At 63.6% G+C, this 111,255-nt stretch carries 107 protein-coding genes and 1 pseudogene (1 of these 108 only partly in view); 54 read left to right on the top strand and 54 right to left on the bottom strand.

Annotated elements, in window-relative coordinates; all coding sequences use genetic code 11:
- The 3 genes from NKI29_RS23180 to NKI29_RS23170 all read left to right on the top strand — a co-directional run.
- A protein-coding gene (locus NKI29_RS23180; protein ID WP_352571872.1) for an HAD family hydrolase crosses the window boundary here: on the top strand, positions 1-516 show its end. It extends 1,200 nt beyond the left edge of the window; the window shows 516 of its 1,716 coding nt (coding positions 1,201-1,716); the start codon falls outside the window, past its left edge; the stop codon is at positions 514-516.
- A gap of 201 nt (positions 517-717) precedes the next feature.
- Positions 718-870, top strand: a complete 153-nt coding sequence (locus NKI29_RS23175; protein ID WP_352457805.1) for a peptide ABC transporter permease — start codon at positions 718-720, stop codon at positions 868-870.
- 24 nt (positions 871-894) lie between these two features.
- Entirely contained in the window at positions 895-1,338 is a 444-nt protein-coding gene (locus NKI29_RS23170; RefSeq protein ID WP_352571873.1) for a PPC domain-containing DNA-binding protein, read from the top strand.
- Between the two features lie 10 nt (positions 1,339-1,348).
- On the opposite strand, the gene NKI29_RS23165 is transcribed toward NKI29_RS23170, so the two are convergent.
- Both NKI29_RS23165 and NKI29_RS23160 read right to left on the bottom strand, forming a co-directional pair.
- Positions 1,349-2,611 (bottom strand): DUF763 domain-containing protein, encoded by a 1,263-nt coding sequence (locus NKI29_RS23165; RefSeq protein ID WP_352449581.1) that lies wholly within the window; start codon positions 2,609-2,611, stop codon positions 1,349-1,351.
- Between the two features lie 201 nt (positions 2,612-2,812).
- Positions 2,813-3,517, bottom strand: a complete 705-nt coding sequence (locus tag NKI29_RS23160; protein WP_031194456.1) for an MgtC/SapB family protein — start codon at positions 3,515-3,517, stop codon at positions 2,813-2,815.
- Positions 3,518-3,743: 226 nt separating this feature from the next.
- Between NKI29_RS23160 and NKI29_RS23155 the strand changes: the two genes are divergently transcribed.
- Both NKI29_RS23155 and NKI29_RS23150 read left to right on the top strand, forming a co-directional pair.
- Positions 3,744-3,911: a hypothetical protein gene (locus NKI29_RS23155; protein WP_023677102.1), complete on the top strand. Its 168-nt coding sequence runs from the start codon at positions 3,744-3,746 to the stop codon at positions 3,909-3,911.
- 30 nt (positions 3,912-3,941) lie between these two features.
- The gene (locus NKI29_RS23150) at positions 3,942-4,940 is read left to right on the top strand and encodes an ATP-dependent DNA ligase (RefSeq protein ID WP_352797300.1); all 999 of its coding nucleotides are present in this window, start codon (positions 3,942-3,944) and stop codon (positions 4,938-4,940) included.
- A gap of 136 nt (positions 4,941-5,076) precedes the next feature.
- Here NKI29_RS23150 and NKI29_RS23145 read toward each other — a convergent pair whose 3' ends face one another.
- Together NKI29_RS23145 and NKI29_RS23140 are read right to left on the bottom strand one after the other, a co-directional pair.
- The gene (locus NKI29_RS23145; RefSeq protein WP_023677104.1) at positions 5,077-5,604 is read right to left on the bottom strand and encodes a YciE/YciF ferroxidase family protein; all 528 of its coding nucleotides are present in this window, start codon (positions 5,602-5,604) and stop codon (positions 5,077-5,079) included.
- A 169-nt stretch (positions 5,605-5,773) separates the two neighbouring features.
- The gene (locus tag NKI29_RS23140) at positions 5,774-6,505 is read right to left on the bottom strand and encodes a Crp/Fnr family transcriptional regulator (RefSeq protein WP_023677105.1); all 732 of its coding nucleotides are present in this window, start codon (positions 6,503-6,505) and stop codon (positions 5,774-5,776) included.
- Positions 6,506-7,006: 501 nt separating this feature from the next.
- Here NKI29_RS23140 and NKI29_RS23135 point away from each other — a divergent pair.
- Positions 7,007-7,204, top strand: coding sequence for a hypothetical protein (locus NKI29_RS23135; protein WP_292655400.1), 198 nt, complete (start codon positions 7,007-7,009; stop codon positions 7,202-7,204).
- Between the two features lie 260 nt (positions 7,205-7,464).
- On the opposite strand, the gene NKI29_RS23130 is transcribed toward NKI29_RS23135, so the two are convergent.
- The gene (locus NKI29_RS23130; protein ID WP_023677107.1) at positions 7,465-7,629 is read right to left on the bottom strand and encodes a DUF3309 family protein; all 165 of its coding nucleotides are present in this window, start codon (positions 7,627-7,629) and stop codon (positions 7,465-7,467) included.
- Between the two features lie 308 nt (positions 7,630-7,937).
- Here NKI29_RS23130 and NKI29_RS23125 point away from each other — a divergent pair, with 308 nt between their 5' ends.
- Positions 7,938-8,249, top strand: a complete 312-nt coding sequence (locus NKI29_RS23125; protein WP_023677109.1) for a hypothetical protein — start codon at positions 7,938-7,940, stop codon at positions 8,247-8,249.
- Positions 8,250-8,324: 75 nt separating this feature from the next.
- On the opposite strand, the gene NKI29_RS23120 is transcribed toward NKI29_RS23125, so the two are convergent.
- Complete coding sequence (locus NKI29_RS23120) at positions 8,325-8,567, bottom strand: hypothetical protein (RefSeq protein ID WP_023677110.1); 243 nt, start codon at positions 8,565-8,567, stop codon at positions 8,325-8,327.
- Positions 8,568-8,800: 233 nt separating this feature from the next.
- Between NKI29_RS23120 and NKI29_RS23115 the strand changes: the two genes are divergently transcribed.
- On the top strand, positions 8,801-9,355 hold the full coding sequence (locus tag NKI29_RS23115) for a DUF4142 domain-containing protein (protein WP_352797298.1): 555 nt from the start codon (positions 8,801-8,803) through the stop codon (positions 9,353-9,355).
- 247 nt (positions 9,356-9,602) lie between these two features.
- Positions 9,603-9,845, top strand: coding sequence for a polymerase (locus NKI29_RS23110; RefSeq protein ID WP_352797296.1), 243 nt, complete (start codon positions 9,603-9,605; stop codon positions 9,843-9,845).
- 105 nt (positions 9,846-9,950) lie between these two features.
- Here NKI29_RS23110 and NKI29_RS23105 read toward each other — a convergent pair whose 3' ends face one another.
- The gene (locus tag NKI29_RS23105; RefSeq protein ID WP_352683906.1) at positions 9,951-10,739 is read right to left on the bottom strand and encodes a DUF1236 domain-containing protein; all 789 of its coding nucleotides are present in this window, start codon (positions 10,737-10,739) and stop codon (positions 9,951-9,953) included.
- A gap of 204 nt (positions 10,740-10,943) precedes the next feature.
- Between NKI29_RS23105 and NKI29_RS23100 the strand changes: the two genes are divergently transcribed.
- The 4 genes from NKI29_RS23100 (at position 10,944) to NKI29_RS23085 (ending at position 14,271) form a co-directional block, all read left to right on the top strand.
- Positions 10,944-11,243, top strand: coding sequence for a DUF1236 domain-containing protein (locus tag NKI29_RS23100; RefSeq protein ID WP_023677114.1), 300 nt, complete (start codon positions 10,944-10,946; stop codon positions 11,241-11,243).
- Positions 11,244-11,586: 343 nt separating this feature from the next.
- Entirely contained in the window at positions 11,587-12,435 is an 849-nt protein-coding gene (locus tag NKI29_RS23095) for a MetQ/NlpA family lipoprotein (protein ID WP_352797294.1), read from the top strand.
- Positions 12,436-12,536: 101 nt separating this feature from the next.
- Positions 12,537-13,634, top strand: coding sequence for a methionine ABC transporter ATP-binding protein (locus tag NKI29_RS23090; RefSeq protein WP_502896719.1), 1,098 nt, complete (start codon positions 12,537-12,539; stop codon positions 13,632-13,634).
- Positions 13,615-14,271 carry a methionine ABC transporter permease gene (locus NKI29_RS23085; RefSeq protein ID WP_352449593.1) on the top strand — a complete coding sequence of 219 codons (657 nt, stop codon included), beginning with the start codon at positions 13,615-13,617 and terminating at the stop codon, positions 14,269-14,271. Before NKI29_RS23090 ends, NKI29_RS23085 begins: the two co-directional genes overlap by 20 nt.
- 45 nt (positions 14,272-14,316) lie before the next feature.
- Here the strand turns inward: NKI29_RS23085 and NKI29_RS23080 are convergent, their stop codons facing one another.
- Genes NKI29_RS23080 through NKI29_RS23070 form a run of 3 tightly spaced genes read right to left on the bottom strand, consistent with a single transcriptional unit; the run spans position 14,317 to position 18,459 of the window.
- A complete protein-coding gene (locus NKI29_RS23080) occupies positions 14,317-14,691 on the bottom strand; it encodes a hypothetical protein (protein WP_352797292.1) in 375 nt (124 codons plus the stop codon).
- Positions 14,688-16,373 carry a hydantoinase B/oxoprolinase family protein gene (locus tag NKI29_RS23075; protein ID WP_352797289.1) on the bottom strand — a complete coding sequence of 562 codons (1,686 nt, stop codon included), beginning with the start codon at positions 16,371-16,373 and terminating at the stop codon, positions 14,688-14,690. Before NKI29_RS23075 ends, NKI29_RS23080 begins: the two co-directional genes overlap by 4 nt.
- A 1-nt stretch (position 16,374) precedes the next feature.
- A complete protein-coding gene (locus tag NKI29_RS23070; RefSeq protein WP_352797287.1) occupies positions 16,375-18,459 on the bottom strand; it encodes a hydantoinase/oxoprolinase family protein in 2,085 nt (694 codons plus the stop codon).
- 218 nt (positions 18,460-18,677) lie between these two features.
- Here NKI29_RS23070 and NKI29_RS23065 point away from each other — a divergent pair, with 218 nt between their 5' ends.
- From NKI29_RS23065 to NKI29_RS23045, 5 genes are all read left to right on the top strand, one after another.
- Positions 18,678-19,505 carry a ferredoxin--NADP reductase gene (locus NKI29_RS23065; protein ID WP_352797286.1) on the top strand — a complete coding sequence of 276 codons (828 nt, stop codon included), beginning with the start codon at positions 18,678-18,680 and terminating at the stop codon, positions 19,503-19,505.
- Positions 19,506-19,667: 162 nt separating this feature from the next.
- Positions 19,668-20,717, top strand: coding sequence for a deoxyribose-phosphate aldolase (gene deoC, locus NKI29_RS23060; protein WP_352797284.1), 1,050 nt, complete (start codon positions 19,668-19,670; stop codon positions 20,715-20,717).
- Between the two features lie 13 nt (positions 20,718-20,730).
- Complete coding sequence (locus NKI29_RS23055; protein ID WP_352691316.1) at positions 20,731-23,103, top strand: aldehyde dehydrogenase family protein; 2,373 nt, start codon at positions 20,731-20,733, stop codon at positions 23,101-23,103.
- 176 nt (positions 23,104-23,279) lie between these two features.
- A complete protein-coding gene (locus NKI29_RS23050; RefSeq protein WP_254815741.1) occupies positions 23,280-24,011 on the top strand; it encodes an SDR family oxidoreductase in 732 nt (243 codons plus the stop codon).
- Between the two features lie 166 nt (positions 24,012-24,177).
- On the top strand, positions 24,178-25,023 hold the full coding sequence (locus NKI29_RS23045) for a fumarylacetoacetate hydrolase family protein (protein ID WP_352620795.1): 846 nt from the start codon (positions 24,178-24,180) through the stop codon (positions 25,021-25,023).
- Between the two features lie 208 nt (positions 25,024-25,231).
- Here the strand turns inward: NKI29_RS23045 and NKI29_RS23040 are convergent, their stop codons facing one another.
- The 7 genes from NKI29_RS23040 to NKI29_RS23010 form a co-directional block, all read right to left on the bottom strand.
- On the bottom strand, positions 25,232-26,230 hold the full coding sequence (locus tag NKI29_RS23040; protein WP_023679835.1) for an ABC transporter ATP-binding protein: 999 nt from the start codon (positions 26,228-26,230) through the stop codon (positions 25,232-25,234).
- Between the two features lie 15 nt (positions 26,231-26,245).
- On the bottom strand, positions 26,246-27,301 hold the full coding sequence (locus NKI29_RS23035) for a Gfo/Idh/MocA family protein (protein ID WP_023679836.1): 1,056 nt from the start codon (positions 27,299-27,301) through the stop codon (positions 26,246-26,248).
- Between the two features lie 92 nt (positions 27,302-27,393).
- The gene (locus NKI29_RS23030) at positions 27,394-27,771 is read right to left on the bottom strand and encodes a DUF4304 domain-containing protein (protein WP_352620797.1); all 378 of its coding nucleotides are present in this window, start codon (positions 27,769-27,771) and stop codon (positions 27,394-27,396) included.
- Positions 27,768-28,607 (bottom strand): carbohydrate ABC transporter permease, encoded by an 840-nt coding sequence (locus tag NKI29_RS23025; protein ID WP_023679838.1) that lies wholly within the window; start codon positions 28,605-28,607, stop codon positions 27,768-27,770. The genes NKI29_RS23030 and NKI29_RS23025 overlap by 4 nt, the downstream gene beginning before the upstream one ends.
- An 8-nt stretch (positions 28,608-28,615) precedes the next feature.
- The gene (locus NKI29_RS23020; protein ID WP_352575248.1) at positions 28,616-29,539 is read right to left on the bottom strand and encodes a carbohydrate ABC transporter permease; all 924 of its coding nucleotides are present in this window, start codon (positions 29,537-29,539) and stop codon (positions 28,616-28,618) included.
- Between the two features lie 240 nt (positions 29,540-29,779).
- Complete coding sequence (locus tag NKI29_RS23015) at positions 29,780-31,039, bottom strand: ABC transporter substrate-binding protein (protein WP_023679841.1); 1,260 nt, start codon at positions 31,037-31,039, stop codon at positions 29,780-29,782.
- Between the two features lie 2 nt (positions 31,040-31,041).
- Positions 31,042-32,001 carry an N-acetylmuramic acid 6-phosphate etherase gene (locus tag NKI29_RS23010; RefSeq protein WP_031212743.1) on the bottom strand — a complete coding sequence of 320 codons (960 nt, stop codon included), beginning with the start codon at positions 31,999-32,001 and terminating at the stop codon, positions 31,042-31,044.
- 199 nt (positions 32,002-32,200) lie between these two features.
- Here NKI29_RS23010 and NKI29_RS23005 point away from each other — a divergent pair, with 199 nt between their 5' ends.
- From NKI29_RS23005 to nagA, 4 genes are read left to right on the top strand one after another with little or no spacing between them, the layout of a single operon-like run.
- Entirely contained in the window at positions 32,201-33,082 is an 882-nt protein-coding gene (locus tag NKI29_RS23005; protein WP_023679843.1) for a glucosamine kinase nucleotide-binding domain-containing protein, read from the top strand.
- The gene (locus NKI29_RS23000; RefSeq protein WP_023679844.1) at positions 33,079-33,861 is read left to right on the top strand and encodes a GntR family transcriptional regulator; all 783 of its coding nucleotides are present in this window, start codon (positions 33,079-33,081) and stop codon (positions 33,859-33,861) included. The genes NKI29_RS23005 and NKI29_RS23000 overlap by 4 nt, the downstream gene beginning before the upstream one ends.
- Entirely contained in the window at positions 33,858-34,889 is a 1,032-nt protein-coding gene (locus NKI29_RS22995; protein ID WP_036239401.1) for an SIS domain-containing protein, read from the top strand. Before NKI29_RS23000 ends, NKI29_RS22995 begins: the two co-directional genes overlap by 4 nt.
- A complete protein-coding gene (nagA, locus tag NKI29_RS22990) occupies positions 34,886-36,058 on the top strand; it encodes an N-acetylglucosamine-6-phosphate deacetylase (protein ID WP_352797281.1) in 1,173 nt (390 codons plus the stop codon). Before NKI29_RS22995 ends, nagA begins: the two co-directional genes overlap by 4 nt.
- Positions 36,059-36,060: 2 nt before the next feature.
- Here nagA and NKI29_RS22985 read toward each other — a convergent pair whose 3' ends face one another.
- The 4 genes from NKI29_RS22985 to NKI29_RS22970 form a co-directional block, all read right to left on the bottom strand.
- The gene (locus NKI29_RS22985) at positions 36,061-37,584 is read right to left on the bottom strand and encodes a malonate--CoA ligase (RefSeq protein WP_023679847.1); all 1,524 of its coding nucleotides are present in this window, start codon (positions 37,582-37,584) and stop codon (positions 36,061-36,063) included.
- A gap of 40 nt (positions 37,585-37,624) precedes the next feature.
- Positions 37,625-38,302: a ribulose-phosphate 3-epimerase gene (gene rpe / locus NKI29_RS22980; RefSeq protein ID WP_352571537.1), complete on the bottom strand. Its 678-nt coding sequence runs from the start codon at positions 38,300-38,302 to the stop codon at positions 37,625-37,627.
- Positions 38,303-38,475: 173 nt separating this feature from the next.
- A complete protein-coding gene (locus tag NKI29_RS22975) occupies positions 38,476-38,757 on the bottom strand; it encodes a hypothetical protein (RefSeq protein ID WP_352571538.1) in 282 nt (93 codons plus the stop codon).
- A 249-nt stretch (positions 38,758-39,006) separates the two neighbouring features.
- On the bottom strand, positions 39,007-40,176 hold the full coding sequence (locus NKI29_RS22970; RefSeq protein ID WP_352571539.1) for a hypothetical protein: 1,170 nt from the start codon (positions 40,174-40,176) through the stop codon (positions 39,007-39,009).
- A gap of 43 nt (positions 40,177-40,219) precedes the next feature.
- Between NKI29_RS22970 and NKI29_RS22965 the strand changes: the two genes are divergently transcribed.
- A complete protein-coding gene (locus tag NKI29_RS22965) occupies positions 40,220-40,444 on the top strand; it encodes a hypothetical protein (protein ID WP_352571540.1) in 225 nt (74 codons plus the stop codon).
- Between the two features lie 167 nt (positions 40,445-40,611).
- On the opposite strand, the gene NKI29_RS22960 is transcribed toward NKI29_RS22965, so the two are convergent.
- Positions 40,612-44,295 carry a DUF7929 domain-containing protein gene (locus tag NKI29_RS22960; RefSeq protein ID WP_352571541.1) on the bottom strand — a complete coding sequence of 1,228 codons (3,684 nt, stop codon included), beginning with the start codon at positions 44,293-44,295 and terminating at the stop codon, positions 40,612-40,614.
- Between the two features lie 10 nt (positions 44,296-44,305).
- A complete protein-coding gene (locus NKI29_RS22955) occupies positions 44,306-46,267 on the bottom strand; it encodes a hypothetical protein (protein ID WP_023679850.1) in 1,962 nt (653 codons plus the stop codon).
- Between the two features lie 571 nt (positions 46,268-46,838).
- On the opposite strand from NKI29_RS22955, the gene dnaK reads away from it, so the two are divergent.
- From dnaK to NKI29_RS22925, 6 genes are all read left to right on the top strand, one after another.
- Positions 46,839-48,755, top strand: coding sequence for a molecular chaperone DnaK (dnaK, locus tag NKI29_RS22950; RefSeq protein WP_023679851.1), 1,917 nt, complete (start codon positions 46,839-46,841; stop codon positions 48,753-48,755).
- 213 nt (positions 48,756-48,968) lie between these two features.
- Positions 48,969-50,099: a molecular chaperone DnaJ gene (gene dnaJ, locus NKI29_RS22945; RefSeq protein ID WP_023679852.1), complete on the top strand. Its 1,131-nt coding sequence runs from the start codon at positions 48,969-48,971 to the stop codon at positions 50,097-50,099.
- A gap of 117 nt (positions 50,100-50,216) precedes the next feature.
- The gene (gene pmtA / locus NKI29_RS22940; protein WP_023679853.1) at positions 50,217-50,822 is read left to right on the top strand and encodes a phospholipid N-methyltransferase PmtA; all 606 of its coding nucleotides are present in this window, start codon (positions 50,217-50,219) and stop codon (positions 50,820-50,822) included.
- Positions 50,823-50,882: 60 nt separating this feature from the next.
- Positions 50,883-51,479, top strand: a complete 597-nt coding sequence (locus tag NKI29_RS22935; protein ID WP_352571544.1) for an NADPH-dependent FMN reductase — start codon at positions 50,883-50,885, stop codon at positions 51,477-51,479.
- Positions 51,476-52,189, top strand: coding sequence for an orotidine-5'-phosphate decarboxylase (pyrF, locus tag NKI29_RS22930; protein WP_023679855.1), 714 nt, complete (start codon positions 51,476-51,478; stop codon positions 52,187-52,189). The genes NKI29_RS22935 and pyrF overlap by 4 nt, the downstream gene beginning before the upstream one ends.
- Positions 52,190-52,218: 29 nt before the next feature.
- On the top strand, positions 52,219-52,506 hold the full coding sequence (locus NKI29_RS22925; protein ID WP_023679856.1) for a DUF1330 domain-containing protein: 288 nt from the start codon (positions 52,219-52,221) through the stop codon (positions 52,504-52,506).
- Here the strand turns inward: NKI29_RS22925 and NKI29_RS22920 are convergent.
- The 6 genes from NKI29_RS22920 to NKI29_RS22895 all read right to left on the bottom strand — a co-directional run bounded on the left by NKI29_RS22920 (position 52,503) and on the right by NKI29_RS22895 (position 58,997).
- Positions 52,503-53,561, bottom strand: a complete 1,059-nt coding sequence (locus tag NKI29_RS22920) for a D-alanine--D-alanine ligase family protein (protein WP_352620806.1) — start codon at positions 53,559-53,561, stop codon at positions 52,503-52,505. The genes NKI29_RS22925 and NKI29_RS22920 overlap by 4 nt on opposite strands.
- A 267-nt stretch (positions 53,562-53,828) precedes the next feature.
- Positions 53,829-54,710 carry an SMP-30/gluconolactonase/LRE family protein gene (locus NKI29_RS22915; RefSeq protein ID WP_352620807.1) on the bottom strand — a complete coding sequence of 294 codons (882 nt, stop codon included), beginning with the start codon at positions 54,708-54,710 and terminating at the stop codon, positions 53,829-53,831.
- Positions 54,710-55,348 carry a 2-dehydro-3-deoxy-6-phosphogalactonate aldolase gene (locus tag NKI29_RS22910; RefSeq protein WP_023679860.1) on the bottom strand — a complete coding sequence of 213 codons (639 nt, stop codon included), beginning with the start codon at positions 55,346-55,348 and terminating at the stop codon, positions 54,710-54,712. Before NKI29_RS22910 ends, NKI29_RS22915 begins: the two co-directional genes overlap by 1 nt.
- On the bottom strand, positions 55,345-56,295 hold the full coding sequence (locus NKI29_RS22905; RefSeq protein WP_031212749.1) for a 2-dehydro-3-deoxygalactonokinase: 951 nt from the start codon (positions 56,293-56,295) through the stop codon (positions 55,345-55,347). The genes NKI29_RS22910 and NKI29_RS22905 overlap by 4 nt, the downstream gene beginning before the upstream one ends.
- Entirely contained in the window at positions 56,295-57,062 is a 768-nt protein-coding gene (locus NKI29_RS22900; protein WP_023679862.1) for an SDR family NAD(P)-dependent oxidoreductase, read from the bottom strand. The genes NKI29_RS22905 and NKI29_RS22900 overlap by 1 nt, the downstream gene beginning before the upstream one ends.
- Before the next feature lie 132 nt (positions 57,063-57,194).
- On the bottom strand, positions 57,195-58,997 hold the full coding sequence (locus NKI29_RS22895) for a hypothetical protein (RefSeq protein ID WP_023679863.1): 1,803 nt from the start codon (positions 58,995-58,997) through the stop codon (positions 57,195-57,197).
- 130 nt (positions 58,998-59,127) lie between these two features.
- On the opposite strand from NKI29_RS22895, the gene NKI29_RS22890 reads away from it, so the two are divergent.
- From NKI29_RS22890 to NKI29_RS22875, 4 genes are all read left to right on the top strand, one after another.
- Positions 59,128-60,135, top strand: coding sequence for a glycosyltransferase (locus tag NKI29_RS22890; protein WP_031212751.1), 1,008 nt, complete (start codon positions 59,128-59,130; stop codon positions 60,133-60,135).
- Positions 60,136-60,142: 7 nt separating this feature from the next.
- The gene (locus tag NKI29_RS22885; RefSeq protein ID WP_023679865.1) at positions 60,143-60,517 is read left to right on the top strand and encodes a GtrA family protein; all 375 of its coding nucleotides are present in this window, start codon (positions 60,143-60,145) and stop codon (positions 60,515-60,517) included.
- Positions 60,518-60,735: 218 nt separating this feature from the next.
- Positions 60,736-61,677: a glutathione synthase gene (gene gshB / locus NKI29_RS22880; RefSeq protein ID WP_352797278.1), complete on the top strand. Its 942-nt coding sequence runs from the start codon at positions 60,736-60,738 to the stop codon at positions 61,675-61,677.
- Between the two features lie 163 nt (positions 61,678-61,840).
- Positions 61,841-63,370: a YifB family Mg chelatase-like AAA ATPase gene (locus tag NKI29_RS22875; protein WP_023679867.1), complete on the top strand. Its 1,530-nt coding sequence runs from the start codon at positions 61,841-61,843 to the stop codon at positions 63,368-63,370.
- A 243-nt stretch (positions 63,371-63,613) separates the two neighbouring features.
- Here the strand turns inward: NKI29_RS22875 and NKI29_RS22870 are convergent, their stop codons facing one another.
- The 6 genes from NKI29_RS22870 to lepA form a co-directional block, all read right to left on the bottom strand.
- Positions 63,614-65,785: a malate synthase G gene (locus tag NKI29_RS22870; RefSeq protein ID WP_352797276.1), complete on the bottom strand. Its 2,172-nt coding sequence runs from the start codon at positions 65,783-65,785 to the stop codon at positions 63,614-63,616.
- A gap of 263 nt (positions 65,786-66,048) precedes the next feature.
- The gene (locus NKI29_RS22865; protein WP_352797274.1) at positions 66,049-68,076 is read right to left on the bottom strand and encodes a hydantoinase/oxoprolinase N-terminal domain-containing protein; all 2,028 of its coding nucleotides are present in this window, start codon (positions 68,074-68,076) and stop codon (positions 66,049-66,051) included.
- 241 nt (positions 68,077-68,317) lie between these two features.
- Positions 68,318-68,941, bottom strand: a complete 624-nt coding sequence (locus tag NKI29_RS22860; RefSeq protein WP_352797271.1) for a CDGSH iron-sulfur domain-containing protein — start codon at positions 68,939-68,941, stop codon at positions 68,318-68,320.
- A 542-nt stretch (positions 68,942-69,483) separates the two neighbouring features.
- Positions 69,484-69,858 carry a hypothetical protein gene (locus tag NKI29_RS22855; protein WP_352571556.1) on the bottom strand — a complete coding sequence of 125 codons (375 nt, stop codon included), beginning with the start codon at positions 69,856-69,858 and terminating at the stop codon, positions 69,484-69,486.
- 281 nt (positions 69,859-70,139) lie between these two features.
- Positions 70,140-70,652, bottom strand: a complete 513-nt coding sequence (locus NKI29_RS22850; protein ID WP_352797269.1) for a hypothetical protein — start codon at positions 70,650-70,652, stop codon at positions 70,140-70,142.
- Positions 70,653-70,910: 258 nt separating this feature from the next.
- Positions 70,911-72,716 (bottom strand): translation elongation factor 4, encoded by a 1,806-nt coding sequence (gene lepA / locus NKI29_RS22845; RefSeq protein WP_352640357.1) that lies wholly within the window; start codon positions 72,714-72,716, stop codon positions 70,911-70,913.
- Between the two features lie 158 nt (positions 72,717-72,874).
- Here lepA and NKI29_RS22840 point away from each other — a divergent pair, with 158 nt between their 5' ends.
- From NKI29_RS22840 to msrA, 4 genes are all read left to right on the top strand, one after another.
- The gene (locus tag NKI29_RS22840) at positions 72,875-73,939 is read left to right on the top strand and encodes a TadE/TadG family type IV pilus assembly protein (RefSeq protein ID WP_023679028.1); all 1,065 of its coding nucleotides are present in this window, start codon (positions 72,875-72,877) and stop codon (positions 73,937-73,939) included.
- A 228-nt stretch (positions 73,940-74,167) separates the two neighbouring features.
- Positions 74,168-74,884: a DUF1223 domain-containing protein gene (locus tag NKI29_RS22835; protein WP_502896718.1), complete on the top strand. Its 717-nt coding sequence runs from the start codon at positions 74,168-74,170 to the stop codon at positions 74,882-74,884.
- Between the two features lie 79 nt (positions 74,885-74,963).
- Positions 74,964-75,299 carry a hypothetical protein gene (locus tag NKI29_RS22830; protein ID WP_352797267.1) on the top strand — a complete coding sequence of 112 codons (336 nt, stop codon included), beginning with the start codon at positions 74,964-74,966 and terminating at the stop codon, positions 75,297-75,299.
- 77 nt (positions 75,300-75,376) lie between these two features.
- Positions 75,377-76,105 carry a peptide-methionine (S)-S-oxide reductase MsrA gene (msrA, locus tag NKI29_RS22825; protein ID WP_352797264.1) on the top strand — a complete coding sequence of 243 codons (729 nt, stop codon included), beginning with the start codon at positions 75,377-75,379 and terminating at the stop codon, positions 76,103-76,105.
- Between the two features lie 199 nt (positions 76,106-76,304).
- On the opposite strand, the gene NKI29_RS22820 is transcribed toward msrA, so the two are convergent.
- The 3 genes from NKI29_RS22820 to NKI29_RS22810 all read right to left on the bottom strand — a co-directional run bounded on the left by NKI29_RS22820 (position 76,305) and on the right by NKI29_RS22810 (position 81,316).
- Positions 76,305-78,839 (bottom strand): mechanosensitive ion channel family protein, encoded by a 2,535-nt coding sequence (locus NKI29_RS22820; RefSeq protein WP_352797262.1) that lies wholly within the window; start codon positions 78,837-78,839, stop codon positions 76,305-76,307.
- Positions 78,840-78,941: 102 nt separating this feature from the next.
- Entirely contained in the window at positions 78,942-79,946 is a 1,005-nt protein-coding gene (locus NKI29_RS22815) for a cytochrome d ubiquinol oxidase subunit II (protein WP_352797260.1), read from the bottom strand.
- Positions 79,943-81,316 (bottom strand): cytochrome ubiquinol oxidase subunit I, encoded by a 1,374-nt coding sequence (locus NKI29_RS22810; RefSeq protein WP_352619970.1) that lies wholly within the window; start codon positions 81,314-81,316, stop codon positions 79,943-79,945. The genes NKI29_RS22815 and NKI29_RS22810 overlap by 4 nt, the downstream gene beginning before the upstream one ends.
- A gap of 263 nt (positions 81,317-81,579) precedes the next feature.
- Between NKI29_RS22810 and NKI29_RS22805 the strand changes: the two genes are divergently transcribed.
- From NKI29_RS22805 to NKI29_RS22790, 4 genes are all read left to right on the top strand, one after another.
- Positions 81,580-82,506, top strand: coding sequence for an ABC transporter ATP-binding protein (locus tag NKI29_RS22805; protein WP_352457877.1), 927 nt, complete (start codon positions 81,580-81,582; stop codon positions 82,504-82,506).
- Positions 82,507-82,520: 14 nt separating this feature from the next.
- On the top strand, positions 82,521-83,282 hold the full coding sequence (locus NKI29_RS22800; protein WP_352451914.1) for an ABC transporter permease: 762 nt from the start codon (positions 82,521-82,523) through the stop codon (positions 83,280-83,282).
- 164 nt (positions 83,283-83,446) lie between these two features.
- A complete protein-coding gene (locus NKI29_RS22795; protein ID WP_023679020.1) occupies positions 83,447-83,938 on the top strand; it encodes a MarR family winged helix-turn-helix transcriptional regulator in 492 nt (163 codons plus the stop codon).
- Entirely contained in the window at positions 83,935-84,615 is a 681-nt protein-coding gene (locus NKI29_RS22790) for a GNAT family N-acetyltransferase (RefSeq protein WP_352620825.1), read from the top strand. Before NKI29_RS22795 ends, NKI29_RS22790 begins: the two co-directional genes overlap by 4 nt.
- Positions 84,616-84,715: 100 nt before the next feature.
- Here the strand turns inward: NKI29_RS22790 and NKI29_RS22785 are convergent, their stop codons facing one another.
- Positions 84,716-86,707, bottom strand: a complete 1,992-nt coding sequence (locus NKI29_RS22785; protein ID WP_352571568.1) for a PhoX family protein — start codon at positions 86,705-86,707, stop codon at positions 84,716-84,718.
- Between the two features lie 201 nt (positions 86,708-86,908).
- Between NKI29_RS22785 and NKI29_RS22780 the strand changes: the two genes are divergently transcribed.
- From NKI29_RS22780 to NKI29_RS22770, 3 genes and pseudogenes are all read left to right on the top strand, one after another.
- A complete protein-coding gene (locus NKI29_RS22780) occupies positions 86,909-87,247 on the top strand; it encodes a hypothetical protein (RefSeq protein WP_023679017.1) in 339 nt (112 codons plus the stop codon).
- Positions 87,248-87,261: 14 nt separating this feature from the next.
- Complete coding sequence (locus NKI29_RS22775; protein WP_352571569.1) at positions 87,262-87,963, top strand: phosphatase PAP2 family protein; 702 nt, start codon at positions 87,262-87,264, stop codon at positions 87,961-87,963.
- A 259-nt stretch (positions 87,964-88,222) separates the two neighbouring features.
- Positions 88,223-88,472, top strand: a pseudogene (locus NKI29_RS22770) (sodium-independent anion transporter); the annotation flags it as partial.
- A 16-nt stretch (positions 88,473-88,488) separates the two neighbouring features.
- Here the strand turns inward: NKI29_RS22770 and NKI29_RS22765 are convergent.
- Complete coding sequence (locus NKI29_RS22765; protein ID WP_352571571.1) at positions 88,489-89,349, bottom strand: SMP-30/gluconolactonase/LRE family protein; 861 nt, start codon at positions 89,347-89,349, stop codon at positions 88,489-88,491.
- A gap of 115 nt (positions 89,350-89,464) precedes the next feature.
- Between NKI29_RS22765 and NKI29_RS22760 the strand changes: the two genes are divergently transcribed.
- Positions 89,465-90,268, top strand: coding sequence for a helix-turn-helix domain-containing protein (locus tag NKI29_RS22760; protein ID WP_352797257.1), 804 nt, complete (start codon positions 89,465-89,467; stop codon positions 90,266-90,268).
- Between the two features lie 126 nt (positions 90,269-90,394).
- Here NKI29_RS22760 and NKI29_RS22755 read toward each other — a convergent pair whose 3' ends face one another.
- From NKI29_RS22755 to NKI29_RS22745, 3 genes are read right to left on the bottom strand one after another with little or no spacing between them, the layout of a single operon-like run.
- Positions 90,395-91,150, bottom strand: a complete 756-nt coding sequence (locus NKI29_RS22755; protein ID WP_352797255.1) for a C40 family peptidase — start codon at positions 91,148-91,150, stop codon at positions 90,395-90,397.
- 41 nt (positions 91,151-91,191) lie between these two features.
- A complete protein-coding gene (locus tag NKI29_RS22750) occupies positions 91,192-92,139 on the bottom strand; it encodes a CHAD domain-containing protein (RefSeq protein WP_352571574.1) in 948 nt (315 codons plus the stop codon).
- Entirely contained in the window at positions 92,136-92,609 is a 474-nt protein-coding gene (locus NKI29_RS22745) for a CYTH domain-containing protein (protein WP_352571575.1), read from the bottom strand. The genes NKI29_RS22750 and NKI29_RS22745 overlap by 4 nt, the downstream gene beginning before the upstream one ends.
- An 88-nt stretch (positions 92,610-92,697) precedes the next feature.
- Here NKI29_RS22745 and NKI29_RS22740 point away from each other — a divergent pair, with 88 nt between their 5' ends.
- The 4 genes from NKI29_RS22740 to NKI29_RS22725 are packed head-to-tail and all read left to right on the top strand — an operon-like array spanning position 92,698 to position 96,426.
- Entirely contained in the window at positions 92,698-93,414 is a 717-nt protein-coding gene (locus NKI29_RS22740; protein ID WP_352571576.1) for a CerR family C-terminal domain-containing protein, read from the top strand.
- Positions 93,411-94,364: an HlyD family secretion protein gene (locus NKI29_RS22735; RefSeq protein WP_352571577.1), complete on the top strand. Its 954-nt coding sequence runs from the start codon at positions 93,411-93,413 to the stop codon at positions 94,362-94,364. The genes NKI29_RS22740 and NKI29_RS22735 overlap by 4 nt, the downstream gene beginning before the upstream one ends.
- A complete protein-coding gene (locus NKI29_RS22730; RefSeq protein ID WP_023679007.1) occupies positions 94,361-95,281 on the top strand; it encodes an ABC transporter ATP-binding protein in 921 nt (306 codons plus the stop codon). The genes NKI29_RS22735 and NKI29_RS22730 overlap by 4 nt, the downstream gene beginning before the upstream one ends.
- Positions 95,282-95,289: 8 nt before the next feature.
- Complete coding sequence (locus NKI29_RS22725; protein ID WP_023679006.1) at positions 95,290-96,426, top strand: ABC transporter permease; 1,137 nt, start codon at positions 95,290-95,292, stop codon at positions 96,424-96,426.
- Between the two features lie 36 nt (positions 96,427-96,462).
- Here NKI29_RS22725 and NKI29_RS22720 read toward each other — a convergent pair whose 3' ends face one another.
- From NKI29_RS22720 to NKI29_RS22710, 3 genes are all read right to left on the bottom strand, one after another.
- A complete protein-coding gene (locus tag NKI29_RS22720; RefSeq protein ID WP_352571578.1) occupies positions 96,463-97,116 on the bottom strand; it encodes a glutathione S-transferase family protein in 654 nt (217 codons plus the stop codon).
- A 92-nt stretch (positions 97,117-97,208) separates the two neighbouring features.
- Positions 97,209-98,186, bottom strand: coding sequence for a threonine ammonia-lyase (locus NKI29_RS22715; protein ID WP_352571579.1), 978 nt, complete (start codon positions 98,184-98,186; stop codon positions 97,209-97,211).
- Between the two features lie 206 nt (positions 98,187-98,392).
- The gene (locus tag NKI29_RS22710; RefSeq protein ID WP_023679003.1) at positions 98,393-98,710 is read right to left on the bottom strand and encodes a hypothetical protein; all 318 of its coding nucleotides are present in this window, start codon (positions 98,708-98,710) and stop codon (positions 98,393-98,395) included.
- A gap of 181 nt (positions 98,711-98,891) precedes the next feature.
- Here NKI29_RS22710 and mbfA point away from each other — a divergent pair, with 181 nt between their 5' ends.
- The gene (mbfA, locus tag NKI29_RS22705) at positions 98,892-99,875 is read left to right on the top strand and encodes an iron exporter MbfA (protein ID WP_352451856.1); all 984 of its coding nucleotides are present in this window, start codon (positions 98,892-98,894) and stop codon (positions 99,873-99,875) included.
- Positions 99,876-99,881: 6 nt separating this feature from the next.
- Here the strand turns inward: mbfA and NKI29_RS22700 are convergent, their stop codons facing one another.
- The 3 genes from NKI29_RS22700 to NKI29_RS22690 all read right to left on the bottom strand — a co-directional run bounded on the left by NKI29_RS22700 (position 99,882) and on the right by NKI29_RS22690 (position 100,868).
- Positions 99,882-100,226 (bottom strand): antibiotic biosynthesis monooxygenase family protein, encoded by a 345-nt coding sequence (locus NKI29_RS22700; protein ID WP_352571580.1) that lies wholly within the window; start codon positions 100,224-100,226, stop codon positions 99,882-99,884.
- Entirely contained in the window at positions 100,223-100,555 is a 333-nt protein-coding gene (locus NKI29_RS22695) for an NIPSNAP family protein (RefSeq protein ID WP_352571581.1), read from the bottom strand. Before NKI29_RS22695 ends, NKI29_RS22700 begins: the two co-directional genes overlap by 4 nt.
- 97 nt (positions 100,556-100,652) lie before the next feature.
- Positions 100,653-100,868, bottom strand: coding sequence for a DUF1127 domain-containing protein (locus NKI29_RS22690; protein WP_352571582.1), 216 nt, complete (start codon positions 100,866-100,868; stop codon positions 100,653-100,655).
- Between the two features lie 69 nt (positions 100,869-100,937).
- Between NKI29_RS22690 and NKI29_RS22685 the strand changes: the two genes are divergently transcribed.
- Entirely contained in the window at positions 100,938-101,612 is a 675-nt protein-coding gene (locus tag NKI29_RS22685) for an ArsR/SmtB family transcription factor (protein ID WP_352571583.1), read from the top strand.
- A gap of 111 nt (positions 101,613-101,723) precedes the next feature.
- On the opposite strand, the gene ligD is transcribed toward NKI29_RS22685, so the two are convergent.
- The 3 genes from ligD to NKI29_RS22670 form a co-directional block, all read right to left on the bottom strand.
- Positions 101,724-104,222 carry a DNA ligase D gene (gene ligD, locus NKI29_RS22680; RefSeq protein ID WP_352571584.1) on the bottom strand — a complete coding sequence of 833 codons (2,499 nt, stop codon included), beginning with the start codon at positions 104,220-104,222 and terminating at the stop codon, positions 101,724-101,726.
- 9 nt (positions 104,223-104,231) lie between these two features.
- Positions 104,232-105,083, bottom strand: a complete 852-nt coding sequence (ku, locus tag NKI29_RS22675; protein ID WP_352571585.1) for a non-homologous end joining protein Ku — start codon at positions 105,081-105,083, stop codon at positions 104,232-104,234.
- A 119-nt stretch (positions 105,084-105,202) separates the two neighbouring features.
- Positions 105,203-105,709 (bottom strand): YciE/YciF ferroxidase family protein, encoded by a 507-nt coding sequence (locus NKI29_RS22670; protein ID WP_352473615.1) that lies wholly within the window; start codon positions 105,707-105,709, stop codon positions 105,203-105,205.
- Positions 105,710-106,116: 407 nt separating this feature from the next.
- On the opposite strand from NKI29_RS22670, the gene NKI29_RS22665 reads away from it, so the two are divergent.
- From NKI29_RS22665 to NKI29_RS22655, 3 genes are all read left to right on the top strand, one after another.
- The gene (locus NKI29_RS22665) at positions 106,117-106,263 is read left to right on the top strand and encodes a hypothetical protein (RefSeq protein ID WP_023678994.1); all 147 of its coding nucleotides are present in this window, start codon (positions 106,117-106,119) and stop codon (positions 106,261-106,263) included.
- A gap of 257 nt (positions 106,264-106,520) precedes the next feature.
- Positions 106,521-106,901, top strand: a complete 381-nt coding sequence (locus NKI29_RS22660; RefSeq protein ID WP_352797337.1) for a thiol-disulfide oxidoreductase DCC family protein — start codon at positions 106,521-106,523, stop codon at positions 106,899-106,901.
- A 49-nt stretch (positions 106,902-106,950) separates the two neighbouring features.
- Positions 106,951-108,702 carry a saccharopine dehydrogenase family protein gene (locus tag NKI29_RS22655; RefSeq protein ID WP_352571586.1) on the top strand — a complete coding sequence of 584 codons (1,752 nt, stop codon included), beginning with the start codon at positions 106,951-106,953 and terminating at the stop codon, positions 108,700-108,702.
- Here NKI29_RS22655 and NKI29_RS22650 read toward each other — a convergent pair.
- Both NKI29_RS22650 and NKI29_RS22645 read right to left on the bottom strand, forming a co-directional pair.
- The gene (locus tag NKI29_RS22650) at positions 108,591-108,974 is read right to left on the bottom strand and encodes a DUF1850 domain-containing protein (RefSeq protein ID WP_352571587.1); all 384 of its coding nucleotides are present in this window, start codon (positions 108,972-108,974) and stop codon (positions 108,591-108,593) included. The genes NKI29_RS22655 and NKI29_RS22650 overlap by 112 nt on opposite strands.
- Complete coding sequence (locus NKI29_RS22645; protein ID WP_352571588.1) at positions 108,971-111,067, bottom strand: TRAP transporter permease; 2,097 nt, start codon at positions 111,065-111,067, stop codon at positions 108,971-108,973. Before NKI29_RS22645 ends, NKI29_RS22650 begins: the two co-directional genes overlap by 4 nt.
- Positions 111,068-111,255: the final 188 nt, after the last annotated feature.

Raw genomic sequence — 111,255 nt, 5'->3', positions numbered from 1 at the left:
GCCGTCATCGCACTCGGCCCCAAGGCGAAAAAGGTCATCAAGACGTTCTGTCACGAGACCGGCACCGAACCGCCAAAGGACAAGGACCTGAACTCTCCAAAAGACGAGCGCGTGCTGTTCTGGCGGCCGCAGGCGCGCAAGAAACCTGCCATGGTCGAGCCGATCGAACCGCGACAGTCGCTCAAGCGCCACAGCCGCAAATATGCCGAGGGCCAGCTGGACGAGAAGGGCAGCTTCTATTTCCGCGGCCCCGACAATGCGATGAACCTCCGCGCCCATAATCTGATGATTTTCGCCCAGATCGCCGAGGGCATCGACGACAGGACCTGGGAACATCATTTGCGCGCCGGCGACTATTCCGAATGGTTTCGCCACCAGATCAGGGACAAGGAACTGGCGCGCGAAACCGCCGAAGCGGAGAAAGACGGCACACTTTCGGCGCAGGAGAGCCGCAACCACGTCCTGGACGCGGTGCGCCGCCGCTATACCGCGCCCGCGACCGCGCCGAAGGAATAGATGCAAACGGCGCCCAGCCGGTCCCAAGCCGGCTGGGTTCACCTCGTGGTCGATCTCCGTCCCGCCTCGGCAGACGGCCGAGTCCCAGTCGGTTCCAACCGTCGATGGTCCATCGTGGAACCTCATCCGCCAAACGAGATTGTGTTCTATCGGGCGCCAGATCTATTCAATGCTGAATAATTGCCCGAAAGGAGATGATGGATGAGCAACGACCGGGACAAGGATGGTCCTGTCTTTTCAGCGGAACAGGCGCGGCAGGGCGAGATCATCCTGCGGACGCGGGCGCGCCGGATCATTTTCATCGCCGGCCTAGTGGGTCTCGTCTTGCTGGCATTGCTGGTGTGGTGGATTTGAATTCCTGACGGCTGGAGCGAAATCATGAAATCACAGCTTGTTGCCGAAAGCGCCGGACAGAGAACGTTCGTCGTTGTGCTTGATCCCGGCGAAGAGGCGTTTGCGCAGCTGACCTCGTTTGCGGTCGACCGTGGCGTCGGCGGCGCGTCGCTGACCGCGCTCGGTGCTTTCGAAACGGCGACTGTCGGCTGGTTCGACCCCGGGGAAAAGACCTATCGGAAAATCCCCGTCCGGGAACAGTGCGAAGTGCTGAGCGCGATCGGCGATGTTGCTATCGGCGACGACGGCAAGCCCAGCCTGCACGTCCACGCAGTCCTTGGATTGAGTGACGGCACCACGAGGGGCGGTCATCTGCTGGACGGCATCGTGCGGCCGACGCTCGAGGTCACATTGGTGGAGACGCCTGGCCATCTGCGCCGCAGGCACCGTCCCGAACTCGGCGTCGCCCTGATCGACTTGGAGGCTTGATCCGAGCCGATCATTTCGTTGATTTGACTGCGGCCGTTTCGGGTACGACCTCCCAACCGAAGACGCTGCGGCCGCCGAGCAGATGCGATTGCTCGAACTCCCCGGCGACGATTTCCTTCAGGCTTGGGCCGGTGACATAGCGCTCGACCTGCCTCGACTGGTCGTCCAGCCGCCGCAAGGCGCCGATCTCTTCGTCACGGCCGAGCCTGGCCTTCTGGACAGCCGACTTCAGCACGCCGATCGTCTCGTCATAGACCTTCAGCGGCACGGGGAACGGGTGCCTGTCCTTGCCGCCATGCGCCAGCGAGAAACGGCCTGGATCGGAAAAACGGCACGGCGCGCCATGCACGACTTCGGCGACCAGCGCCAGCGCCCGCACCGTGCGCGCGCCGACATTGGGCACCAGGAGAAGCCCGGCGAAATCTGTCGGGCCGCGCTCGGCCGCCGCCGCGATGTTGCCGTGCAGGCGGCGCATGACGACGTCGCTTTCGCGCACATCGTGGTGCGCCGGCATCACCAGATGCGGCAGCAGCTTTTGTGCCGGCTCCGGCGCTGGCGCCGAACCCCGCTCCAAAGCGGCAAGCTCCCTCACGATGCGATCCGGTCCAAGGTCGTGCAGAAGGTCCAGTTGTCCCTGGCGCGACGCTTCAGCGCGCCGGTCGGTCAGGTTGACGATCTCGCCTTGGTTGGCGCCCTCGATGGCAGCATGCGGCTGGTCGACAAAGCTCTTCAGGCCTTCGGACAGCCAGTGATAGCGGCGCGCCACCTTGCTGTCGCCGTTCATGCCCTGCTGCACCACCACCCACTTGCCGTCGTCGGTGACGATAAAGCCGTGCAGATAGAGATCGAAACCGTCCTGGACCGCGGCGCTGTCCACCTTGGCGACAAGCCGGCTGGCAGTCGCGAGGCCTTGCCCGTCGAGGCCGACACGCTCGCCGATCAGGGCAAGCTCGTGCGGGGTCTTGCGCGAATGCGCGCCGCGGCCGCCGCAAACGTGGATGCCGAGTTCGCCGGAAAGCGGCGACAGACCGCGCTTCAAGGCACCGACGACGCTGGTGGTGATGCCGGAAGAGTGCCAGTCCATCCCCATTACGGCGCCAAAGGACTGGAACCAGAACGGATGCGCCAGCCGGCGCAGCAATTCATCGCGGCCGTAATGGTGGATGATCGCCTCGCACATGACCGCGCCAAGCCGCGTCATGCGGTCGCCGAGCCATTTCGGCACGCGTCCGCCGTGAAGTGGGAGATCAGCACTTCCCGATCGCTGTGCCACGCTCTTTTGCTTGCTCCTTGAGTCCTGCCTCGACAGATAGGTATCGAAAGGGGTGTGGAGAAGCTATGGCCTGATTCAGGCCGCGATCGTTGCAAGCCGCTAGAGCAATTCCAGGAAAAGTGTGAAACGGTTTTCCGTCCGGGATTGCGCAGAAACAAAGAGATAGAGCGTTTCGGCGTTTCCGTGAAACGATGAACCGCTCTAGCGGGCAGGTTCGCTGAGGAGATCAAACTTCTGGATCTCGCAATGCTCGCCCACCGATGCCAGCAGATCCATTGGCGGTGCGCCAGTGTCGGGCCGCCTCCAACTGATCTCGAACGAGAACACAGGGTCCTTGAGATCTGGGCGCCTCTCTATTGCGACGAGGCGTGCCTGGTAGCCAAGCGGCCCGATGAGCGCATCGAGCTCCTGTCGAGCCGCGGCCTTCCAGGTCAGTGCCAACTGGGCATGGTGTTCGCGCGACATTCGAAGGTCCACCCATTTCAGGACCAGCAAGGTGGCCAGCGTCAGCGCCGTGCCGGCCGCGCCCAAGCCGTATTGGCCCCCACCGAAAGCCAATCCGATCGCCGTCATCACCCACAACGTGGCCGCCGTGGTGACGCCGCTGACAAGATTGCCGCGGCGAAGAATGGCGCCACCGCCGATAAAGCCGACGCCGGTCAACACGCCCAGCGGAAAGCGCAAGACGTCCATCGATGCAAACGAATCCGGGTGCTTGCCAACGGTCTCGAGCAGAATACTGGCCTGGATCATTGTGATGGCGGCGGCCAATCCGACCAGCACGGTGGTGCGTAGCCCCGCCGCGTGCCCGCGCGCCTCGCGGTTGAGGCCTATCAACAGGCCGGCGAGCGCGGTCAGAAGCAGTCGTGCCGCGATGTCCTGCCAGACCGGAACAACGAGGAGCATCGCGGTCACCCGTCAGGCCAAGCGCTGCTGGCCAGGAATAGCGCCAGGGTCAAAGCGAACAAGGGCAAGAGCGTCTTCATCGCAAATTCTTTTCGTCGATAAGCAACAAACGATGCGCTTGGATTTTGGTTGCGCCGCCGACGATTCACCCCGGCGATGGGCAGCGGCGGAACAAAACCTTCGGCCTGCGGGTTGGTGGGTTCACGCCAACGAAGGATTTGCAGTCATGGTCCGCTTGCTGCTTGCCGGAGCCGTCGCTTATCTGGCCTATCGCATCACCAAGGAGATCGGTGGGTCCGACGAGGTCGATCCGCGGTCGCCTTCACCCGACCAAACCGGCCGCAAGGTGCCGAGGCGGGAAAGCGGGGCGCAGGGGAATGGCCGACGGCGGTAGCGAATGCCTCAGCGGCGGCGCGGACCAGCCATGACCGCATTTCCGTTGCCGCTCGACCTTCGTCCGATGGAAGCCAAAGCCGCCGACGCAATTCCTGGCGGCGACGGGCTTTGGCAGTACGAACCGAAATGGGACGGGTTTCGCTGCCTCGTGTTCAAGGGCGACGATGCCGTCGATCTGCGTGCAAAATCGGGCAAGCCGCTTGGCCGCTATTTTCCCGAACTGGTCGCGGTGCTGCGCGATGTGAGGTCGCGGCGGTTTGTTGCCGACAGCGAAATCGTCATCGAGGTCGACGGATCGTCCTCGTTCGAGGCCCTGCAAATGCGCCTTCATCCCGCCGAAAGCAGGATCCGCAAGTTGAGCCTCGAGACGCCTGCCATGCTGGTCCTGTTCGACATGCTGGCCGAACCCGGCGGCGGGATCATCATCGAAGAGCCTCTCACCACCAGGAGGCAGGCGATTGAGGCCTTTGTCGCGTCGGCGGCACGGCCCGAACTGCACCTGTCCAAATATACGCACGACGCCGCTGCCGCCGAGCGCTGGCTGCAAGGCGCCGGCCATGGCTCGACCGACGGTGTCGTTGCAAAACTGATCGCCGGGCCATACCGGCCCGGCGAGCGCGCCATGGTCAAGGTCAAGCGGCTGCGCACTGCGGATTGTGTGGTCGGCGGCTTTCGCTATCTCGCCGGCAGCAACGAAGTCGGATCCCTGCTGCTCGGCCTCTACAACAACGAAGGCAGGCTGGACCATGTCGGGTTCACCTCGACCATCGGCAGGGACGACAGGGCGGCGCTGACCAGACGGCTGGAAAAACTGCGGGCCAAACCGGGTTTCACCGGCAAGGCGCCGGGCGGACCAAGCCGCTGGAGCACGGAGCGCAGCGGACAATGGGAACCGATAAAGCCTGAACTGGTGGTCGAGGTTCGGTTCGACCATGTGACAGGCGACCGGTTCCGGCACGGAACCAAGCTGTTGCGCTGGCGGCCGGACAAAGAGCCCCGGCAATGCACGTTCGAGCAGATCGAGTGAATCCGCTCCGAGGCACCGCTTCAAGGCTCTAGCTGCCCGCCCTACCGTTCATGAGGGACCAATGCAGAATTCACCGGTTTCCCGCGGCCAACCGAGCCTTGGCAACCATTTCCGAGGCTCGGTTGCGGTTTTGAAATCAAGCGGCTTCTTGCATTGCGCGTTCGTTGACACCGCTTTCGCCGAGCTTGGAAAGCGCTTCGTCGGTCGCGACCTCTTCCTTGAGAGTTGCCCTGAGCAGCTCGACAACGTCGCTCTTGCCGAGTTCTTCCGCCCACGCGATCAAAGTGCCGTAGCGAGCGATCTCGTAATGTTCGACGGCCTGCGCCGCGCCGACAAGCCCGGCGTCGAGCGCGGGAGCACCGTTATACTCCTCGAGCACTTCCGAGCCCTCTTCGATAATGCCGTCAATCGCCGGGCAGGTCTTGCCACGGGCCGGCTTGCCGAACTTCTCGAACACCTCCTCCAGGCGGTCGACATGTCCTTCGGTTTCCATGCGGTGTTTCTCGAAGGCGGCGGTCACTTCTTCCGACTCCGCGCCCTTGGCCATTTTAGGCAGCGCTTTCAGTATCTTCTTCTCGGCGTAGTAGAGGTCTTTGAGCCCGTCGAGGAACAGATCCTCAAGGCCCTTGCTTGCCGCCTTCGCGGCCTTTTTCGTGGTCGCCATGATCCTCTCCCGAATGGTTGGTGCCGCCTCGCAAAGTAGAGGCGTCCCATAACCCTCCGACGGGAAACAAGTTCCCTGACGGTCCGGGAGCTTTGAAAATTTTTCCGACCCGCCGTGTAGTGTCGCAAGGGGCTTCGACCTGCGGCAGCAATCGGCCAGGAAAGCGCCGTCAGCGCTCGCCGATATGCTCGACCAGGCGGGTATATTCGGCCTCGGCCAGGCCGTAGCCGCCATCCGCCAGTGCGACGAGACCATCGCGATCGCGAATGATAATTTCGCCGCGGCGGGACCGGATGAGCCCTCGCCCCTCGAGCAGCTGCAGCGCGACCGTGACACCCGGACGCCTTACGCCAAGCATGATCGACAGGAATTCGTGAGTGATCGTCAGCCGGCCGCCGTCCACCCGATCGTCACACATGAGCAGCCAGCGCGCCAGCCGGTCTTCAAGTTTCGATCGCGCGTTGACCAGCGCCGTATAGCCGGTCTGGACATGCAGATATTGCACGTAGCGCAGCAAGAACAGCCGCAGCGTCGGGCTTTGCGTCAGCGCCGCCTTGAACGGCTCGGCGTCGATCCTGGCGGCTTCTCCCGCCAGCTGCACATAGCAATCATGGACCGTACGGTCGTCGCCCATTATCAGGGCCGAGCCGGTCATACCTTCCAAGCCGACAAGGCCAACTTCCGCATCGCTGCCGTTCGGCATTTTCGCAACCACCGAACCGATGCCGTCCTCGAGGAAATAAATGGCCTCGATCGGGGATCCGGACACTTCGAGCGATTGCCGTAACTCCAGTGAACAGCGCTCGATGTGCGGCTCGAGAGATGCGAAATCGCCGGCGCTCATCCGGCGCAACAGCTTGTTTCTGTATAGATTTCTATTGGAAATTGCTGGATCAGACATAGCTAGCCCCAAAACAGGGCAAGAGCTTTTTTATCTCCCAGCCGTCCGCGCCCGGTATAACCTGCGGACGATAACGCTCATATAGGCACTGAAAGGTATGGAGCCTACTAAATAAAAAAATGAATCGATGCACGACAGTTTCTCCTGCCGCTTGCCTACGAAAACATCCGACTGAAAGTTAGAGTTGGAAACGTACCAAAGACGGTTTGGTACGAAAACGACAATTGAGGTCACCGGACGCGAAAGAGCCCGTCGCGAGGGATGCAACGGGCTCCATTCGGGCGTCGTGGGCTACGCCCAATGATCCAAATGAGGGGTGGGTTGGATCGCAGCAACAATGCAGGTGCAAGGCAGTCGTTCCCAAACTGTCTGTTTGGTAATTTCCGTACATTGAGTTTGGACGAGATCGGCGCTAATTGAATTGGAGTCGTCCACACAGACATGGCGAGTGGACGCTTGAAAGACGCTTCGCGCTTTCGCCCTTTTTCAAGGGAGGATGGCATGTCGATGCAAGGTGCAGCAACTCCAGCCGAACTGAGCGTGCTGAAAAAAGCGCTCGACGACTGCTGCCGCGAGTTGGGTGTTGCGGACGACAGTCCTGTCCGCGAGCGGTTGGCCGCCCGTATCATGTCGCTGTTCAACGAAGGCGTGCTCAGCGCCGATCTGAAAGAAGCGCTGGCCGCCGATCGCCAACACTAAGCTGCTGCTATGGTGGTGTCCTCGGTGCCGAAAGGTTCGGCACCGGGTCGGCCTTTTTAGCCAGGGATCCTGGTTGGCCAAGGATCATGGAAATCTTGTCTCCAAAACGCCCGGCGTTTGTTACCAAGCGGCAGGCGTTTTTGTCGCGAGCGTGACACTAAGGCGCGTCGCGTTCGACTGGCCTCATGCGATGCGCTTTAGGTTCCTGTTTTATGCATGTCGCTATCACAAAACCGCTGCACACTTTTGCGCGACGTGCATCAAATGCGCCCAAGCAGGACCAGGATAATGACGATAAGCAGCACCAGGCCGAGGCCGCCACCACCGTAATAGCCGGTGCCATAGAACGGTCCGCCGCCCAAGCCGCTGAAGCCGCCAAGCAAGGCAAGGACCAAGATTATGATGAGAATGGTTCCAAGGCCCATGATGTCTGCTCTCCTTGTTTGCGCTGCCGCCATTCGCATCAGCGCGTCGCATTGTACAAAGGTATGAACTCGCAAGAAGCATTCCTGTTCCGGCGGAACGGTAAGGCGTACGCTCATGCGGCGAGCAAAATGCCGGGCTGTGCCGTTAGAAAAGTCCACAGATGCGTGCCCGCGGAGAATGGCATGGCGGCCACCTTGAACACCTGAGAACATGCTGAATTCATAGGAAATTTGTCGGAACCTTCGCTCGCCCGAACGGTTGTTTTCGTAGTCGCAACGCGACGACCCTCGTAAAAAGGAGAAGCATCATGCTCACGAAAATTCTCGCAGCTTCGGCGCTTACGATCGGTCTGGCTACGTCAGCGATGGCGCAGAACGTCGGCGACCCTTCCGGAGCCGCTGCCGACGGTAGCGGGCGGACGATCGTAGTCCCGGATAATGGCGGCCCTGACACCGGCACGGATTCGACCATCACCAACAGCATTCGCGATTTCTCAACGACGAATTCGAATGCCGACCGGAATTGCCCGCCGGGCCCGCAGGGGGCTCTGCCCGATGCGACCGGCAAGGCTCCGGGCACGATGGCGCCGACGGTGAACGACAACCACTGCGGCAAGTAAGCGCCCGGTCATCACAGCCTGACGAGGCCGCGGAGCTTAAGCTCCGCGGCCGGCTGGTTTTGCCGTAAAATCAGCCTAGCGGCCGCGGTGGTCGAAGCTGACCGCGATATCCCGACCGTCCAGCGCCCGAACGATGAAGCCAACCAGCTCCTCGTCGGTTTGCCGGAACCAGGGAAAGCGTTTGCGCAAATCGGCTATGACGACGGTGGTCGAGAGAATGTCGCCGGAATGATAGTCGGCCATGATGGTATGAACGGCAGCGTCGGTGTCAATACCGATTCCTAGCGGCGACTTGATCTGCCCCACGGAAGCCTCCACCCATCTCTCCCAGCCAACGATAGCAAGACTGCCGCAAAGCGAAAGAGCTTGTACGATTCCGTACGATCTCGTGGCTTGCGTTGCACTTTGCAGGACGCAGCCGGCGTCTTTTGTTTTGCGTTTCCAAACCATTGTCTGGCGTGGCGGCGGCTGTGGCCGCCACGACCAGGCAACCTCGCCGCAGCTTGCGCGTTGAGCCATCGGAGGGATGACATCAGTCTCGGAGAACCCCCATGAAAACCCTTCTATCCATCACTGCGGCAGCGATGATGGCTGGCGCACCTGTGGCTGCTTTTGCCCAATCGGCGACGCTGACGCCTCTAACGACCGACACCATGAGCAAGGTTGACACCGCGACGTTCGTCAAGACCGTGCCCATCGCCAATACATTCGAAATCGAATCGAGCCGACTTGCGCAGACGCAGGCGACTGCCGACGACGTGAAGGCATTCGCGGCGCAAATGGTCAGGGACCACACCAAGGCCGGCGAGGACTTCAAGGCGGCGCTCAGCAAGGGTCAGACGACTTCGGCCACCGCGCCAGCCGGCCCGTCGCTGGACACCAAGCACCAGGCGCTGCTCGACCAACTCAAGGAGGCCAGCGGGGACAGCTTCCAATCGAAATATATCGACATGCAGACCCAGGCGCATAAGGAAGCGGTGGCGCTGTTTTCCGCTTACGCGAATTCCGGCGACGATCCGGCGATGAAGGAGTTTGCCAAGAAGACGCTGCCGGTGCTGCAAATGCACGAACGTCATCTCAAGGACCTCGCTGCCGCGCATCAATGAGAGCGAAGAGTGCCTTTTGCAAACGAAAGGCCGCCCCACACACGGCCTGTGTGACGCAGCTGTCGTCCGGCCACACGGCCGGGAACAAAGCACCGAGAGTGCCGTTATTTATCCGGCTTGTTCGGGGAGGATCCAATGGAAGGCGGCATTCGCGGGGCCTCAAGGATAGTAGCGCCGGCTTTCGGCGCCGTCCTGGTCGCCGCTGTCACAGGCTGAAATCGCTTTCCGAACGGGACAGGCTGCCTTCATGCGCTACGGCGAGATATTTGCAAATGTTACGGCACTCATGTTGCTGGCCTTGATGATTGGCGGCGTCTTCGTCCTGTTTGGAGAGCCGCTGTGGCCGCGGCACTACGCGAGAATGGTGCTGGTTACGGATATCGATGCCATGACCACCGCGTCGGTCCGAACAAGCTGCGTGCCCAGTCCCTGCCTGCCCGACACCATCGATCACACCGTGCTCGCTCCTCGCCCCGAGGACGGACCTTGATTTGCGATTTGCAGACGCTGGAGCCGGGTACGGAAAAGCCCGCCGCCCGAGCTGCGCGGCGGGCTTTTTTGGTGCATCAACTCACGGTAGACCGTCTGGCCACGACTAGGTCAGGATAATCACGATCTTGTAGGTATTCGGGTCGACGATGACGATCCGGCCGTCGGCGAGCACGAAATACTCATAGCCTTCGTAAGCCGGAACGATCTTGACGATGCGCGCCGGCAGGCGATGCAGCCGGACCTTCTTTCGCGGAACCTCGACACCGACAGAGATGTCGAAATCGACGCTGGAAACCGGTTGGACGTTCGTCTCCTTGATGACCTGCGTGATCTCCGTCTTCTGTTCAACGGTTACATTGTTGATGGACGCGGTCGAACTCTGGTCTTGCGTCTGCGTCGAGGCATTGCCCTGAGTCTGCTCGGTGGTCGTGGTCCCAGTCTTGCCCTGAGCCTGCTCCTCGGTCTTCATTTTCGTGTTGCCTTGGGTCTGCTCGGTGGTGGTGGGTCCGGCCTTGCCTTGGGCTTGCTGATCGGTCTTCATCTTTGTGTTGCCCTGGGCCTGCTGGTCAGTCGTGGCGCCAGCCTTGCCCTGAGCCTGCTCGTTGGTCTTCAGTTTCGGTTTGCCCTGGGCTTGCTGGTCAGTCGTTGCGCCGGCCTTGCCCTGGGCTTGCTCATCGGTCTTCAGCTTCTTGTTGCCTTGCGCCTGTTGATCAGTCGTAGCGCCGGCCTTGCCCTGAGCCTGCTCGCCCATTTTGGCGCCGTTCTGGCAATTGGCAGTGCCGGCTGCACAATTGGCGCCGGACTGGTCGTCGGTCGACTGCTGCGTCTGGGCAAGTGCAGCCCCGCAGCTGACGCTGATTGCTAGCATGCTGGTGATCAGAACGCCTTTCATGAGAGATCTCCTTGGAAAACGCGTCCCTTCACCGCGTAAAACCGCGGCTAAAAAACTTTGTTCCAAACTAATGGAGCGAGACGGCAAGCGATCCGAGTGGCGGAACAAGCTCCACCTGATGACGTTACCGGCCTATAGCGACCCCGCTGCGAACAGCATGACGCGGCGCAGCGCAGAGGTGGCTCACGACGAAAGGAGACGATCATGAGAATGCATCTTTCGGCAGCCGCGGCTGGGTTCTTGCTGCTTGCGGGTATTGGCGCCGCTGCCGCTCAGGACGTGGTCATCGAACCGCAGCAGGAGACGATCGTACGCGAGTATGTGAAAAAGCAGCCTCTGGCGTCCGTGCAGCTTCCCGGCGTGGAGCTCAATGTCGGCTCGACCCTGCCCGATACCGTCGAGCTTCATGAGGTTCCCGACGTCAAATACCGCTATGTCGTCGTCGACAATCGGACCGTCCTGGTCGATCCTGGCACGCGCAGGATTGTAAAGGTCATCGAGTGAGCAAGCGCGTCGCTTTGAAGGGACATGCGGCGCGTCCAGCATTGTCGACATCCCACACCGCTGCCCGTGTTGGGCATTCGGACGCAGAAAGGCCCGCCGCTTCGAAGCACGGCGGGCCTCAGCGGAGACGACGTCCGGACAATTTCTGAACCAGCATTGGCTTAGAACGCATGATCCCAGCACGCCCTGTGCTCGCCAGGCCCGAAACTTTGAGAGAATATTCCTGGCTTCGCATTTCGCGGGAAATACGGTGCTTTGATCCGACGGTCAGCATTCCCGATGATGCCAGCAAGGCTTGGCACTCCGCCTGGCCGCAACGACTTCAGAACCGACGGGATAGATCATGTCTGGGAAAACCAACACTTTGCTCTCATTTCTCTCCGCAAGTATAAACCGGCGCGCCGGTCTGGCTGTACTTTTCGCGTCGGCGGTTGGGATTGTCGGCCTTGCTGCGCCGTCGTTCGCCGAAGACAAGACGGCGGTCAAGGTCGGCATCATGAGCGGCGAGGACGAGGACGTCTGGCGCGTCGTCACCGCCCAGGCGGCGGAGAGGGGCCTGACGATCGAGACCGTGGTGTTCAACGATTATACCCAGCCGAACGAAGCGCTGGAGCGCGGCGAAATCGACGCCAACGCCTTCCAGCACAAGCCCTATCTCGACAACCAGATCAAGACGCAGGGCTATCACATAGTCCCGGTCGGCTATACCGGGGTGTGGCCGATCGGCCTCTATTCCAAGAAGTACACGAAGATTGCCGACCTGCCCGAAGGCGCCGTCATTGGCGTGCCGAACGATCCGTCCAACGAAGGCCGCGCGCTGCGCGTCCTGCAGAGCGAACATCTGATCAAGCTCAGGGAAGGCACCGGCATTCTGGCGACGACCACCGACATCGCCGAAAACCCGAAGCACTTGGTCATCAAGGAGCTGGACGCAGGCATCGTCGGGCGCTCGGTGGAAGACCTCGGCGGGGCCGTGGTCAACACGGATTGGGCGCTTAAAAGCGGCCTCACACCGGAGAACCGCATCGCCCAGGAGGCGGTGGCCGACAATCCCTACCGCAACTTCATCGCGGTCAAGGCCGGCAATGAAAACCAGCCCTGGGTAAAGACATTGGTCGCCTCCTACCAGAACGAAAAGGTGAAGGCCGAATTCGACCGAGTCTACAAGGGAACCGGCATCAGCGCCTATTGATACCGAGCTCGACTTGGCGCTGAAGCCCGGCATGATAAAGCGGTCCGCGCTCCAACGCGGACCGCGATCGCGTTTTGCGGGACACCAATACAGGAACTTTCATGAACCAGCATTTCGCCTCGGTCACCGAAGTCATGCATCCCGCCGGCAGCCGTTCCGCCGGACCGAACGACGTCGTGCGCCTCATCGAGCTGAAGCGCCGCTTCGGCGCGACAGCGGCACTGGACGGCGTATCGCTCAGCGTGCGCCAGGGCGAGATCCTCGGCATCATCGGCCGGAGCGGCGCCGGCAAGTCGACGCTGATACGCTGCCTGAACGGCCTGGAGCGGCCGGATACAGGACAGGTCTTCATCGAAGGCCGCGACATCAGCCGGCTCGGCGAGCGCGAATTGCAACCGCTGCGCCGGCGTATCGGCATGATCTTCCAGCATTTCAACCTGCTGTCCGCCAAGACGGTCGAAGACAATGTAGCGATGCCGCTCAAGATCGAAGGCCGGCCCAGGGCCGAACGCCTGGCGCGCGCTGCCGAGCTGCTCGAGCTCGTCGGCCTGTCGGAGAAGGCGAAAGCCTATCCGGCGTCGCTGTCGGGCGGGCAGAAGCAGCGCGTCGGCATTGCCCGGGCGCTTGCGGCGCGCCCGGCGCTGCTGCTGTCCGACGAAGCGACCTCGGCATTGGACCCGGAGACGACGCGCTCCATCCTCGCCTTGCTCAGAGATATCAACCGGCAGCTCGGCCTGACCATCCTGCTCATCACCCATGAGATGGAGGTGATCCGTTCGATCGCCGATCGTGTCGCGGTGATCGACGCTGGGCGGATCGTCGAGCAAGGGCCGGTGTGGTCGGTGTTTGCCGATCCGAAGTCGGCGATCACACAAAGCCTGCTCGGCGGCATCCGGCCGCAATTGCCGGCGGAGATCGCAAGCCGGCTAACGCAGAACGCCGGCGTGGAGGCGATCCTCAGGATCGACGTGGCGGGTGAGGCCGCCCGAAGCCCGCTTTTGTCCGATCTTGCCTCGGCAGTTCCCGGCTCGTTCCGCCTCGTGCATGGCGGCATCGATCACGTTCAGCAGCAGCCTGTCGGGACACTGTTCGTGGCGGTCGCCGGCAGCAATGAAGCTCACCTGGCAGAGGTGATCGCGTTCTTGAAAGCCCGCCAAGCGCGGGTGGAGGTGCTTGGCCATGTCGCCGGTTCTGTTTGAGCTTCTCGTCCGTTCGATCTGGGAAACGATCCTGATGACGGCCGCCTCCGGCCTCATCTCGCTGGTTTTCGGGCTGCCGCTCGGCCTGGCGCTGGTCGCCACCGACCGCGGCGGTATCGCCGAAAACCTGTGGGTGAACCGCGCGCTCGGAGCGGTCATCAACGGCTTCCGCTCGGTGCCTTTCATCATCCTGCTGGTTGCGCTGATCCCGGTGACGCGGCTGATCGTCGGCACCTCGATCGGCACCTGGGCAGCGATTGTGCCGCTGTCGATCGCGGCGACGCCCTACTATGCGCGGATCGCCGAAGTGTCGCTGCGCGAGGTCGACCACGGGCTGATCGAGGCAGCACGCGCCATGGGCGGCAACCGCTGGACGATCATTCGCGAGGTGCTGGTGCCGGAAGCGTTGCCCGGCATCGTCGCCGGCTTCACGGTGACGCTGGTGACGCTTATCGGCGCCTCGGCCATGGCTGGCGCCATCGGCGCCGGCGGGCTCGGCGACCTCGCCATCCGCTACGGCTACCAGCGCTTCGAGACGTCCGTCATGATCGCCGTTGTCATTGTGCTGATCATCCTGGTCTGCGGCATCCAGTGGGCCGGCGACCGGCTGGTCGCGAGGCTGGACCACAGGGCATAGCGGTGCGCAGCGGTCTGGGCGATATGCCAGCACCCGGTAAAACCCTCACTGCCGGTCCGGCTTCTCCACCGCGCTCAGCGCCGCCAAGCCTTGTAGCGGCGGCTCTCCGGCCTGCAGATATCGTTGGATCAGTTGCTCATCCTCTGCGCCTTTATAGGCTAACGGAATACCTCTGATTTGAGCGGGCATGTCCCAATCGAGCGGCCGATCCTCCGGCGCGAACCACTTGCATCGCCGAACCTCCACCCAATGCCGGCGAATTGACAAACAATTGCCGAGGCCGTCGTCTTCGTAGCCGAACTCCACTCCACAGCACGAACATATGATGTAGCTGGGTTCTTTGCCGTTCTCGCCCCATGGCAGATCGGGAGATTGATCGAGGCCGCAGACACGGCATTTGAATTTGTCTTGTGGATTCATTTGATCCCGAACAGGTCCCTGGCTTGCTCGGCGGTATAGTACCCTAGCCTGACGTCCCGAGCGACCAATTCCGGATCCCGCTGCAACGGATCGCCGTAGCCGCCGCCGCCCGGCGTGCTAACGCGCACGCGATCGCCTGCCTTCAGCGCGATGTCCTGTTCCTTGGAGAGGTGCGGCGGCACATGTTCCTTGCCGTCACGGAACACGGTGACCGTGTTGACCGCGCCGTCCTTGCCGCCGAGCGCGCCTTGCGGGCCGAAGCGGCCGTGATCCATGACGAAAGAGGCGCGGGCGTCGCCGCGCAGGATCTCGACCTCATAGGCGAGCCCAAACCCGCCGCGGTGCTTGCCGGCGCCGCCCGAGCCTTCGCGTAAGGCATAATGCCGGTAGAGCACCGGGAAGGCCTGCTCCATGATCTCGACCGGCGGCGACTTGGAGATGCCGATGGTCGAGCAGCCATTGGTCAGGCCGTCGTGACCGGCATTGCCGCCATAGCCGCCGCCGGAGATCTGGTACATGACATAATCGCGGCCGCGGGCCGGATCGTTGCCGCCGAGCGCGAAATTGCCGCTGGAGCCGGCCGGAGCCGCCGTCACCTTGTCCGGCAGCGCCTGCACCATCGCAGCGAACACCGCCTCGGCAATGCGCTGCGAAACCTCAGCCGCGCAGCCCGATACCGGCCGCGGATATTTGGCGTCGAGGAAGGTGCCTTCCGGCCGCTTGACGATCAGCGGCTCGAAGGCGCCGGCGCTGATCGGCACATCGGGGAAAATGTGCCGCATGGCGAGATAGACCGAGGACAAGGTCGTCGCCAGCACGCTGTTCATCGGCCCAGCGCAGGGCTTTGACGAACCGGAGAAGTCGAAGCTGAGCGTGTCGCCCTGTTTTTCGGCCGCCAGCGCGATAGTCAGCGGCTCGTTGACCACGCCGTCGGAATCAACAAAAGCCTGCGACCGGTAAATGCCGTCGGGAATGGCTGATATGTTCGCGCGCATCTGTTCGGCGGCGCGGCGGCGCAGTTCGGCGATCGCATCGACGACCGTTTCATCTCCGTAACGATCCAGGATTCCGTTCAGTCGGTCTTGACCAATCAGCAGTGCCGCCGCCTGCGCCCGGATGTCGCCAATGCGCTGGTCGGCGACACGGATGTTGGAGCAGATGATGGCGTAGATCTCAGGGTCGAGCGCGCCCTTCTTGAACAATTTCACCGGCGGCAGCCGCAAGCCTTCCTGCTCCACCGCCGTTGCCGAGGCGGAGAAGCCGCCCGGCACCGAACCGCCAATGTCGGGCCAGTGGCCGGTGTTCGAAAGCCAGCAGAATATCCTGCCGTCGCGGTAGACCGGCATGGCGAAGCGCACATCCATGAGATGGGTGCCGCCGAGATAGGGATCATTGACGATGTAGATATCGCCCGGCTCGGGCGGCAGGCAGCGTCCGTCGGCGATCATCTCGATCACGGTTTTGGTCGAATACTGCATGACGCCGACGAACACCGGCAGGCCCTGGCTGCCTTGCGCGATCAGCGAACCATCGAGCGCCGAATAGATGCCATCCGAACGGTCATTGGCCTCGGCGATGACAGGCGAGAACGCGGCGCGCGAAAATGTCAGGTCCATTTCGTCGCAGACTTGCTGTAGCGCCGCCTGGATGACCGAAAGGGTGATGGCGTCGAGTTTTTCCATCTCAGGCCTCACCGATATCGATGATGATGTTGCCGTCGGCATCCGATCGCGCCCGATCGCCGGGCTCCAGCACAGTCGTCGCGTCCATCTGTTCGAGGATCGCCGGACCTTGGATTGTTGCGTCGAGCGGCAACTTCTCTCTGCTGTAGACCGGCGTGTCGTACCAGCGCCCGCCATACCAGACAGGCCGGATCTCGCGCCGCGCCTCTTCGAGCGTTTTGGCGCGCCCAGCCGGGTCGATCAGCCGGGACAGATCGATTGCCGGCCGCACGCCGGTGACCGAGGTGTTGAGGTTGACCAGATTGGCGCGGATTTCCGGCAACTGGACCTTGAAGCGGGCGAAATAGGCCTTCTCGAACAGTTGCTGCAGTCCCTCGCGTGTCACCGCAGACGACGGCAGCGGCACGTTGATGATATGCGTCTGGCCGACGAACTGCATGTCGGCGGAATGCGTGACGCGGATCATTTCCGGCTTCACCGCCTCCTTGCCGATCAGCTCCTTGCCTTCGTTTCGGTGCCGTTCCAATGTCTCGTGGAGTTGGATTTCATCGAGACTGGCTACCGGCTGGTTGACCGTATTAACGAAATCATGGCGCAGATCGGCGACGACGCAGCCGAGCGCGTTGGTGATGCCCGGCCGCGCCGGCACCAGCACCTTGGGCAGGCCTAGTTCGCGCGCCAATGCCGTCGCATGCAGCGGCCCGGCGCCGCCGAAGGCGAACAGCGCGAAATCGCGCGGGTCGTGGCCGCGCGACACCGAGACCATGCGGATGGCGCCGGCCATCTTCACGTTGCCGAGCCGCAGCACTGCACCCGCCGCCTCGACGCCGGACAAGCCTGTGGCGCGGCCGATCCTGTCCTCGAATATGCCGGTGACCCGTTCGACGGTGACCGGGTTTTCCACCGCGAGCAGCTTCTTCGGCGCCAGCCTGCCGAGCACCAGATTGGCGTCGGTGATGGTCGGCTCCAAGCCGCCGCGTCCGTAGCATATCGGGCCGGGATTGGCGCCGGCGCTTTCCGGGCCGATCTGGATCAGGCCTGCCGCATCGACGCGGGCGATTGAGCCGCCGCCGGCGCCGACCGTATGCACCGCCACCATCGGCACGTGGATCGGCATCGCATACTCGATCTCGATCTCATTCGACACCGCCGGCTCGGCGTTGCGGATCAGCGCCACGTCGGTCGAGGTGCCGCCCATGTCATAGGTGACCAGGTTTTCGAAGCCGGCGCGTTTTCCCGTATAGGCGGCAGCAATGACGCCGGAAGCGGGGCCGGACATGACAGTTTTGGCCGACTCACGTGTGACAAAGCGGGCCGAGATCATGCCGCCATTGCCGTTCATGATCAGGAAGTCGCGGGCGTAGCCCTTTGACGCCAGCTCCTTGCGCAGCCGCTCGACATAGCGTTCGAGGATCGGTTGCACCGAAGCGTTGACCGAAGCGGTCACCCCGCGCTCGAATTCGCGCGCTTCCGAAAGCAGCGCATGGCCTGTCGTGATGTAGCCGTTCGGCCAAAGCTCCCCTGCGATCTCGGCGGCACGCCGCTCATGCGCCGGGTTGGCGTAGGAATGCAGGAAATGGATGACGAGGGATTCGCAGCCGGCTGCGATCAGTTGTGAAATCGCTGCCCGCATCTCGGCCTCGTCGAGCGGTATGCGCACCGCGCCCGAGGCCTCGACCCGCTCCGACACTTCGAGCCGCAGATTGCGCGGAATGATCGGCACGAACGTGCCTGTCATGCCATAGGCTTGCGGCCGTGTCCGCCGGCCAAGCTCGATGACGTCGCGAAAGCCGCGCGTGGTAATCATGCCGGTCTTGGCCAGCCGGCGCTCCAGTACCGCGTTGGTGGTCGTCGTCGTGCCGTGCACGATGAGGTCGATGCCGTCGACCGGAAATCCGGTGGCGCCAAGCGCCGAAACGACGCCGAAAGCCTGGTTGTCGACTGTCGTCGGGGTCTTGGCGATGTGCACCCGGCCACCGTCACGGCCGTCGATCAGAAGCAGGTCGGTAAAAGTTCCGCCGACATCGATGCCGGCGACGACGCTGCCCGTCGAATCCAGCGCTTGCGCCGAAAAATTCTGTCCCATTGTCGAAACCCGAAATGCCCGAACTGCCTACATGCCTTAGTTTGGAAAGCTGTTTTACGGCGGCGTCTTGACGCAAATATCGTTTGTATACTAATAAATTCCGGACACAAGAGCTTACCGCTTCGGAGTGTGCAAACGGCACGCTGGAACCTGACCGGTTCGGGCGCGCAGGTGAAGATTTGGCGCGGGCGCTGAACTGGCCCGGAAGGTTAGGTTTGATGAACACCACATCCGCGTTCAACACTGCCGGCGCCCGGCCGTTGCAGTTCCCGATACCGGCCAACGTCTATGCCGAAACCGTCGTCTCGGTGAAGCACTATACCGACCGGCTGTTTTCGTTCCGCATCACCCGGCCGCAGTCGCTGCGCTTCCGCTCCGGCGAGTTCGTCATGATCGGCCTGCCCAATGCCGAGAAGCCGGTGTTCCGCGCCTATTCGATCGCCAGCCCAGCCTGGGACGACGAACTCGAATTCTTCTCGATCAAAGTGCCGGACGGCCCGCTTACCTCGGAGCTGCAGAAGATCGAGATCGGCGACACCGTCATCATGCGGCAGAAGTCGACCGGCACGCTGGTGGTCGACGCGCTGACGCCGGCCAAGCGCCTGTTCATGATCTCGACAGGTACCGGCATCGCGCCCTTCGCCAGCCTGCTGCGCGATCCCGACACTTATGAGAAGTTCGAGCAGGTGGTCCTGACCCATACCTGCCGCGACAATGCCGAGCTCACCTACGGCCAGGAGCTGGTGGCAGCACTTGAGAACGACCCGCTGATCGGCGAACTGACCGGCGGCCGCGTCACGCTCTACAATTCAACGACGCGTGAGACCTCCGAGCGCATGGGCCGCATCACCGCGCTGATCGGCTCGGGCAAATTCTACAGCGATCTCGGCATCGACAAGCTCAATCCCGAGACCGACCGCATCATGATCTGCGGCTCGATGCATATGCTCAAGGACGTCAAGGAACTGGCCGAAAGCCTCGGCTTCCAGGAAGGCTCGCTGCACCATCCGGCAAGCTTCGTCGTCGAGCGCGCCTTCGTCGGCTGAGACGCGCAGTTCAGCGTCCACTGGTTCGAGACCCTGATTTTGATCATGCGGTCAAAAATCGGCTGCCTTGACTGTCTTTTTCCGCTATGACCGCTTGAAGGACTCGTGAAGCGCTGCTTCACGGTCTATCTTCGGCATAAGTCGCTGAACAAGGGGCAGGAGATGAGCAGCACAATCCGCGAAACCGACGTCGGCACATCGAAGGTCACGCCGCTGCCGGCGCGCGCCGCCGCCAATGCGCCGATGCCGCAAGCCCATGGTATTGCTCGCAATCCCGGCATGAGGCTCGATCTCGGCTTCATGGAATCGATGCGCGGCGTCAACCGCTCGGCGCTGGAACGCCGCGTCGCCAGCCTGACCAAAAGACGCTCGATCAAGGCGGATAACCAGGCCGCCTGGCTGCTGCGCGCCGTCGCCTGCATGGACCTGACGACGCTGAACTCGAACGACACGGAAGAGCGCGTGCGCCGGCTTTGTGCCAAGGCGGTCAACCCGTTCCGTCGCGACATTGCCGAGGGGCTCGGCATTACTGGTGAAAAGATCCGCCCGGCGGCGGTCTGCGTCTATCAGCCCTTCGTCGCCACTGCCGTCGAAGCGCTGCGCGGCAGCGGCGTCCATGTCGCCGCCGTTTCCACGGCTTTCCCGCATGGCCTTGCACCGCTTTCGACACGTCTGCAGGAGATCGAAGCATCGGTAAGGGACGGCGCCGACGAGATCGACGTCGTCATCCCGCGCGGCCTGGTATTCGGGGCGAAATGGCAGGAGCTCTATAACGAGATTGTCTCGATGCGCGCCGCTTGCGGCGAGGCCCATCTGAAGGTGATCCTCGGCACCGGCGACCTCACGACGCTGCGCAACGTCATGCTCGCCTCGATGGTGGCGATGATGGCGGGTGCAGATTTCATCAAGACCTCGACCGGCAAGGAAAGCGTCAACGCGACGCTGCCGGTCGGCCTTGCCATGGTGCGCGCCATCCGCGCCTATTTCGAGGAAACCGGCTATCTCATCGGCTTCAAGCCGGCCGGTGGCATTTCCACGGCAAAAGCCTCGCTCGACTGGCTGGTGCTGATGAAAGAAGAACTGGGCCGGCCGTGGCTGGAGCCGGAGCTGTTCCGCTTCGGAGCATCGAGCCTTTTGACCGACATCGAGCGCCAGCTCGAGCATCATCTGACCGGCCACTACTCGGCCAATCATCGCCACGCGATGGCGTGATTCGGAGCGCGCCATGAACATTCTCGAACGCTATCATGCCATGGAATACGGCCCGGCGCCGGAGGCGCGCAACGAGGCCGATGCGTGGCTTGCCGCGCGGGATTTCGGCAAAGCGCTGTTTATCGGCGGCGACTGGAAGGCAGCCAGCGGAGGCAAAACCTTCGACACCAGCGATCCGTCCTCGGGAAAGCTGCTGGCCAAGGTGTCGGATGCCGGTGCCGCCGATATCGACGCGGCGGTTTCGGCCGCCACAAAAGCGCTGCCGAAATGGAGCGCCAGCACCGGTTATCAACGCGCCAAAGTGCTCTACGCCATCGGCCGCGCCATGCAGCGTCACCAACGCCTGTTCGCGGTGCTGGAATCGATCGACAATGGCAAGCCGATCCGCGAAAGCCGCGACATCGACGTGCCGCTGGCCATCCGCCATTTCATCCATCATGCCGGCTGGGCGCAGGCGCTGGACAGGGATTTTCCAGGCCATAAGGGGGTCGGCGTCGTCGGCCAGATCATCCCGTGGAACTTCCCGCTCTTGATGCTGGCCTGGAAGATCGCGCCGGCGCTCGCCGCCGGCTGCACCGTGGTGCTGAAGCCAGCCGAATTCACGCCGCTCACCGCGATCCTGTTCGCCGAGATCTGTGAACGATCAGGCGTGCCGAAGGGCGTCGTCAACATCGTCCAGGGCGGGCCGGAAGCGGGTGGGGCAATCGTCAATCATCCCGGCATCCAGAAGATCGCCTTCACCGGTTCGTCCGAGGTCGGCAAGATCATCCGCAAAGCCACCGCCGGTTCGGGCAAGAAACTGTCGCTGGAGCTTGGCGGCAAGTCGGCCTTTGTCGTCTTTGAGGATGCCGATCTCGACAGCGCCGTCGAGGGGCTGGTCGACGGCATCTGGTTCAACCAGGGCCAAGTCTGCTGTGCCGGCTCGCGCCTTCTGGTGCAGGAGGGCATCGCCGATGCCTTCATCGCCAAGGTCAAGACGCGTATGAGCCGGCTGCGCGTCGGCAGCCCGCTCGACAAGAACACCGATATCGGCCCGCTGGTCGATTTGACCCAGCTCGATCGCGTCAAGGGCCTGATCGCCGAGGGCGCCAAGCAGGGCGCAATCTGCTGGCAGCCGGACTCGGCGCTGCCCTCCTCGGGCTATTACCATCTGCCAACGCTGGCGACAGGTGTTTCGCCGGCTAACATTCTGGCACAGGAAGAGGTGTTCGGGCCGGTGCTTGCCACCATGACCTTTCGCAACACCGAGGAAGCGGTCGAGCTCGCCAACAACACGCGCTATGGCCTGGCCGCTTCGGTGTGGAGCGAGAACATCAATCTTGCCCTGCACGTCGCGCCGCAATTGAAGGCCGGCGTCGTCTGGGTCAACGGCACCAATATGTTCGACGCCTCCTGCGGCTTTGGCGGTTACCGCGAGAGCGGCTTTGGCCGCGAAGGCGGGCGCGAGGGCATGTTCGAATATCTCTCGGCAAAACTGCCGCTCGGCCCGGTTATCAAACCGGCGACGTCTTCGGCGCAACCTGTCGAGCAGGCCGAAGGCGACGCCATCGACCGCACGGCAAAGCTGTTCATCGGCGGCAAGCAGGTCCGGCCGGACGGCAATTATTCCTTCGCCGTCGCCACCGCCAAGGGCAAGCTTGCCGGCGAGGTTGGTCTCGGCAACCGCAAGGATATCCGCGACGCCGTCGCGGCCGCGCGCGCCTGCAAGGCCTGGCCGGAGGCGACCGCCTACAACCGCAGCCAGGTGCTCTATTACCTGGCCGAAAACCTTTCGGGCCGCGCCGACGAGTTTGCTGTGCGCCTCACCCAACTTACCGGCGCGACCGCCAAGGCGGCGCGTGAAGAGGTCGAACTGTCGATCGAGCGGCTGTTCCTCTATGCCGGCTTGGCCGACAAATTCGAGGGTCGCGTCCACCAGCCGCCGGCCCGCGCCGTCACGCTGGCACTGCACGAACCGGTCGGGGTCGTCGGTATTGTCGCGTCGGACAACGCACCTTTGCTTGGCTTGATCTCGCTGGTGGCGCCGGCGCTCGCCATGGGCAACACCGTGGTCGCCGTGCCGTCCGAAAAATACCCGCTGCTTGCCACCGACCTCTACCAGGTCGTCGAATATTCCGACGTTCCGGCAGGCGCCATCAATATCGTCACCGGCAGTAGCGCCGAGCTTGCCGGCGTATTGGCCAAGCATGACGATGTCGACGGGCTCTGGGTGTTCGCCGATGCCGAGACTTGCGCCAAGGCCGAGGCCGAGTCCATCGGCAATCTCAAACGCGTCTGGACCGGCAACGGCCACAGCCTCGACTGGGCGTCGAACGAAGCAGCCGGCGATGCCTTGCTGCGCCGAGCGATCGAGGTCAAGAACGTCTGGGTGCCCTACGGCGACTGAGTGTCCCGGAGGGACGTCCGGGCTTGACGGGCCAACAAATGTTCTTTACCGAGAAAAAACATTTGGCTGGCAGGCGAATATCGAAACAGGCGGGATGGTAGTGCCCGGCTGGCACATTGCGCCCCGGCCTTGCGCCGGTAAAAGCCGAACGACCACAGACGGGCGAGGAGAAAAGCATGGCGGATCTGACAGGCAAAATCGTTGTCGTCACGGCGGCGGCGCAAGGCATCGGCCGGGCGAGCGCGCTGGCGTTCGCCAAGGCCGGCGCCGTCGTCCATGCCACCGATATCAACGAGGTGGTGCTCGCCGACCTCGGCAAGACGCCCGGTATCAAGACCCGCAAGCTCGACGTGCTGAACGACGAGGCGGTGAACGCCGCTTTTGCCGAGATCGGCGCCGTCGACGTGCTGTTCAATTGCGCCGGCTTCGTCCATTCCGGCTCGATCCTCGAGATGAAGGACGGCGATCTCGACTTTGCCTATGATCTCAATGTCCGCTCGATGATCCGCACCATCCGCGCCGTGCTGCCCGGCATGCTGGAGCGCGGCGACGGCTCGATCATCAACATGGCATCGCTGGCCAGTTCGACCAAGGGCGTGCCGAACCGCTTCGTCTATGGCCTGACCAAGGCAGCCGTCATCGGCCTGACCAAGTCGGTCGCCGCCGACTATGTCGGCAAGGGCATACGCTGCAATGCGATCTGTCCGGGCACGGTCGAAAGCCCGTCGCTGCAGGACCGCATGCATGCGCAGGGCGACTACGAAGCAGCTCGCGCCGCCTTCATCGCCCGCCAGCCGATGGGCCGGCTCGGCACGCCCGAGGAAATCGCCGATCTCGCCGTCTATCTGGCCGGCGCCACCTATACGTCGGGGCAGGCTTATAATATCGACGGTGGCTGGTCGATCTAAGAGGCCATTTGAAAACCCTACTCCGCCGGGCGCCTGACGCGGCTTTCTGCGCTTCCGGTGCTCACGTACTTTAAGTACGCTCCGCTCCGGTTCTCGAAACCCACGCCATTCGCCGCAGCGGAGCGAGTTTGCAAACGGCCTCTGGTCGCAACTGGGAGAAAACTGCATGAAACTGCTGCGCTATGGCGAGGCGGGGAGCGAACGCCCCGGCCTGCTCGATGCCGATGGAACGATCCGCGACCTCTCCGCCCATGTCACCGACATTGCCGGCAAGGCGCTTGACCCGGCATCGCTCGAGACATTGTCGAAGCTCGACCCGAAGACGCTGCCGGCGGTTTCCGGCAAGCCGCGGATCGGCGCCTGCGTCGCCGGCACCGGCAAATTCATCTGCATCGGTCTCAACTATTCCGACCACGCCGCCGAAACCGGTGCCGCCGTGCCGCCGGAGCCGATCATCTTCATGAAGGCAAGCTCGGCTATTGTCGGGCCGAATGACGACGTGCTGATCCCGCGCGGCTCGGTGAAGACCGACTGGGAGGTCGAGCTCGGCGTGGTGATCGGCAAGACTGCAAAGTATGTCACCGAGGCCGAGGCGCTGGATTATGTCGCCGGCTATTGCGTCGCGCACGACGTCTCCGAGCGCGCCTTCCAGGCCGAGCGCCAGGGCCAGTGGACCAAGGGCAAGTCCTGCGACACGTTCGGGCCGATCGGCCCGTGGCTGGTGACCAAGGACGAGGTCAAGGACCCGCAGAACATCCCGATGTGGCTGACGGTCAACGGCAAGACGATGCAGAACGGCTCGACCAAGACCATGGTCTTCGGCGTCGCTTATCTCGTCTCCTATCTCAGCCAGTTCATGTCGCTGCACCCGGGCGACATCATCTCGACCGGCACGCCGCCCGGCGTCGGCCTCGGCATGAAGCCGCCGGTCTTCCTGAAGCCCGGCGATGTGGTCGAGCTCGGTATCGAGGGGCTGGGCATCCAGAAGCAGACGTTCAAGGCGGATGCGTAGGGCGCTCTTCCTTCTCCCCTTGTGGGAGAAGGTGGATCGGCGCGCAGCGCCGAGACGGATGAGGGGTGCTGGAAGAAACGAGGCGTGAAAACATCAGGGGATTTTAGGCACTTACGCTTTCAGGGCAGCGATCCTTCCAACACCCCTCATCCGACCGAGCTTCGCTCGGCCAGCTTCTCCCACAGGGGAGAAGGGGAGTCGGCACCAGCTATTTCAGCACCTTCCCGTCGGCTCCAAACCGGTATGTCTTCGCCGGATCCGGCGTCGCGTAGAGCGTGGCACCAGGTTCGGCGTTATAGACGCCAAAAATGCGCACTGTGATCAAGCCGGCCTTCTCGCAGTCGAGATAGAGGTTGGTGTCGGCGCCAAGGTGCTCGGCATGGACGACCGTGCCTTTCCAGGCGCCGGACTTGGGATCGACGGTCAGATGTTCGGGACGGACGCCGATGGTCTTTGCCGTTTCGCCAAGCCTGGCGCCGTCGACGAAGTTCATCTTCGGTGAGCCGATGAAGCCGGCGACGAATTCATTTGCCGGCGAATTGTAAAGCTCCATCGGTCCGCCGATCTGCTCGATCCTGCCCGCATTAAGGACCACGATCTTGTCGGCCAGCGTCATCGCCTCGACCTGGTCGTGGGTGACATAGATCATCGTGGCCTTCAGCCGGCGATGCAATTGCGCGATCTCCAGCCTGGTGTTGACGCGCAGTGCGGCGTCGAGGTTCGACAGCGGCTCGTCGAACAGAAACAGCTTGGGCTCACGCACCACGGCGCGGCCGATGGCGACGCGCTGGCGCTGGCCGCCGGAGAGCTCGGCCGGCCGCCTCGAGAGGTAGGGCTCCAGCGACAGCATCGAGGAGGCGATGCCGATGCGGCGGTCGATCTCGGCCGCCGGTGTGCCCGCCTGCTTGAGGCCGAGGCCCATATTGTTCTTCACCGTCAGATGCGGATAGAGCGCATACGTCTGGAACACCATGGCGATGCCGCGTTTGGCCGGCGGGGTGGCGGAGACGTCCGCCCCGTCGATGACCACGCGGCCCGAGGTCGAGTCCTCCAGCCCGGCGATGACCCTCAGCAGTGTCGACTTTCCGCAGCCGGATGGACCGACGAAGACGACGAACTCGCCATCGGTCACCTCGAGGTTGATGCCCTTCAGCACCTCGACCGGCCCAAAGGCCTTTTTTACGTTCTCGATGTTCAGCGAGCCCACGGCGTCGTCCCTGTTCTAGAGTTTCACGGCGAGGCCGCTGCGCACGCTCTCGTCTGCGGCAAGGCAGACGGCGAGCGACTTCACCGCGTCGTCCATGTGACGGGTCAAGTCCAGATCCTCGCGGATCGCCTTCAGCACAAACGCCTGTTCCAGGTCGCAGAGGTCCTGATGGCCGGGCTCGCCTTGCATCGACAGCATCTCGTCCGGTTTGGCGAATTTGCCGTCGGCTCCGGTCGCCGCACTGTGCAGGCGGATGGTCGAGGTCTTGGTGTGGGTGTCGATGTCGTCGGACCTGACACCCTCCTTCATGACGATCGACACGCAGCCATTGGGCGAAATCACGTCTTTCACGAAGAAAGCCGTCTCCGAAATCATCGGCCCCCAGCCGGCCTCGTACCAGCCGACCGAACCGTCGTCGAACAGCACCTGCAGATGACCGTAATTGTACATCGACGGCGCGATCTCGTCGCTCAGCCGTAGCCCCATGCCGCGCACCTCGACTGGTCTGGCGTCGGTGATCTGCAGCATCACGTCGAGATAATGCACGCCGCAATCGACGATCGGCGATGTCGTCTGCATCAACTGCTTGTGCGTCTCCCAGCTATGGCCGGAGGATTGCTGGTTGAGGTTCATGCGGAACACGTAAGGGCCGCCGAGCTTGCGTGCCTCGGCGATCAGCCGGATCCAGGACGGGTGATGGCGCAGGATGTAGCCGATCACCAGTTTCTTGCCGTTGGCCTTGGCTGCCGCGACCACGCGCTCTGCATCCGCGACGGTGGTTGCCAGCGGCTTTTCGAGGAAGACGTGGCAGCCGGCCTCGAACGCCTTGACAGCATAGTCAGCATGGCTGTCGGAATAGGTGGCGATGCAGGCGACGTCGGGCCGTTCGTCACGCAGCGCCTCGTCGAAGGAGCGCCTGATGCCGTAGCTCGAAAGCCCTTCCGGCAGCGGCACATCGGAGCGGTTGACCAGCGCGGCGATCTGGAATCCCGGATTGGTGTGATACGCCAGCGCATGGCTGCGCCCCATGTTGCCGAGGCCGGCGATGACAACGCGAAGAGGTTGGTCCATTTCAGTTTGCCTTTTGTAGAGCGCGGGCTTTCAGGTCCATCCTAATACTCGATCCATACTCACTGGCGATCTGCAGAGCAGCCTTTTCGCTTTCACAACGTGCCAGAAGTCCGAACCCGTATGTATCGACCCCCCTCTTTGATCAGAGAAGACCTCCGGTCGTCCGGCAACGGACGATCCAGATCCAGCGCCTCGGTGAATGCCTTGGATTGCTCGCTAACCATCAGGGAGTTGACACGCCAGATGATATGACAGTTGTATTCCTTTGGTCGACGCTCGATCCCGAACCGAGTCAGCCAGACTGCTGCATTGAGATAGAACTGCGGTCCCCAGGCAGACTTCTGAAGGTTAAGCAGACAGACCGTTTCCGGCCATTCGCGATAATAGTTTGTTTGGCGAACGCCGCGGAATCTGTGGCGGATTGCCGACTCGGTGAGGCCTCGAATGATCGCGTCCCGACCCTCACTCACTTGACCGCCCCCGAAGTGATGCCGCGGATCAGCTGCCGCGAGAAGATGACGTAGAGGATCAGTACCGGCATGATTGCCAGCGACAGCGCCGCCAGGATGGCGTTCCAGTTGGTGACGAACTGGCCGAGAAACAGCTGGGCGCCGAGCGTCACCGTCTTGGTCTCCTCCGACGGCGCCAGGATCAGCGGGAACCACAGATCGTTCCAGATCGGGATCATGGTGAAGACGGCGACGGTCGCCATCGATGGGCGCACCAGCGGCAGCACCAGCCGGAAAAAGATGGTGTATTCGGACAGGCCGTCGATCCTGCCCGCATTCTTCAGATCGTCCGAGACCTGCTTCATGAATTCCGACAGGATGAAGACGGCAAGCGGCAGGCCTTGCGCGGTATAGACCAGGATCAGCGCCGTCAGCGTGTTGACTAGCCCGCTCGCCACCATCAATTGCAGGATGGCGACGGTGGCAAGGCGGATCGGGATCATGATGCCGAGCGCCAGATAGAGCCCCATCAGCGAATTGCCGCGGAAGCGGTATTCCGACAGCGAGAAAGCCGCCATGGCGCCGAACAAAAGCACGAAGAACAGCGAGGCGACGGTGACGACAAGGCTGTTCTGGAAATAGTGGATGAAATCGCCCTGGCCGATCACCGTCGTGTAGCCGATTAGATCGAAGGTTTTCGGCGTCGGCGGCGCCAGCGGCGCACCGAAGATGGCGGCGCGCGACTTGAATGAGTTGACGATGACGATGATTACCGGAAACAGCGCGATCGCCGTGTAGGTCAGAAGGATCGCATGCGCGCCAATGGTGCGGGGCAGCGAGCGGGTTGCCGTGCTCATGTGGCGCCTCAGAACTGGTAGCGACGCAGGCGCGTCTGCACGAGGAACAGGTAGACGCAGACGCCGCCCAGGATGATCAGGAACATCATCGTGGCGATTGCCGCGCCCATGTTGGGATCACCGATCTGCAACTGGAAGCCGAAGAAGGCGCGGTAGAGGAAGGTGCCGAGGATATCGGTTGAATAGTTCGGCCCGGCCAGCGCCCCTTGCGCTGTGTAGATCAGGTCGAACGCGTTGAAATTACCGACGAAGGTCAGGATCGAGATGATGCCTATCGACGGCAGGATCAGCGGCAGCTTGATCTTCCAGAACTGCGACATGCCGGTGATGCCGTCGCATTCAGCCGCCTCGATCACCTCTTCGGGGATGGATAAGAGCGCCGCATAGATCAGCATCATCGGGATGCCGACGAACTGCCAGACCGAGATCAGGCTGAGTGTGGTCAGCGCGTACTGCTCCTTGCCCAACCAGGGCGTGAACAGGCTCTTGAGGCCGACCAGATCGAGCAGATGCGGCGCCACGCCCCACAGCGGCGACAGGATCAGCTTCCAGGCGAAGCCGACAATGACGAAGGACAGGATTGTCGGCACGAAGATCGCCGTTCGGTAGAAGGCGGAGAATCTCAGCCGCGGGCTCGACAGCAGCGCCGCCAAAAGGACGCCGATCGGATTCTGCACCAGCATGTGGATGATGAAGAACCAGACATTGTTCCGGAGAGCATTCCAGAAGCCCACCGACCAGTTAGGATCGCCGAACAGCGTGCGGAAGTTTGCCAGTCCCACGAAGACTTGGGATTGGTCTATGTTGCGGAACAAGGAGAGCTGCAGCGTGCCGGCCAGCGGCAAGATCATGATCGCCGTATAGACCAGCACTGCCGGCGCCAGAAAGACGCCGATGTGCCAGCGGAACGGTCTTTTCGGTGTTGCGGCCATGAGTTCGGTCCCGCCGATCAGGTTCTTGCAATTGCCGTCAAAGGGCGCGGCGCCTCCCTCCCCTCGAGGGGAGGGTGCCTCGCAAAGCGAGGCGGGTGGAGTCGGCAGAGGCAGCGCGCTATCGTCGTTCGACCGTGCTTTCCAGCAGCGATCAAGCCGCAGCCTGCCTCGACCGACCCCCTCTGTCGCCTTCGGCGACATCTCCCCCCTCGAGGGGGGAGACAACGCTTCGCCGCACTCTTACTTCGCCGGCTTGTACCAGCTGTCGAGGCCGTCCTGCAGCTTCTTGGCGGCAGCTTCCGGCGTGTCGGTGCCGTTGATGACGTTGGCCGATTCAACCCATGTCTCGTTTTCGAGGTTCGGCGTACCGCGGCCCAGGATCTGGTAAGTCGAGCGGATCGTCGACTTGCACTTGTCGCGCCAGGAGACGAATTCCTGCGCCAGCGGGTCTTCCATCTTCACCGGCGTGTTGTTCAGGCTGAAGAAGCCCGGCAGCGCGTTGGCATAGATGGTGGCAAAATCAGGCGAGGCGACCCAGGACAGGAAGGTCTTGGCCGCGTCGGCGTTCTTGGACGCCGCATTGAGGCCCATGCCGATGTCGGTGTGGTCGGAGATGTAACAGGTGTCGCCGGCCTTCTGCACCGGCGGCGGGAAGGCGCCCATCTTGAACTGCGCCTGCGTGTTGAACAGGCCGATCTCCCACGAGCCGGCCGGGTAGATGGCGGCGCGGCCGAGCGTGAACAGGTTCTGGCTGTCCGGATAGGTCTGCGCCTCGAAACCGTCGCCAAGATAGGGCTTCCACTTGGCAAGCTCGGCATAAGGTGCGACCCACTGAGGGTCGGTCAGCTTCTGCTCGCCCTTGATCAGTGCGGCGCGGCCTTCCTCGCCCTTCCAGTAGTTCGGGCCGATGTTCTGGTAGCCCATGGTCGCGGCTTCCCAGAGGTCCTTGGTGCCCATCGCCATCGGGATGTAGGTGCCGTCGGCCTTGATCTTGTCGAGCGCGGCGAAGAATTCGTCGCGCGTCTCCGGCACCTTGATGCCGAGCTTGTCGAAGGCGTCCTTGTTGTAGATGAAGCCATGGATGACCGAGGCCATCGGCACGCAGAATGTCGCCTTGCCGTCGTCGGTCTGCCAGGCCGACTTGGCCACCGGGGAGAAGTTCTCCATGCCCGGCAGCGCCGACAGATCGGCGAGGTTGCCCTTCTTGAAGAGTTCCAGCGACTTGTCGAACGGGCGGCAGGTGATCAGGTCGCCCGCCGAGCCGGCGGCGAGCTTGGCGCCGAGGGCGGCGTCATATTCGGTTGGCGCCGACGGCGCGAACACCACCTTGATGCCCGGGTTCTTGGCTTCGAAGGCCGGGATCAGCTTGTCCTTCCAGATGGCAAGGTCGTCGCCGCGCCAGCTTTCGATGTTGAGCGTTACGTCGTCGGCATAAGCCACCCCGGCGGAGCCGAGAATGCTGGTGCCGAGAAGAAGTGCCGTCAGTAGCTTCGTTGTCATGCTCAGTCTCCCTGTTGACCTTTTTCAGGTTCGGTTTTGATGAGAACAGAGGCATTGCGCCCCTTGCTCCCCTCGATCGCGGAAAGGGCCGGCCGCAGCTTGTGGCCGGTCCCTTCCAATATCTTCTCGGCTGCATCGGCGCTGGCGGCGCCGGCGGCGAGCAGAATAGCGGTCTTGACGACGCCGCCGCTCCTTTCGAGCAGGCGCGCCGCCTCGTCCTTGTCGCGCCCGCTGACGGCGGCAACGATGCGTGCGGCGCGGTCGCGCAGCTTGATGTTGTCGGCCATGAGGTTGACCATGTAGCCGTCATGGACATGGCCGAGATGGATGGCGGCGAGCGTCGACAGCATGTTGAGCGCGATCTTCTGGGCGGTGCCTGCGCCCATGCGCGTTGAGCCGGCAATCAGCTCCGGCGGCGTTTCGAGCAGGATGGCGATGTCGGCCAGCCGCAACAGCGGCGCATCCCTGTTGTTGGCGATGGCAATGGTCGCCGCACCGCGGCGCCTGGCGTCCTCGATCGCCCTGACTGCATAAGGTGTCGAGCCGCTGGCCGAGACGGCGATCAGGCAGTCGCCCTTGCCGATGCGGGCGGCGGCAACTGCTGCCGAAGCTTCCTCGGTGTCGTCCTCCGGCCCGCCGGCCAGTGTCTTGAAGGCCTCGTCGCCGCCGGCGATCAGGATGGCGATGCGGTCGCGTTGGATGCCGAAAGTGCCCGGCAGCTCAAGCGCATCGGCCAGTGCCATCAGGCCCGAACTGCCGGCAGCCGCATAGGCGAGCTTGCCGCCGCTTTTCAGTCTGCTTGCGATGATTTCGGCTGCCGCGGCAATGGCAGGAATGGCGCCGTGCACAGCCTTGGCGGCCTCGATCTGTGCGTTGGCCAACGAGGAAAGGACGGCTTCCGGGGCCTGGATATCCAGTCCCTCGGCATTCTGGTGAAGCGCTTCGGTGCGCGTTTCGGCCATCCGCTTTCCTCCAATCGAGAAAACCATACCAAAAAAATACCACTTGTCCACACGCATTAATGAAATCCTTGCGGCGGTGCAGGCCTGCGAACGCAATTGGCTGATTTTCCAACAAACTACGCCTTAACTTTTTTGAAACGGAAATTAATCCTTGGCTATTGGTATTTTATTGGTATTATCCGCCCGGAGGAGAAATCGCGTGAAATTCGTGCTCGGCATCGATGGCGGCGGCACCAGCTGCAGGGCGGCCCTTGCAACGGCCGACGGCAGCGTCCTCGGCCGCGCCAAAAGCGGTGCCGCCAACATCCGAACCGATCTCACCGGCGCCAGGACGAACATCGTCGACGCAGCGCAGCAGGCCTTTGTCGCCGCGGGCAGGGATCCCGCACTGATCCCGCAAACTCCGGCCGTTCTCGGTCTTGCCGGCGCCAATGTCGGCACCTACCGGCAGCAGCTCGAAGCGATCCTGCCGTTCCGCATCAGCCGCGTCGAGACCGATGCCGAGATCGCGCTGGAAGGCGCGGTTGGCTCAGGCGACGGCGCCATGGCCATACTCGGCACCGGCACCGCTTATATGGCGCGCAGACGAGGCAAGTCGCGCGCCATCGGTGGCTGGGGTTTTCAGGTCGGCGACCAGGGCAGCGGCGCCCGCATCGGCCGCGACCTGCTCGAGCAGACGCTGCTCGCCTATGACGGCATCCGCCAGGGATCGCCGCTGACGGAGACCATGCTCGCCATTTTCCGCAACAATCCCGAGGATGTGGTCGAATTCACCACCAACGCCAAGCCCGGCGATTTCGGCGGCTTCGCGCCCAAGGTGTTCGAACATGCCGAAAAAGGCGACGCCGTCGCTATCTGGATCCTCGACAAGGCGATCGCCGATGTCGAGGCAGCGCTTGGCGTGCTCGACCTCGGCGGCGACGATCCGCTCTGCCTGCTCGGCGGGCTGGCGCCGCTTTATGCGCCGCGCCTGTCGGCCCGCTACCGGGCGCTGCTGAAACCGCCGCTCGACGACGCGCTGGGCGGCGCGGTTCAGATGGCGGTTCGGATTTTCGCAAACACGGCGGAGGCAGCTCGATGAGTGAGGCCGCCGACCAGATATTTGCGGCGCTGAAACAATCGTCGCAGAGTGGCGCGCCGCTCTATCTGCAGCTCAGGAAGAGCATCGAGGATGCGGTCAAACGCGGGCTGATCGGACCTGGCGATGCGCTGCCTTCCGAGCGCGACATCGCTAGCAAGGCCGACATTTCGCGCGTCACCGTGCGCAAGGCGGTGCAGGACCTGGTCAAGGGCGGCATCCTCGTCCAGCGCCATGGTTCCGGTACCTTCGTTGCGCCACGTATGGAGCGCGTCGAGCAGTCGCTGTCGATGCTGACCTCGTTTACCGAAGACATGGCGCGGCGGGGCATGGCGGTGCGTTCGGCTTGGCTCGACCGCGGCCTCTATCCGCCGTCGCCCGACGAGATGATGGTGCTCGGCCTGGCGTCGAACGAATTGGTTGCGCGCGTGGCGCGCCTTCGTATCGCCAACGACACGCCGCTGGCGATCGAGCGCGCCTCGCTATCGACAAGCGTGCTGCCCGATCCGGCGGCGATTGGTTCGTCGCTCTACGCCGCGTTGGAAAAGACCGGCAACAGGCCGGTGCGGGCGGTGCAGCGCATTTCCGCCACCAATCTCGGCGATGGCGACGCACATCTGCTGGAAGTACCGCCGGGTATTGCCGGCCTGCACATCGAGCGTATCTCCTATCTGGCGAGCGGCAAGGTGATCGAGTTTACCCGCTCCATCTACAGGGGCGACGCCTATGATTTTGTCGCCGAACTCCGGCTGAGCGGGCCGGGCGAAGAGGGCCGGCCGTGACCGCAACAACGACCCATATGCGGCGCGAGATCGAGGAGATCCCGGAGGCCACCGCCCGCCTGCTCGATGGCTCGGCCGCGGTGCTGACGGAAGCTGGACGCGGCATTCGCGAGCGCGATCCGAATTTCGTCGTCACCGTGGCGCGCGGCTCGTCCGACCATGCCGCAACCTTCATGAAATATGCCGTGGAGTTGACCGCCGGGCTGGCGGTTGCATCGGTCGGCCCGTCGATCGCCTCGATCTATGGCGCCAAGCTGAAGCTGGGCGGCTCGGCCTGCCTGGCGATCTCGCAGTCCGGCAAGAGCCCGGACATCGTTGCAATGGCGCAAGCGGCGAGGACCGGCGGTTCGCTGACCGTCGCCATCACCAACACCGCCGATTCGCCGCTGGCGCGGGCTTCGGACTACGCGATCGACATCCTGGCCGGACCGGAGCGCAGCGTCGCGGCGACGAAGACCTTCGTCAATTCAGCCGTCGCAGGACTCGCCTTGATGGCGCATTGCACCGGCGACGAGAAACTCCTGGTGGCGCTCGCGCGCTTGCCGGAGCATTTTCGCAAGGCGATCGCCTGCGACTGGATGGCGCTGGCTGGGGCACTCGAGACGCCGAAATCGCTGTTCATTCTCGGCCGTGGCCCGTCGGCGGCGATCGCCAACGAGGCGGCGCTGAAATTCAAGGAAACCTGCGCCATGCATGCGGAAGCCTATAGTGCCGCCGAGGTCATGCACGGCCCGCTGGCGCTGGTCGGTCCCGGTTTCCCGGTGCTGGCTCTGGCTGCTCGCGATGCGTCCGAGCCATCGGTGGCCGATGCCGCCGACAGCCTGGCCGGCAAGGGCGCTGCCGTCTTTGTGACGTCGAACAAGGCAAAGAGCGCTCAGCGCCTGCCGCATGTCGCAACCGGTCATCCGCTGACCGACCCGCTGACGCTGATCGTGTCGTTCTATGGTTTCGTCGAGGCTTTTGCCCGCCATCGCGGCCTCGACCCCGACACGCCGCCCAATCTGCGCAAGGTAACGGAAACCCTATGAGCGACCGTTTTGCCCTGACTGGCGCCCGGATTTTCGATGGCGACGACTGGCACGACAATGCGGCGCTTGTCGTGCGCGACGGCCTCGTCGAGGCCATTGTTGCCGCCGGCGCCATTCCATCCAATGTTGCGCGTATCGAGACCGGCGGCGGCATGCTGGCGCCTGGCTTCGTCGATCTGCAGGTCAATGGCGGCGGCGGCGTCATGCTCAACGACCATCCCGACGTCGCCTCGATCGAGACCATCTGCCGGGCGCACGCACCCTTCGGCACGGCGGCGCTGTTGCCGACGCTGATCACCGGCACGTCCGAGATCACCGCCGCGGCGGTTGCGGCCGGAGCCGAGGCGGCACGGAGGAAGGTGCCGGGGTTCCTGGGCCTGCACCTCGAAGGGCCGCATCTGTCGATCGCCCGCAAGGGCGCACATGACCCGGCTTTGGTCCGGCCGATGCTAGACTCCGACCAGACGATGCTGATCGCCGCACGGAAAAACCTGCCCGTGCTGCTGACGACGGTGGCGCCCGAATCCGTCGAGCCCAGCCAGGTGTCGGCGCTTAGCAAGGCCGGCATCGTCGTCAGCATCGGCCATTCCGATACCGGCTATGCCACGGCTCGCGCCTTTGCCGAGGCCGGCGCAACGGTGGTCACCCATCTGTTCAATGCGATGAGCCAGATCGGCAATCGCGAGCCAGGGCTAGCGGGCGCCGCAATCGATACCGGCACATTCTATGCCGGGATCATCGCCGACGGTATCCATGTCGATCCGGCCACCATGGCCATCGCCTTGCGCGCCAAGCAGGGGCCGGGCAAGATCCTGCTCGTTACCGATGCCATGGCGACGATCGGCACCGACATGACCTCGTTCACGCTGAACGGCCGCACCATCCACCGCAAGGATGGCAGGCTGACACTTGCCGACGGCACGCTGGCGGGCGCGGATCTCGACATGATTTCCGCGGTGCGCTTCATGCACCGCGTCGTCGGTCTCGACCTCGATGAAACCTTGCGCATGGCCTCGCTCTATCCGGCGCAGGCGATCGGCCAGTCGCACCGGCTCGGGCGCTTCGCCAACGGTACCGCGGCCAACATCGTTTCGCTGTCGGACGATCTGGACATTAAAAGCGTCTGGATCGATGGCGCCAGGGTTTTTGCAGGCAGCTCTGCTCGTTAGGGTTAGCCGGCTTTGGACGTATAGAGGTCCTTGTAGGCTTCGCGCAGCAGGTTCTTCTGCACCTTGCCCATCGTGTTGCGCGGCAGTTCGTCGACGAAGATCACCCGTTTCGGATGCTTGTACCTGGCGAGGCGCCCGGCGATGGCCTCGACGATCCCTGCGGCGCTGATGGTCGAGCCTGGCGCCCTCACCACGACAGCGGTGACGCCTTCGCCGAAATCCGGATGGGCAACGCCGATGACAGCGCTTTCGGCGACGCCAGGCAGCGCGTCGATCTCGCTCTCGACTTCCTTTGGATAGATATTGTAGCCGCCGGAAATGATCAGGTCCTTGCCGCGGCCGACGATGTGGACATAGCCGTCGGCATCGATCAGCCCGAGATCGCCGGTGATGAAGAAACCGTCGTCACGGAACTCCGCTTTGGTCTTTTCCGGCATGCGCCAGTAGCCGCAAAAGACATTGGGACCCCTCACCTCGATCATGCCGACATCGCCCTTGGCAAGTGTTTCGCCGCTCTCGGGGTCGGTGATGCGCAGGGAAACGCCGGTCAGGGGAAACCCGACCGTGCCGGCACGCCGCTCGCCATCATAAGGGTTCGACGTGTTCATGTTGGTCTCGGTCATGCCGTAGCGCTCGAGGATGGCGTGGCCGGTGCGCTCTCGCCAGGCTCTGTGCGTCTCGGCCAACAGCGGCGCCGAGCCGGAAATGAACAGGCGGATGTTTTTCGCCGCTTGCCGGTTCAAACCGTCCTGCTGCAGCAGGCGGACGTAGAATGTCGGCACGCCCATCAGCACGGTGGCGCGCGGCAGCAGCGAGACGATGCGGGCCGGGTCGAATTTGGTTTCGAACAGCATCGAGGCGCCGGCCATCAGGACGACATTGGTGGCGACGAAAAGGCCATGCGTGTGGAAAACCGGCAGCGCGTGAATCAGCACGTCTGCGGCAGTGAAGCGCCAGAGGTCGACCAGCACCCGCGCATTCGAGGCGAGGTTTTCGTGGCTGAGCATGGCGCCTTTCGAACGGCCGGTGGTGCCGGAGGTGTAGAGGATCGCAGCAAGGTCGTCCGGTCCGCGCGCCACGTCGTGGAAGTCCACGGCCGCCTCAGAGGCGCGATCGGTCAACGAACCCTCGCCCTTGCTGCCGAGTGTCGCGACCGCAGCGCCCGAGGCCTGCGCCAAAGCGCCGATCTCGGTCACTCGCGCCGGGTCGCAGACGATCAGTCGCGGCTCGGCATCCCTGAAGAAATAGTCGAGCTCGGTCAGCGTATAGGCGGTGTTGAGCGGCAGGAAGATCGCGCCGGCACGCAGACAGGCGAGATAGAGGAAAATGGCCTCCGGGCTTTTCTCGACCTGAACGGCGACGCAGTCGCCGGCTTCGACGCCCAGCTGCGACACCACATGTGCCAGTTGAGCGGAGCGCGCCAGCATTTCGCCATAGCTGATCGAGCGCCCGTCCTCTGCCTCCATCAAAAGGCGTCCGGGCGTGGGCATCCGGGCACGGAAAGCATCGAACAGATGGTTGCTCATAAGTCCCCCCGAGCGGCTGTCTCCGGCCGAACGGCGGCGGTCAGCCGGCCGCCTTGTCCGCCGCCGCCCTGATTGCCTCGATATTTGCCCGGTAGGCCTCGACGCTGCCGCCCTTGAAGATGGCCGCACCAGCGACCAGCACGCTGGCGCCGGCGGCGGTGACCAGGGGCGCAGTTTCAGGCGAAATGCCGCCGTCGATCTCGATCCGGATCGGCCTGTCACCGATCAGCGCCTTCACCCGCTTCACCTTGTCTACGATCGCCGGAATGAAGGCCTGGCCGCCGAAGCCCGGATTGACCGTCATGATCAGGATAAGATCGAGCCGGTCGAGCACGTATTCGATCATCGTCTCCGGTGTCGCCGGGTTGAGCGACACACCGGCCTTCTTGCCAAGGTTTTTGATCGTCTGCAGCGAGCGGTCGAGATGCGGCCCGGCTTCGGCGTGCACCGTGATGCCGTCGCACCCGGCCTCGGCGAAGGCGGCCAGATAGGGGTCGGCGGGGGCGATCATCAGATGGCAGTCGAAGAAGGCCTTGGTGCGGTTGCGAATCGCCTTGATCACCGGCGGCCCGAAGGTGATGTTGGGGACGAAATGCCCGTCCATGACGTCGAGATGGATCCAGTCGGCGCCGGCGGCCGCCACCGCCTCGACCTCGTCGCCGAGCTTCGAGAAATCGGACGCCAGCACCGATGGCGCGATCAGGGTTTTTTGAGCCATGTCCGCTTCCCGTTGTTGAGCCCCATCGGCGTAATCATCTCGGCGCCGCTTGTCGACAGGAATCCGGCGTCAATACCGCATCCGCGCAGAAGGGGAGAAGCGGTGCGAGCCACTTCTCTCCTGTGCAGACCTTTCCTCCAGTGCAAGGACTTTCCAGGGCAAGGCCTTGGATTTCAGTTCGGATGAAGCCGCGGCCTGGCCGTCCGTGGCAGGAAGAGCTTGCCGTTGCCTTGTTTCACCTTCTGCAGATCGGGCTTCTTCAGCGGCGGCTTGGGCACACAATGTCCACGCACCAGTTTTTCGGTTGCACGGCAGGCGGTGACGATCACCGGGTTCTTGACGCATGCCTTGCCGACCAAATGGTAGCCGCGCTTGCAGTCGATAACGACCGGCGGCTTGCGCACGCATCTTCCGTCGATGCGCAGCTCATTGCGGTTGCACCTGTCGGCGATCACCGGATTCCTTACGCATTCTAGTCCGATCTGATGGTAGCCGAGCAGCAGTGGATGCTGATGCCAATGCACTTGCCATTGACGAGCTTTTCGGTGCTGCGGCACGCGTCTACGAGCGGCCTGTCGATGCATTTGCCGTGGATCAGCTTCTGGCTGGGCAGACATTTACGGCCGGGATCGACGACGACCGGAGGCAGCTTGGGCTGATCGGAATCCGGACGGGTGGTCGAGACGAGATCGTCGGCCTTCGGATCAAAGGTGCGCTTTATGCAGGTGAAATCCTCCGTATCCGTATCGACGGTCGCGATTGAACCGTTCTGCTTGATTTCCTGCAGGGTGCACTGGATCGAGCGCGTCCTGACGATGCTGAGATCGTGCGCGGCGCTCGCCTTGAACACACCGCCATTGTTGAAGGCCGCAGTCGTGCCGGTAAAGAAGGCACCATTCGAGCAACTGATGCGGTAGTGAAACGCGCCCGGCGCATCGCGCTCGACTTCGAACGTCACCTGACCCTTGCACGGGCAGAGTTTCTTGAGGCCGGCGCTGTCGGACACGGTGACCTCGCCCCTGCCAGTCCGAATGAACCGGCGGGTTGACGGGGTTGTCCTGCGGTGAATCGGTGAAGCCGCCGCCGCCGGCACTCGTGCAATGGACGGTGATGTCCTTCCAGCCGTCGAAGGGCTCGAACGGGTCGTTGCCGACAATCTCGGTCTTGTATTGGAAATAGGCGGTGGCGCCGACATCCTCCCATTTTTCATAAAGCGCGAAATAGCCGTTCTTCGCTGCATCGTACGAAGCCCATGCCTGCTGCACCTCGGAGGTGATCGGCCCACCGTCCTTCTGGCGCCAGATGCGCATCGTAACCGGCCCGGCCTGGTTGGCTTGCGCCCGGCTGGTGACCCTGAGCGAAGGGCAAACAGTGCCAGGCGCGGAGCCTGGCTGGTTGGACTGGTATGTCGTCAAGAACAGCCTGACGTCATTCACGTCGAACTCGCCAAAATCGGTGGCGATGTCCTGGACCTTTGGTTTGACGACCGCATCGCAGACGATTTGAACGTCGAACGAGCCATGCTCGGCATAGTGCGATCCGTACAGCGGATGCGGCCAGCTGCCGCCCTGTACTTCGCTGACCGCATTGTCCATGTCGAGAGCAGTGTCGGTGGCTGCCGAGAAACTGGCGTGGAATGTGTGCGTGAATGAATAGGATTTGGTCGGGCCGTCGGCCTGGAGGTGCTGGTTGCACTTGGCGATGATCTCATCGCCATCGGGTACGACGGCGATGCCGGTATTCGATGACAGCGGGATGATGGAGGGATCAAAGGAGAAATTTTCCTGGTGGTCGTAGTCGCGGCTAAGCGGCGAAGCACTCCAGATCGGCGGGAACGCCTGGCACTGGCCTGGTCCGCAGACGCCGAGCGACACGGCGACATCCTGCACATAGCCAGGCCACCAGAGGTCGAGATTCATGTGGCCCCAGAACTGGACGTTGCCGCTTTTCAGCGTGTCCCATTTCTGCTTGTCGCTCGAGCCGACATGGATTGTCGTGTTGGCGCTTTCCGTATGGAATGACATCGATTTTATGTTCGCCTGCTTGGCGAAGGCGGGCGTGCCTGCAAGCGAGGCTGCGATCAATGCACTGGTCGCCACAGTTCGGAAAAGACGTTTGGCTGAAGGCATTTCTCTCTCCTGATGGGTTGATGGGGTCCTTCAGGAGTTTGTCGCTGCTGACTGCCGTAAGGTTCATGCAAGCCGCCGAAATACAGCGCTGCCAAAGAAAGAACCCGCCGGATCGCTCCGGCGGGTTTTGGGTGACGCGAACCATCACCGTTTGAAGTTCCGCGCGCGATCCTCGCGATCCTATTGCTCGAGCTGCGGCTTGCGCCTCCTTGGCACGACCTGCTGAAGAACCTTTGGATTCAGCAGCAGGTTCGGTTTGCGGATCGGCTGGCACCGGCCATTGATCGGCCGCGCGCCCGGTGCGCATTCCAACCGTGGTTTGCGGCAGGCGCCGTCGCGCAGCTCTGTCCCACGCGGGCAGACGCATACGCCACGCTTGTTGTGGATCTGACCAGGTATCGGGCACTCCACCACAACAGGCTTCTTGCGCCTGCAGGCATTGCCTTGCACTTCCGTGCCCCTCGGGCAGACGCAATCGCCAGCGGCATTGTGGATCTGACCACGAATGGTGCACTGCTCCGGCTTCGGCTGGATTGGCCGGCAGGCATTGCCCCTGACTTCCGTACCCCGCGGGCAGACGCAATCGCCAGCGGCGTCGTGGATCTGGCCACGGATGGTGCACTGCTCGGGCCTTGGCTGGATTGGCCGGCAGGCATTGCCTCTGACTTCGGTGCCCCGCGGGCAGACGCAATCGCCGGCAGCGTCGTGGATCTGGCCACGGATGGTGCACTGCTCGGGCTTCGGCTCTTTCCCCACGCAAGCGCCGTTCTCCAGCTCGGTTCCGCGCGGACAGACGCAGCGTCCGTCTTCGGTGCGGATCTGGCCTTTGAGCAGAACGCAAGGTTTTGGCTTCGGCACGATGACCGTGCCGCCCCCGGACGAGCATTGGCCATTGCGGAAGGTCGTGCCGGGCGGGCAGACGCAGTTGCCGGCGTCGTTCATGACGAAGCCTTGCGAGCATTCCTTCTTCACCTCATTCCTGATGGTGAAGGGATGGCAGGCATAGGCCTTGCCACGATCACCCTGCACGTCGGCCGCACCGCGGGACAACACGTCGCCACCGCCTTGCACCGGCGTGTTCGGAGACAGCACGCCGACGCAGTTCTGACCATTGACCGTGCCCTGCAGATTTGCCAGGCGACCGTCGTCGGGAAGCACCACGGTCACGTTGTGAACGTGGCTTTCCCCCGAGCCGATCGTCAAATTGGCAATGCAGGAGGCAGGCAAGGTTGCCGGCTCCGGCGAGCAGCCGAAGGGCGGATCGATCGAGGTGATCGCAACGCCCTCCAGCCGGCCGAGGCCTTCGACGCCGATGGCATCGCCGATGCGAACCGGGCCAGAGAAGGCGCTCGCCCCATCGTTCGTGATGGTGATCTCGAACGAGCAGGGCTGGCCGGGCTTGCACTCGGCATCACCGGTCTTCTCGACGCGGATGGTCGAGGCGCCGCCGCCCTTGGCGCAGGCCTGGCCGATCGGATAGACGATGTCGTCTCCCGGAGCCGGGCCGTAGGAGCCGCGTGCGCAGTTCTCGAATTCGCCGTTCGCGGCAACCGTCAGGTCGAAATGGCGGCTGGTTCCAGGCGTCATAACAGCGCCAGGAATCTGGCAGGACAGTGTGTTGGCCGGAAGCGGTCCGCAAGCCCATTCCGCGCCGTCTGGGGTGACGGTCTGGATCTGGACCGGCGCTCCGCCGGCTATCAGCGTCGCGGCATCGTTGACCCGTACCGGACCGGTCGGGGCAATGGTGCCGAGGCTGATGACGGTAATGCGGCAGGAAACGACCGCAGCACCGGCCAGCGAGGCATTGCATACCTTGGTGATGCGCAGGGCCGGCTGGCCGCCATTCGGATGACGGATGCGTTCCTTGGCGCAGGCCCTGTTGTTGGTGATGTCGTTCTCACCGGGAATAGCCTTCACCTCGGCGCAGTTCTCGACACTGTCGGGCCGGTAGTTGGCCGGCATCACCGCCCTGACGAAGATCGGCGTCGAGGCGCCAGGCAACAGCACGATGCCGGCGGTGTCGCAGCGGAACTGGCCGGGGCCGTTCGGTCCGCATGTCCATGGCGGCGTCGGGCCGAAGGTCGAGGATGCCGGCGCGCCGCCCGGATAGGTATCGACGACCGTCAGCGGCCCATTATAGGGGACGCTGCCATTGTTGATTATGTCGACCACGAAGGTGCAGACGCCATCGGCCGAACAGAATTCGGTGCGGGCGCGCTTCTTCAGGATCAGGTCGACCTTCTTCTCCACCGGCGGCCGGCAGTCGCGGTCACGATCGCCACGCCGGCAGACCGGGATCGATGCACAGCCGCGATCGTTTTGCTGGCTGCCGAAAAGCGGCTTGCCGCTGGCGCCGTAATTGTAAGTGGCGCAGTTGCGCAAGACGCTGCCTCGCCAGCCTGCGGCCGGCTTGAAGCCGAGCTTGAGGTCGACAGAGGCACCCGGATTGAGCGTGGTCACCAGATGAGTGCAAATCATCGGGGTGGTTCCAGGCGCGCAGACCCAAGGCGGGTTCGGCCCTGAATCGAGGGTGGAGCCGGCCGGCAGGGTGACTTCGTCGAGCACGATCTTGCCGTGGTAGGGTGCATCGCCGACATTGGTGACCCTGATGGTGAAGTCGCAGCCGCCGCCCATCGTGCAACGTTGCACGTCGGCGCGCTTTTCGACTTTCAGATCCGGTTCCTTGTCCTTCGGCGGGCAGCGCTGATCACGTGGGATGACGATATCGATGGTCTGCGTACAGCACCGGCCCCAGCCCTCCCTCGGGCCGGCATAGGTTTCGATACCGGTGACGATGATGTGGATGACGTCGCCGGGTGAAGCGCCGACGATCTTCCAATTGAGCACACCGCCGCCGGCCGGCACCAATTGCGTGTCGGGAATGATGGTGATGCCGGGTGTCGTCGTCGAAAGCTGCACCCATTTGCCGGCCATCTCTGGGCCGACCGGCATGTGGTAGATGAAGGCGCCGCCGCCGGGCAAGCAATCGACCGTGCCGCGCTCCACCTTGAAGCATTCCTTGCCGGGAGGTGGAGGCGGCGGGTTGCACCTGGTGACGTCGATCTTGATCGACGTCTTTGCACCCGTGAGATAATTGCCGTCGTCCGGCTTGCCCGGATCCTGCGACGGGATTTCGATGCCGGCGCCGCGTTCGCGGCTCACCTTAACCGCGCCCTGGTTGTGAACGATCGTCGGCGACGGAAACGCCGCATGGTCGATCTTGGCGGTGATCTGGAACGTGATGACGCGCTGGTTCGCAGCGCCGATGCCGTCGAGATCGCTGGCGGAAATCCGGAAATCGGACACCGTCGCGGTATCGTCCGGGCCAGCCGAACTGCTGATCGCAGCGCCGGGCAGCGGTCCGCCGGACGCATCGGTGCCGTCGCCGGTCACATGCACGCCGACGATGCGCAGGCCGTGCGGGAGCTGGTCCCTGAAATCGAGCCTGACCTTTTTCAGCATGGCGGCGAGGTCCGGGCTGGCAAAACCCTGCGGATTGCCGCGCAAGCCAAAGCTCAGCGAGTATACGACATAGTCGCAGCCTCTCTGGGTGCCTTTCTTGGTGAAGAAGGGCACGATCCGGCCCGGCTCCGGATTGACGGTGCGAGGATTGTCGAAATCGAGCCTGGGATCTGGAACGGCAGTGTAGATGCCCGCATCGGCAGGCTTGGTCTTGGCCGGAGCAAGGTCTTCAGCGAAGCCTTGCAGCGGACTCAGCATGGCGACCGCGATACCGGCCGCCATCAGCCAGCGCACGCCGCGCCTGGCGAGTGACAGGGGTTTCATGATGGTCTCCATGACGGATGATTGTTTGCCGGTTGATGGGCTGCTTGTCGCAGGCGGGAAAAATGCGAGATTGCTCATCTTCCCCTCCTCACGGTTCGCAGCTGACGGCTGGGGTTCTGAGCCGCAAGGTCATCTTGCAGCAAGGGTAGTAGCCACCCTTGTCGCTATCGGACTGCCTGTAGAAGCAGAGCCCGACATCGACCGTATCGCCAGGGTAATGGCCGGTGATGCCGATCGTGTATGGCGCGCCGGGCGCATGCGACAGAGGTGAAGTCACCCCAACGCCAGGCGTCCTGGACAGAGCCTTGATCGAATCGCCGCCAAAGCCGGCATGGTCATGGAGATAGAGATCGGCCTCGAGGCCGGGGGGCGTGCAGAAATACCTGACATCCTCGACATCAAGGCAAGGAGGCAGATTGCCGGGGGGCGGAAAGTCCGGCGGATAGAACGGTGGCAGATAGCCGCCCGGCACCTGCTCGTAATAGCCGGCACGGCCTTCGCAGGGGCGCCAGACCTCGACGTCGCCGACATGGCCTTCGACTTCCGGGTCTTCGAAATAATTGTCGAAGTCGACGAACCACGCGCCGAAAGGCGGCATGTTGGCCGGCTTGACCAGTGCCGTCGGCGTGATTTGCACGCCGTGCACGGCGAGCGGCCCGCCGGCTGCGAGTTGTTCGGCAAGCTCCGGGTTGTCGCGCAACTTGTCGCCGGTATCGACCAGCGTGTCGGTGCAGACGCCGGTATCGAGATTGCCTTCGGCATCGTAGCCATATTGCAGGTCGAGGCCGCCGGCCGACTGTCGGTTGTCTTGCGGGAAGCCGACCGCATATTCCTGCGGCACTTCCACCCAGGCCGATTCCGTCGCCGGATCGTCCGGATTTTCGCGCCAGTAGCGGATGACCTCACCCTTGCCGGAATCGGCGAACTGGCTGTAGTCGTAGCGGTTCTCCACCGGGCCGCGCTGGGCCAGGTACATGAAGCCCTCGTTGTCGAAGGCGATGTCGGTGACCGCGTAATCCTTGTCGGCCTTGACCGTCAGTTCCCAGCGCGGGTCGCCGGCGAAACTGCCGTCGCCGGCAACGCCCACCGACCAGATCTCCGCCTTATCACCGACCGAATAATAGAGCCGGCCGCCACGATAGGCGACCGACCAGACGCGGCGCTCGTCCTGCGTGTAGCCCCAGCTGTCGGGGTCCTCGCTGTCGAAGGCAGCACCCTGGATGTCAATCACCGAGCCGTCGTCGGCAAGGGCGGCAAGCCCGTGCGCCGGGCGGCCGGCTATGCCGTGGTCGAACGTGTCGAGCAGCGCGCCATTGGCGTCGATGCGGTGGATGAGGCCGGTGTCGAGATCGCTGGCGAAGAACTGGCGGTGGATATTGTCGAAAGTGACGTCGCCGATGCCGGGACCGCTATTGGCGTCGATATCGGCGAATTTCGAGACGGCGCCGGTGATGCCGTCGATCTTCCAGATCGTTCCGGAGCCGCCGCCGTTTTCGGTGCCGAACTGGCCGTCCATGAAGACCGCGTCAGCCGTGCCGCGGCGCTGCCGCTCCGGCCGGCCGTCGGCGTCGCCGTCTGGCGTGACTATGCGGATGCCGTGCAGCGACGTGGCGCCGGCATAGAGGTTTGGAATGGCCGATGGAACGCCGTCGCGCACGCCGTCGTCGTAGGTGATGCCGAACACCTGGCCGATTTGCCCGGCCGTGACCTCGAACGGTGGCGGGGTGAAGACCAATTGGCCAGACGCCGGCCCGCCCAGCCTTGAGACGTCGAAGATGCGCAAGGTCGCGCGCGCCGTGTCGATGAAGGTTTCGTCGACGGGATCGACGCCCGGCGGCAGGCCTTCCTCGAAATTGGGAATGATGGTGCCGGAGAATCCGGTCACTGCCATTGAGCCGGGATAGATGATCTGGGTTTCCTGAGCCTGGGCCGAGCCACCGAGCCAGAGCCCAGCGGCGAGCGCCAAGATCGACAATCCGCTGGCAGCCTGGATGGCGCGGCGCAAACGGCCGGCACGAGAGCGCACGAACGCGCCGTGGTCGCAAGACATGGATCTCCCCCCACAGGTCATGGGAGAAGCATCCGGTCCCGGCGCGCAAATCAGGGCAAGGCGCGGCGTTCCGGCACGTTCATCCCTGATCGAATTGTCTGCTTTCCTCAACGTCACGATACGCCTGCGTCCGCGCAGGGTCAACGGAACCAGCGAAAAGCCCAGCGCATCGACCCGGTCCCGAAGGCGATGGTCGCGCTGAGTTCCTGCTGTTCCCGGAGACCATGGAGCCTCTGGATCTGTGGTCATGGGGCTTTCCTTTCCGGGGCCGCACCACGCGGCACCTGAGCGTCAGTCGCGGGGCGAGGCGGAAAGGTTCATGGGCCGGGGGCCGGGCCGGCTGGATCACCGCCGGAAAATACGGGCCTGCCGGTCCCGAATCCGATCAACCGCGATGAAAGGTGAACGCCTTGCGCAGAATGCTTGCGCGCCACGCAGCCTGTTCTTATATACGCGCCAAGCCGTCCAGCGCCGAATGCCGGTTGCCGGAGCGGAATTTCTTGTGAACAGGGGCTTTCGTCGGAACGCCTGTACGGGTCCTGAGAGCCTGCTTAGCGGAGAGATTAGAGAAATGGCAAAAGTAATCGGTATCGATCTGGGAACAACCAATTCCTGTGTCGCCATCATGGACGGCAAGGAATCCAAGGTCATCGAGAATGCGGAAGGCGCGCGCACGACCCCTTCCATCGTCGCCATCAACAGCGACGGCGAGCGCCTCGTCGGCCAGCCGGCAAAGCGCCAGGCGGTTACCAATCCTGAGAACACCATTTTCGCGGTCAAGCGCCTGATCGGCCGCCGCTACGACGATCCGGTGACGGAGAAGGACAAGAAGCTTGTCCCCTACAAGATCGTCAAGGGCGACAATGGCGACGCCTGGGTCGAGGCCGGCGGCAAGAAGCAGTCGCCTAGCCAGATCTCGGCGATGATCCTGCAGAAGATGAAGGAAACGGCGGAGGCCTATCTCGGCGAGAAGGTCGAGAAGGCGGTCATCACCGTTCCGGCCTATTTCAACGACGCCCAGCGCCAGGCGACCAAGGATGCCGGCAAGATCGCCGGCCTCGAAGTGCTGCGCATCATCAACGAGCCGACGGCGGCCGCGCTTGCCTATGGACTGGACAAGAAGGAAGGCAAGACGATTGCCGTCTATGACCTTGGCGGCGGCACGTTCGATATTTCGGTGCTCGAAATCGGCGACGGCGTGTTCGAGGTGAAGTCGACCAATGGCGACACCTTCCTCGGCGGCGAGGATTTCGACATGCGTCTGGTCGAATATCTGGCAGCCGAGTTCAAGAAGGAACAGGGCATCGACCTGCGGAACGACAAGCTCGCCCTTCAGCGCCTCAAGGAAGCGGCTGAAAAGGCCAAGATTGAGCTGTCGTCCACCACGCAGACCGAGATCAACCTGCCCTTCATCACCGCCGATGCCACCGGCCCCAAGCACCTGACGCTGAAGCTGACGCGGGCGAAGTTCGAGAGCCTGGTCGAGGATCTCGTCCAGCGCACGATCGATCCTTGCAAGGCGGCGCTCAAGGATGCCGGCCTGAAGGCCGGCGAAATCGACGAAGTCGTCCTGGTCGGCGGCATGACCCGTATGCCCAAGATCCAGGAGATCGTGAAGCAGTTCTTCGGCAAGGAGCCGCACAAGGGCGTCAACCCGGATGAAGTCGTCGCGTTGGGCGCCGCTATCCAGGCCGGCGTGCTGCAGGGCGACGTCAAGGACGTGCTGCTGCTCGACGTGACGCCGTTGTCGCTCGGCATCGAGACGCTGGGCGGCGTGTTCACTCGGCTGATCGAACGCAACACGACGATTCCGACAAAGAAGAGCCAGGTGTTCTCCACGGCCGAGGATTCGCAGTCGGCGGTGACCATCCGCGTCTTCCAGGGCGAGCGTGAAATGGCCGCCGACAACAAGGCGCTCGGCCAGTTCGATCTGGTCGGCATCCCGCCTGCGCCGCGCGGCGTGCCGCAGATCGAGGTCACCTTCGACATCGACGCCAACGGCATCGTCAACGTCTCGGCCAAGGACAAGGGCACCGGCAAGGAGCACCAGATCCGCATCCAGGCGTCCGGCGGCCTTTCGGACGCCGACATCGAGAAGATGGTCAAGGACGCCGAGGCCAATGCCGAAGCCGACAAGAAGCGGCGCGCGCTGGTCGAGGCCCGCAACCAGGCCGAGGCGCTGGTGCATTCCTCGGAGAAATCTCTGAAGGAATACGGCGAGAAGGTTTCCGAGGCCGACCGCACGGCGATTGCCGATGCGATCGCGGCGCTGAAGACCGCTGCCGAAGGCGACGATGTGACCGAGATCGAGGCCAAGACGCAGACGCTCGCCGAAGTCTCGATGAAGCTCGGCCAGGCCATGTACGAGGCTTCGCAGAAGGAAGCCGCCGAGGCCGACGCCAAGGCTGATGCCGCCAAGGACAGTGACGTCGTCGATGCCGACTTCGAGGAAATCGACGAAGACGACGAGAAGAAGAAGTCGGCCTGAACCGCCTGACGGTACAGGTAAGGGAAAAAGCCCGGCGCACAGCCGGGCTTTTTTGCAACCCTTTGCCGGAAAAACGCTGAGCTGCCCGAAAAAATGCGGACAAAGCCTCGTAGACACTGGCATCGCGGCTCCATCACACCTAAATCGGAACAGCGTGCCGGCAAACGACGCAACGATGCTTCAAGACGTTGACTATCCGGACTGCGGGAAAACATGAAAGCTGATTTTTACGAAACGCTAGGCGTGCAAAAGGGCGCCGACGAGAAGGAGCTCAAGAGCGCTTTTCGCAAGCTCGCCATGCAGTTCCATCCCGACCGCAACCCAGGCGACCATGCCTGCGAGCACAAGTTCAAGGAAATCAACGAAGCCTATGAGACACTGAAGGACCCGCAGAAGCGCGCCGCCTATGATCGCTTCGGCCACGCCGCCTTCGAGCACGGCGGTATGAATGGCGGGGCGCAAGGCTTTGGCGCCGGCGGTTTCGCCGACATTTTCGAAGACATTTTCGGCGACATGATGGGCGGGCGCCAGCGCCGCTCGTCCGGCGGCCGCGAGCGCGGCGCCGACCTGCGCTACAATATGGAAATTACGCTGGAAGAGGCATTTTCCGGCAAGACCGCGCAGATTCGGGTGCCAGCCTCGATCTCCTGCTCGGAATGCTCGGGCAGCGGCGCCAAGCCTGGCACCCAGCCCGTCACCTGCTCGATGTGCAACGGCCACGGCAAGGTGCGCGCCACGCAAGGCTTCTTCTCGATCGAGCGCACCTGCCCGCAATGCCAGGGGCGCGGCCAGACCATCAAGGATCCGTGCCCGAAATGCGCCGGCCAGGGCCGTGTCACCGAGGAGCGCTCGCTGTCGGTAAACATCCCTGCCGGCATCGAGGATGGCACCCGCATCCGGCTGGCCAATGAGGGCGAGGCCGGCCTGCGCGGCGGCCCGTCGGGCGATCTCTACATCTTCCTCGCGGTCAAGCCGCACGAATTCTTCCAGCGCGACGGGGCCGATCTTTATTGCAAGGTGCCGATCTCGATGACGACGGCAGCGCTTGGCGGCTCGTTCGAGGTGACGACACTGGACGGTACCCAGACGAAGGTGAAGGTGCCGGAAGGCACCCAGAACGGTCGCCAGTTCCGCCTCAAGGGCAAGGGCATGCCGGTGCTGCGCCAGCCCAATATCGGCGACCTCTACATCCAGACCGTGGTTGAGACGCCGCAGAACCTTTCGCGCCGTCAGCGCGAATTGCTGGAGGAATTCGAGCAGCTTTCCTCAAAGGACAATTCGCCTCAGTCGAGCGGATTTTTCGCCCGCATGAAAGACTTTTTCGAAACGTTCGGCGAGCACTGAAGCTGATCCCTGGAAAACGCTTCCCGAGCGTCATCAACACCTTATCCGGGGATTCGACTTGTCTTGCACCTCGTAACTGTTAAGTAGCATGCGAGGGAGCGTTGAGGAGGACTTTCGATGACGCGTAGTCCCGGACTGCGAAAGACGCTGGCGGAAAAGTTCGACGACGAGCTGAAGTTCTTCAAGGGCTGGATCGACAAGCCGAAGGCGGTCGGTTCGATCGTCCCGACCAGTTCCATCACCGCAGGCAAGATGGCCTCGATCGTCGATCCGACATCCGGCCTGCCGGTGCTCGAGGTCGGGCCCGGTACAGGCGTCATCACACGCGCCATCCTCGCCCAGGGCATAAAGCCTGAGAACCTCTACGCGGTCGAATATTCCACTGATTTCGTGCGCCATCTGCGCCAGCTTTATCCAGGCGTCAACGTCATCGAGGGCGACGCCTTCAATCTCGACGCGACGCTTGGCGACAAGCGCGACCTGATCTTCGATTCTGTGATATCGGGCGTGCCGCTGCTCAATTTCCCTGTCGCCCAGCGCATCGCCTATGTCGAGAGCCTGCTCGACCGTATCCCGGCGGGCCGGCCGATCGTGCAGCTGACTTACGGGCCGCTGTCGCCGATCCCGCCGGGCCGCGGCGACTATACGGTCGAGCATTTCCATTTCGTCATCCGCAACATTCCGCCGACGCAGCTTTGGATCTACCGACGCGGGGCCGCATGAATTGAAGCGTTGGGTTTGAATAGCACTTGTCTTATACCCATCGGGTGACAAGGCAGACCCATGGCTGTGATCCCGAAAATTCTCGTCGTCGCCGGTTCGTTGCGCAGCGGCGCCTATAGCGGCAGGACCGCCGACGTGGCACAGAAGGAACTTGCCATGCAGGGCGCCGAGGTGACCCGCATCTCGCTCGCCGACTATCCGCTGCCGATCCTCGACCAGGATTTGGAAAAGGACGAAGGCATTCCCGAAAACGCCGTCAAGCTCGGCCGGATGATCGCCGCCCATGACGGGCTGCTGATCGCGACGCCCGAATATAACGGCTCCATTCCACCGCTGCTCAAGAACAGCATCGATTGGGTGAGCCAGCTGCGCAAGGATGGCGGCCGGACGTTCAGGCCGCTTGCCGGCAAGGTCGCCGGCCTCTGCTCGTCTTCCAACGGACCCTTCGGCGGGATACGCTGCATCAACCATCTGCGCGCCGTTCTGGTACGCTGCCGGATGGAGGTGGTGACACCGGAGTGTTCGGTGCCGGAGGGCGGCTACGCCTTCGACGACGAGGGCAACTTCCGGGACGAAAGACTACGCCAATCGATGGAGCACCTATGCCGAACGCTGATCGAAACCTCGCGCATGCTGTCGACGCGGATCGAGGCATGATCCCGGACGCCGCGCATGCCGACACGATGCAGGAACGGCTGATCGTCGGCCTCGACCTGCCGACGCTGAAGGAAGCCGAGAAAGCGGTGCGCGAGCTCGACGGGATCGTCTCCTTCTACAAGATCGGTTACCAGCTCGCCTTTGCCGGCGGGCTCGATTTCGCCCGCGAGCTGGCCAGCGGCGGCACTAGGATCTTTCTCGACATGAAGCTCCTCGACATCGATAACACCGTTGCCAAGGGGGTCGACAACATCGCCAGGATGGGCATGAGCATGCTGACCATCCATGCCTATCCGAAGACGATGAAGGCGGCGGTCGAGGCCGCGAGGGGCAGCGACCTTTGCCTGCTCGGGGTCACCGTGCTGACCTCGATGGACGAGCAGGACGTGATCGACGCCGGCTATGAGTATGATCCGCATACACTGGTGCTGAGGCGCTCCGAGCAGGCGCTGCATGCCGGCATGGGCGGCATCGTCTGCTCGGCCGAGGAAGCTGAGGCGGTGCGCCGCATCGTCGGCCCCGACCTGGCGGTCGTGACGCCGGGAATCCGGCCGAAGGGCAGCGACCATGGCGACCAGAAGCGGGTGGTGACGCCGGCGCAGGCGATCCGTAACGGCTCCAGCCATCTCGTCGTCGGCCGGCCGATCGTCGGTGCGGCCGACAGGCGGGCGGCGGCGGAAGCCATCCTTGACGAAATGCGCTCCGCGTAACATCCCCAAAACCATTTCGGAGAAATGCCATGCCCAAGGGATACTGGATCGCTCGCGTCGACGTGCGCGATGCGGAAGGCTACAAGGACTATGTCGCAGCTGCCAAACCGGCCTTCGACCGCTTCGGCGCCAAGTTCCTGGCGCGCGGCGGCGCGCATGAGAAGGCCGAGGGGCCGGGCCGCGACCGCAACGTGATCATCGAGTTTCCGTCGCTTGCGGCGGCGCATGACTGCTACCACTCTCCCGAATACCAGCGCGCCGTCGCGATCCGCCAGAAGGTGGCCGAGGGCGAAATCGTGCTGGTCGAGGGGATTTAGGCGAGAAGCCGGTTCGCCGCTGCCTCCGCCATCGTATCGGCGAGGCTCAAGCCCCATTGCTGGCGACAGTAATCGCGGAAATCGAAGCAGGGCAGGCCGGGGCAGACCTCGAACTCGATGAGGTGGACGCTGTCGTCGGCTTCGACCCGGAAATCGATGGAAAACACATCCCGCAGGCCAAGCCCGACCATCAGGCTTTCGGCGATGTTGCGGATCCTTGCATCAGCCAGAGGCTGGCTGCCGGCGACCGGCAGCAGCAACGGCTCGGCGTAATTTCCCGTGGCTTTGGCCGCTTCGCCGGTATTGCCGTAAAGCGCCAGGCTGTCCTGCATGGTCTGGAAATCGCCGCCTGAATCGACAAAGGCGATGCCCAGCGCCTCGACGCCGGTATCCGGCCTCAATCCGAGAAAACTGGCGCGCGCGTTGCGGCCGGCGACATAGGGCTGGACGACGACATCGTCGCGATAGGCGGCGAAGACGCGCCGGCTAAGCTCCAGCGCATGGCCGAGATCGTGGCAGCGCGAATCGGGCCAGATACCGATCTTGGCGCCGAGCCGGTTCGGCTTGACGAACCAGCCGGCGGGCGAAGCCGGCGGCGCGACCAGCCAGGCGCCGTCACGGGCAAGGCCCGCCTGCGGCACCGGCAAGCCGAACGCGCCGAGCACGGCGCCTGAACGGAACTTGTCCTGGCAGAGCGCGAAAAGCGCATCGTCGGCGCCGATCGCCTCCAGGCCGTTCAGCCGTGCCAGAGCTGGTGCCGCGCCGCCGCGGAAATAGGCGATGCCGTCGGTCAGCGTCCAGACTAGCGTGGTCTTCGGGTCCTCGCCGGCGAGAACGCTTGCGGCGTCGTCGAGCGCCACCGGCGCAAACGACGGGCCGCGCTTCTGGCAAGCGGCGGCAAGTGCGTCGAATTCAGCAGCGATATCGGTCGATTGCGCCAGATAGGAGGCAATTTCGGCGGCACGCTCCGGCACGTGGTTATCGGCAACCAGCCGATCGAAGCAAGCCTTTTCTGGCTCGTAGACAAGGATCAGCTTCGGCTTGCGGCTTGACATGATCGAACGATTTCCCGGCAGCACGATTGCTAAAGCAATTCCAGGAAAAGTGTGAAACGGTTTTCCGTCCGGAATTGCGTCAAAACAAAGAGATAGAGCGGTTCAGCGTTCCCGCGAAACGATGAACCGTTCTAGCATCGCACGGCGAATGCATTCGGCTTTCGCGGAACCGACGTCAGCCGGACGCCTGCACGACAGCAACGGCGCCATCTTCCTGTTTGACCATGATCTTTTCCGAAAACCGGTTCCCACTTTTCGGGATCATGGTCAGCCAATCAGCACACGCGGCTCGAAGCGACCATTGACTGGAATGTCGAGCATAAATGTCATGCCGGCTTGCGGGTCGAGCAGGCGCTGCTTCTCGCTCTTGCCCGACCAGGCGGAGGTGACCGCCAGCCGGTCGGCATTCCTGCCGACGAAAGCCGGACAGGAAGGCTGCGTCGCCGGCATCGCCACCGAACGGACGAGCTTGCCGTCGGGTCCATAGGCTTCGACGACGCTGCCGCCCCAGCAGGCGTTCCACAATATGCCGTCACGGTCGAGCACCGAACCATCGATATAGCCCTTGGCCGAACGGTGGTCGACGAAGACCTTCGGTTCGCCAACCGGCAGGCCGGTCGCCGGATCGCAGCCGACGCGCATCAACAGCCCGGTGCTGGTGTCGGTGTAATAGGCGATCGTCCCATCCTCGGAAAAGCAGATCGAATTGGGCACCGTGACGTCGGCATAGAGCCGGCGCAGCTCGCACTTGAAGAACCAGTAGATCGAACCGGCGGCCTTCTCCTCGCCCTTGCCCATGGTGCCGACCCAGAGGGCGCCGCAAGGGTGAACGCGTGAATCGTTCGAGCGGGTGACCGTATTGTCGGCCTCGATCGGCGTGTGCAGCGTCAGCTTGCCGGTCGCGACGTCGCGGACATGCAGACCGGTCTCGGTGGCGATCAGCTGGCGTTGGTCGTCGATGATGCAGATGGCGCTGGCCATCTGACCGAGCTCGTGGATTTTGACGGCACCGCCCGACAGGCGCTGTTCGAGGAGCTGGCCGTTGACGATGTCGAACCAGTAGAGCGTGTCGGTGGCAGGGTCATAGCTTGGTCCCTCCCCGAGTTGGCAGACATGGTCGGAAAAAACCGAAACAATGGTCTCGCTCATCATGCCACTCCAAACGCCGCGTCCCAGGCCTGAACTGCGGCTTTCGCTCGCGCTGCCACTTCGTCGACGCTCATGCCCGGCTTGAACAGGCTGGAGCCAAGACCGAAGACGCTGACGCCGGCTGCCTTGTAGCCGGCAAAATCCTTATCCGAAACGCCGCCGACCGCGCCGACCAGCACACTGGCCGGCAGCACCGCGCGCATCGCCGAAATGCCCGCCGCGCCAAGCACGCTCGCCGGGAAGAATTTCAGTGCCGAGGCGCCGAGCCGGATTGCTTGAAATGCCTCGGTCGGCGTGAACACGCCGGGCATCGTCACCATGCCGTAGTGCATGGCACGGCCCATGACCTCGGCATCGATATTGGGGCTGACCAGCAGCCGCCCGCCGGCCTTGTGCAGGCCGTCGACATCGGCGGCGCTGAGCACCGTGCCGGCACCGACCAAGGCTGTTGGAGGAAGCGCTCCGACAATGCTGGCGATGGAGGCGTAAGGATCGGGCGAGTTGAGCGGCACCTCGATCGCTTCGATACCGGCGCCGAAGATCGCCTGGCCGATCGCCACCGCCTCGCTTGGCTTGAGGCCACGCAGGATGGCGACCAGACCCCGCTCGAGCTTTGGAAAAGGTGCGGTCTCTGTCATGCGGCAACTCCATTTCCGGCGATCATGCCATTTTCGCGCGCGGCTTCGGCAAGACCGGCACGCACCGCCTCGTCGGCGTCGACCACCCTGACCGCGAGCCCGGCAAGGCCGAGCGCGTCGGCATAGAGCGTGCCAAGTGCGCCCGACGCGATCAGCACGACGGGCACGGCACTCGCCCCATAACGGCGATTTGCCGAAGCGATCTCGCCGCCGATCAGCAGGCCGGACAGGCACGCGGCGGCATCCTCGGGCTTCAGATCCTGCAGCAGGCTGGCGGCGCGGATCGAGAACAGTCTTGAACCGATGTCACCGCCTTCGGCCAACGCCTTCAGGCACCACTCCCGGAAAAATGGATTTTCGGCGGCAACCGGCTTCGGCGGCTCGCCCAGCGAATGGCGCAGGATCGAGTGCGCGGCCAGCACCGAAAACAGCTCGCCGGTCGGCCAGGTGCCGAAACCGGCAACGGCACCGTCCTCGACCAGCACCCATTTCGAATGCGTGCCAGGCATGCAGACGACATGGCGTCCCTTTGCCGGCAAACCGGCGCCGGCAAGCTGCGTCTCCTCGCCGCGCATGACATCCGGGGCGTCGGCCAGACGCTGGGCAAGGCCGGGCACGATGCGGATGTCGCGGCGCTGGCCGGGGATGCGGGCAGCGCCGGCGAGAATAGCGCCGATCGGCGCCGGCACGCTGACATAGGGCGCCTCCAGCCAGCCCTGGCGCGAACCGGCCATGCCGCAAATGATGACCGGCAGCGCCTCGGCTGCGCCCAGTGCAGCCAGATGCCCTTCAAGAATGGACGAAAATCCTTTAGCCTGGGCGGTGATCAGCCCGTCATCGCCGCGCCGCTCGGCGAGAACCTTGCCGGCGCCGTCGAGCAGCCAGACCCTCATACGGGTGGTGCCCCAGTCGACGGCCGCGACGGAAGCTGCCTTGCTCGATGAGATCACAGGAACCCCCCATCGACGATCAGCATCTGCGCGGTCAGCATGCGTGAGGCATCCGACGCCAGGAACAGCACGGTGCCGACAATGTCTTCCGGCTGCATCACCTCTTTGATGCACTGTTTGGCGACATGAGCGGCGAGCGCTTCTTCGGTGACCCAGAGCTTTCTCTGCCGCTCGGTGATCACCCAGCCGGGCGCGATCGCGTTGACACGGATGCCATCGACGCCGAGCTTGCCGGCAAGACCCTTGGTGAGACCGACGATGCCGGCCTTGGCGGCGGTGTAGGCCGGCATATCGGGATGGTTGATGAGAAACGACGTCGAGGTGAAGTTGATGATCGAGCCGCCGCCGGCCCGCTTCATGCCCGGCGCCACCGCCTGTGCGCTGAAGAAATGCGGGCGCAGGTTGATGGCATGGTTGTTGTCCCAGAACTCCACCGTGACGTCTTCGACGGCATGACGGTCATCCTGAGCGGCATTGTTGACCAGCACGGTCACGTTGCCATGCGCCTCGGCGGCTTTGGCGATTGATACCCGCAATGCCTCGATGTCGCGTATGTCGGTCTTGAGATAGAACGGCCGCCGGCCGAGCTCCTTGTCTAACCGATCGGCCAGCGCCAGGCTCGGACGGTCGGCGATATCGATGAAGGCGACCTTTGCCCCCTGGCGGACAAAACCTTCGGTCAAGGCAGCACCAATGCCGGAGCCGCCGCCGGTGATCAGCACCGAAGCGCCTTCGAGGTCGGCAAAGCGTGCCGATGGCATCATGAAATTCTCTCCCGGTCCAATGATCGCGGTCGGCCGGCGCGCATCCTATCCAGCCATGTCGGGCGGGCAAGGGCGAAAGAGTGGATTGTCAGGACTTATGTCCGACAAAAGGCCGCACGGGCCGCCGATCGATCAGTTGCCCAGCCGGACGCGGTACAATTCGACGGCGGCTCCGCTGGTCCCGGCAACCGGCTCAAGCCATTCCGGCACGCTGCCGCGCATCAGCCCGGCAAGAAAGCCTGCCGGCGCCTTGGCTGCGAGGAGCTTGCTTTCGGCGCTGCCGGGGCACAGCGCGACGAGGCCGACGTGATGATCCGCCACGACCGTCCTGGCATCGGCATCAGACCCAAGGAAGGCATCGAGCGCCAGCAGGTTGCCGGCGACATTGCGATGATAAGGCCCAGCGAAGACGCGATGTCCGGAATAGGCCAGGATAGGCGATCCGAGATTGGAAATTGCCAGTACGGTGGTGCCGGGCAGGCGGCCGAGTGCCGCAAAGGAGGCCATGCGCTGGCAAGCGACATCGGTGCCGTCGCCATTATCCGCCGTGGTGTTGCTGTCGTCGAAGGCTACCGAGGTCGCCGCGGCAGCCCCAGTCCAGACCGCATTCACCGAAACCAGCCAGACGGCAGCCATGCGCAGCGCCACCCCGCGCGACGCGCTGGCCTCGGCCCGTTGACGCCATTTGGCAATCCAGGCGGCAAGCGGGATGACGGCGAAGGCGATCGAGAATGTCGAACCGCGTACCTGCCAGGCGCTGACGATGAAGGCCACGACAAGCAGCGCGCCGACAAGGCTGTCCTGCCGCCGCCAGCCACCGCGGCCAAGGCGAAGCGCCATCAGCACGAGCGCAATGAGCGGCGTGGCATAGCGCGCCACCACCCCGGCCGGATCTTCAGCGAGCAGCTTGAACAGCGATTGCGCCTCGTCGATGTGATCAAGCCATAGCTCCTTGAGGCGCGGATCGAGGTTGGCGTAGGGCGCTGCCAGGCATTGTGGGAACAACAAGACGACGACAGCGCCCAATAGCAGGGCAAGCAGGCCAAGTGAGGCGATGCGCCGTTGGCGCGTGCGGCCGGCCGGCTCGATCGACGCTATCGCCGCAAGGCCGGTTCCGGCAATCGCCGCGACGACGAACTGCACGGTCGAAAAGGCGTCGCATTGCGCCTGACCCCAGGCAGACGGCGCAATGGTGGCGACAAAGACGAGAGCGGACACGCCGGCAAAGCCGAGGCCGAAATCCCTGGCGATCAGCCTCTCGCCATTGGCGCCGAGGGCGAACAGCATGGCGACAGAGGCGCCGATGGTGGCCACATAAGGGGCGGTCTCCATACCGACGGCCAGCATCAATCCGGCGCACAGGCCGGAGAGCAATGCCGCCGGCCTGCGCATTGGCGCTTCAAGCAATAGGCTCAGGCTGGCCATGCTCAGCATCAGCTGGATATTGTGGTGATCGAGCGCGCCAGGCGAAAAAATGCCAATGAAATACAGTGCGGCAGCGCCGACCACGACAGCGGGCAGCACGGCGCTGTCACCGGCAAAGCTGCGTGCGGCGCGGGCGGTGAAAAACACGGTCAGGCAGAAGAGCAGCGTCGGCCACAGCACTTGCGCAACATTCTCGGCAAAGGCCGCGCTGCCGGTCAGGGCCGATACGGCGATGATGATGGCGGCGATCGGCGCATCGACCAGCCGCGACCAATGCATGACGAAACCGCCTTCCAGGCCCATCCTGTACTGGTGCAGATCGAACCAGCCCTGGCTGGCCAGCATGTCGCGAACTTCGACAAGGCGCAGCAGATTGTCGTTGTCGCCGCCGGCATTGGTCAATTCCGGGAAGCCGGCAAGGGCATTGACGGCAAGTGCCGGCAACGTGGCAAGCAGCGCCAGCGCGATATCGGACCTCCAAATGGAGGCGCCATCGTCGGCTGTGCTCATATCAGGACCTTTGGAAGGAATACGGTGCGGTTTAAACCTAGCCTTAACAGCTTCAATAAATAGTAAAGCCGCCCGAGCGAGGCCGGCGCTTGAGCGGTCAGGGGCCTCACAGGGCATCCGGAGACGAAAAATGCCACAAGAAGTGCGCCATGAGCCGAGCATCGCCGTGCTCCTGCCTTGCTACAATGAGGAGCTGACGATCGGCGAAGTGGTGCGGCGCTTTCGCGAAACGCTGCCTGCCGCCGCGATCTATGTCTACGACAACAATTCGCGCGATCTGACGGCGCTCCGAGCCCGCGCCGCCGGCGCCATCGTGGTGCGCGAGCCGCGCCAGGGCAAAGGCAATGTCGTGCGCCGCATGTTCGCCGACATCGAGGCCGACATCTACCTGATGGCCGACGGCGACGGCACCTATGCGCCGGAGGACGCGCCGCAACTGATCAACACGCTGCTGACCGAGCGCTCCGACATGGTGGTGGGCACCAGGCGCGGCGTCGCCAACGACGCCGGCAGGACAGGCCACGCCTTCGGCAACCGCATCTTCAACAGCCTCTACAAACGTTTGTTCGGCTCGGACTTTACCGATATCTTCTCGGGTTACCGCGCCTTCACCAGGCGCTTCGTCAAGAGTTTTCCCGCCGTTTCCGGCGGTTTCGAGATCGAGACCGAAATGTCGGTGCACGCCTCGCAGCTCAAATTGCCGGTCAGCGAGATCGGACTCGACTATGGCCGCCGGCCGGAAGGCTCCTCGTCGAAGCTGTCGACCTTTCGCGACGGCGCGAAGATCCTGTGGATGTTCGCCATGCTGATGAAGGAGACGCAGCCGCTGCGTTTCTTCGGCGCTTTTTCGGTGTTCTTCCTGGCATCAAGCCTGTTTCTGATGGCGCCGGTGCTGATCGAGTTCGCCGAAACCGGGCTTGTGCCGCGCATGCCGACCTGGGTTCTGTCGGTCGGCCTGCTGCTGCTGTCGATGCTGGCGGCGGTGACCGGGGTGATCCTCGATTCGGTGTCGCGCGGCCGCGCCGAGCAGAAGCGCATCTTCTATCTGTCGATGCCTTCCGGTCGCGTCGAACGTGAACGTGCAAGCGCGCTCGCGACTTTGAAGGCCGGACCGCGCAAGACCCCGCGCGCGGCCTAGAGCCTAAATGGGACGCCTCGCCCGCTTCATTGTCGCCGGCGGCATCGGCTTCGTCGCCGACGCGGGTGCGCTTTGGCTGGTGCTGGCGGCAACGCCGCTTGGCCCCTTGGCAGCCCGCATCATTTCGATCGGTTTTGCGCTGTCCGCCACCTGGCTGATCAACCGCCACCTGACCTTCTCGCCTTCCAGCCGGGGCATCGCGCATGAGGGCGCCCGCTACGGCGGCGTCGGCATTGCCACCAGCGTCGTCAATTATCTCGTCTATTGCGTCATGTTGTTCGCACTGCCGATGGTGTCGCCGCTCATAGCCCTTGCGGTCGCCTCGCTGGTCGCCATGGCGCTGTCCTTCCTCGGCTATTCCAAGCTGGTGTTCGACCGCTGAAGGCACATCGCGTTGGGATCTGCGCCAAGCGAAGCGCAGCCTCATCATGACCTTGGCCGATTGGCAGAGGCCGCCGATTTCCTTATATCGCTGTCGTCGATGCATCGGCCCGAAAAATCGGAATCGATTTTCGGAAAGCACGATGCATGGATTCAAGAAATGTTGGAGCGTACTTTGTGCGTCCAAGTGGATCGCTCCAAGTGCGCCGGAGAGCTGCCATGCCCCTGAAAGTCGCCGTCCAGATGGACCACATCTCCACCGTGTCGGTAGCCGGCGACACGTCGTTTGCACTGTCGCTGGAGGCGCAGCGGCGCGGCCACCAATTGTTCCACTACACGCCCGACCGGCTGTCGCTGCGCGACGGCAAGGTGTTTGCCCGTATCGAGGCGATGCAGGTCCGCGACGAGAAGGGCAATCATTATTCGCTGGGCGAAGAAGTCCGCACCGATCTTTCGGAGATGGACGTCATCCTTTTGCGGCAGGATCCGCCCTTCGACATGAACTACATCACCACCACGCATATTCTCGAGCGCATCCATCCGAAGACGCTGGTGGTCAACGACCCGGCCTGGGTGCGCAACAGCCCGGAAAAGATCTTCGTCACCGAATTTCCCGACCTGATGCCGGACACGCTGATCACCAAGGACCCTCTCGAGGTCGCAGCCTTCCGCAAGGAGTTCGGCGATATCATCGTCAAACCGCTCTACGGCAATGGCGGCGCCGGTATCTTCCACCTGCACGAGGCCGACCGCAACCTCGCCTCGCTGCTCGAAGTGTTCGGCCAGTTGTTCCGCGAACCCTACATCGTGCAGCGCTACCTCAAGGAGGTGCGGGCTGGCGACAAGCGCATCATCCTGATTGACGGCGAGCCTGTCGGCGCCATCAACCGCGTGCCGGCCGAGCACGATTCGCGCTCCAACATGCATGTCGGCGGCCGCGCCGAAAAGACCGAATTGACGGAACGCGAACGCGAGATCTGCGCCCGCATCGGTCCCTCGCTGAAGGAGCGCGGCTTCATCCTCGTCGGCATCGACGTCATCGGCGATTACATGACCGAGATCAACGTGACCTCACCGACCGGCATACGCGAAGTGCAGCGCTTCGGCGGCGCCGACATCGCCAGCCTGTTCTGGGATGCCGTGGAGGAGAAGCGCAACTAGCCTCGCTTCGCGAGCGGCCGCGTTGCAAACCATTGCCGCCGTTGCGCTCAGCTGTTCCCCAAATGTTCTTGCCTTCGCCGGAAATCTGTGGTTGTCTCGGGTGACGCCGTTCGCGGCATGATCGCAAAGGCTTGGGGCAAAAGCCTGCATCCGGGGTGAAGACATGGTGGCGCGGGTTCGCACGGTTGCTTTCCAGGGCATCGAGGCCGTGCCGGTCGACGTGCAGGTGATGATCGCGCCGGGCAAGGTCAACATGCACATCGTCGGGCTGGCCGACAAGGCCGTAGCCGAAAGCCGCGAGCGGGTGCAGGCAGCACTTCATGCATCCGGCCTGTCGATGCCGTCGAAGAAGGTCACCGTCAATCTGGCGCCCGCCGACCTGCCCAAGGAAGGCAGCCACTACGATTTGCCGATCGCGCTCGGGCTGATGGCGGCGCTCGGCGCCATTCCGGGCGACATGCTGGCCGGCTATGTCGTGCTTGGCGAATTGTCGCTCGACGGCACCATCGCCGCGGTGGCTGGCGCGCTGCCGGCGGCAATCGGTGCCAATGCCGAAGGCAAGGGCTTGATCTGCCCGTTCGCCTGCGGGCCGGAAGCGGCCTGGGCCGGCAAGGATTTCGACATATTGGCGCCGCGCAGCCTGATCGCCATCGCCAATCATTTTCGCGGCACGCAGGTTCTGTCGCGGCCGGAAGCCGGCATCCATGCCGCGGCGCGCGACCTGCCCGACCTTGCCGACATCAAGGGCCAGGAGACCGCCAAGCGGGCGCTGGAGGTGGCGGCGGCCGGCGGCCACAATCTGCTGATGGTCGGGCCGCCGGGATCGGGAAAGTCGATGCTGGCGCAGCGGCTGCCGTCGATCCTGCCGCCGCTGGCGCCCAGGGAATTGCTCGAAGTCTCGATGATCGCCTCGGTGGCCGGCGAACTCGGCGAAGGCAAGCTGACCGACCGGCGGCCGTTCCGTGCACCACACCATTCGGCCTCGATGGCGGCGATGGTCGGCGGCGGTCTGCGCGTGCGGCCGGGCGAGGCCTCGCTTGCCCATCACGGCGTGCTGTTCCTCGACGAGTTTCCCGAATTCTCGCCGCAGGCGCTCGATGCGCTGCGCCAGCCGCTGGAGACCGGCGACTGCATGATCGCGCGCGCCAACCACCGCGTTACTTATCCGGCACGTATCCAGCTGGTCGCGGCGATGAACCCGTGCCGCTGCGGCATGGCCGGCGAGCCCGGCTATCGCTGCCTGCGCGGCGATCGCTGCCGCACCGACTACCAGGCGCGCATTTCCGGCCCGCTGCTCGACCGTATCGATCTCAGGATCGAGGTGCCGGCGGTCTCGGCCAGCGATCTGATCCGGCCGGACCGGGCGGAGAAAAGTGCCGCCGTCGCACTACGTGTTGCCCGCGCCCGTACGATCCAGCGCGAGCGCTTCGAGCGGCTCGGCGCGACCGCCACCACCAACGCCCATTGCTCGCCGTCAGTCATCGAGGAGATCGCCATGCCCGATGCCGCCGGCCTGTCGCTGCTCAGGGATGCCAGCGAAAAGCTCGGCTTTTCCGCACGAGCCTATCACCGCGTCTTGAAGGTGGCGCGGACCTTGGCCGATCTCGAGGCCAGCGAGACGGTCGGCCGCATCCATCTGGCCGAAGCGATTTCCTACCGCATGAGCTCGGAACGGATGGCACAAGCGGCGTAGGCTTCCTTCCCCTCGAGGGGAGGGTGGCCGCGAAGCGGCCGGGTGGGGTCGCCGGCGACGTGCTCGGCCTTTAACGTCTGCACGATATGCGCAGATCAAGATGGCACCGAGTATTGGTCGCCAAGACAATCCCGTTCTTGTCGCTGGAATGGGAGTCGGCGCACTTCTTGCAGGACCCCTCCCGGCCCTTCGGGCCACCCTCCCCTCAAGGGGGAGGGGGACCCCGACTCCCATGCCTTCGCTTCAGGTGCCCTGCTTCGCCTTCAGCTCCAGCCGCCGCGCGTGCAGCACTGGCTCGGTGTAGCCGTTGGGCTGGATGCGGCCTTTGAAGACGAGGTCGCAGGCGGCGAGGAAGGCGATGGACTTGTCGAAATCCGGCGCCATCGGCCGGTAGAGCGGATCGCCTTGGTTCTGGCGGTCGACGATCGCCGCCATGCGTTTCATCGTCTCCATGACCTGCTCGGGCGTGCAGACGCCGTGATGCAGCCAGTTGGCGATGTGCTGCGAGGAGATGCGCAGCGTGGCGCGGTCCTCCATCAGGCCGACGTCGTTTATATCCGGCACTTTCGAACAGCCGACGCCCTGGTCGATCCAGCGCACGACATAGCCCAGAATGCCTTGCGCGTTGTTGTCGAGTTCCTTCTGGATGTCTTCAGGCGACCAGTTCGGCCGCCTTGCTACCGGCACCGACAGGATGTCGTCGAGTTTCGCCTTGGGGCGGCTCTTCAGCGCCGCCTGGACGGCGTGGACATCAACCTTGTGGTAGTGCGTGGCGTGCAGGGTTGCCGCCGTCGGCGACGGCACCCAGGCGGTGTTGGCGCCAGCCTTGGGATGCGCGATTTTCTCGGCCAGCATCGCCGCCATCAGGTCGGGCATCGCCCACATGCCCTTGCCGATCTGGGCGTGGCCGGCCAACCCGCATTCCAGCCCGATGTCGACGTTCCAGGCCTCGTAGGCGGCAATCCAGGCGGCCTGCTTCATGTCGCCCTTGCGGATCATCGGGCCGGCTTCCATCGAGGTGTGGATCTCGTCGCCGGTGCGATCGAGGAAGCCGGTGTTGATGAAGACGACGCGTTCTTTCGCGGCGCGGATCGCCTCCTTGAGGTTGACGGTGGTGCGCCGCTCCTCGTCCATGATGCCCATCTTGATGGTGTTTTTGGGCACGCCGAGCAGCGCTTCGACGCGGTCGAAAATCTCGACGGCGAAGGCGACTTCGTCGGGCCCGTGCATCTTGGGCTTTACGATGTACATCGAGCCGGCGCGAGAATTGGCGCGGCGCCCGTTCACGCCGATGTCATGCAGCGCGATCAGCGCCGTCAGCGCCGCATCCATAATGCCTTCCGGCGCCTCGTTGCCGTCGCGGTCTGATATCGCCGGATTGGTCATAAGGTGGCCGACATTCCTGACCAGCATCAGCGACCGGCCGGGCAAGATCAGCGTGCCGCCATCGGGCGCGGTATAGGTGCGGTCGGGGTTGAGCCTGCGGACAAAGCTCTTGCCGGCCTTGGTGATCTCCTCCGCCAAGTCGCCCTTCATCAGACCGAGCCAGTTGCGGTAGACCAGCACCTTGTCTTCTGCATCCACCGCGGCGACCGAATCCTCGCAGTCCTGGATGGTGGTCAGTGCCGATTCCAGCACGACATCGGCAATGCCGGCCGGATCGGTGCGGCCGATCTGGTTGTTGCGGTCGATGACGATTTCGATGTGCAGGCCGTTCTTGGTGAGCAGCACGGCTTCGGGGTCGGCGGCGTCGCCGCGATAGCCGGCAAACTGTCTGAGGTCGGCAAGCGTGGTGGCGCCGGCACCCTCGCCCAGCCGCAACATGCCGTTGGCGACCGAAAGCCCGTTGACGCCGGCCCATTTGCCTGTGGTGAGCGGCACCGCCTCGTCGAAGAAGCTTTTCACCAAGGCGACGACCTTGGCGCCGCGCGCCGGATTGAATTTGTTGCCTCGCTCGGCGCCGGCCGTCTCCGGGATAGCGTCGGTGCCGTAGAGCGCATCGTACAGCGAGCCCCAGCGCGCATTGGCGGCATTCAGCGCATAACGAGCGTTCATCACCGGCACCACCAACTGCGGCCCGGCAACCAAAGCGATTTCCGGGTCGACATTTTCGGTGGTCACGCTGAACGCCGGCCCCTCGGGCAGCAGATAGCCGATCTCGCGGAGGAACGTCTTGTAGGCCTCCATGTCGACGGGCGCGCCATTGTCGCGATACCAGCGGTCGAGCTTGTCCTGCATGGCATCGCGCTTTTCGAGCAGCGCCCGGTTTTTTGGCGAGAGATCATAGACGATCGCCGAAAAACCGTTCCAGAATGCCTCCGCCTCGATGCCGGTGCCCGGCATCGCTTCGTTCACGACGAAATCATGAAGCTCGCGGGCAATCCGCAATCCGGCGATCTCGACGCGATCAGTCATCAGGGCTTCTCCAGGGCTTGGCCGGCTTGCCGGCCTCGGGCCTTTGACATGGCAAGGTTGTAGGGTCAACTCGGCCTAAGGTGAAGGTAGGGCGTTTTCGCTGCCGATCTCCCCCCTTGAGGGGGAGATGGCCGGCAGGCCAGAGGGGGTCGCCTCGCGTGGAGTGCAACCTCTTCTTTGCACCAAATCGCGTCGCGCTTCATGCGAGGCGACCCCCTCTGTCGCCTTCGGCGACATCTCCCCCTCGGGGGGAGATTACGCGCTCACACCGCAATCCTTGGCCGTCCCGACGCCACCGCCACGACATGCGCCTCGATGAACATGCGCTGGCCCTCTACGGTGGAGACGCGGAACTCGCTGGCGATTTCGATCTCGGCGCTGTCGGTGCCGGCGTCCTTAGCCCGCCCGGCGGCAATCGCCCGCACATCTTTCTCCGCTGCGGCGATCGCCGCTGCTTCGTCGTTGAAATCGCGCACGCTTTCACCGGAGGTAACGCGGAACAGCCCTTCCTTGGGCTGGCTGACCCGCGCCTCGGCCGATACCCGGACCTGGCCGACGACGGCGCCGAGCGCGTTGGCGACATCGGTATCCTCAGGCACCATGCAGTCATTGCCGACCAGCTCGGCCAGGCCGGCATAGTGCAGCGGTGCCGAGGCGCCGAGGCCGATGACCGGACGGTCGAGGGCGACGCTCAAGCGGGCGATGCCGGGATGCGCGTCGACGGCGCGCTGGACCAGGGCATGGGCGACGGTCGCCGCGCCATCCAGCCCGTCCTCGGCAAAGGCGGTCTCGAGGATGACTTCCGCCGACAGGCGGGTCAGCGCGGTCAGCACCCGTTCCGAGATCGCCTCCGGCGAGGCGGCGATGAACTGGCCGCGGCCGTCGCGCCTGCGCGCGAACAGCTCGGCACCCAGACGCGCCGCGGCCGCATCCCAATTGGCCTGCCGGCCCAGCACATGCGCGGCGTCCGACGGCGTGAAGCCGGCGACATGCACCAGCCCGCGCGACACCAGCCGGTTCAAGGTGGCGTTCTGGGCGTTCGAGGTCAGCAATCTGTCGAGAGCCTGCGGCACGGCGCCAATCAGTTCGTAGAGCTTGGCTTCGGCGCCGGTCAGTCCGGCCGCCAGCCGCTCCGGCACGCCGGTGCGCACCGCCAGACGGCCATCCATGCGGCCGGGATTGGGCGCGCGCAGCTGGCGCTCGAGCTCCGCCGTGACGGCCTCGCCATGCATCAAGCCGGCCAGCGCCAGCGGCACCAGGCGGCGCGGGCCGAGCAGGATTCTCGGATTGAGCGCGCCGTCCTCCAGCGCCACTTCGGAATCGCCGCCGAGCCCAAAGGTGCGCATGGCGACGGCCTCGACCATGGTGCGGAACCCGCCGACGGTGGCGCCTTCCGGATCAAGCCGCGGCCGGCCCTTGTCGAGCACGGCGACGTCGGTGGTGGTGCCGCCGATATCGGAGACCACGGCATCGTCGAGGCCGGTCATGTGGCGGGCACCGACGAGGCTGGCGGCCGGGCCGGACAGGATGGTCTCGATCGGCCGCTGGCGGGCAAAGGCGGCCGAGACCAGAGCGCCGTCGCCGCGCACCACCATCAGCGGGGCGGCAATGTTGCGCGCGGCCAAAAAGCCTTCGGTTGCCGCGACCAGCCGGTCGATCATCGAGATCAGCCTGGCGTTGAGTAATGTCGTCAGCGCCCGGCGCGGGCCGCCGAGCTTGGCCGACAGTTCGTGGCTGGCGGTGACCGGCAGGCCGGTCCTGTCGCGGATCAGGTTCCGCGCGCTTAGCTCGTGCGCCGGATTGCGGGTGGCGAAATAGGCGCAGACGGCAAAGCCGGACACCGACTTTTCCAGTTCCGGCAAAGCTGCCTCCAGCCCGGAAAGATCGAGCTTTGCCGCATTGCCATGGACATCGTGGCCGCCGGGGCAGAACACCACCGGGTCGGTGCCGAGCGCCGCCTTCAGCCCGTCGCGGGCAAGGTCGCCTTCGGCAAAGCCGATCATGACCAGCGCCACGCGGCCGCCCTGGCCCTCGACCAGCGCATTGGTGGCAAGCGTCGTCGACATCGACACCAGTTTGATCGCTGCCGGGTCGGTGCCGGCCATTTCGAGCACCGCATCGACCGCGCCGGAGATGCCGACCGCCAGATCGTGCCGTGTCGTCAGCGCCTTGGCCTTGGCCAGCACCTTGCCGTTAGGGCCGCCGGCCTCCGACCACAGCACGGCGTCGGTATAGGTGCCGCCGGTATCGATGCCGAGGAAGAGAGGTGGCGATTTGGTCTTGGCGGTCATTGGCGGGTCCGGAGAATTCGTCTCCGCCCCTTAGCGGATATGAACGGGCCGATAAAGGCACGAGCGCTGGGCCAAGGCAGCGTAATCTCCCCCCTCGAGGGGAGATGGCCGGCAGGCCAGAGGGGGTCGTCTCGCGTGGAGCCCCGGCATTCTCTGGCCGCGATGGCGTTGGCGTCAGGACGTACCGACCCCCTCTGTCGCCTTCGGCGACATCTCCCCCTCAAGGGGGGAGATCGCTAGGCTACCCGACAAACCCCACCTTCTTATGCGAGCCATCGCAGAACGGCTTGTTGGCGGAGTGGCCGCAGCGGCAGAGGAAGGTGCGTTGCGTACGGTCGACCGTGTGGCCGGTGCCGGTGACGATTTCGACATTGCCTTCGAGCTTGAGCGGGCCGTTGGTCGTCGGTGTGACGGTCAGCGGGCCATTCCGCACCTCCAGCGCCGGCGTGTCCTTCAGCGCCGGCTCGCCGGTGGCGGTGAAGCCCGATTTGGTGTGGCTACCATCGCAGAACGGCTTGTTTTCCGAGGCGCCGCAGCGGCACAGCGTGGCGCGGTAAAACGTTTCGCCGCCCAACACGATCTCGGCATGGACGGCAAGCGGACCGTTTTCCCTTATGCGCACAATGTTGACCACCGGCGGCTGTTCCTGCGGCCCGCCATCCTTGCGGATATAGGTGATGGCACCGGACGGGCAGGCTTCGGCGAGCGCCACGATCTTCTCGACGCTGGCCGCATCCGGATGGATCCACTGGCCGGGCGCGTTGGGCACGAAGACACGAGGATCGCCCAGCACGCAGTTGCGCGAATGGATGCAACGTTTTCCCGAAAAGCCGATATCGATCTTCTCGCCTTCGACCACTGCCATGGGTGGGTCTCCTGTCGGACTACGCTATGGCGACAGTCAGGACGACGTCAAGGCAGCATTCTCCCCCCGTGAGGGCCGACCTCGGGCGCGGCGGTAAGGGAATTCGCATTTTGCTCGCAGCACCACATTTTGTTCTTGCTTTGTGCCGGCAGCTATGCTACTAATTTGCGTATGGTGCCAATTGGCTCCAACGACCCGCCCGCCGAGGCGGGTTTTTTGTTTCAGCTTTGAAATTCCGGCGTTGCCGGCCTGACGTTGGCGGGACGCCCCTGCCCGCTTTGTGCTGGCTTCTCCCCAAGGATGGAGCAATCGCCTATGAAGTCCCCCGGCCGCGGAGCCTGCCCTCGGGCTGAGGAGGCAGACTCGTGGGCGGCCACCTTCTTCCCGCCGGGGAGAAGAGCCTGGCGCAGCGCAGGCGACCTCCTCTCCCCTCGGGGAGAGGTCGGATTGCCCCGAATTGCCCTTTGCAATTCGGTTGGCAATCCGGGTGAGGGGGCACTTGTCCATACGCGACAGCCCCCAACAAGAGGGAGACGGGCAACTCACGGAACCAGATCGATTTCCTCGGTCTCGCCGCCACTGCAGGTGTAGCAGCAATCGTCGCACTTTTCCGTATTGCCGGGGCCGACGCCCCAATAGGTATTCTCGTCGCCATCGACCCAGGCGCCGTAGCAGATCGATTCGCCGTCACTGCAGGACAGCGGGATCGCCTTGGTCTCGCCGTCGTTGAGATAGTAATCCTGATTGTTGCCCGGCCAGACATGATCGCGGTCCTGGCTGTAGAGTTCGACGCGCATGGCGTTCGGATGGCTGTTCTTGATCTCGAAGGTGACATCGCCGGCATGCGCGACGGGCGCAAACAGCGTGACAATGAACAGCGACGCGGCGACGCGGCGCGCGAAAGCGTAGGACGACATGATGATTTCCCCCCGGAATGAAGCGGCCTGCCCGGCCGCGAGGGGGAACATGGCATGGCGGCGGGATGGGTGGAAGAGGCGATCGCGGCATTTGCGCTCCGCGTGACGCGCGAGGTTGCCAAGCAAGACCCCTCTCCGGTTTGCTTCGCAAACCACCTCTCCCCACTCCGTGGGGCGAGGAATGCCAATCACCGAAGCCTCCCAAGACCTGGGTTCCTCGCGCCCACAAAGTGGGGGAGAGGTGGCCGCGAAGCGGCCGGAGAGGGGCGGTCCGCCCGGGCTCAACGGCCGGGCTTCAGCAGTGTCCAGATCCAGCCAATGAATGTGAGCACCAGGAAGGGATATCCGGCAGCGGGCAGCGGCGTCGAGGTCGGCAGCAAAGGCGCACCCCACAGGATCAGGCCCACTGAGACGACAAACAGCACAGCCGCCACGACAGCGGTAAGCCGCATCCACAGCGCGAAGGTTTTCGGCGCGCTGACCATGACCAGCGCCGCCGCCCAAAGCGAGATACCGCCGACATAGGAGGGCACGCTGGCCTCAAGCCCCGCCGCATTGCCGGAGAGCAGCAGGCTTTCGCCGGCGAGAAAGGTCAAAAATCCAGCCGCCACGCAGTCATTGCCCTGGCGCTGATATTTCATCGTCAACAGCGCGGCCGCCACCACCAGCGCCACGCCGTCGATCGTCCAGAGTGTTTCGCGGAGTGGCGCGCTCTCCACGAAGGTGCCGGCAAGTCCGAAAGCGCCGCCGATGGCGAGGCCGATCGCGGCGACAAGGTCCAGAGTGGAGCGCATGTGATGTCTCCCCCGAAGCCGCAAGGATACTTCAAGGCGGGACATTCTCCAATGATGGTCCGCTGTCCTGAAGGGTCGCAATGGCCGGCGCGTATCCAGCTTGCTGACCTGTCGCACGCTTCTGCCCAATCTCCACCATGCAGCTTCAGCGCCGCGCTGGCGGGGGGCCCGCTGCCTCCGGCAGCTCCCCCGCTTTCGAAGCCTGCCATCGATTCACCGGATCGATGGCTTGGCGCGCTGTGCGCGCCAACCGGCTTCTCAATCGCCCATCTTCAGGGCCTGGATAAACGCTTCCTGCGGGATATCCACCTTGCCGAACTGCCGCATCCGCTTCTTGCCCTCTTTCTGCTTGTCGAGCAGCTTGCGTTTGCGTGAGACGTCGCCGCCGTAGCACTTGGCGGTGACGTCCTTGCGCAGCGCCGAGATGGTTTCGCGGGCGATGACCTTGCCGCCGATCGCGGCCTGGATCGGGATCTTGAACAGATGGTGCGGGATCAGCTCCTTCAGCTTCTCGCACATCTGGCGGCCACGCTTTTCGGCCGCCGTGCGGTGAACCAGCATCGACAGCGCGTCGACCGGCTCTTCGTTGACCAGGATCGACATCTTGACCAGGTCGCCCTCCTTGTAGTCGGTCAGATGGTAGTCGAACGAGGCGTAGCCCTTGGAGATCGACTTCAGCCGGTCGTAGAAGTCGAAGACCACTTCGTTGAGCGGCAGGTCATAGATCAGCATGGCGCGCTTGCCGACATAGGACAGGTCGGCCTGGATGCCGCGCCGGTCCTGGCAGAGTTTCAGGATGCCGCCGAGATAGTCGTCCGGGGTGAGGATGGTGGCGCGGATCCACGGCTCCTCGATGGCCGAGATCTTGACCACGTCGGGCATGTCGGCAGGGTTGTGCAGTTCCTTGACAGTGCCGTCGTTCAACAGCAGGCGGTAGACGACGCTAGGCGCGGTGGCGATGAGATCGAGATTGAACTCGCGCTCCAGCCGCTCCTGGATGATTTCGAGATGCAGCAGGCCGAGGAAGCCGCAGCGATAGCCGAAGCCAAGTGCGGCACTGGTTTCCATTTCAAAGGAGAAGGACGCGTCGTTGAGGCGCAGTTTGCCGACGGCGGCGCGCAGGTCCTCGAAATCGGCGGCGTCGACCGGGAACAGGCCGCAGAACACCACCGGCTGCGCCGGCTTGAAGCCGGGCAGGGCTTGTGCCGTCGGGCGCTTGTCCTCGGTGATGGTGTCGCCGACGCGAGTGTCGGCGACTTCCTTGATCGAGCCGGTGAAGAAGCCGAACTCGCCGGGGCCGAGCTCGTCGACATTGATGCGGGCGGGCGTGAAGACGCCGGTGCGCTCGACCAGGTACCTGGCGCCAGTGCCCATCATGCGGATGGTCTGGCCCTTCTTCAGCACGCCGTCGATGATGCGGACCAGCACGATGACGCCGAGATAGGCGTCGTACCAGCTGTCGACCAGCATCGCCTTCAGCGGGGCCGTGATGTCGCCCTCGCGCGGCGGCGGCAGATCGTTGACGATCGCTTCGAGCACGTCGGGAATGCCGAGGCCGGTCTTGGCCGAAATCAGCACGGCGTTGGAGGCGTCGATGCCGATCACCTCCTCGACCTGTTCGCGGATGCGCTCGGGCTCGGCGGCGGGCAGGTCGACCTTGTTCAGCACCACGACGATCTCGTGGTTGTTGTCGATCGCCTGGTAGACATTGGCCAGCGTCTGCGCCTCGACGCCTTGCGAGGCGTCGACGACCAGCAGCGAACCTTCGCAGGCGGCGAGCGAGCGCGACACTTCATAGGCGAAGTCGACATGGCCGGGCGTGTCGATCAGGTTGAGGATATAGTCCTCGCCATTGTTGGCGCGGTATTTCAGCCGCACCGTCTGCGCCTTGATGGTGATGCCGCGCTCGCGCTCGATGTCCATCGAGTCCAGCACCTGCTCCTTCATGTCGCGCAGCTCCAGCCCGCCGGTCGACTGGATCAGCCGGTCGGCAAGCGTGGATTTGCCATGGTCGATATGGGCAACGATGGAGAAGTTGCGGATGTTTTTGATCGGCGTGGTCATGCGGCGCGCTTTAGCAGGGGCACGCTACATCGGCAAGCGGCGGGGCGCGGGTGCGGCGGCGGGGCGGCAAAGTCGTTAAACTTTGATCCATGAGATTAGAGCATAGTTCGCGCCCGGCGTGATAGCCCACCGGCCATCGCCGTTTCGGGGGGATCGGAATGCCGTTGTCAGCACGCAAATTTCTCAAATCGGTGAGCGGCTCGTTCGCGCCATTGCTCGCCATCTTGCTTATCCCGATGGTTGCCGCATTGGGTTTTTCCATCGACTATACCTCTGCGGTTTCAACCAGGGCATCGATGCAGAACGCCCTCGATGCAGCGTCGCTGTCGATCACGACGCTTGCGACGGACACCTCACTGGCGGACCGCCAGGTAAAACTGCAGGAGGCATACCTGGCCAATGGCGGGCAAGGCACGGCCAAGCTCGACAGCTTCGTCGTCGCCACCGACGGCGCCGCCAGCATCAAGGCTTCGGCCGGCTTTGCCATGCCGACGAATTTCATGCAGATCGCCAGGATCAACACGGTGCAGGTCGGCGTTGCGTCGGCAGTGACAAAGCGGCCGGCGTTGGTGCAAGCCACGTTCAAGGTGACCAAGATCTCGGGCTGGTGGGGCAAGACAATGACGCTCTACGGCACCAAATTCGGGGACACGGTGGCCAACAAGCTGATGAAGATCACCTACACATACAACGGTTATGGCGATCCGAAAGGCTATGGCACGGCGACCGTCTCCACGATCAACGGAGCGACGATCACTATGGTCCAGCAGCAGGTGTGTACGACCACGACGGTGCTCAGCTTCTACGGCTTGCCTAGCACCACGATCGTCCAGACCGACTCATACGGCAGGAAATACGCGACCACCTGTGTCAACACAATGTATCCCGCGACCGGTGCCGGCGCGGTGATCGACGTCAGCCAGATGGACCAGCTATATCTGCAGATGGATGTCCCGTCAGGCAATCCAACGGTGCTCAAGTCGAACGATCCGGCAACATCGAACCGCCTCTACGCGAACGGCGTCGAGATCGCCAGTGGCCAAACGGTCGATATCTTTACGCTGGTGCCGTGCGGCCAGACCAGCACACAAGCGTGGGAAGACGGGGGATCGTCGGTGCCGACATCTCCGACCATCACCGATTCCAACGCGGACTTTTTCTACACAGTAACCGGCAAATGCGCCTTCAATCAGCGGGCATCCGAAACGCTGTTGACACAATAGGCCGCCGCAGCTGAGTGCGAGGGCATATCGGCCCGCTTAGGCTACCCGTCCATCACACCGCCGCCCCGGTCACACCGGGTGGCGTGTTGGTTGCGAGCGACCGTCTTCCCTTCGCCCCCTGTGGGAGAAGGGAGAGCTGCGAACGATCACGAAGCGGTGATGCTGTAACGAACCGTGTGTCGGCGGCGAAGTGTGGACATGACGCGATGTCTGCGCAGGAGAAATGCGATGCCCGGATCGACAGCGAAACGCAGCACAGCCCTGATGGGGCTCGCCGCGGCACTGTTTTCCGCGACTGTGCTGTCGGCAACCAGCGCGGCCGCCGGCCAGACGCTGACCGTCGTAGAGCTGTTCACCAGCCAGGGCTGCTCGTCCTGTCCGCCGGCCAACGCCAATCTGATCAAGGTCAAGGACCGGCCCGGCGTGCTGGCGCTGTCCTTCAACGTCACCTACTGGGACTATCTCGGCTGGAAGGACACATTCGGCAAAGAAGAATTCACGCAGCGCCAGGTCCGCTATGAACCGTCGCTCGGCCGTTCCGGCCCGTTCACGCCGCAAGTGGTGGTCAACGGCAGGGCCGATGCCGTCGGCGCCAGGCCGGGCGAGATCGAGCAGCTGATTTCGAGTGGCGGCCACGCTGACGGACCTTCGTTGTCGCTCGCCGGCGGAAAGGTCAGCATCGGCGCCGGTCCGGTGCCCGGCGGCAGGGCCGACGTCTGGCTGGTGCGTTACGGCAAGGGCGTCGTCGAGGTGCCGGTGGCGCGCGGAGAAAACACCGGCCGCACGCTGCCGCACGCCAATGTCGTGCATTCGCTGACCAGGCTGGGCAGTTGGACCGGCGACGCCACCGCGCTGCCGCTGCCGGCGGCGACGGGCGGCCTCAGCACAGCGGTGCTGGTGCAGGTGCCGGGCGGCGGGCCGATCCTTGCTGCCGTAGCGAATTAGAACCCGTTCCGAAATTTGCGCAACGCCGCAGCGGCGCCGCCGCATGCGATCAACCCCTGCCAAACCCAAGGAGATCATCATGACCAATCGTTTGACTAATCGCCCGACCCTGGCGGCACTCGCCTTCGCACTTTGCTCGACGGCGCTGTTCGCAGGAGGCGCGGCGCGGGCCGAAGATGCGATGAAGCCGGCGATGGCGACAAACGCCATGAAGCCGGCAACGGGCGCCATGAAGCCGGCAACGGACGCCATGAAGCCGGCCGGCGCCATGGCGCCTGACGCGATGGCCACGACCGCGATGCAGGCGGGCGATCCGATGAAGGCCGACTGCATGAACAAGGCCGCCGCCGAGACGGACGCCATGAAGAAAGCCGAAGCGACCAAGGCCTGCGATGCCATGGCTCCGGCCAAATAGGCGATGCGCACAGCAATGTGAGAGCCCGGCGGACCTATCCGTCGTATAATCCAAACCAGCATCATGGGAGATCAGACATGACCGGAGTCGTGAAACGATCGTCGATTTTCGCAAAAGCAGCACTTGCCGCGCTCATCCTCACGGCCGCCGCGGCCGTATTCTGGCAGACGCCGGCAGTCTCGGCCGAAGACGCGGTGGTGATCCCGCCGCCGGCAATGGACGAGAAGGCCACCGCCGGCACCGAAAAGGCGGTCTTCGCCGGCGGCTGCTTCTGGGGTGTGCAAGGCGTGTTCCAGCACGTCAAGGGCGTCACCAGCGCCGTTTCCGGCTATACCGGCGGCGACAAGGACACGGCCGTCTATGAAACGGTCGGCACCAGCCGGACGGGCCATGCCGAATCCGTCGAGATCACCTACGAGCCGTCCGAGGTGACCTACGGCCAGCTGCTGCAGGTGTATTTCTCGGTGGCGCACAACCCGACGCAACTGAACTACCAGGGCCCGGACAGCGGCACCCAGTACCGTTCGACGATCTTTGCCGAAAACGACGCACAGAAAAAGATCGCCGAAAGCTACATCGCCCAGCTCGACAAGGCCAAGGTGTTTCCCAAGCCGATCGTGACGACGCTGGAGACCGGCAAGACCTTCTATCCGGCCGAGGACTATCACCAGGACTTTCTGACGCTCAACCCGACCTATCCCTATATCGTCTACAACGATTTGCCCAAGGTCGAGAATCTGAAGCGGCTGTTCCCCAACCTCTACCGCGAAAAGCCGGTGCTGGTGCTGGCCGCCAACAAGAGCTGAGCTTTTGCGGGGGGCCTGCTGATCTCCCCCCTTGAGGGGGAGATGGCCGGCAGGCCAGAGGGGGTCGGTTCGGTTGGCGCGACGCGGTCCAGCATATCGAGGAAGACGAAGTTGGCACTCCACGCGCGGCGACCCCCTCTGTCGCTTTCAGCGACATCTCCCCCTCAAGGGGGGAGATCAGCAGTTTCCGCGCTTCGCACTACTCCCCCTTTTTCCAGGGCAGGCTCCAGCGCACCTTCTCCAGCGTCGCCTTTGCCACGGCCGAGTCCGGGTCGGGCTCTGTCTCGCGATAATGCGCCGAACCCTCAGGCGGGTAGGCAAGTATATTGTTGAGGGCGAATTTGTCGATCTGGCTGAAGTCGGGGAAAGGCAGATTCTGCGCCTCGCGCCAATCGCTGACCCTTTTCTCCGCGGCGATGCGTCTTTCGTCGTCGACCGGAAGGTCGGTGGCTCTGTATTCCAGTGACGAAGGGAAGGCGAACTGCGCGCCGGCATCATCCATGATGTTGATCATGGACAGCAGGATGTCCTCGCGGATGGCTTGGAACTCGGCCACGTCGGCGGTTTTGACATAGGTGAACACGTCGATGTCGAGCGAATAGGCGCCGAAGCCGGCAAAGCGCACGCGGCACGGCTCATCGATGACGCGCGGATGGGCAATCAGCAGCTTGCGCAGCTCGGCCAGGACGTAACGTAGCTGATCGGGCGTCGTTTCGTAGCGCAGCTGCAGCGTCGTCGCGAACCGGGTGCGGTCGCGATGCGCGTAGTTCTCGATCTGCATGCCGGCGAAATCCGAGTTTGGCACCGAGATGATCGTGCGGTCGAGCGACCGGATGCGGGTGGAGCGCATGCCGATATGCTCGATCGTGCCGGACTGGTCGCCGAACTTGCAGAAGTCGCCGACGCTGACCGGCCGGTCGGCATAGAGCGTCAGGCCGGAGAGGAAGTTCTGCAGCGTCGGCTGCGCGGCCAGCGCCACCGCCAGACCGCCGATGCCGAGACCGGCAATGACGCCTTCGTAGGGGATGGCGAGCACTTCGGCCAGCAGCAGGAAGGCGACGACCAGCACGGCGACGCGCGCCACGCCGGTGGACAGCGAAATCAGCGTGTCGTGATAGCCGGGCACCTGCCACAGTCCACGGTAATGGTCGGCGACCTTGCCGATCAGGTGCCAGACCACCGGCACGGCGCCAATCACGACCAGGCTCCAGGCGATTGCCTTGACCGGGGCGGCGACCACTTGCGGCAGACCGAGCGGGCGCAACGTCAACAGCAGGAAGAAGCCAAGCACGATCGAGCGCACCGCCCATTCGACAATGCGGAAGAAGGCCGGGCTGTCCGTCCTTCGCACAAACAAGGAAATCAGCGCATTGGCGATGAAGCCGAAGACGATGCCGGCCAGTGCGGCAAGGCCGAGCATCCACCATTGCCAGTGCTCCATCGGGCCGGCGCGGGTGAGCAGGCCGGGGCTGATCTCGCGGGCGAGGCCACGGGCGATGAAGAACGGGTCGGTGCTGGCGAAGGCGGCGAATTCCGGCGCCACCGGCACGTCTTCGACATCGGCGTAGAGCGCGCGGATGTGGGCGAGCGTCTCGGGCGTGAACTGCCAGATCTTGCCCTTCTCAGTCTCGACTGGGCCGATGACGATGTTGCCGGCGGGATGCTCGAAATAGACGAAGGGGGTGTTGCTCTTCGGATCGTCGGGGATCTCCTGCCAATAGACGTAGCCGATGCGGTCGATGACCTTTTTGAGATAGCGCTCGAGCAGGAACGCCTCGTCGCCACGCACCGCCTGACTGTAGTTGCGCAGGTCGAGCGCCGCCTGGGCCGGGTCGCCGGCTTCGGTGAGGCCGCTCAACAGTACCTTGAACGTGTCGCGCGGCGAGGCGAGCCTGCTCGGATCGTCGACCATGTCGACGGCTTCGCCACGCGCTTCCTGGAATTCGGCGAGCTTTGCCTGGAGTTGGCCAAGTGGCGGCCCGACGATGAACCAGTCGCCATTCTTGCGGCGAAAAGTGACGGCGAAGGAGACCCTGGTGCCGTATTGCGGCAGCGTCGCCGTCACCTCGTCTCCGGAAATCGCATCATGCGGCAGGCTCCACAGACGGAACGTCGCGTTGTCGATGACGGTGAACAGAAGCTTGGTGTAATCGGGCATGTTGAGGCCGCCGCGGTCGGCCTCGGTGACGTCGACGAGACCCGCTGCCAGACCGGCAAGACCCATGCCGCCACCGGTGGCGCGCGGCACGTTGTCGGCGCCGCTCTCGTTCATCGTCTGCAGGAACGAGCGCATGGTGCTCATCGGGCTCGACTGGTCGACACGGACGTCCTCGACGGCGCTGACGCGCACACCTGTCCACCATTCGGCGGTGGCGGCATCGAAGCGGCCCATGAAGCTGCCGCCGTCAGGCGATTGGACGAAGGTGAAGGCGCCCTGGCGGTCGCCTTCGAACCAGTGGCCGACAAGCTTGTCGCCTTCGGCCTTGGCCTCGATACGGCCGTTATAAAGCGGGTACACGCCCTTTACGTCAGTGCCCGTCTGCTCGAACTTGATCTGGGCGCCGCCGCCGCGCCACTTCGTGTCCCACACGCCCGTCCAGTTGGCCGCGTCCTGGGCGTGCGCCTGCGGCATGGCCGGCAGCAGGCCGGCAAGCGCGAGTGCGCCGATCAACGCGACCGTCCGGATCAGCAAAAGCAGCAGCCGATCCTGTCCTGCCGCAGAAAAGGGGTTCATTCTGTTGCCCTTCTTCTTGCCGGTGATTCTGCTGGGCCGGCCAGAGAAGGTTATTCCGCTTGAAGATGAATATTCTGTTTCAGGCTGCGACGGCGATGCCGGTCAGTCATAGGTCAGGTCCGTCGCCTTGCCGGCGAACACCCGGTAGGCAAAGAACGAATAGAAGATGATGATCGGCAGCACGACGACCGTCCCGACCAGGATGACGGCCAGGCTTTCGGGTGCCGAAGCAGCCTGCCAGATGGTCAGCCGGTCGGGCACCACGAAGGGGTAGAACGACCAGGCGAGGCCGGCAAAGCCGAGCGTGAAGATCGCGGCCAATGTCAGGAACGGGAGCAGCGCGTGGCGGTCGCCGGGTTTCGGCAGATGGAAGGTCTGGCGCCACAGCCACAGGAACAGCACTGCCGACAGGATCGGCAGTGGCGACAAATAGAACATGGCCGGCCAGACGAACCATTTGTCGAAGATGCGCGCGCTGGCAAAGGGCGTGGCCAGCGATACCGCGACCATGCCGAGCGCGGTCAGCACCAACGCCGTGCGCAGCCACAGCACCGCCTTCTTCTGCAGATCGCCTTCCGTCTTGTAGATGACCCAGGCCGCTCCCATCGCCGCGTAGGCCGCGGCAAGGCAGAGCGCCACCAGCGCGCCGAAAGCGACGCCGCCAGGGCCAACGTCGAGGCCGAGCACATAGACGCCGAGCATATAACCTTGCGCCAGCGAAGCGATGACCGAGCCGAGGAAGAAGATGCGGTTCCAGCGGTGCTTCCTGCCGGCCGGCACCTTGGCGCGGAAATCGAACGCGACGCCGCGCAGGATCAAGCCGACCAGCAGCACGAAGACCGGAATGTAGAGCGCCGTCAGAATGGTGCCGTGCGCCAATGGAAAGGCGACCAGCAGCAAGCCGACCGCCAGCACCAGCCAGGTCTCGTTAGCGTCCCAGAACGGGCCGATGGCGGCGATCATCGTATCCTGTTCGGTGTCTTCGGCTGCGGCGAACAGGATGCCGATGCCGAGATCGAAGCCGTCGAGGATGACGTAGATCAGGATAGCGAGGCCCATCAGCCCGGCGAAGATCAGAGGCAGCAGGGTCGGCCAGTCGAAGCTCATGATGTTTCTCCCGGTTGCGCAACCGGCTGCGACAGCGGCCTGTTCATGACGCCCGGCAGCGGCGAGGTGTCACCATCCTTCGCCGCCTTCAATGCCAGATGCACCAACACGCCGAGATAGGCGATCAAGAGCAGCACGTAGAGGATGAGATAGACCGCGAGCGACAGCGCGACATGGCTGCCGGCGACGGGGCCGACGGCATCGGCGGTACGCAGCACGCCGGTGACCAGCCAGGGCTGGCGGCCGATCTCGGTGGTGTACCAGCCGGCCAGCGTCGCCAGCCAGCCGGACAGCGCCATCGGCACCATGACAAGCGCCAGCGGCTTGGGCAGGCCGTGGCGGCGCTTGAGGAAGAAGGCCGCCGACCAGGAGACGGCGAGCATCAGGAGGCCGGTGCCGACCATGATGCGAAAGCCCCAGAACACCGGAAATACCGGCGGATGGTTGCCGGCATAATCGTTCAGCCCCGGTACGATGCCGCCGGCGCTGTGCCTGAGGATGAGGCTGGCGCCATCGGGAATGGTGAGCTCGAACCTGTTCTCCTTGGCCGCTTCATCGGGAAGCGCAAACAGCACCAGCGGCACGTTGGGACCGGTGTTCCAGTTGGCCTCCATGGCGGCGATCTTCTGCGGCTGATGTTCCAGCGTGTTGAGGCCGTGCTGGTCGCCGGCAAAGATCTGGATCGGGATCAGGATCGCGGCGGTGAAGACGCCGGTGCGCAGCGCCTTCCACATCGATTCCGAGCGATCGCCGTAGAGATAGCGCAGCGCCGACAGGCCGGCGACCAGGAACGAGACGGTCAGGCCCGAAGCAAGCAGCATATGGACGAGCCGGTAGGGCATGGACGGATTGAAGACAACGGCCCACCAGTCGGTGGCGTGCGCAACACCATCGCGCATTTCGAAGCCGGCCGGCGTCTGCATCCACGAATTGAGTGCGATGATCCAGAAGGCGGACAAGGTGGTGCCGCCGGCCACCAGCACCGTCGCCAGTGTATGGACGCGGTTCGAGACACGGCGGAAGCCGAACAGCATGATGCCGAGGAACGCCGCCTCGAGGAAGAAGGCGGTCAGGATCTCGTAGGCCAGCAGCGGGCCGGCGATGTTGCCGACCGTCTCCATATAGCCCGGCCAGTTGGTGCCGAACTGAAAACTCATGGTGACGCCGGAAACCACGCCCATGGCGAAGGACAGCGCGAATACCTTAACCCAGGTGAAATAAGCGCGCATCCAGGCGGAATCGTTTGTCGCGTTGTAGCGGAGCTTGAAGAACAGCAGCACCCAGCCGAGCGCGATGGTGATCGCCGGGAACAGGATGTGGAACGAGATGTTCGCGCCGAACTGTATGCGCGACAGAATGAGCGGGTCCATGGCGGCTCCGGCTGCTGCTTGTTTGTTGAAGGATAGGCTTGATGCACCGGACGGTCAAAGCGGCGTCCCGCCGCGAGGCGGAACGCCGCAGTGCGGTTAATCTGCTTTTGCGTGGAATTTGGCTGGACGACCGGGCAGGTGTTGCCTATTCCGGCGAACCTCGATGGTCCAGAACTGTCAGGAGCGCCATTGACATCCGGATTTGCGAACCGACATTCAGCGGATTAAATCAACAACTCTGTTTCAAGCAGTCGTTTTCAGCCATGCAGCCGATCATCTCGATTTCCGGGGTCACCAAGACCTACGCCACCGGCTTCAAGGCGCTGAAGGAGATCAATCTCGACATCGTGCGCGGCGAGATCTTTGCGCTGCTCGGGCCGAATGGCGCCGGCAAGACAACGCTGATCTCGATCGTCTGCGGCATCGTCAACCGCTCGTCGGGTTCCGTCACCGTCGACGGCCATGACATCAACCGCGACTACCGCGCCGCGCGCAGTCTGATCGGGCTGGTGCCGCAGGAACTGACCATCGACGCCTTCGAGAGCGTGTGGGCGACGGTCAACTACAGCCGCGGCCTGTTCGGCAAGCCGGCGGACAAGGCGTTCGTCGAAAAGGTGCTGCGCGACCTGTCGCTCTGGGACAAGAAGGACGCCAAGGCGATCACGCTGTCCGGCGGCATGAAGCGCCGGCTGATGATTGCCAAGGCGCTGTCGCACGAGCCGCGCATCCTGTTCCTCGACGAACCGACGGCAGGCGTCGATGTCGAGCTGCGCCAGGACATGTGGGCGATGGTGCGCCGGCTGCGCGAAGACGGCGTCACCATCATCCTGACCACGCATTACATCGAAGAAGCCGAGGCGATGGCCGACCGCGTCGGCGTCATCAACCGCGGCGAGATCGTGCTGGTGGAGGACAAGGCCGAGCTGATGCGCAAGCTTGGCCGCAAACGGCTTGTGCTGGAACTGCGCAGTCCCCTGGCCACCGTTCCCGATACTTTTTCGCACTACGCGCTGGAGCTTTCGCCGGATGGCGGACAGCTGACCTATACTTATGACAACCAGAGCGAACGGCCGGGCGTCGCCTCGCTGATCCGCGAGCTCGAGGCGGCCGGCATCCAGTTCCGCGACATCGATACGGAAAACAGCTCGCTCGAGGAGATCTTCGTCAATCTGGTGAGGAAACCGGCATGAACCCGCGCGCGGCCATGAATCTTCATGCGGTATGGGCGATCTATCGGGTGGAGATGGCGCGCGCCCTTCGCACTGTGCTGCAGAGCATCGTTTCCCCGGTCATTTCGACGTCGCTCTATTTCGTCGTCTTCGGTTCGGCCATCGGCTCGCGCATCACCGAGATTGACGGCATCAGCTACGGCGCCTTCATCGTACCGGGGCTGATCATGCTGTCGCTGCTGACGCAATCGATCTCCAACGCCTCTTTCGCCATCTATTTTCCGAAATTCGTCGGCTCGATCTACGAATTGCTGTCCGCGCCGGTGTCCTATCTGGAGATCGTCATCGCCTATGTCGGGGGCGCGGCGACAAAGTCGATCGTGCTTGGCCTGATCATCCTGGCGACGGCCTCGCTGTTCGTGCCGCTGACGATCGAGCATCCGTTCTGGATGCTCGCCTTCCTGGTGCTGACGGCGGTGACCTTCAGCCTGTTCGGCTTTATCATCGGCATCTGGGCGAAGAGCTTCGAGCAGCTGCAGCTGGTGCCGCTGCTGATCATCACGCCGCTAACCTTCCTCGGCGGCAGCTTCTATTCGATCAACATGCTGCCCGGCATCTGGCGCACGGTGACGCTGTTCAACCCGGTGGTCTACCTGGTCAGTGGGTTCCGCTGGAGCTTCTACGGCAAGTCCGACGTTTCGGTCGGCGTCAGCCTCGGCATGACGGTGGTCTTCCTGCTCATCTGCATAGCGATCGTCGCCTGGATCTTCAGGACCGGCTACCGGCTGCGCAACTGATCGAACGGGCCTCGTCCAGGCGAAGCAGCCTTATCGATCGACCTTTCCTTGCCGAAGGCGACATAGGCCTGCGCCCGATGCCTGGAACCCGCGCTTGAATGCCTCGATCTTGCTTTTCATGCATTGTTATATATCATGTTATCGATGTTGGGATGAATTGACCTATGGAAGACGTCATACGATCGCTTGGCTTCCTGTGCCTGGGCAGCAGGCTGAAGCGTATAGGCGAGCAACTGCAAGCGGAGGCGCAGCGCCTGCTCGACAGGCTGGATGTCCCGGTTCAGGCGAGCCAATACCCGCTGCTGGCCGCGCTCGACAGGCTGGGTCCGCTGTCGGTCGGGGAACTGGCGCAATCCCTTGGCATCGCGCAGCCAGGCGTAACGCGAAGCGTCTCGCTTCTGGCCGGATTGGGACTGCTCGAGGTCAGTCCGTCGACCGATGACCAGCGGCGCAGGATCGTCTCGCTTACTCGGGACGGCCGGCGGCTGGTCGATGTCGCAAAGCGCGACGTCTGGCCTTGCATCGAGAACGTGGTTGCGGATTTGTGCGCAGGTTTTTCGGGGCCGCTTCTTGAGCAGCTGGCTGCCATCGAGGACGGCCTCGCCGCTGCCCCTCTCGACCGTCGTGTAAATAAGCCTGAGGGTGCCGCGCAATGAGACATCTGCTCGACCGCCCTATCTGGAGCGCGCTTCAGACGCGACATCGGGCCTTCGCGGAGGGTGACAACCTCGCCATGCGATATCGGCCGTCGATCGTCCCTTTCGCCGCCACTGGCGCGGACGACCCGGAAAGCCTGCGGGCGCTCGAAAACCTTGTCTCCCCGGGCGAGAGTGTGATCCTGCTTCAAGCGGACGCGATTGCTCTGCCCACGGGGCTTTCCGCGACTTCGACCGCAGCCGGGGTTCAGATGATCGCCGAGCAGCCATTGCAGATCGTCTCCGACCCGCGCGTGCATCGTCTGACCCGAGACGATGCTGCTGAGATGCTCGCCCTGGCATTGCTCACCAAGCCTGGCCCATTCACGCTCGAAGCCTTGAGCCTGGGCGATTTTTGGGGTGTGAAAATCGAGGGCAGGCTTGCGGCAATGGCCGGTGAGCGCACGAAGCAACCTGGCTATACCGAACTCAGCGGGGTGTGCTCACATCCGGAATTTCGCGGCGGTGGCCTGGGCAAGCTGCTGTCCCTATTCGTGGCAAACCGGATAGTGGCGCGCGGCGAAGTTCCCTATCTCCACGCCTATGCCAGCAACGCCGCGGCCATAGCGTTATACGAGTCCATCGGCTTCAGGTTGCGAAGCACAATGAATGTCGCCGTGGTTCAGCGCACCGAATGATTAGTCGGCGCATGATGCGCAGCATGGATGCATCCCGTATCTCAAGGAAGGATTTCGTGTCGCCGAAATCCTTTCTCGAGATGCAAGAGCTGGCTGCGTGTCAGACCGCGATCTTGCCGCCGCCTTGCCTGGTGATGGCAACGACCGCCGGGCGCACCGGCATGTCCGGCTTGAAGTCGGGCCAGCGCGTCGACAAATCCTCATAGTAGGACGGACGGCCGAAAGCCTCCCAGTCCTCGCCGCCGTCGCCCGGATGCTGGACGGCAACGAAGGCGGTCTGGTCGTCCGGCGCAAACAGGGGACCGCACATTTCGGCGCCGATCGGCACGCGGAAGAACAGCTTTGATGTCGCCCGTGCCGTCCCCTCCGTATCGACAGCCCACAGACCATCGGTGCGGCCGGTGGCTTTCGGGCCTTGGCCGTCGGTGGCGACCCAGAGGCGGCCGGCCGAATCGACCGCGCAATTATCCGGCATGCCGAACCAGCCATTGGCGGTGGTTGCGGTCGAGAAGGTGGCGCCGACGTCGGCCACAGCGGGATCGCCGCATTTCAGCAGGATTTCCCACCTGCCCTTTGTCGCGGTGAAATCACCGCCGTCCTCGACGATCTCGATGATGTGGCCAAAGGCATTTTCGGCACGCGGGTTGGCGGCGTCGACCTGGTCGGCCTTGCGCTTCGAATTGTTGGTCAGCATGACATAGACCCTGCCGTTGGTGGCATTGGGCTGGATGTCTTCCGGACGGTCCATCTTGGTGGCGCCGAGCAGGTCGGCGGCGCGGCGCGTCTCGATCAGCACGTCGGCCTGGCTGGCAAAGCCGTTCTCCGCCGTCAGCGGCCCTTGGCCGAAGACGATCGGCAGCCATTCGACCGAACCGTCCTCGGCGAACTTGGCGACATGCAAGGTGCCGTCGTCGAGCAAATCCATGTTGGCGGCGCGGTTGTCCGGATCGAACTTGCCTGTGGTGACGAACTTATACACATAGTCGAAGCGCTCGTCGTCGCCGAGATAGAAGACGACACGGCCATCCTTGGCGACGATCGATTCGGCGCCCTCATGCTTGAAGCGCCCCATCGCGGTGCGCTTCCTCGGCGCCGAAGTCGGAGCCTGGACGTCGACCTCGACGATCCAGCCGAAGCGGTTCGGCTCGTTCGGCTCCTTGCCGATGTCGAAACGGTCGTAATGCGCTGCCCATTCATAGGCACCTTCGGGAATGCCGAGGCGCTTGTAATTGGCGGCTTCCTTATGCCCCTGCGGCAGCTCGCCCGAGAAATAGCCGTGGATGTTCTCCTCGGCCATGACATAGGTGCCCCACGGCGTGACGCCGCCAGCACAATTGTTGACGGTGCCGATGACCTTCGTGCCGGTCGGATCGGCGCTGGTCTTGACGCGGTCGTGGCCGGCGACCGGGCCGGAGAGCGCGATCTCGGTGTTGGAGGTGATGCGGCGGTTGAGCTTGCCGTCGCGAACGACCTGCCATTTGCCTGATACCTTGCGTATCTCGACGATAGTGCCGCCATGCGCCGTCATCTCGACGTCGACTTGTTCCTTGCTGAGGGGCGCCTGCTTGGCCTTGCCGTCGACGATGGTGACGAGGCCCGGAAACATCAGGTGCGGATTGGTGTATTCGTGGTTGACCACCAGCAGGCCGTGCTCGGCCGAGCCGTCGATCGGGATATAGCCGACATAGTCGTTGTTGTAGCCGAATTGTCTGGCCTGGGCTTCCGCCGACTGTTTTCTCGGATCGAATTCCGGCGAATCGGCGAACAGCGGATCGCCCCAGCGCAGCAGTACATCGGCGTCATAGCCGGGTGCGACGTGATGCTTGTCGTCGATGCCGGCCTCGAGCTCGTCAAAAGCGAAGGCGGAGCCTTCGGCGGCGCGGGCGTTGTCGGCGGTGATCAGCGCCAGCGGGCTGACGGTAGCGGCTATGGCCGAGACGGCAAGCGAGCTCTTGAGGAAGCCGCGGCGCGAGAACCGCGCGGCGATGATCTCACCCATGGTGCGGTTGTCGGTGAGATTGGCTCCTGGCCCGTCGTTTTCCTCGAGCAGGCTGGTTCGGAAATGGGCGTCAGGGGTGCGATGTTCGGTCATAGGGCCTGCCTCTGGCTGGATGGATTGCTGGAGCGTGTTGCCTGGCCAGTCCGGTATCGCCGGCAGGTCACAGTTTGATGACATGCCGGCTAATTGCCACCTGCGATTTCGTATCCAACATCGGCCCCGCTTGACCGCGACCGTCGCTTCGGAAACAAGAGCTGCGGCAGGCGCGTAGGGACACATCGGGAGAGAACAAAAGTGAGTTTCTGGGGACTTGGGCAGCTCTGCGTTTCGACGGTGATCTTCCTGCTGGCGGCGATGGCCGCAAAACAGTGGGGGCTGGCGCCGAGCCTCGGCAAGATTGTGCTGACGTTGGCGCTCTATTCGCTGGGCAATCTGATCATGCTGAGGCTGATCCGTGAATTCGGCATGTCGGTGTCGTTCAGCCTGTCGGCGGTGATCCAGCTGGTGTCGGTGAATGTGGTGGCGCTGGTCTTCTTCGGCGAGCGCGTCAATGCCTTACAGGCAACCGGCATCGTGCTTGCCATCGCAGCTGTGGCGCTGATCACGCTCGGGCCCTATCTGCAAAGGCTGTAACTGCGATCGGGCCGATGAAGAAGATTGCAAGCAGACTGCGCAACTGGCTGGAGTTCCCGGTTCTGCTTGCCGGGCTGGTCATTGCCGGCGGGCTGTGGGGGTTCGAGGAGCTGATGGAGCTGGCGCGGGCCACCACGCCGCATGCCTTCGACACCGAAATCCTGCTTGCCTTCCGCGAGGCCGGGCAGCCCGACAATCCGATCGGACCGGCGTGGCTGGAAGGGGCGATGCGCGACATCACCAGCCTCGGCAGCGCCAGCGTACTGGTGCTGATCACGGCAGCAATGATCGTCTATCTGCTCCTTATCCGCAGGCCAGGCGCGGCGCTTCTCATGTTCGTCGCGGTAGCGGGCGGCCAGCTCCTGTCAAGCGTGCTGAAATTCGATATCGACCGACCGCGCCCTGATCTGGTCTCGCATCTCGCCGATGTGGCATCGCTTTCGTTTCCGAGCGGCCACGCCATGCTGTCGGCGGTGACATATTTGACGCTGGGCAGCATGGCGGCGCGGTTTTTGCCCGGGCGGACAACGAAGATCTATGTACTCGGGCTGGCGGTGCTGACGACGGTGGTGGTCGGCATCAGCCGCATCTATCTCGGCGTCCACTGGCCGTCCGACGTATTGGCCGGCTGGTGCGCCGGCTTTGCCTGGGCGATGCTGTGCTGGCTTGCGGCACGGTTCCTGCAGCGATGGCTTGGGCGGGCCGACGGCACCTGACTCAAATCAGCCTATTGATCAGGCCATGACCGCAGCCTGCCAGCAGGAAAACCATCGACAGCAAGGCTGTCGAGGTCGCCAACGCTTTGAATATCTTCACCCGCTCATCCTTTTGAAGTCGTGCCTGTGCATTCGGGATCGCAGTGGATGTCCCGCCAAACGATGCCGAGGTTTGTAGCATGACAGCGCATCGGCTGGCAAAGAGTGCTGCATGTTTGGAGGCAGACCATCAATCCTTGGTGCAGGAAGACCTCGCCGACCGCGCCAGCGCCGGAACTTCATCCTCGACTGTTCGGCGGTGCCGTTCTTCGATTCGACGGCAGCAAATGTCATCGAGGGTGCGGCCCACAAGGCGAGCCGCGCCGGCGTTCGCTTCATTATATCAGGCGCTTCACCGCAGGATACGCCGCATGCTGATCAACCACGGTGTCAAGCGGCCGCTGGTGACTTATGCCGCCTCGATCACGGATGCGCGGGCGCAGCTGAGGAAAGCCGCGCCCGCCGCCTGAGCCGGCAACTGCCGGCTTAGTCGAGGCCCAACGCTGAGACCTCGCCCTCGTTCATCAGCGGCACGAAGATTGTCGACCTGCCGTCGGTGCCGATGTCGGCGCTGCCCGGTTTGAACGTCGCAACCACTTGCGGCGTACCGCCGGCTTTGTAGCGGTAGAGCGTGCCGGTCATATAGGCAGTGGCGTAGATGCTGCCGCCGATGGCAACGACGCCATCGAGGTTGGCAAACTTTTCCGCGCCAGCCAGTGGCGAAACGGCCTTGGTAGCAAGATCGACCGAGAGCAGGCCGCCCGGCTCCGCGGTGCTGAAGTCGGGCTTGATGCCCTTGCCCCACGAAGCGACGATCAGCCGGCCGCCATCGGCGAAGATGCCATTCGGCGAAGCAAGCGCCGCATCCCTGACGAACAGTTCGGGCCGGCCGCCGTCGATGCGATAGATCGTATCGGCAAGCATATCCGTGACGTAGACCTTGCCGGATGCATCAGCGGTCATGTCGTTGAGAAAGACCGCGTTCGGCACGTCGATCGTCGATGTTAGCTTGCCGCTTGCGAGGTCGACGACGCGCACATGGGTGAGGTCGGCGACGTAGAGTTTGCCGCCGACAATCGCCATGCCCTTGGGCGCGTCCATGCCGCCGGTCCAGTGTTGCGTGACTAGCTTGCCGTCCATCGACAGGATCGACAGATAGCCGTTGCCGTCGGCTTCGCCGGGATTGCCGACGATGTTCGAGACGATAACGCGCTGGCCGGCGGCGTCGAACAGCGCCGATTCAGGCTGCTCGAGGCCGCCGGTGCGCCAGAGTTCAGCGGCCTGAACTGCTGGCGCGGCCGCGATGCCGACCAGGGCGAGAAGTATCGAGGTGAAGAGGCTCTTCATGGCTAGTCTCCTGTAATGGACTGGCGGAGAGCTAGGCCTTTCGATACTTTTCGGGAAGATCTATCAGGACTAGTACCGAAGGCTGATACCAAATCGTGCAAAAGAGGTGCATCCCATGAACGGCCTGATCTTCGAAGCGCTGAAGCGGACGCTTAAGGCAAAGGGCATCACCTATCGCGTCCTTGCCGAGCGGATGGGTGTTTCCGAGCCGACGGTGAAGCGCATCTTCCACGAGCGCAACTGCAAGCTCGACCGGCTGATGGAGATCTGCACTGCCGCCGGCGTAGAGTTGGAGAACGTGCTCGGCTCTATGAACAGAGGACCAGGACCCGCCAACCAGATCGCGCCGGAGATCGAGCGGAAGCTCGCCGGGCGGCCGGCACTGCTGTTCGTCTTTGTCATGCTTTCCGAGAAATTCACGCCCGAAGGCATCATGCGCTCACAAGGGCTGAGCGAGGCTTCGATGTTCCTCTATCTGCGCGAGCTCGAGGAACTCGGCCTGGTTGCGCTCGGTCGCGGCCTGTCGGCAAGGCTGCTCGTCGAGGCGCCGATCCAGTGGAACTTCGACGAGCCATTGCGGCCGCTGTTCGAGATGACCAACAAGAATTTCATCGGCTGGGCCATCACCCATCTTGAGCGCGAGTCGACATTCGTCAGCTTCTCCAGGCGGATGCGGCCGGAAACGGCGGAAATGGTCAGGCGCGAGGCGGAGGAGTTGGCGGAGCGCGCCAAATTGCTTGCTCATCACGACCAGCACACGACGCCCGAGGACCGGCTGGTTGGTTACAAATGGACGTTTGCGTTCGGCGCAACGCCGTTCCCGGTGATCATGCCGATCGGGCCGCATCCGCGCGACGCAGGCGCACGGACGGACGATCGAGTTGCGGCTGCCGCAAACGGACGACGTCTGCCGGCCTAGGTCAAAATGCAGAACGACCGAGTCCTGGCTGTTGGCGGCAGCCAGTCTGACTGAGCTTCTCACCCCTGAGTATCGGCCGCAAACCGGTTCTCAGAGCGTCCCTTGCTCAACCACAAGATCGAGCGGCTATTCCGCGGTCTTGTTCGCCGCCAGCGTCGGCTTGACGATGCGGAAATAGGGCGACAGGTCAAAGTCGCGCGGCGTGTAGAGCGAGTGGTGGCGGATGTGCAGGATTTCCTTGCGCGAATAGCTCGACTGGGCCGAAGCACGGCCGGGCGCCCGGGTAATCTCGGGCAGGATCGGGTAGCGGATCCGGCCGTATGCCTCGGCGATCAGCGACGAGCAGATGGCGCGCGTCGGGTCGCCGGAACCGAAAGCCAGCATGCGGCGGCGCCAACGCACCGGCACCGGCGGCGTCGGGAAGAAGTAGCGCAGCATGTCGAATATGTTCTTGAGATCGTATCTGAGACCGAGCCTGCCGATCATGAAGGCGACGACCGTGTCGCGGTCTTCGGGAGCCAGGCCGCTCGCCCGGCAGATGCGGGTGTTATAGCTGCGGTAGCGCGACAGCGGCACGGCGGTGCAGCCATCGCCAAGCGTGACCTCGATCAGGCGCCGCCGCTCCGAGCCGTCCTCGGGTTCCGGCAATGCATCGCCGACATAGAAGGCGGCATGCGACCAGGTCGACTGGGTGAGGTATTTGATCGCCGCCGAGATCTTCTGGTTGCCTTCGATGAGCAGGATGTCGCCGGGCTCGAGCGTGCGGCGCAGCGTTTCAGCGTCCGACGGCGTGTAAGGCTCGTAGCCGGACGATTCCTCCTGCAGCCGGCCGGCAAGCCAGCGGCCAAGTCGGTCCAGAAGCGTGTCGCCGGGCTCGGTCATGCCAGACGGCGATTACCACAGGGCGGCAAATTAGACCATGATCAGCCCACGCCAGGCGCGCCGGCGTCTTCGTGCTGCGGTGCCGCTGTGAGATCTTCGCGCACCTTGCGGGCGAGCTTCCTCGTCGAGCGCTTCGGACTGTCGCCGAAAAGCTCGGCCGCCTCGGCGAGGCAGGTCTTTTTCAGGCCCTTTTCCGAGCGCTTCAGCAGCTTGGCAAGCAACCGCGTCTCCTCAGGGGGGCCGAGCGGTTGGTCCTCGGCATCTATAAGCGCGCGCATGACGAACACATCGTGGAGCTCGCCAAGCCGCTCGCCCAATTCGTCGACGGCCTTGCGCCGCGTCTTGATCGGCGTCGGCCACAGCCTGCCAAGCAGCGACAGGTGCATGCCATGCGTCTTGGCCGCCTTGCGCAGATCGTGAAAGTCATCGGCTTCGCCGCGCGAAGCCGCCTTGTCCAGCGCTTTCCTGGCGCGGCGCAAAGTGGTGCGCGCGCCTTCGGCGAGCACGTCGGCAGCCTGCTCCGGCTGGTCGGGCAGAGCGAGCTTGTCGATCCGGGCGACACCTTCCTCGCAAGCGGAAATCGCCGCGCCTATCGCAGCATCGAGGCCTGCTCCGCCATGCAGTTCATGCTGGCGCGCGACGAGCCTGTCACGCACGGCACCGAGGCCATCGCCGGCACTTTGCTCGGGAAAGCTTGCCGCCAGCCGGTCGATTGTTTCCACCAGTGCGGTCGCCTCGCGCGGGCCGGCAAGCAGGGCCGCCACCTGGCGGTAGCACTGATTCTCCGTCACGCAGAATGTTTCATCTCCGGAACGGACAAGGCGCAGCAAGGCGCGGACGTTCTTCAGCCGTTTGCGGCATTTGTGCAGCCCCTGTTCGGGCCTGTCACGCGCGGCGTCCAGATGGACAAGCGCCTTGCCGATCTCCTCGGCGAAGATGCGCCTGACCTCTCCGGTCAGCGACATGCGCGGATCGATACGAAAGCTCATGCGACGATCTCCGGAATCCCCCCAAGGGCGAGCGACGCGTTGTAAAATCTTGGCTCGCCGGTGACTTCACGGCCGAGCCAATGTGGCAGCATTTCGTCCTGTACATCATCCGGCGTCTCGAGCTCGGCGATCACCAACCCCGCAAGCGTCCCGCCGAAGACATCGACTTCGTAGCGATAGCCGCGGTGTCTAACATGGTGGCGTGTCTTCTCGATGACATGTCCGATGGCAAAGGCCTGCATCTCCTGCGCCTCCGCCAAAGGTACCGGATATTCGAATTCATCGCGCTCGCGTGCCTGGCTGCCGAACTTGAGCGTCAGCTTGGCGGCCGCATCGTTGCTGATGCGCACACGCACCGTGCGGCTGGGTTCGGCGACTAGGTAGAATTGACGGATATGAATGTCCGCCTCGACCATTGCCCGCCATTCGTCACCTGAGACCAGGAACTTACGCTCGATTTCCTTGCCCATGGCCAGGCACTAAAGCGCGCACGGCCAGAGTTGGCAAGCCGCTTGACCGCACTTGACTTTAATCATTCGATTGATTAAATTGTTGGCCATGATCAAATCGCCCAGCGCCAGCGGCCTTCCTCATGAGGCGCCCAAGACCGCCGCGGATATGACGCGGACGGCACTCGTGCGCGCGGCGCTGAAGCTGTTCGGACGCCAGGGTTTCGACGGCACGTCAACGCGCCAGATCGCGGCTGAGGCCAAGGCCAATATCGGCTCGATCGCCTATCATTTCGGCGGCAAGGAAGGGCTCCGCAACGCCGCGGCCGACTACATCGTCGACACCATCCAGACCGTTGCCGGCCAGGCGATCGGCAATCTGCAAGCGCCGGCCGCGGCATTGGCGGACACCGAGGCCGCGCGGGCACATTTGGCCGTCGCACTGGAGCGGATGGTCGCCTTCATCGCGGCAAGGCCGGAAGCCGGCGAGATTGTACAGTTCGTCCTGCGTGAGCTGTCGCATCCAACCGCCGCGCTCGACCGTATCTATGATGGCGTGTTCGAACCGGCGCATCACCGACTCTGCCTGATCTGGGAACAGGCGACGGGCGAGCCGGCCGAGAGCGAGCGCACTAAACTCACCGTATTTACGCTGATCGGCCAGGTCGTCTATTTCCGCATCGGCCGCGAGGCAGTTATGCGCCGGATGGGCTGGCGCGAGATCGGCGACGACGAGGCCGGCAAGATCGCGGCAACAATAACCGACAATCTCAGCGCGATTTTAGCTCGGCGCGATTTGGCTGTCCGGAAGGATCGTGGATCATGAGCCTGCTCTGTTCTTTGCCGTTTGCCGCCCAGCTTTTCAGCGCCTGCGCGCCGGCAGCACCGCTCGCCGTCGGCTACGTCGAGGGCGACTACGTCCTGCTCGCGCCGATCGAGGTGGCGCAGGTCGAGACGATTGCGGTCAAGCGCGGCGACCGCGTCGCGCCCGGCACGCCGGTGGTGACGCTGGAAAACGCCGACGCCAAGATCGCCATCGCACAAGCCGAGGCGGCCCTTGCGCAGGCCCAGGCGCAACTTGCCGACCTACAGGTCGGCAAGCGGCCGGAAGAGATTGCGGTGCTCAAGGCGCAGGTCGACATGGCCAAGGCGCAAGCCGCCGACGCCAAACGCCGTTACATCCGCGCCAGCGATCTGTTCAAACGCGGCACCGGCACACAGGCCGACTACGACACGGCTTCCGCGACGCTGGAGACGGCCAACGCGCAGGTCGGCCAGGCGGAGGCCAATCTCGCGGTCGGCGGCCTGCCGGCACGGCCCGAGACTATCAAGGCCGCCGACAATCAGGTCAGGCAGGCGCAATCGGCGCTGGAGCAAGCGCAATGGCGGCTGTCGAAGCGCGTGCTGACGGCGCCTTCGCCCGGCCGGGTCAACGACGTGATCCGCAATCCCGGCGATACGGCCGGGCCGACGGCACCGGTTATCTCGATACTGCCGGACGGCGCGGTGAAGCTCAGCGTCTATGTGCCGGAAAGCGCGTTCTCCTCGGTCGACGTCGGCACGCTGCTCAACGTCCATTGCGACGGCTGCGGGTCGGGCGTGAAGGCACGCGTCAGCTATGTGTCGCCCGATCCGGAATTCACGCCGCCGGTGATCTACTCGCTCGAGACCCGGCAAAAGCTGGTCTATCTGGTCGAAGCGCGGCCGGAGGGCGACGCCAGCGCCTTGCAGCCCGGGCAGATCGTCGACGTCGATCTGGCGGACATCGGAAAATGAACGTCATCGACGTGCACGGCCTGGTCAAACGCTTTGGCGACAAGACCGTCGTCGATCATGTGACTATGGCTGTGGCCGAGGGCGAGATCGTCGGCTTCCTCGGGCCGAACGGCTCGGGCAAGACGACGACCATCCGCATCATGTGCGGCTTGCTGACGCCGGATGAGGGCGAAGGCACGGTTCTGGGCTTCGACATCCGCACCGACAGCCTGCGGATCAAACGCGAAGTCGGCTACATGACGCAGAGATTCTCGTTCTACGAAGATCTGACGATCGGCGAGAATCTCGAATTCGTGGCTCGGCTGTACCGGCTGAAGCCGCTCGACGAGCACGTGGCTAAGACGCTTGAGGAGCTCGGCCTGACATCGCGCAGGAACCAGTTGGCCGGTACCCTGTCCGGCGGCTGGAAGCAGCGGCTGGCGCTGGCCGCCTGCATCATGCACAAGCCGAAACTGCTGCTGCTCGATGAACCGACTGCGGGCGTCGACCCGAAAGCGCGACGCGAATTCTGGGACGAGATCCACCGGCTGGCGAGCGGCGGCCTGACCGTGCTGGTCTCCACCCATTACATGGATGAGGCCGAGCGCTGCCATCGCATCAGCTACATCTCCTACGGCAAGATGCTGGCCACCGGCACGGTCGAGGACGTGGTGAGGAATGCCGGGCTGACCACCTTCGTCCTGCAAGGGCCGCGGCTCGATCAGGTCGCTGCCGCACTTCATGGCCGCCCCGGCGTCGACCAGGTGGCGCCGTTCGGCGCGACGCTGCATGTCGTCGGCTCCGACAGGACGGCACTTCAGGCAGCGCTCGCCGATGTCGAGAAAGAGCACGAGGGCGTTACGGTGACGCCCGGCGAGACCAGCCTGGAGGATGTGTTCATCCAGTTCATGTCCGGTTCGAAGGACAACATGGGATGAAAAATGGGATAAACAGCATCTTTTCGTTCGCCAGGCTAGGCGCGCTGCTGATCAAGGAGTTCATCCAGATGCGGCGCGACCGCATCACCTTCGCCATGATGCTCGGCGTGCCGTTGATGCAGCTGGTGCTGTTCGGCTATGCCATCAACAACGATCCGAAGAGCCTGCCGGCAGCGCTGGTGGCGATGAGCAGCGATCCTTACACACGAGCCATGGTTTCGGCGCTGCAGACCACCGGCTATTACCGCTTCGACCACGTCGCGCAAAGTGCCGCCGAAGCCGAATTCCTGATGGCGCGCGGCGACGTCGCCTTCGTCGTCACCATTCCCGCCGATTTTGCCCGGCGGGTCGAGCGCGGCGACAGCCCGCAGATTCTGATCGAGGCGGATGCGACCGATCCGGCCGTCGCCAGCGGCGCCATCTCGACGCTCGGCACCGTCGCCAACCAGGCGCTGCTCAGGGCACGCGGCATGCAGGAAACGGCGGCCGAGGCTGCCCGGGGCCAGCTCCAGGTGGTGGTGCACCGGCGCTACAATCCGGAAGCCGTCTCGCAATACAACATCGTGCCCGGCCTGCTCGGCGTCATCCTGCAGATGACGATGGTGATGATGACCTCGATCGCGCTGACGCGCGAGACCGAGCGCGGCACGATGGAGAACCTTCTGGCGATGCCGTCAAGCCCGCTCGAGATCATGCTGGGCAAGGTGCTGCCCTATCTGGCGGTCGGCGCCGTGCAGGTGCTGGTGGTGCTGGCAGCCTCGAAGCTTCTGTTTGCCATCCCCTTCACCGGGTCGATGTCGCTGCTGTTGACGGCGGTCCTGATCTTCGTCTTGGCGCTGGTGCTGCTCGGCTACACGATCTCGACGATCGCCCGCACGCAAATGCAGGCCCTGCAGCTCACTTTCTTCTTCTTCTTGCCGTCGATCATGCTGTCCGGCTTCATGTTCCCCTATCGCGGCATGCCGGACTGGGCGCAGGTCTTTGGCGAGGTGCTGCCGCTGACGCACTTCCTGCGCATCATCCGCGCGGTGATGCTGAAGGGCGCCGAACTGCCGGCGGTGGCAACGGAAATCGGTTGGCTGGTGGTGTTCGTGGCGCTGTTCGCCGGTATTGCGCTGGTGCGGTTCCGCCGGACGCTGGATTAGGGTCGAACTCGATCCGCTTGTGCAAATGATCGAGATTCACACGGACTCGGCCTGGCCCGGGACCGGTGTCAATTCAGGCGCATTGAGCCCTTCGAAGGGATCGCGCCAGGCGTCGATTTCTTCGAGTTGAAGATACCAGCGACTGACAGAGGGATAGTCATCGAGCGGCAATCGGGCGACATCGTTGAAGGGCAGAAACGTCGCCATTCGAAAGTCGGCGTAGGAAACCGAATTGCCGACCAGCCAGTCGCGCTCAGAAAGCTCGGCATCAAGTATTGCAGCGGCGGTACTGAAGTCCCTCAGGCCCTCCTCAACCCGCGCCTGATCTATCGGGCCGAGCCCATAGCGCTGTTTGGTCCCGCGTTCGAAATGCACGACATCGCAGGCTCGTGCGAAGTTCTCTTTCCCCCAACTCAGCCATCGGATCATCTCGGGCTCGTCGTCGCCAGCGCGCCAGAAATCCGAATGCATATCGCGCGAAAGCCGACAGGCTATGGCGTCGGCCTCCCAGAGGCTTTTTCCCGAACCTATAAGGATGGGCAATGAAAGATTAGGATTGAGCGGCCGAAATCGCTCGGCCTGGCCCGGAGCGAAGGGAGAGGCGAATTCAAACTCGACCTTGGCGTTGAGATACCGTGCCACCGCGACCGCGAGGCGAGGATTGGGATTGCGGCTGAAGAACAGTTTCATTGATCTCAGTCTTTGAAGGGTACCGGTTCGACCGGGTGCAACGGACGCTTGAGCACCTCGAATCGGCACATGAGCTGGAACTGGTTGCTATCCTAGCCGGCAGCAATGATCTCGGCATAGGTGCTGAGATCGACATTGCCGCCGGAGAGCACCACGGCAATGCATTTGCCGGCAAGGTCGATTTCGCCTGACGACAGCGCGGCCAAGCCGACGCAACCGCCAGGTTCGACCACCAGCTTCAGACAAGCCATCGCGTCGCGCATCGCCTGTGTCACCGCGCTGTCGGAAACGGCGATGGCGCCGGCGAGATTCTTGCGGTTGATTTCGAAAGTGATCGCGCCGGGCTCGGCGACGAGAAGGGCATCGCAGATCGAGGTGTGGCCGGGCGCGTTCGACACCCTGGCGCCTTTGATCAGCGAGCGGCGTGTGTCGTCGAAATGCTCGGGTTCCACGGCCAAGACGGCGGTGCCCGGCGAGGCGTCCTTGACCGCGATCGAAATGCCGCTGCTCAACCCGCCGCCGCCGCAGGGAACCACTACCGCATCGAGGCTGACGCCAAGCGCTCTTGCTTGGCGCATCAATTCGAGGCCGATCGTGCCCTGGCCGGCGATGATGGCCGGATCGTCGTAGGGCGGCACCAGGACCATGCCCTTTTCCACGTAAGAACGGACGACGGCAGTGCGATCGTCGCGGACCCGGTCGAAGGTGATCACTTCGGCGCCCATCTTCCTGACATTGCCGACCTTCATCGCCGGCGCGTCGGTAGGCATGGCGATTACGGCCTTGACGCCGAACATCGCCGCCGCGGCGGCGACGCCTTGCGCGTGATTACCCGACGAGAAGGCGACGACGCCGCGGGCGCGTTCTTCCGCCGAGAGCGAGGAGAGCTTGTTGTATGCACCGCGGAACTTGAACGAGCCGGTGCGCTGCAACGTCTCGGGCTTGAACAGGATCCTGGCGCCGAAGCGCTTGTTCAACTCCGGCGATTCGATCAGCGGCGTTTCGACGATCAGTCCGGACAATCGCGCTGCTGCGCTGTGAATATCGGCGATGCCGGGAGGGGTGGTCATGGCTAGGGTCCTGCAAGAGATGAGACCGCCTATGCTGCACGGAAAGGGAGGCGGCGCACCAATGAAAAAATGTGACCGTTACAATTCGTCCTTGGAGGCAGGAGAGTGGGGCGTGACTGTCCCCACCGCCTCCTCGGCCCTCTGCCATGCATTCGTCGCTTCAGTCGACAAATCGTTGTCGATTGACCGGCATAGCCTGCCGCTCCTCACCCCAACAGCGTCTTTTGCCGTTTGGGGCCGCCCATCTTGCGCCAGGTGTTGAAGCGGTGGGTGGCGGCGGCGAAGGAGATCTTCATCTGTTGGGCGACCGAATAGCGCGACTTGCCCTCGTCGAACAGCCGATAGCAGCACTCGACGCCCTCCTCGGTCAACTTGCCGTCGGGAGCCTTGTTGTGCGGATTGGCGGGATCGAATTTTTCGACCTGCTGCTCGACTAGGCCTTTCAGGCGCTGCAGATCCGCCTCAATATTAGCGATAAGGTCGAGAACCGGTTTGGGATCAAACAGCTGCTGTTTTTCCGGCATCTGCGGCGTTCCTTTCTCTTGGTTGAGATTCGGTTATATAAGTGAACGTTTGCCGATAGCAACGGCGATGTGTTCGGGATTTTGAAGCCTGTACCTTTTGAGCATGAGTGGAGCGCACACGATTGACCGGCGACGTGCGAGGTCATAGTTTAGAACTATTCTAAACTAGGGTGAATTTCTCATGCTTTCCCGCGTTTTCGGCTTCGGCCGCCGTCCCTTTGAATCGCTCTCGGAACAGGAGATCCTGGCGCTCGCCATCTCCTCCGAGGAGGATGACGGGCGCATCTATCGCGCCTATGCCGACGGGCTGGCGGAGAGCTTTCCGCAATCGGCCAAGGTGTTCGAGGAGATGGCGGAGGAGGAGGACGGCCATCGCGATTCGCTGATCGAGCTTTACCGCAAGCGTTTCGGCGAGCGCATACCGCTGATCCGGCGCGAACATGTGAAGGGCTATTACGAACGCAAGCCGGACTGGCTGGTGAGGCCGCTCGGCATCGATCATGTGCGCAGCCAAGCCGAGGCCATGGAGCGGCAGGCCTACCTGTTCTATATCGAGGCGGCCAAACGCACAGGCGATGCGTCGACGCGAAAGCTGCTCGACGACCTGGCGATCGCAGAACAGGGCCACGAGACACTGGCGCAGCGGCTGGAGCAAAAGCATGTGCCGGGCGCGGTCAAGGACGAAGAAACGGCAGCCGAGCAGCGCCAGTTCATCCTGACCTATGTCCAACCGGGGCTGGCCGGGCTGATGGATGGCTCGGTGTCGACGCTGGCGCCGATCTTTGCCGCCGCCTTTGCCACGCATGATACGTTCCAGACCTTTCTGGTCGGGCTTGCCGCCTCGATCGGCGCTGGCATCTCGATGGGTTTCACCGAGGTGGCTTCCGACGACGGCAAATTATCGGGCCGCGGCTCGCCGGCAAAACGCGGGCTGACCGTCGGCGTCATGACGACGCTGGGCGGGCTCGGCCATGCGCTGCCCTATCTAATCCCGCTTTTTTGGACGGCGACCATTGTCGCCGCCGTGGTGGTTTTCTTCGAGCTGTGGGCGATCGCCTTCGTGCAGAACCGCTACATGCAGACGCCATTCTGGCGCGCCGCCTTCCAGGTGGTGCTGGGTGGCGCGCTGGTGTTTGCGGCAGGGGTGCTGATCGGGAATGCCTAACAGTCCTTAACCATTTACCGCCTGGCTGTCCTGAGGCGCCTCGGCGCGTTCGGTCAGGCCGTAATCGCGCACGACATGGGCGATGCGCAAACGATAGTCCGCAAAGATACCGCCGCGCCCGGCCTTCTGCGCCTGCCGATGTTCCTGCGTGTTGTGCCAGGTCTTCACCGCGTCCTCGTCGCGCCAGAAGGACAGCGACAGGATGCGGTTCGGATCGGCAAGGCTCTGGAAGCGCTCGATCGACAGGAAACCGTCGATGCCGTCGAGCAGTGGGCGCAGGTCGGCGGCGATGCCGAGATAGGCATCGCGCTTGCCCGCCGCCGGCTCGACCTCGAAGATGACGGCGATCATGGCTTCACCGAAGGAGCATGCGGCCCGGAGGCCAGCTTGAGGAAGATGCGGTCCTCCTTCAGAATGAATTTTTCCCGTCGGGCGAACTCGTAGTTCGCCTTGCCGGCGGGATCGGCGGCGAGCCGGGCGCGGTAGGCTTCGTAGGCCGCAAGACTGTCGATGTTGTAGGCGGCATAAGCCGTGGTGGCCGAGCCTTCGTGCGGCGCGAAATAGCCGATCAGATCGGCGCCGCAGCGCGGGATCGCCTGCCCCCAATTGCGTGCATATTCCTCGAATGCCGCCTTGCCGAACGGATCGATCTCGTAGCGGATGAAGCAGGTGATGGTCATTTTCGCCTCCTTGGCGGTGGATGTTTTCTGGCGGTCACAGTTCGAGCCGGGTCGAAACGTTCCGAAGATCGATATGCTAGGCAAATTCGCTGGCCGGTCAGGTTTGCCAGAAGGATTTCGCGCACTCGCGACGGACGTCTTCGGGTGTCAGGCCAAGGTCACGCAGCAGATGATCGTCGATCTCGGCGAGGTCGAGACGCTGCAAATGACGGTCGTACCACCGCTTCAGGAGCCGCAGCCGCAAGCGGCGCAAGACGATGAACGGGAACGGCCGGCGAGCAGGCGCGGCGCTGAGAATGGTCCTTGCAGGCATCGTTGTCTCCTTGATTTGCATCGAGACTAATGCTTTATCTGACGAGGATGCTTCGATGAGGAACGAACTATGCGCGAAGGACCTGACATAGCCCGCATTGCCAGCCTGGTGGGCGATCCGGCGCGGGCAAACATGCTGTCCGCACTGATGGGCGGCACGGCACTGACGGCGAGCGAACTGGCACTCGAAGCCGGGGTGTCGCTTCCGACAGCGAGCTCGCATCTGTCGAAGCTGATGGAAGGCGGGCTGCTGACACTGGCGAGCCAGGGGCGGCACCGCTATTACGGCCTCGCCGGCCCGCAGGTGGCGGGAATGATCGAAGCCATCACCGGCGTTGCCGCTGCGGTCGGACCGCAGAGGGTGCGACCCGGCCCTCGCGACGCGGCCATGCGCGTGGCGCGGGTCTGCTACGATCACCTCGCCGGCGAGCAGGCGGTGGCGATGCTGGACCGTCTTGTGGCTCGACAAGTGCTCCTGCGCGACGACGAGGTGATCCAGCTTGGGCCGTCGGCCGCCTCGCATTTCGCCGCGATCGGCATCGACATCCATACCAAAGCGCGGCGACCGGTGTGCCGCGCCTGCCTCGACTGGAGCGTGAGGCGTTCGCATCTTGCCGGCGCGCTGGGCGCCGCCATTCTCGACAAGGTCCTCGCCGAGAAATGGGCACGGCGCGAGAAGGACAGCCGTGCCGTGATCTTTTCACCGGTAGGCAAGCAGGCCTTCGAGAAGACGTTTCTCGCCTGACGGCGCGCTTCGATGCGCGTTCGGCGTTTCACGGGAACGCCGAACCACTCTATCTTTTTGTTTTGACGCAATTCCGGACGGAAAACCGTTTCACACTTTCCTGAAATTGCTCTAGCCGCGCTTGAGCGGCTTTGCCTGCTTGAAAAAATCCGCCCAGGGATCGGCTTGCCCGAGCCGCTTCAGCGTCGTCTTGTCGCCGATCGGAAAGGCGTTCGGCGGCAATCCGGCCTCGATCTCCGCCCAGGTCACCGGCATCGATACCGTGGCTCCCTTTTTGGCGCGCGACGAATAGGGCGCAACCGTGGTGGCGCCGCGGCCGTTGCGCAGATAATCGACGAAAATCTTGCCGGTGCGCGCCCTCTTCGACAGCGTCGCCGTGTAGCGGTCGGGCGCGGCCTGTTCGAGCGCTCGGGCGAACTCATGGGCGAAGCCTTTGACCTCGTCCCAATCCGCCGACGGCTTCAGCGGCACGACGACATGATAGCCCTTGCCGCCCGAGGTCTTGACGAAATTCGGCAGGGACAGTTCGTCGAGCCGGCCGCGGATATCGAGCGCCGCGGCACGCACCGCCTTCACGTCGACGCCCTCGTCCGGATCGAGATCGAAGATGATCTGGTCGGGTTTTTCCAGCTCGTTGGTGGTCGAGCCCCAGATGTGGATCTCGACGACGCCCAGTTGCACCAGCGCCGCGACGCCGTCGAAATCGCGGATGAACAGGATTTCCTCGCCGTCCGTCGGATCCTTCATCACGGCTATTTTTTCACTCATGCCGGCCGAGGCATGTTTTTGGAAGAACCGTTGGCCGCCAACGCCGTCCGGCGCCCGCACGAGGCTGAGCGGCCGGTTGATGACGAATTGCTTCATGCGCGGCCAGACCAGCGCGTAGTGATCAACCAGATCCTGCTTCGATACGTTCTCCTCGGGCCACAGAAGCTTGTCGGGGCGGGACAGTGTAACCGAGGTTTTCGCCGCGCCGGCGGGTTCGGCGGGCTTTGGCCTCGGCTCGGCCGTGGCTGAGCGTGCTTTCGGTTTCTCCTGCACGACTTCCTCCGCCGGCTTGTCCTCGCGCAATCCCTGGAACGACGCGTGGCGTATTATACGGTCCGACGTCCAACTGCGAAACTCCACTTCGCCGACAAGTTCGGGCTTGACCCAGACCAGCCCCTTGCCCCTTGGCACCGCCCTGTCGAAGGGCGAGGTTGTCGTCTTCAGCGCATCAAGCCTCTTCTTCAGCTCGTTGGTGCTTTTGGCCGTGAAGCCGGTGCCGACGCGGCCGGCATAGCGCAGCTTGCCGCCCTCGTGATAGCCAACCAGCAGCGAGCGCAGGCCGCGCCCGGTCTTGTCCGACGGCATATAGCCGCCGATGACGAATTCCTGGCGCGCCGTGCATTTCGACTTCACCCACGAGGGAACACGACCGCTGCGGTAGGGCGCATCGGCACGCTTGGAGACGACGCCTTCGAGCCCCAGCCGGCAAGCATGCTCCAGCATGATCTTGCCGGGCTCGGCAAAGTGGTCGCTGAAGCGCACGGCCTGATCCTCGGCCTGTCCGGCGAGCAAAGTGCGCAGCCTTTCCTTGCGCTCGACCAGCGGCTCGGAACGGATATCCTCACCGTTGAGACGCAACAGGTCGAAAACGTAGTAGATGAAACGATCCGTGCGGCCCGCCGACAGATCTTGCTGCAGCAGCGAGAATGACGAGACGCCGTTATCCGCCAGCACGACGATTTCGCCGTCGATGATCGCATCGGTGCATTTCAGGCCGCCAAGTGCCGCGACAATTGCGCCACCGAATTTGTCGGTCCAGTCGAGGCCGGCGCGTGTCAAAAGCCGCACCTCGGTGCCGGCAAGCTGCGACTGCATGCGATAGCCGTCGAACTTCACCTCATGCAGCCAGTCCTTGCCGGGCGGCGCGTCCCGCTCCAGCGTTGCGAGCGCCGGTTCGATGAATTCGAGCCGCCTTGCCGCGACTGCCTTCTTGCCGGTAGCCGGCCTGTCGGACTGCCAGACCCTTGGCTTCTTGCCGTCGGCGGTCTTGCCTTCGCCGACCTCCTCGATGGTCAGGCCGGATTTCACCGATTGCGGCGCCTCCTGCAAAATGTCCTCGCCTGGACGCGCGGCGGCATCGTCGGATTTGATCAGCAACCAGTTGTCACGCTTTTCGCCCGGACGCGGCTTCAGCCGCACCAGATGCCATGCGCCATGCAATTTGTGGCCATGCAGTTCGAAACTGATATGGCCTTTCTTCATCGCCTTTGCCGGGTCGCCATCGGGGACCCAAGTTCCCTCATCCCAGACAATGACCGAGCCGCCGCCATATTGGTCCTTCGGGATGGTGCCTTCAAACGGCGCATAGTCGATCGGGTGGTCCTCGACATGCACGGCGAGCCGCTTTTCGTGCGGGTCGAGGCTCGGGCCTCGCGTCACCGCCCAGCTCCACAGCACGCCGCCGTGCTCGAGACGAAGGTCGTAGTGAAGCCTGGTGGCGGCATGCTTGTGGATGACGAAGATGCCACCCGGCACGGCTTTCTTGCCGCGCGAAACCTTGCCGGCTGGTTCGGCCGTCTTCTTGAAATTGCGCTTGGCGTGATACTGCTCGAGGCTGGCCATGGGCGGATCCTAAGCAGATTTGCGCCGGGCGGCTTTGGACTTGGCGCCTTTTGCCGGGCGTCCGGTCTTTGCCGGCGCACCGGCTTCCGACGAAAGGCTCTTCTTCAGCGCATCGAAGAGGTTGACGACGTTGGAGGGCCGTGGTTCCGCCTTGGTCTTCGGTGCCTTCTTGCCGGCCTTCTTGGCGCGGACCAGCTCGATCAGGGCGTTTTCGTATTTGTCCTCGAATTCGGAAGGATCGAACTTCGCCTGTTTGTCATCGACGATGTGTTCGGCCAGCCTGATCATCTCGGCGTCGGTCTTCACCGGCTTGATGTCGCCGAACACCATCTCGGGCCTGCGAACCGTATCGCCATAGCGCAGGGTCGTCAGCAGCAGACCCTTGCCCAACGGCTCAATGACCACCGGACGTTCGCGGCGATAGAGCACAATGCGGGCTAGCCCCGCCGTCTTCTTGGCGGCCATGGCGTCGCGGATGACGGCGAAGGCCTCTTCCGAGACCTCGTCCGCAGGCGTCACATAATAGGGCGCATCGAGATAGATCTGCTGGATCGAGGATTTTTCGATGAAACCATCGAGGCTCATCGTATGCGAGGAGTCGATCAGCACGGCTTCGATCTCCTCCTCCTCGATTTGGACGAAGTCGCCGTCGCCGATCTCGTAGCCCTTGATCTCGTCGCCTTCATCGAGCGGCTTGCCGCTTGCCGAATCGACATAGACGCGCTTGACGGTATTGCCGGTCTTGCGGTTGAGCACGCGGAACGAGACTTTCTCGGCCTGGGTGACGACATTGGTCAGTTCGACGGCGCAAGTGACCAGCGAAAGCTTGAGATACCCTCTCCAGGCCGGGCGCGGCGCCATGACAAACTCCCTGCGCGACAATGTTCAACCGAGAACGGGCAAAGTCCGTTCCGGTTCCGGCGGCGCAAAAGGCAAGTCCGGGCTTTCAACCCAGCCTTGCCTTGTTCTCGCTCACTGCCCTACTCGGCGGCTTGCAGGTTGACCTTGCTTTCCGCTATTTCGGTAAGCTTGCGGTCGGTTGCCTGCTCCTCCTTGAGGTTGTTGGCCAACACATTGGCGCAGTCGCTGCGGCCCAGTTGCTTGGCCCAAGCAATCAGGGTGCCGTAACGGGTCATCTCATAATGCTCGACCGCCTGGGCGGAGGCGATCAGCGCAGCGTCGAGGACCTCCTTGTCGGCGATGTCGCCGCTGACGTCGTCGGCTTCTTCGAGAATGCCGTCGATGGCCGGGCAGTCGACCTGCTTGGCCTTCACGCCGTGCAGTTCGAACACCTGCTCGACACGCTGGATATGACCCTTGGTCTGAGCGAGATGTTTCTCAAAGCCGGCTTTCAGCTGCGGATCACTCGCCTTGTCGATCATCTTCGGCAGCGATTTTTCGATCTGTTTTTCAGCGTAATAGATGTCGCGCAGCGTGTGCACGAAGAGGTCGTCGAGGGTTTTGATATCCTTCGAAAAGAAACCCATGGCCTTTGCCTTTCCATTGCTCTTGCAGTTTCGGATTTTTTGGCTGCGGCCCACCCGAGCACCACAGCCTGCGGAGCCAGTTCGTCCCGGCACTGGGAAATCAACGTGCGGCTGACGGGCCGGTTCCTGGTTTTCCGGCCGCGTGCACGGAAATTTCGCGGTCCGGCAAAACCTGAAACAAAACCGCGCCTCTGCGACATTCAGGCGAAACATATGTGATGCAAAAGTCACACTGGACGAAATGCCGACGGACTGCATGGAAACACCGCGAATCAGCCGCATTCCAGCCATGAACAAAGGCATTTTCGACCAGAGATTAACATCGCGTTCACCGACTATTCACGCCTGGACGCTATGATCCCCGCAATTCGGAAGGGACATCCGAAACGGGACAGGGACCGAGTAAAATGAGCTTCTGGAATCAAATCGCCGGCTATGCCGCCGCCATCCGCGAATTCGTCGCGCCGACCTATCGGCCTGAGCGCTATTATATGCGCGGCCCAGGCCCCGCCTGCGCGCGCCGTGGCAACACGCTTGGGATCAGCGTGCGCTGATGATGAGCATGGAGAGCCGTCACGACAGCCGTATCTGCCGGCCCGACGCCGACAATCGGTCAACGACTTATCGCGCCGAGCGCCCTGCGCTGACCGACAGACGGCGTGCGACAACGCCAAGCCTTCAGCATTCCGGGCTTTGATCCAGCCGCCGGCAGGCCTAGTGTCGCCTGACACCAGCTGCCGGGCGTCACGTGATCGTCAAGCCGAACCATTCTCCTGAGCCGCCAGAATTCGAATCAAGTCGCCCGTTGATCGTGTTCGACGGTATTTGCGTGTTGTGCTCGGGCTTTGTGCGCATGGTGGTGAAGCTCGACCGCAAGGGCCGCTTTCATTTCGTAACGGCGCAGTGGCCCTTCGGCGAGATGCTGTTCAAGAAATACGGGCTGCGGACGGATCGCTACGAGACCAATCTCGTCATCGTCGATGGCGCGGCTTTCACCCGCCTGGACAGTTTCGTTGCCGTCATGGCCGAACTCGGCTGGCCGTGGCGGGCGGCGCGGATCCTGCTGCTGTTGCCGCGCCCGCTTCGCGACTGGCTCTACGACCGCATCGCAAAGAACCGCTACGCCCTGTTCGGCAAGAAGGACAATTGCGAAATCCCTTCCGCTGAGGTGAGGGCAAGATTGATCGGCTAGGTTCGTTGCCGTGGCCGGGAGCGGGCGGGGCATTTTGGGGGAACTGCGGATGAAGGTTCTTGTCGTCGGCGGCTATGGCACCTTTGGCGGTCGCACCGTCGAGCTTTTGGAGGGCGAGCCGCATCTGATCCTCTTTGTCGCCGGGCGCTCGCTCGCCAAGGCTGACGCGTATTGCAAGAAGCGCGCCCCGACAGCAGCCCAGCTGGTGCCGGCACTGTTCGACCGTGACGGCGATCTCGCCGCGCAACTCGCTGCATTTGAGCCTGATATTGTAGTCGACGCGAGCGGTCCGTTCCAGGCCTATGGCGAGGGACGCTATCGCCTGATCGAGGCCTGCATCGCCCGGCGCATCAACTATCTCGATCTAGCCGACGGCTCGGATTTCGTCGCCGGGGTCTCTGCGTTCGACGAGGCGGCGCGAAACGCCGGCGTCTTCGTGCTGTCCGGCGTCTCGAGCTTTCCGGTGCTGACGGCGGCGGTGGTGCGTCGCCTGTCTTCGGACCTGACGCGGGTCGACGGCATTCGCGGCGGCATCGCGCCTTCGCCCTTTGCCGGCGTCGGCGGGAACGTCATCCGGGCTATCGCCGGTTATGCCGGTCGGCCGGTGCGGCTTGTTCGCAATGGCCGTCCCGAACAAGGCCGTCCGTTTACCGAGCAGCTGCGCTACACTATCGCGCCGCCGGGCCGGCTGCCGCTTCGAAACACGCTGTTTTCTCTGGTCGACGTTCCAGACCTGCGCGCCTTGGCCGCGCTTTGGCCGGAGGCGAGGACCATCTGGATGGGAGCCGGGCCGGTACCCGAGGTGCTGCACCGCGCCCTGATCGGCCTCGCCTGGCTGGTGCGCGCCGGATTGATCGGTTCGCTTTCGCCGCTGGCGCCGCTGATGCATGAGGCAACGAACCGGCTGCGCTGGGGCGAGCATCGCGGCGGCATGTTCGTCGAGGTCGAGGGATCGGACCGGGCGGGCGCCATCGTCAAGCGCTCGTGGCATCTCTTGGCCGAGGGCAATGACGGGCCGCTGATCCCGTCGATGGCGGTCGAAGCACTGGCCCGCAAAGCGCTGGCCGGACATCAGCCCGCGCCGGGCGCACGGGCGGGGGTGCGCGATTTGGAGCTCCGGGATTATGAAGCCCTGTTCGCCGGGCGGACAATCTACACCGGCTTCAGGAACGGGGCGGCGGACGAGGACAAGCCGCTTTATGCCGAGCTGCTCGGTGCCGCCTGGCAAGGCCTTCCCGAGGCAATTCGGTCAATGCATGACCGTACGATCACGGCCGCAGGCCGCGCGCGCGTCGAACGCGGGCGCAATGTTCTTGGCCGGCTAATGGCCTGGACGGTCGGCTTCCCCGGGGCAAGCGAGGACATCCCGGTTCATGTCCGCTTCGACACCGACAAGGACGGCGAGACCTGGACCCGGACATTCGGCAAGCACAGTTTTTCGAGCCTACAGTCCGCAGGCCGGGGTCGATCGCAGCGCTTGCTGTGCGAACGCTTCGGCCCGCTGACCTTCGCGATGGCGCTGGTTGCCGAAGACGGCCGGCTGGCGCTGGTCTTGCGCCGCTGGAGTTTTTTTGGCCTGCCGCTTCCGATGTGGCTCGGTCCACGCTCGACTTCCTACGAAACGGTGAAGGATGGCCGCTTCCGCTTCCATGTCGAGATCTCGCATCCGCTTGCCGGCATGATCGCCCGCTACCGCGGCTGGCTGGAGCCCTCCGGCCCGCACGGCTCCAACGAGATCGGGCCGCCTGCCAGCTTGCCCAGTTCGCGACAGTCCTGCGCCGTGCACAGCGTCCAGCCCTGACCCGTGGCGCCCGAGGCGGCGAGCGCGAGGCGCCGCTGTGGCCCGACCTTGGGCGCATAGACCCACCAGCCGTTTCTCAGCACCGAGCCTTGCGGCGGCTCCACCCCGGCGCCCGATCCCTTGATGCGGGCCTCGACCAGCTGCAGGCCGGACGGCAGCACCTTCCAGTCTTCCTGCCACTGGGTCTTCTCCACCGAATGCACCCAGGAGAGCGTGAAGGCAGCAACGGCGAGCGTCACCGTCTTGCCGGCCGCGACGATGCAGAGGCTCATGCTGAATTAGCCAGCGAAGCCTGCCGCGCGCGCCAGCAGTGCCAGCCGATCCAGGCAAGGGACAGCGCCCAGCCCGCCTCGTCGGTGAGCGGCAGCGCCGCAACCAGCAGCACGCCGGCGGCGAAGGCGACGAGGCGTTCCCACCAGGCCATGCGCCGGGCGAGAAATCCGACGGCCGCGGCGCCCCACAGGACGATACCCATGCAGGCTTTGATGACGATATAGGCGACCTCGACGGGATAGCCGAACTGGGCGGCGATCGGGCCGGGGTCCTGCAGCATCAGCGCCGGGGTATAGACCGCCATGAACGGCACAACGAAGCCGGCAATGGCAAGCTTGGTGGCCTGGATGCCGATCTTGAGGCCGCTTTCCTTGGCCATGGGTGCGGCGGCGAAGGCGGCCAGCGCCACAGGCGGGGTGAGATCGGCCATGATGCCGAAATAGAAGACGAACATATGGCTGACCACCAACGGCACGCCGAGCGACAGCAGCGCTGGCCCGGCCAGCGACGAAGTGATGATGTAGTTGGGAATGGTCGGTATGCCCATGCCGAGCACCAGGCAGGTGAGCATGGTCAAAAGCAGCGACAGGAACAGATTGTTCTCGCCGATCGAGATGATCCAGCCGATGAAGGTCGAGGCGATGCCGGTAAGCGTCAACGTGCCGATGACGATGCCGACAATGGCGCAGGCAATGCCGACCGGCAGCGCGTTCTTTGCTCCTTCGGCAAGGGAATCCACGCATATGCGCAGCGTCTCGCGCCCGCCCTTGAAGGTGAGGCAGGCGGCGACCAGCACGGCGATGACCAGGCTGAGGATGTTGACGCCGAATTTCATGAAGGAAGCCGCGGCAAGCCCGAGCGCCAGCCAGAAGACGACACGGAAGGCGAGCGGCCCGATCGATGCCGCCAGCGGCGTGCCGAGGATAAGCACAATGGTCAGCGCCAGGCCCATGGTGCCGGCGAAGACCGGTGTGTAGCCGGCAAACAGCAGGTAGATCAGTGCTGCGAGAGGCAGTACCAGCGGCCAATGTTGTCTCACCGCATCCCACGGATTGGGCAGGTCGGCCTTGGCCATGCCGTGCAGGCCGGCCTTGCCGGCTTCCAGGTGCACCTGCCAGAAACAGGCGCCGAAATAGAGCAGCGCCGGAATGATCGCCGCCTTGACCACCGCGGCATAGGGGATGTTCAGGGTCTCGGCCATGATAAAGGCCACCGCTCCCATCACCGGCGGCATGATCTGGCCGCCCATCGACGAGGTCGCCTCGACGGCGCCGGCGAAAGCCGAGCGGAAACCGAAGCGCTTCATCAGCGGGATGGTGAACTGGCCGCTGGCCACCACATTGGCAACACCGGAGCCGGAAATGGTGCCCATCAGCGCCGAGGACAGCACGCAGACTTGCGCCGGGCCGCCGCGCCATGAGCCGACCAGGCCAAGCGCAAAATCGTTGAACAGCGCGATCATGCCGGCGCGCTCAAGAAAGGCGGCGAAAACGACGAAGATGAAGATGTAGGCGGCCGAGACATAGATCGGCGTGCCGTAGATGCCTTCGGTGCCATAGGCGAAGGTGTCGACGAGCTGGGCGAAATCATAACCGCGATGGATGAACGGCGGCGGCAGATGATTGCCGGCAAATGCGTAGGCGAGAAAGATGAAGGCAATGACGGCGAGCGGCAGCCCCATTAACCGCCGGGCCGCCTCGAAGACCAGCACGACCAGCACCGCGCCGACGATCAGGTCAGGCGTGGTGAGAAAGCCGGAGCGGCGGATGAGGTCGGCATAGAACACCCAATTGTACAGACCGGTGGCGAAACCAAGCAGGCCGAGCGTCCAGAACACTGCTTTCGCCGGGACGCTTTTGGCGCGCAGATTGGCGATTAGGGCAAAGCCGAGCAGCAGCAGGAAGCCGACATGCATGGCGCGTATGACCTGGCTCGGCAGGCTGCCATAGGCGGCGATGTAGATTTGGAAGATGGAGAAGGCGATGGCGATAAAAAAAGCCGCCTTGCCGGCGATGCCTTCGCCGAAGCCAGGCGGCAATCCTTCGACAGGAGCTTCCGCTGTGGGGGAAAGAACGGTCGGGGTTACGGTCATTAGCGGGGTTCCTGGCGGGGCGGTCCCCTCCTCGAGGGGAGGGTGCCGAGCGAAGCGAGGCGGGGGGGGGGGGGGGGGGGGGGGGGGGGGGGGCCCCCCCCCCCCCCCCCCCAAAGCGAAGCGGGGGGGGGGGACAAGGAGGGACAGGGGGGGGGGGGGGGGGGGATGTAAAACAAAAACATGAGTTT

This window comes from Mesorhizobium sp. M0678, from assembly GCF_040320505.1.
Taxonomy (GTDB): domain Bacteria; phylum Pseudomonadota; class Alphaproteobacteria; order Rhizobiales; family Rhizobiaceae; genus Mesorhizobium.
Note: the sequence above shows the minus strand (reverse complement) of the source record. Positions and strands in the feature narration are given on the sequence as shown.

What these genes read in the sequence shown, in the direction of transcription:
- NKI29_RS22935 (WP_352571544.1), top strand. Translation starts at nt 50,883, where the DNA reads ATGGCTGTGATCCCGAAAATTCTCGTCGTCGCCGGTTCGTTGCGCAGC.
- NKI29_RS23130 (WP_023677107.1), bottom strand. Translation starts at nt 7,629, where the DNA reads ATGGGCCTTGGAACCATTCTCATCATAATCTTGGTCCTTGCCTTGCTT.
- NKI29_RS22805 (WP_352457877.1), top strand. Translation starts at nt 81,580, where the DNA reads ATGCAGCCGATCATCTCGATTTCCGGGGTCACCAAGACCTACGCCACC.
- NKI29_RS23155 (WP_023677102.1), top strand. Translation starts at nt 3,744, where the DNA reads ATGGTCCGCTTGCTGCTTGCCGGAGCCGTCGCTTATCTGGCCTATCGC.
- NKI29_RS22810 (WP_352619970.1), bottom strand. Translation starts at nt 81,316, where the DNA reads ATGGACCCGCTCATTCTGTCGCGCATACAGTTCGGCGCGAACATCTCG.
- NKI29_RS22795 (WP_023679020.1), top strand. Translation starts at nt 83,447, where the DNA reads ATGGAAGACGTCATACGATCGCTTGGCTTCCTGTGCCTGGGCAGCAGG.
- NKI29_RS22900 (WP_023679862.1), bottom strand. Translation starts at nt 57,062, where the DNA reads ATGATGCCATCGGCACGCTTTGCCGACCTCGAAGGCGCTTCGGTGCTG.
- NKI29_RS22690 (WP_352571582.1), bottom strand. Translation starts at nt 100,868, where the DNA reads ATGCCTGCAAGGACCATTCTCAGCGCCGCGCCTGCTCGCCGGCCGTTC.
- NKI29_RS23115 (WP_352797298.1), top strand. Translation starts at nt 8,801, where the DNA reads ATGAAAACCCTTCTATCCATCACTGCGGCAGCGATGATGGCTGGCGCA.
- NKI29_RS23065 (WP_352797286.1), top strand. Translation starts at nt 18,678, where the DNA reads ATGAACACCACATCCGCGTTCAACACTGCCGGCGCCCGGCCGTTGCAG.
- NKI29_RS22700 (WP_352571580.1), bottom strand. Translation starts at nt 100,226, where the DNA reads ATGATCGCCGTCATCTTCGAGGTCGAGCCGGCGGCGGGCAAGCGCGAT.
- NKI29_RS23150 (WP_352797300.1), top strand. Translation starts at nt 3,942, where the DNA reads ATGACCGCATTTCCGTTGCCGCTCGACCTTCGTCCGATGGAAGCCAAA.
- NKI29_RS22735 (WP_352571577.1), top strand. Translation starts at nt 93,411, where the DNA reads ATGAGCCTGCTCTGTTCTTTGCCGTTTGCCGCCCAGCTTTTCAGCGCC.
- gshB (WP_352797278.1), top strand. Translation starts at nt 60,736, where the DNA reads ATGCCCCTGAAAGTCGCCGTCCAGATGGACCACATCTCCACCGTGTCG.
- pmtA (WP_023679853.1), top strand. Translation starts at nt 50,217, where the DNA reads ATGACGCGTAGTCCCGGACTGCGAAAGACGCTGGCGGAAAAGTTCGAC.
- NKI29_RS23075 (WP_352797289.1), bottom strand. Translation starts at nt 16,373, where the DNA reads ATGGAAAAACTCGACGCCATCACCCTTTCGGTCATCCAGGCGGCGCTA.
- NKI29_RS22740 (WP_352571576.1), top strand. Translation starts at nt 92,698, where the DNA reads ATGATCAAATCGCCCAGCGCCAGCGGCCTTCCTCATGAGGCGCCCAAG.
- NKI29_RS23070 (WP_352797287.1), bottom strand. Translation starts at nt 18,459, where the DNA reads ATGGGACAGAATTTTTCGGCGCAAGCGCTGGATTCGACGGGCAGCGTC.
- deoC (WP_352797284.1), top strand. Translation starts at nt 19,668, where the DNA reads ATGAGCAGCACAATCCGCGAAACCGACGTCGGCACATCGAAGGTCACG.
- dnaJ (WP_023679852.1), top strand. Translation starts at nt 48,969, where the DNA reads ATGAAAGCTGATTTTTACGAAACGCTAGGCGTGCAAAAGGGCGCCGAC.
- NKI29_RS22765 (WP_352571571.1), bottom strand. Translation starts at nt 89,349, where the DNA reads ATGAAGAGCCTCTTCACCTCGATACTTCTCGCCCTGGTCGGCATCGCG.
- NKI29_RS22685 (WP_352571583.1), top strand. Translation starts at nt 100,938, where the DNA reads ATGCGCGAAGGACCTGACATAGCCCGCATTGCCAGCCTGGTGGGCGAT.
- NKI29_RS22665 (WP_023678994.1), top strand. Translation starts at nt 106,117, where the DNA reads ATGAGCTTCTGGAATCAAATCGCCGGCTATGCCGCCGCCATCCGCGAA.
- NKI29_RS22785 (WP_352571568.1), bottom strand. Translation starts at nt 86,707, where the DNA reads ATGACCGAACATCGCACCCCTGACGCCCATTTCCGAACCAGCCTGCTC.
- NKI29_RS23085 (WP_352449593.1), top strand. Translation starts at nt 13,615, where the DNA reads ATGTCGCCGGTTCTGTTTGAGCTTCTCGTCCGTTCGATCTGGGAAACG.
- NKI29_RS22885 (WP_023679865.1), top strand. Translation starts at nt 60,143, where the DNA reads ATGGGACGCCTCGCCCGCTTCATTGTCGCCGGCGGCATCGGCTTCGTC.
- nagA (WP_352797281.1), top strand. Translation starts at nt 34,886, where the DNA reads ATGAGCGACCGTTTTGCCCTGACTGGCGCCCGGATTTTCGATGGCGAC.
- NKI29_RS22730 (WP_023679007.1), top strand. Translation starts at nt 94,361, where the DNA reads ATGAACGTCATCGACGTGCACGGCCTGGTCAAACGCTTTGGCGACAAG.
- NKI29_RS22890 (WP_031212751.1), top strand. Translation starts at nt 59,128, where the DNA reads ATGCCACAAGAAGTGCGCCATGAGCCGAGCATCGCCGTGCTCCTGCCT.
- NKI29_RS22650 (WP_352571587.1), bottom strand. Translation starts at nt 108,974, where the DNA reads ATGAGCCTCTGCATCGTCGCGGCCGGCAAGACGGTGACGCTCGCCGTT.
- NKI29_RS23010 (WP_031212743.1), bottom strand. Translation starts at nt 32,001, where the DNA reads ATGGCCGAAACGCGCACCGAAGCGCTTCACCAGAATGCCGAGGGACTG.
- NKI29_RS23125 (WP_023677109.1), top strand. Translation starts at nt 7,938, where the DNA reads ATGCTCACGAAAATTCTCGCAGCTTCGGCGCTTACGATCGGTCTGGCT.
- NKI29_RS22895 (WP_023679863.1), bottom strand. Translation starts at nt 58,997, where the DNA reads ATGAGCACAGCCGACGATGGCGCCTCCATTTGGAGGTCCGATATCGCG.
- NKI29_RS23055 (WP_352691316.1), top strand. Translation starts at nt 20,731, where the DNA reads ATGAACATTCTCGAACGCTATCATGCCATGGAATACGGCCCGGCGCCG.
- NKI29_RS23050 (WP_254815741.1), top strand. Translation starts at nt 23,280, where the DNA reads ATGGCGGATCTGACAGGCAAAATCGTTGTCGTCACGGCGGCGGCGCAA.
- NKI29_RS22855 (WP_352571556.1), bottom strand. Translation starts at nt 69,858, where the DNA reads ATGTCGTCCTACGCTTTCGCGCGCCGCGTCGCCGCGTCGCTGTTCATT.
- NKI29_RS23145 (WP_023677104.1), bottom strand. Translation starts at nt 5,604, where the DNA reads ATGGCGACCACGAAAAAGGCCGCGAAGGCGGCAAGCAAGGGCCTTGAG.
- NKI29_RS22790 (WP_352620825.1), top strand. Translation starts at nt 83,935, where the DNA reads ATGAGACATCTGCTCGACCGCCCTATCTGGAGCGCGCTTCAGACGCGA.
- NKI29_RS22965 (WP_352571540.1), top strand. Translation starts at nt 40,220, where the DNA reads ATGTGGCCCCAGAACTGGACGTTGCCGCTTTTCAGCGTGTCCCATTTC.
- NKI29_RS22875 (WP_023679867.1), top strand. Translation starts at nt 61,841, where the DNA reads ATGGTGGCGCGGGTTCGCACGGTTGCTTTCCAGGGCATCGAGGCCGTG.
- rpe (WP_352571537.1), bottom strand. Translation starts at nt 38,302, where the DNA reads ATGGCTCAAAAAACCCTGATCGCGCCATCGGTGCTGGCGTCCGATTTC.
- NKI29_RS22775 (WP_352571569.1), top strand. Translation starts at nt 87,262, where the DNA reads ATGAAGAAGATTGCAAGCAGACTGCGCAACTGGCTGGAGTTCCCGGTT.
- NKI29_RS23020 (WP_352575248.1), bottom strand. Translation starts at nt 29,539, where the DNA reads ATGGCCGCAACACCGAAAAGACCGTTCCGCTGGCACATCGGCGTCTTT.
- mbfA (WP_352451856.1), top strand. Translation starts at nt 98,892, where the DNA reads ATGCTTTCCCGCGTTTTCGGCTTCGGCCGCCGTCCCTTTGAATCGCTC.
- NKI29_RS23045 (WP_352620795.1), top strand. Translation starts at nt 24,178, where the DNA reads ATGAAACTGCTGCGCTATGGCGAGGCGGGGAGCGAACGCCCCGGCCTG.
- NKI29_RS22910 (WP_023679860.1), bottom strand. Translation starts at nt 55,348, where the DNA reads ATGACAGAGACCGCACCTTTTCCAAAGCTCGAGCGGGGTCTGGTCGCC.
- NKI29_RS22815 (WP_352797260.1), bottom strand. Translation starts at nt 79,946, where the DNA reads ATGAGCTTCGACTGGCCGACCCTGCTGCCTCTGATCTTCGCCGGGCTG.
- NKI29_RS22710 (WP_023679003.1), bottom strand. Translation starts at nt 98,710, where the DNA reads ATGCCGGAAAAACAGCAGCTGTTTGATCCCAAACCGGTTCTCGACCTT.
- NKI29_RS22755 (WP_352797255.1), bottom strand. Translation starts at nt 91,150, where the DNA reads ATGACCGAGCCCGGCGACACGCTTCTGGACCGACTTGGCCGCTGGCTT.
- NKI29_RS22925 (WP_023679856.1), top strand. Translation starts at nt 52,219, where the DNA reads ATGCCCAAGGGATACTGGATCGCTCGCGTCGACGTGCGCGATGCGGAA.
- NKI29_RS22850 (WP_352797269.1), bottom strand. Translation starts at nt 70,652, where the DNA reads ATGCGCTCCACTCTGGACCTTGTCGCCGCGATCGGCCTCGCCATCGGC.
- NKI29_RS22760 (WP_352797257.1), top strand. Translation starts at nt 89,465, where the DNA reads ATGAACGGCCTGATCTTCGAAGCGCTGAAGCGGACGCTTAAGGCAAAG.
- NKI29_RS22955 (WP_023679850.1), bottom strand. Translation starts at nt 46,267, where the DNA reads ATGTCTTGCGACCACGGCGCGTTCGTGCGCTCTCGTGCCGGCCGTTTG.
- NKI29_RS22865 (WP_352797274.1), bottom strand. Translation starts at nt 68,076, where the DNA reads ATGACCGCCAAGACCAAATCGCCACCTCTCTTCCTCGGCATCGATACC.
- NKI29_RS23000 (WP_023679844.1), top strand. Translation starts at nt 33,079, where the DNA reads ATGAGTGAGGCCGCCGACCAGATATTTGCGGCGCTGAAACAATCGTCG.
- NKI29_RS22655 (WP_352571586.1), top strand. Translation starts at nt 106,951, where the DNA reads ATGAAGGTTCTTGTCGTCGGCGGCTATGGCACCTTTGGCGGTCGCACC.
- NKI29_RS22750 (WP_352571574.1), bottom strand. Translation starts at nt 92,139, where the DNA reads ATGAGCTTTCGTATCGATCCGCGCATGTCGCTGACCGGAGAGGTCAGG.
- NKI29_RS22830 (WP_352797267.1), top strand. Translation starts at nt 74,964, where the DNA reads ATGACCAATCGTTTGACTAATCGCCCGACCCTGGCGGCACTCGCCTTC.
- NKI29_RS22745 (WP_352571575.1), bottom strand. Translation starts at nt 92,609, where the DNA reads ATGGGCAAGGAAATCGAGCGTAAGTTCCTGGTCTCAGGTGACGAATGG.
- NKI29_RS23025 (WP_023679838.1), bottom strand. Translation starts at nt 28,607, where the DNA reads ATGAGCACGGCAACCCGCTCGCTGCCCCGCACCATTGGCGCGCATGCG.
- NKI29_RS23175 (WP_352457805.1), top strand. Translation starts at nt 718, where the DNA reads ATGAGCAACGACCGGGACAAGGATGGTCCTGTCTTTTCAGCGGAACAG.
- NKI29_RS23080 (WP_352797292.1), bottom strand. Translation starts at nt 14,691, where the DNA reads ATGAATCCACAAGACAAATTCAAATGCCGTGTCTGCGGCCTCGATCAA.
- lepA (WP_352640357.1), bottom strand. Translation starts at nt 72,716, where the DNA reads ATGACCACGCCGATCAAAAACATCCGCAACTTCTCCATCGTTGCCCAT.
- NKI29_RS22670 (WP_352473615.1), bottom strand. Translation starts at nt 105,709, where the DNA reads ATGGGTTTCTTTTCGAAGGATATCAAAACCCTCGACGACCTCTTCGTG.
- NKI29_RS23105 (WP_352683906.1), bottom strand. Translation starts at nt 10,739, where the DNA reads ATGAAAGGCGTTCTGATCACCAGCATGCTAGCAATCAGCGTCAGCTGC.
- NKI29_RS23170 (WP_352571873.1), top strand. Translation starts at nt 895, where the DNA reads ATGAAATCACAGCTTGTTGCCGAAAGCGCCGGACAGAGAACGTTCGTC.
- pyrF (WP_023679855.1), top strand. Translation starts at nt 51,476, where the DNA reads ATGATCCCGGACGCCGCGCATGCCGACACGATGCAGGAACGGCTGATC.
- NKI29_RS22920 (WP_352620806.1), bottom strand. Translation starts at nt 53,561, where the DNA reads ATGTCAAGCCGCAAGCCGAAGCTGATCCTTGTCTACGAGCCAGAAAAG.
- NKI29_RS23140 (WP_023677105.1), bottom strand. Translation starts at nt 6,505, where the DNA reads ATGTCTGATCCAGCAATTTCCAATAGAAATCTATACAGAAACAAGCTG.
- NKI29_RS23110 (WP_352797296.1), top strand. Translation starts at nt 9,603, where the DNA reads ATGCGCTACGGCGAGATATTTGCAAATGTTACGGCACTCATGTTGCTG.
- NKI29_RS22840 (WP_023679028.1), top strand. Translation starts at nt 72,875, where the DNA reads ATGCCGTTGTCAGCACGCAAATTTCTCAAATCGGTGAGCGGCTCGTTC.
- NKI29_RS23095 (WP_352797294.1), top strand. Translation starts at nt 11,587, where the DNA reads ATGTCTGGGAAAACCAACACTTTGCTCTCATTTCTCTCCGCAAGTATA.
- msrA (WP_352797264.1), top strand. Translation starts at nt 75,377, where the DNA reads ATGACCGGAGTCGTGAAACGATCGTCGATTTTCGCAAAAGCAGCACTT.
- dnaK (WP_023679851.1), top strand. Translation starts at nt 46,839, where the DNA reads ATGGCAAAAGTAATCGGTATCGATCTGGGAACAACCAATTCCTGTGTC.
- NKI29_RS23090 (WP_502896719.1), top strand. Translation starts at nt 12,537, where the DNA reads ATGAACCAGCATTTCGCCTCGGTCACCGAAGTCATGCATCCCGCCGGC.
- NKI29_RS22800 (WP_352451914.1), top strand. Translation starts at nt 82,521, where the DNA reads ATGAATCTTCATGCGGTATGGGCGATCTATCGGGTGGAGATGGCGCGC.
- NKI29_RS22645 (WP_352571588.1), bottom strand. Translation starts at nt 111,067, where the DNA reads ATGACCGTAACCCCGACCGTTCTTTCCCCCACAGCGGAAGCTCCTGTC.
- NKI29_RS22985 (WP_023679847.1), bottom strand. Translation starts at nt 37,584, where the DNA reads ATGAGCAACCATCTGTTCGATGCTTTCCGTGCCCGGATGCCCACGCCC.
- NKI29_RS22715 (WP_352571579.1), bottom strand. Translation starts at nt 98,186, where the DNA reads ATGACCACCCCTCCCGGCATCGCCGATATTCACAGCGCAGCAGCGCGA.
- ku (WP_352571585.1), bottom strand. Translation starts at nt 105,083, where the DNA reads ATGGCGCCGCGCCCGGCCTGGAGAGGGTATCTCAAGCTTTCGCTGGTC.
- NKI29_RS23160 (WP_031194456.1), bottom strand. Translation starts at nt 3,517, where the DNA reads ATGCTCCTCGTTGTTCCGGTCTGGCAGGACATCGCGGCACGACTGCTT.
- NKI29_RS23015 (WP_023679841.1), bottom strand. Translation starts at nt 31,039, where the DNA reads ATGACAACGAAGCTACTGACGGCACTTCTTCTCGGCACCAGCATTCTC.
- NKI29_RS22835 (WP_502896718.1), top strand. Translation starts at nt 74,168, where the DNA reads ATGCCCGGATCGACAGCGAAACGCAGCACAGCCCTGATGGGGCTCGCC.
- NKI29_RS23035 (WP_023679836.1), bottom strand. Translation starts at nt 27,301, where the DNA reads ATGGACCAACCTCTTCGCGTTGTCATCGCCGGCCTCGGCAACATGGGG.
- NKI29_RS23135 (WP_292655400.1), top strand. Translation starts at nt 7,007, where the DNA reads ATGTCGATGCAAGGTGCAGCAACTCCAGCCGAACTGAGCGTGCTGAAA.
- NKI29_RS22960 (WP_352571541.1), bottom strand. Translation starts at nt 44,295, where the DNA reads ATGAGCAATCTCGCATTTTTCCCGCCTGCGACAAGCAGCCCATCAACC.
- NKI29_RS22695 (WP_352571581.1), bottom strand. Translation starts at nt 100,555, where the DNA reads ATGACCATCACCTGCTTCATCCGCTACGAGATCGATCCGTTCGGCAAG.
- NKI29_RS22860 (WP_352797271.1), bottom strand. Translation starts at nt 68,941, where the DNA reads ATGGCAGTGGTCGAAGGCGAGAAGATCGATATCGGCTTTTCGGGAAAA.
- NKI29_RS22915 (WP_352620807.1), bottom strand. Translation starts at nt 54,710, where the DNA reads ATGAGCGAGACCATTGTTTCGGTTTTTTCCGACCATGTCTGCCAACTC.
- ligD (WP_352571584.1), bottom strand. Translation starts at nt 104,222, where the DNA reads ATGGCCAGCCTCGAGCAGTATCACGCCAAGCGCAATTTCAAGAAGACG.
- NKI29_RS22870 (WP_352797276.1), bottom strand. Translation starts at nt 65,785, where the DNA reads ATGACTGATCGCGTCGAGATCGCCGGATTGCGGATTGCCCGCGAGCTT.
- NKI29_RS22720 (WP_352571578.1), bottom strand. Translation starts at nt 97,116, where the DNA reads ATGAAACTGTTCTTCAGCCGCAATCCCAATCCTCGCCTCGCGGTCGCG.
- NKI29_RS23100 (WP_023677114.1), top strand. Translation starts at nt 10,944, where the DNA reads ATGAGAATGCATCTTTCGGCAGCCGCGGCTGGGTTCTTGCTGCTTGCG.
- NKI29_RS22820 (WP_352797262.1), bottom strand. Translation starts at nt 78,839, where the DNA reads ATGAACCCCTTTTCTGCGGCAGGACAGGATCGGCTGCTGCTTTTGCTG.